The organism is Shewanella psychropiezotolerans (genome assembly GCF_007197555.1).
GTDB classification, from domain to species: domain Bacteria; phylum Pseudomonadota; class Gammaproteobacteria; order Enterobacterales; family Shewanellaceae; genus Shewanella; species Shewanella psychropiezotolerans.
This window is the reverse complement of record NZ_CP041614.1, coordinates 3,742,253-3,857,595: the sequence shown is the minus strand read 5'-3', so window position 1 is coordinate 3,857,595 and position 115,343 is coordinate 3,742,253. Positions and strand designations below refer to the sequence as shown.

Annotated in this window: 99 protein-coding genes and 6 pseudogenes (2 of these 105 running past the window's edge); 64 read left to right on the top strand and 41 right to left on the bottom strand. The window is 44.3% G+C overall.

All coding sequences use genetic code 11. From position 1 onward, the window contains the following. The 5 genes from FM037_RS17160 to FM037_RS17140 form a co-directional block, all read left to right on the top strand. Positions 1–171, top strand: the 3' end of a protein-coding gene (locus tag FM037_RS17160) for a LysR family transcriptional regulator (RefSeq protein WP_229380927.1). 750 nt of this gene lie to the left of the window's left edge; the window shows 171 of its 921 coding nt (coding positions 751–921); its start codon lies beyond the left edge, outside the window; its stop codon occupies positions 169–171. Between the two features lie 119 nt (positions 172–290). Beyond that, the gene (locus FM037_RS17155; RefSeq protein ID WP_144049008.1) at positions 291–2,891 is read left to right on the top strand and encodes a reprolysin-like metallopeptidase; all 2,601 of its coding nucleotides are present in this window, start codon (positions 291–293) and stop codon (positions 2,889–2,891) included. Further along, complete coding sequence (locus tag FM037_RS17150) at positions 2,888–3,274, top strand: hypothetical protein (protein WP_144046976.1); 387 nt, start codon at positions 2,888–2,890, stop codon at positions 3,272–3,274. The genes FM037_RS17155 and FM037_RS17150 overlap by 4 nt, the downstream gene beginning before the upstream one ends. A gap of 84 nt (positions 3,275–3,358) precedes the next feature. Next, complete coding sequence (locus FM037_RS17145) at positions 3,359–4,057, top strand: response regulator transcription factor (RefSeq protein ID WP_144046975.1); 699 nt, start codon at positions 3,359–3,361, stop codon at positions 4,055–4,057. Between the two features lie 2 nt (positions 4,058–4,059). Then, complete coding sequence (locus FM037_RS17140) at positions 4,060–5,331, top strand: ATP-binding protein (RefSeq protein ID WP_144046974.1); 1,272 nt, start codon at positions 4,060–4,062, stop codon at positions 5,329–5,331. 136 nt (positions 5,332–5,467) lie between these two features. On the opposite strand, the gene FM037_RS17135 is transcribed toward FM037_RS17140, so the two are convergent. The 4 genes from FM037_RS17135 to FM037_RS17120 all read right to left on the bottom strand — a co-directional run bounded on the left by FM037_RS17135 (position 5,468) and on the right by FM037_RS17120 (position 10,513). Next, the gene (locus tag FM037_RS17135; RefSeq protein ID WP_144046973.1) at positions 5,468–6,655 is read right to left on the bottom strand and encodes a carbohydrate porin; all 1,188 of its coding nucleotides are present in this window, start codon (positions 6,653–6,655) and stop codon (positions 5,468–5,470) included. A gap of 4 nt (positions 6,656–6,659) precedes the next feature. Further along, positions 6,660–7,934 (bottom strand): aromatic amino acid transport family protein, encoded by a 1,275-nt coding sequence (locus FM037_RS17130; protein ID WP_144046972.1) that lies wholly within the window; start codon positions 7,932–7,934, stop codon positions 6,660–6,662. A gap of 134 nt (positions 7,935–8,068) precedes the next feature. After that, positions 8,069–9,466 (bottom strand): tryptophanase, encoded by a 1,398-nt coding sequence (locus FM037_RS17125; protein ID WP_144046971.1) that lies wholly within the window; start codon positions 9,464–9,466, stop codon positions 8,069–8,071. Between the two features lie 411 nt (positions 9,467–9,877). After that, positions 9,878–10,513 (bottom strand): DUF938 domain-containing protein, encoded by a 636-nt coding sequence (locus FM037_RS17120; protein ID WP_144046970.1) that lies wholly within the window; start codon positions 10,511–10,513, stop codon positions 9,878–9,880. A gap of 231 nt (positions 10,514–10,744) precedes the next feature. Between FM037_RS17120 and FM037_RS17115 the strand changes: the two genes are divergently transcribed. From FM037_RS17115 to FM037_RS17105, 3 genes are all read left to right on the top strand, one after another. Then, positions 10,745–11,242 (top strand): GNAT family N-acetyltransferase, encoded by a 498-nt coding sequence (locus tag FM037_RS17115; RefSeq protein WP_144046969.1) that lies wholly within the window; start codon positions 10,745–10,747, stop codon positions 11,240–11,242. A gap of 188 nt (positions 11,243–11,430) precedes the next feature. Next, positions 11,431–12,348 (top strand): PhzF family phenazine biosynthesis protein, encoded by a 918-nt coding sequence (locus tag FM037_RS17110; RefSeq protein ID WP_144046968.1) that lies wholly within the window; start codon positions 11,431–11,433, stop codon positions 12,346–12,348. 489 nt (positions 12,349–12,837) lie between these two features. Then, positions 12,838–13,686 carry a 2',3'-cyclic-nucleotide 2'-phosphodiesterase gene (locus FM037_RS17105; protein WP_144046967.1) on the top strand — a complete coding sequence of 283 codons (849 nt, stop codon included), beginning with the start codon at positions 12,838–12,840 and terminating at the stop codon, positions 13,684–13,686. 78 nt (positions 13,687–13,764) lie between these two features. Here FM037_RS17105 and FM037_RS17100 read toward each other — a convergent pair whose 3' ends face one another. The 4 genes and pseudogenes from FM037_RS17100 to ggt form a co-directional block, all read right to left on the bottom strand. Further along, a complete protein-coding gene (locus tag FM037_RS17100; protein ID WP_185976844.1) occupies positions 13,765–15,819 on the bottom strand; it encodes a bifunctional 2',3'-cyclic-nucleotide 2'-phosphodiesterase/3'-nucleotidase in 2,055 nt (684 codons plus the stop codon). A gap of 375 nt (positions 15,820–16,194) precedes the next feature. Further along, a pseudogene (locus FM037_RS17095) lies at positions 16,195–18,209 on the bottom strand (alpha-amylase). 291 nt (positions 18,210–18,500) lie between these two features. After that, positions 18,501–20,681 (bottom strand): M3 family metallopeptidase, encoded by a 2,181-nt coding sequence (locus FM037_RS17090; RefSeq protein ID WP_144046965.1) that lies wholly within the window; start codon positions 20,679–20,681, stop codon positions 18,501–18,503. A 477-nt stretch (positions 20,682–21,158) separates the two neighbouring features. Continuing rightward, positions 21,159–22,907: a gamma-glutamyltransferase gene (ggt, locus tag FM037_RS17085; RefSeq protein ID WP_144046964.1), complete on the bottom strand. Its 1,749-nt coding sequence runs from the start codon at positions 22,905–22,907 to the stop codon at positions 21,159–21,161. Positions 22,908–23,000: 93 nt separating this feature from the next. Here ggt and FM037_RS17080 point away from each other — a divergent pair, with 93 nt between their 5' ends. Continuing rightward, positions 23,001–24,344 (top strand): GNAT family N-acetyltransferase, encoded by a 1,344-nt coding sequence (locus FM037_RS17080; protein ID WP_144046963.1) that lies wholly within the window; start codon positions 23,001–23,003, stop codon positions 24,342–24,344. Positions 24,345–24,393: 49 nt separating this feature from the next. Here FM037_RS17080 and FM037_RS17075 read toward each other — a convergent pair whose 3' ends face one another. Further along, positions 24,394–25,011 carry a LysE family translocator gene (locus tag FM037_RS17075; RefSeq protein WP_144046962.1) on the bottom strand — a complete coding sequence of 206 codons (618 nt, stop codon included), beginning with the start codon at positions 25,009–25,011 and terminating at the stop codon, positions 24,394–24,396. Positions 25,012–25,197: 186 nt separating this feature from the next. Next, positions 25,198–26,238, bottom strand: a complete 1,041-nt coding sequence (gene hppD, locus FM037_RS17070) for a 4-hydroxyphenylpyruvate dioxygenase (protein WP_144046961.1) — start codon at positions 26,236–26,238, stop codon at positions 25,198–25,200. Between the two features lie 222 nt (positions 26,239–26,460). On the opposite strand from hppD, the gene FM037_RS17065 reads away from it, so the two are divergent. After that, the gene (locus FM037_RS17065; RefSeq protein ID WP_144046960.1) at positions 26,461–27,354 is read left to right on the top strand and encodes a LysR family transcriptional regulator; all 894 of its coding nucleotides are present in this window, start codon (positions 26,461–26,463) and stop codon (positions 27,352–27,354) included. Between the two features lie 375 nt (positions 27,355–27,729). Further along, on the top strand, positions 27,730–28,086 hold the full coding sequence (locus tag FM037_RS17060; RefSeq protein ID WP_144046959.1) for a DUF6508 domain-containing protein: 357 nt from the start codon (positions 27,730–27,732) through the stop codon (positions 28,084–28,086). Between the two features lie 150 nt (positions 28,087–28,236). Here FM037_RS17060 and FM037_RS17055 read toward each other — a convergent pair whose 3' ends face one another. Both FM037_RS17055 and FM037_RS17050 read right to left on the bottom strand, forming a co-directional pair. Then, positions 28,237–29,226 carry a cytochrome-c peroxidase gene (locus FM037_RS17055; RefSeq protein WP_144046958.1) on the bottom strand — a complete coding sequence of 330 codons (990 nt, stop codon included), beginning with the start codon at positions 29,224–29,226 and terminating at the stop codon, positions 28,237–28,239. A 247-nt stretch (positions 29,227–29,473) separates the two neighbouring features. Further along, the gene (locus tag FM037_RS17050; protein ID WP_144046957.1) at positions 29,474–29,701 is read right to left on the bottom strand and encodes a PGPGW domain-containing protein; all 228 of its coding nucleotides are present in this window, start codon (positions 29,699–29,701) and stop codon (positions 29,474–29,476) included. A 327-nt stretch (positions 29,702–30,028) separates the two neighbouring features. On the opposite strand from FM037_RS17050, the gene FM037_RS17045 reads away from it, so the two are divergent. Next, positions 30,029–30,664, top strand: a complete 636-nt coding sequence (locus FM037_RS17045; protein ID WP_324617073.1) for a substrate-binding periplasmic protein — start codon at positions 30,029–30,031, stop codon at positions 30,662–30,664. Between the two features lie 57 nt (positions 30,665–30,721). On the opposite strand, the gene FM037_RS17040 is transcribed toward FM037_RS17045, so the two are convergent. Beyond that, the gene (locus FM037_RS17040) at positions 30,722–31,129 is read right to left on the bottom strand and encodes a YccF domain-containing protein (RefSeq protein ID WP_144046955.1); all 408 of its coding nucleotides are present in this window, start codon (positions 31,127–31,129) and stop codon (positions 30,722–30,724) included. Between the two features lie 215 nt (positions 31,130–31,344). Between FM037_RS17040 and FM037_RS17035 the strand changes: the two are divergent. After that, positions 31,345–32,263: pseudogene (locus FM037_RS17035) on the top strand (pyridoxal-phosphate dependent enzyme). Between the two features lie 309 nt (positions 32,264–32,572). Here the strand turns inward: FM037_RS17035 and FM037_RS17030 are convergent. Next, complete coding sequence (locus tag FM037_RS17030) at positions 32,573–32,746, bottom strand: hypothetical protein (protein WP_144046954.1); 174 nt, start codon at positions 32,744–32,746, stop codon at positions 32,573–32,575. A 488-nt stretch (positions 32,747–33,234) separates the two neighbouring features. Between FM037_RS17030 and FM037_RS17025 the strand changes: the two genes are divergently transcribed. Together FM037_RS17025 and FM037_RS17020 are read left to right on the top strand one after the other, a co-directional pair. Further along, positions 33,235–34,848 (top strand): mechanosensitive ion channel family protein, encoded by a 1,614-nt coding sequence (locus FM037_RS17025; protein WP_144046953.1) that lies wholly within the window; start codon positions 33,235–33,237, stop codon positions 34,846–34,848. 157 nt (positions 34,849–35,005) lie between these two features. After that, positions 35,006–35,947, top strand: a complete 942-nt coding sequence (locus tag FM037_RS17020) for a chemotaxis protein CheV (RefSeq protein WP_144046952.1) — start codon at positions 35,006–35,008, stop codon at positions 35,945–35,947. Positions 35,948–35,977: 30 nt separating this feature from the next. Here the strand turns inward: FM037_RS17020 and FM037_RS17015 are convergent, their stop codons facing one another. Both FM037_RS17015 and FM037_RS17010 read right to left on the bottom strand, forming a co-directional pair. Further along, positions 35,978–36,646, bottom strand: coding sequence for a hypothetical protein (locus FM037_RS17015; protein WP_144046951.1), 669 nt, complete (start codon positions 36,644–36,646; stop codon positions 35,978–35,980). A 90-nt stretch (positions 36,647–36,736) separates the two neighbouring features. Then, positions 36,737–37,096, bottom strand: coding sequence for a DUF2750 domain-containing protein (locus tag FM037_RS17010; protein ID WP_144046950.1), 360 nt, complete (start codon positions 37,094–37,096; stop codon positions 36,737–36,739). Positions 37,097–37,358: 262 nt separating this feature from the next. On the opposite strand from FM037_RS17010, the gene FM037_RS17005 reads away from it, so the two are divergent. The 4 genes from FM037_RS17005 to FM037_RS30195 all read left to right on the top strand — a co-directional run bounded on the left by FM037_RS17005 (position 37,359) and on the right by FM037_RS30195 (position 40,531). Further along, positions 37,359–38,546 (top strand): lytic murein transglycosylase, encoded by a 1,188-nt coding sequence (locus FM037_RS17005; protein ID WP_144046949.1) that lies wholly within the window; start codon positions 37,359–37,361, stop codon positions 38,544–38,546. A gap of 202 nt (positions 38,547–38,748) precedes the next feature. Next, a complete protein-coding gene (locus FM037_RS17000) occupies positions 38,749–39,624 on the top strand; it encodes a WYL domain-containing protein (protein WP_144046948.1) in 876 nt (291 codons plus the stop codon). 81 nt (positions 39,625–39,705) lie between these two features. Continuing rightward, entirely contained in the window at positions 39,706–40,188 is a 483-nt protein-coding gene (locus tag FM037_RS16995; RefSeq protein WP_144046947.1) for an FKBP-type peptidyl-prolyl cis-trans isomerase, read from the top strand. Next, entirely contained in the window at positions 40,136–40,531 is a 396-nt protein-coding gene (locus tag FM037_RS30195; protein WP_324617072.1) for a DUF3389 domain-containing protein, read from the top strand. Before FM037_RS16995 ends, FM037_RS30195 begins: the two co-directional genes overlap by 53 nt. Before the next feature lie 33 nt (positions 40,532–40,564). On the opposite strand, the gene FM037_RS16985 is transcribed toward FM037_RS30195, so the two are convergent. Beyond that, positions 40,565–41,575: a glutathione S-transferase family protein gene (locus tag FM037_RS16985; RefSeq protein WP_144046945.1), complete on the bottom strand. Its 1,011-nt coding sequence runs from the start codon at positions 41,573–41,575 to the stop codon at positions 40,565–40,567. Positions 41,576–41,777: 202 nt separating this feature from the next. Between FM037_RS16985 and FM037_RS16980 the strand changes: the two genes are divergently transcribed. The 4 genes from FM037_RS16980 to FM037_RS16965 all read left to right on the top strand — a co-directional run bounded on the left by FM037_RS16980 (position 41,778) and on the right by FM037_RS16965 (position 47,584). Then, the gene (locus tag FM037_RS16980; protein WP_144046944.1) at positions 41,778–42,449 is read left to right on the top strand and encodes an alpha/beta hydrolase; all 672 of its coding nucleotides are present in this window, start codon (positions 41,778–41,780) and stop codon (positions 42,447–42,449) included. A 349-nt stretch (positions 42,450–42,798) separates the two neighbouring features. Further along, entirely contained in the window at positions 42,799–44,535 is a 1,737-nt protein-coding gene (gene ushA, locus FM037_RS16975; RefSeq protein ID WP_144046943.1) for a bifunctional UDP-sugar hydrolase/5'-nucleotidase UshA, read from the top strand. A 593-nt stretch (positions 44,536–45,128) separates the two neighbouring features. After that, complete coding sequence (gene ushA, locus FM037_RS16970) at positions 45,129–46,841, top strand: bifunctional UDP-sugar hydrolase/5'-nucleotidase UshA (RefSeq protein WP_144046942.1); 1,713 nt, start codon at positions 45,129–45,131, stop codon at positions 46,839–46,841. 302 nt (positions 46,842–47,143) lie between these two features. After that, positions 47,144–47,584, top strand: a complete 441-nt coding sequence (locus tag FM037_RS16965) for an Hsp20 family protein (RefSeq protein WP_144046941.1) — start codon at positions 47,144–47,146, stop codon at positions 47,582–47,584. Positions 47,585–47,764: 180 nt separating this feature from the next. Here FM037_RS16965 and ilvN read toward each other — a convergent pair whose 3' ends face one another. From ilvN to FM037_RS16945, 4 genes are all read right to left on the bottom strand, one after another. Then, on the bottom strand, positions 47,765–48,259 hold the full coding sequence (ilvN, locus tag FM037_RS16960; RefSeq protein WP_144046940.1) for an acetolactate synthase small subunit: 495 nt from the start codon (positions 48,257–48,259) through the stop codon (positions 47,765–47,767). Next, positions 48,259–49,980 carry an acetolactate synthase 3 large subunit gene (locus tag FM037_RS16955; RefSeq protein ID WP_144046939.1) on the bottom strand — a complete coding sequence of 574 codons (1,722 nt, stop codon included), beginning with the start codon at positions 49,978–49,980 and terminating at the stop codon, positions 48,259–48,261. The genes ilvN and FM037_RS16955 overlap by 1 nt, the downstream gene beginning before the upstream one ends. 456 nt (positions 49,981–50,436) lie before the next feature. Continuing rightward, entirely contained in the window at positions 50,437–51,675 is a 1,239-nt protein-coding gene (locus tag FM037_RS16950) for a multidrug effflux MFS transporter (protein ID WP_144046938.1), read from the bottom strand. Between the two features lie 436 nt (positions 51,676–52,111). After that, a complete protein-coding gene (locus FM037_RS16945; protein WP_144046937.1) occupies positions 52,112–53,482 on the bottom strand; it encodes an aminotransferase-like domain-containing protein in 1,371 nt (456 codons plus the stop codon). 178 nt (positions 53,483–53,660) lie between these two features. Here FM037_RS16945 and FM037_RS16940 point away from each other — a divergent pair, with 178 nt between their 5' ends. After that, entirely contained in the window at positions 53,661–54,269 is a 609-nt protein-coding gene (locus tag FM037_RS16940) for a LysE family translocator (protein ID WP_144046936.1), read from the top strand. A 120-nt stretch (positions 54,270–54,389) separates the two neighbouring features. On the opposite strand, the gene FM037_RS16935 is transcribed toward FM037_RS16940, so the two are convergent. Continuing rightward, entirely contained in the window at positions 54,390–54,839 is a 450-nt protein-coding gene (locus tag FM037_RS16935; RefSeq protein ID WP_144046935.1) for a GNAT family N-acetyltransferase, read from the bottom strand. A 57-nt stretch (positions 54,840–54,896) separates the two neighbouring features. After that, complete coding sequence (locus FM037_RS16930; RefSeq protein ID WP_144046934.1) at positions 54,897–55,553, bottom strand: glutathione S-transferase; 657 nt, start codon at positions 55,551–55,553, stop codon at positions 54,897–54,899. A gap of 251 nt (positions 55,554–55,804) precedes the next feature. Between FM037_RS16930 and trhO the strand changes: the two genes are divergently transcribed. After that, positions 55,805–56,791: an oxygen-dependent tRNA uridine(34) hydroxylase TrhO gene (gene trhO, locus FM037_RS16925; protein ID WP_144046933.1), complete on the top strand. Its 987-nt coding sequence runs from the start codon at positions 55,805–55,807 to the stop codon at positions 56,789–56,791. Between the two features lie 158 nt (positions 56,792–56,949). Here the strand turns inward: trhO and FM037_RS16920 are convergent. Together FM037_RS16920 and FM037_RS16915 are read right to left on the bottom strand one after the other, a co-directional pair. Then, positions 56,950–57,752, bottom strand: a pseudogene (locus tag FM037_RS16920) (slipin family protein). Continuing rightward, the gene (locus tag FM037_RS16915) at positions 57,752–59,194 is read right to left on the bottom strand and encodes an NfeD family protein (RefSeq protein ID WP_144046932.1); all 1,443 of its coding nucleotides are present in this window, start codon (positions 59,192–59,194) and stop codon (positions 57,752–57,754) included. The pseudogene FM037_RS16920 and the gene FM037_RS16915 overlap by 1 nt, the downstream one beginning before the upstream one ends. A gap of 205 nt (positions 59,195–59,399) precedes the next feature. On the opposite strand from FM037_RS16915, the gene FM037_RS16910 reads away from it, so the two are divergent. From FM037_RS16910 to FM037_RS16880, 6 genes are all read left to right on the top strand, one after another. Continuing rightward, positions 59,400–59,936 (top strand): aminoacyl-tRNA deacylase, encoded by a 537-nt coding sequence (locus FM037_RS16910; RefSeq protein ID WP_144046931.1) that lies wholly within the window; start codon positions 59,400–59,402, stop codon positions 59,934–59,936. A gap of 464 nt (positions 59,937–60,400) precedes the next feature. Then, the gene (yegD, locus tag FM037_RS16900) at positions 60,401–61,786 is read left to right on the top strand and encodes a molecular chaperone (protein ID WP_144046930.1); all 1,386 of its coding nucleotides are present in this window, start codon (positions 60,401–60,403) and stop codon (positions 61,784–61,786) included. A 35-nt stretch (positions 61,787–61,821) separates the two neighbouring features. Continuing rightward, entirely contained in the window at positions 61,822–62,295 is a 474-nt protein-coding gene (locus FM037_RS16895) for a CreA family protein (RefSeq protein WP_144049007.1), read from the top strand. A gap of 370 nt (positions 62,296–62,665) precedes the next feature. Further along, positions 62,666–62,983 carry a YciI family protein gene (locus FM037_RS16890; RefSeq protein ID WP_144046929.1) on the top strand — a complete coding sequence of 106 codons (318 nt, stop codon included), beginning with the start codon at positions 62,666–62,668 and terminating at the stop codon, positions 62,981–62,983. A gap of 41 nt (positions 62,984–63,024) precedes the next feature. Continuing rightward, positions 63,025–63,477: a GNAT family N-acetyltransferase gene (locus FM037_RS16885; RefSeq protein ID WP_144046928.1), complete on the top strand. Its 453-nt coding sequence runs from the start codon at positions 63,025–63,027 to the stop codon at positions 63,475–63,477. Between the two features lie 85 nt (positions 63,478–63,562). Next, positions 63,563–64,432, top strand: coding sequence for a sulfurtransferase (locus tag FM037_RS16880; protein WP_185977080.1), 870 nt, complete (start codon positions 63,563–63,565; stop codon positions 64,430–64,432). A gap of 82 nt (positions 64,433–64,514) precedes the next feature. Here the strand turns inward: FM037_RS16880 and metG are convergent, their stop codons facing one another. After that, entirely contained in the window at positions 64,515–66,599 is a 2,085-nt protein-coding gene (metG, locus tag FM037_RS16875) for a methionine--tRNA ligase (RefSeq protein WP_144046926.1), read from the bottom strand. A 161-nt stretch (positions 66,600–66,760) separates the two neighbouring features. On the opposite strand from metG, the gene apbC reads away from it, so the two are divergent. From apbC to FM037_RS16830, 9 genes are all read left to right on the top strand, one after another. Then, complete coding sequence (gene apbC / locus FM037_RS16870; RefSeq protein ID WP_144046925.1) at positions 66,761–67,876, top strand: iron-sulfur cluster carrier protein ApbC; 1,116 nt, start codon at positions 66,761–66,763, stop codon at positions 67,874–67,876. Between the two features lie 9 nt (positions 67,877–67,885). Beyond that, positions 67,886–68,521 (top strand): uridine kinase, encoded by a 636-nt coding sequence (udk, locus tag FM037_RS16865; RefSeq protein ID WP_144046924.1) that lies wholly within the window; start codon positions 67,886–67,888, stop codon positions 68,519–68,521. Between the two features lie 104 nt (positions 68,522–68,625). Continuing rightward, entirely contained in the window at positions 68,626–69,210 is a 585-nt protein-coding gene (gene dcd / locus FM037_RS16860; RefSeq protein WP_144046923.1) for a dCTP deaminase, read from the top strand. Positions 69,211–69,245: 35 nt separating this feature from the next. After that, complete coding sequence (gene pabC, locus FM037_RS16855) at positions 69,246–70,073, top strand: aminodeoxychorismate lyase (RefSeq protein WP_144046922.1); 828 nt, start codon at positions 69,246–69,248, stop codon at positions 70,071–70,073. Continuing rightward, positions 70,070–71,077, top strand: a complete 1,008-nt coding sequence (mltG, locus tag FM037_RS16850; RefSeq protein WP_144046921.1) for an endolytic transglycosylase MltG — start codon at positions 70,070–70,072, stop codon at positions 71,075–71,077. Before pabC ends, mltG begins: the two co-directional genes overlap by 4 nt. Beyond that, positions 71,074–71,706 carry a dTMP kinase gene (gene tmk / locus FM037_RS16845; protein WP_144046920.1) on the top strand — a complete coding sequence of 211 codons (633 nt, stop codon included), beginning with the start codon at positions 71,074–71,076 and terminating at the stop codon, positions 71,704–71,706. Before mltG ends, tmk begins: the two co-directional genes overlap by 4 nt. Continuing rightward, positions 71,706–72,620, top strand: a complete 915-nt coding sequence (gene holB, locus FM037_RS16840; RefSeq protein ID WP_144046919.1) for a DNA polymerase III subunit delta' — start codon at positions 71,706–71,708, stop codon at positions 72,618–72,620. The genes tmk and holB overlap by 1 nt, the downstream gene beginning before the upstream one ends. A gap of 7 nt (positions 72,621–72,627) precedes the next feature. After that, positions 72,628–72,954: a PilZ domain-containing protein gene (locus tag FM037_RS16835; protein ID WP_144046918.1), complete on the top strand. Its 327-nt coding sequence runs from the start codon at positions 72,628–72,630 to the stop codon at positions 72,952–72,954. Between the two features lie 152 nt (positions 72,955–73,106). Continuing rightward, on the top strand, positions 73,107–73,895 hold the full coding sequence (locus FM037_RS16830; RefSeq protein WP_144046917.1) for a TatD family hydrolase: 789 nt from the start codon (positions 73,107–73,109) through the stop codon (positions 73,893–73,895). Between the two features lie 227 nt (positions 73,896–74,122). Here FM037_RS16830 and rsmF read toward each other — a convergent pair whose 3' ends face one another. Beyond that, entirely contained in the window at positions 74,123–75,559 is a 1,437-nt protein-coding gene (rsmF, locus tag FM037_RS16825) for a 16S rRNA (cytosine(1407)-C(5))-methyltransferase RsmF (RefSeq protein WP_144046916.1), read from the bottom strand. A gap of 201 nt (positions 75,560–75,760) precedes the next feature. Here rsmF and FM037_RS16820 point away from each other — a divergent pair, with 201 nt between their 5' ends. Next, positions 75,761–76,987 (top strand): nucleoside recognition domain-containing protein, encoded by a 1,227-nt coding sequence (locus tag FM037_RS16820; protein ID WP_144046915.1) that lies wholly within the window; start codon positions 75,761–75,763, stop codon positions 76,985–76,987. Between the two features lie 61 nt (positions 76,988–77,048). Here FM037_RS16820 and FM037_RS16815 read toward each other — a convergent pair whose 3' ends face one another. Together FM037_RS16815 and FM037_RS16810 are read right to left on the bottom strand one after the other, a co-directional pair. Beyond that, positions 77,049–77,882, bottom strand: a complete 834-nt coding sequence (locus tag FM037_RS16815) for a DUF481 domain-containing protein (RefSeq protein ID WP_227993344.1) — start codon at positions 77,880–77,882, stop codon at positions 77,049–77,051. A 494-nt stretch (positions 77,883–78,376) separates the two neighbouring features. After that, entirely contained in the window at positions 78,377–78,748 is a 372-nt protein-coding gene (locus FM037_RS16810) for a diacylglycerol kinase (RefSeq protein WP_144046914.1), read from the bottom strand. A gap of 251 nt (positions 78,749–78,999) precedes the next feature. On the opposite strand from FM037_RS16810, the gene FM037_RS16805 reads away from it, so the two are divergent. Continuing rightward, a complete protein-coding gene (locus FM037_RS16805; RefSeq protein ID WP_144046913.1) occupies positions 79,000–79,857 on the top strand; it encodes a DNA ligase in 858 nt (285 codons plus the stop codon). A gap of 437 nt (positions 79,858–80,294) precedes the next feature. On the opposite strand, the gene ylqF is transcribed toward FM037_RS16805, so the two are convergent. Then, complete coding sequence (ylqF, locus tag FM037_RS16800) at positions 80,295–81,233, bottom strand: ribosome biogenesis GTPase YlqF (protein WP_144046912.1); 939 nt, start codon at positions 81,231–81,233, stop codon at positions 80,295–80,297. A 109-nt stretch (positions 81,234–81,342) separates the two neighbouring features. After that, a complete protein-coding gene (locus FM037_RS16795) occupies positions 81,343–82,182 on the bottom strand; it encodes an isopenicillin N synthase family dioxygenase (protein ID WP_144046911.1) in 840 nt (279 codons plus the stop codon). Positions 82,183–82,484: 302 nt separating this feature from the next. Between FM037_RS16795 and FM037_RS16790 the strand changes: the two are divergent. Then, positions 82,485–83,386, top strand: a pseudogene (locus tag FM037_RS16790) (bifunctional methionine sulfoxide reductase B/A protein). 75 nt (positions 83,387–83,461) lie between these two features. Here FM037_RS16790 and FM037_RS16785 read toward each other — a convergent pair. Continuing rightward, positions 83,462–85,017: pseudogene (locus tag FM037_RS16785) on the bottom strand (SulP family inorganic anion transporter). 129 nt (positions 85,018–85,146) lie between these two features. Beyond that, the gene (gene rne, locus FM037_RS16780) at positions 85,147–88,557 is read right to left on the bottom strand and encodes a ribonuclease E (protein ID WP_144046910.1); all 3,411 of its coding nucleotides are present in this window, start codon (positions 88,555–88,557) and stop codon (positions 85,147–85,149) included. Positions 88,558–89,146: 589 nt separating this feature from the next. Between rne and rluC the strand changes: the two genes are divergently transcribed. Further along, a complete protein-coding gene (gene rluC, locus FM037_RS16775) occupies positions 89,147–90,106 on the top strand; it encodes a 23S rRNA pseudouridine(955/2504/2580) synthase RluC (RefSeq protein ID WP_144046909.1) in 960 nt (319 codons plus the stop codon). After that, positions 90,103–90,753: an HAD-IA family hydrolase gene (locus tag FM037_RS16770; RefSeq protein WP_144046908.1), complete on the top strand. Its 651-nt coding sequence runs from the start codon at positions 90,103–90,105 to the stop codon at positions 90,751–90,753. The genes rluC and FM037_RS16770 overlap by 4 nt, the downstream gene beginning before the upstream one ends. Positions 90,754–90,829: 76 nt before the next feature. On the opposite strand, the gene FM037_RS16765 is transcribed toward FM037_RS16770, so the two are convergent. Together FM037_RS16765 and FM037_RS16760 are read right to left on the bottom strand one after the other, a co-directional pair. Then, positions 90,830–92,185, bottom strand: a complete 1,356-nt coding sequence (locus FM037_RS16765) for a sensor domain-containing diguanylate cyclase (RefSeq protein WP_144046907.1) — start codon at positions 92,183–92,185, stop codon at positions 90,830–90,832. A gap of 307 nt (positions 92,186–92,492) precedes the next feature. Further along, entirely contained in the window at positions 92,493–93,083 is a 591-nt protein-coding gene (locus FM037_RS16760; protein WP_144046906.1) for a Maf family protein, read from the bottom strand. A gap of 327 nt (positions 93,084–93,410) precedes the next feature. Here FM037_RS16760 and yceD point away from each other — a divergent pair, with 327 nt between their 5' ends. The 10 genes and pseudogenes from yceD to FM037_RS16710 all read left to right on the top strand — a co-directional run bounded on the left by yceD (position 93,411) and on the right by FM037_RS16710 (position 100,990). Continuing rightward, positions 93,411–93,935, top strand: coding sequence for a 23S rRNA accumulation protein YceD (yceD, locus tag FM037_RS16755; protein WP_144046905.1), 525 nt, complete (start codon positions 93,411–93,413; stop codon positions 93,933–93,935). A gap of 17 nt (positions 93,936–93,952) precedes the next feature. Beyond that, positions 93,953–94,123, top strand: coding sequence for a 50S ribosomal protein L32 (gene rpmF / locus FM037_RS16750; RefSeq protein ID WP_012142966.1), 171 nt, complete (start codon positions 93,953–93,955; stop codon positions 94,121–94,123). Between the two features lie 15 nt (positions 94,124–94,138). Then, entirely contained in the window at positions 94,139–95,167 is a 1,029-nt protein-coding gene (gene plsX / locus FM037_RS16745) for a phosphate acyltransferase PlsX (protein WP_144046904.1), read from the top strand. A gap of 10 nt (positions 95,168–95,177) precedes the next feature. After that, entirely contained in the window at positions 95,178–96,137 is a 960-nt protein-coding gene (locus tag FM037_RS16740) for a beta-ketoacyl-ACP synthase III (RefSeq protein ID WP_144046903.1), read from the top strand. Between the two features lie 72 nt (positions 96,138–96,209). After that, a pseudogene (gene fabD, locus FM037_RS16735) lies at positions 96,210–97,135 on the top strand (ACP S-malonyltransferase). 9 nt (positions 97,136–97,144) lie between these two features. After that, positions 97,145–97,891, top strand: coding sequence for a 3-oxoacyl-ACP reductase FabG (gene fabG, locus FM037_RS16730; protein WP_144046902.1), 747 nt, complete (start codon positions 97,145–97,147; stop codon positions 97,889–97,891). A 270-nt stretch (positions 97,892–98,161) separates the two neighbouring features. Continuing rightward, positions 98,162–98,395 (top strand): acyl carrier protein, encoded by a 234-nt coding sequence (gene acpP, locus FM037_RS16725; protein WP_112353023.1) that lies wholly within the window; start codon positions 98,162–98,164, stop codon positions 98,393–98,395. 175 nt (positions 98,396–98,570) lie between these two features. Then, entirely contained in the window at positions 98,571–99,809 is a 1,239-nt protein-coding gene (gene fabF, locus FM037_RS16720; protein ID WP_144046901.1) for a beta-ketoacyl-ACP synthase II, read from the top strand. 228 nt (positions 99,810–100,037) lie between these two features. Beyond that, on the top strand, positions 100,038–100,406 hold the full coding sequence (locus FM037_RS16715; protein ID WP_144046900.1) for a hypothetical protein: 369 nt from the start codon (positions 100,038–100,040) through the stop codon (positions 100,404–100,406). A 104-nt stretch (positions 100,407–100,510) separates the two neighbouring features. Further along, positions 100,511–100,990, top strand: a complete 480-nt coding sequence (locus FM037_RS16710) for an acyl-CoA thioesterase (RefSeq protein ID WP_144046899.1) — start codon at positions 100,511–100,513, stop codon at positions 100,988–100,990. 849 nt (positions 100,991–101,839) lie between these two features. Here FM037_RS16710 and FM037_RS16705 read toward each other — a convergent pair. Then, the gene (locus FM037_RS16705; RefSeq protein WP_324617071.1) at positions 101,840–102,631 is read right to left on the bottom strand and encodes a diguanylate cyclase; all 792 of its coding nucleotides are present in this window, start codon (positions 102,629–102,631) and stop codon (positions 101,840–101,842) included. Between the two features lie 1,267 nt (positions 102,632–103,898). On the opposite strand from FM037_RS16705, the gene FM037_RS16700 reads away from it, so the two are divergent. Beyond that, positions 103,899–104,429, top strand: coding sequence for a PAS domain S-box protein (locus tag FM037_RS16700; RefSeq protein WP_144046898.1), 531 nt, complete (start codon positions 103,899–103,901; stop codon positions 104,427–104,429). Beyond that, the gene (locus FM037_RS30460; protein ID WP_144049005.1) at positions 104,426–104,800 is read left to right on the top strand and encodes a GGDEF domain-containing protein; all 375 of its coding nucleotides are present in this window, start codon (positions 104,426–104,428) and stop codon (positions 104,798–104,800) included. The genes FM037_RS16700 and FM037_RS30460 overlap by 4 nt, the downstream gene beginning before the upstream one ends. A 385-nt stretch (positions 104,801–105,185) precedes the next feature. Here the strand turns inward: FM037_RS30460 and FM037_RS16690 are convergent, their stop codons facing one another. After that, a complete protein-coding gene (locus FM037_RS16690) occupies positions 105,186–105,545 on the bottom strand; it encodes a hypothetical protein (protein ID WP_144046897.1) in 360 nt (119 codons plus the stop codon). A gap of 116 nt (positions 105,546–105,661) precedes the next feature. Further along, entirely contained in the window at positions 105,662–106,141 is a 480-nt protein-coding gene (locus FM037_RS16685; protein WP_144046896.1) for a hypothetical protein, read from the bottom strand. A 741-nt stretch (positions 106,142–106,882) separates the two neighbouring features. Here FM037_RS16685 and FM037_RS28840 point away from each other — a divergent pair. Beyond that, a complete protein-coding gene (locus tag FM037_RS28840; RefSeq protein WP_221937421.1) occupies positions 106,883–108,532 on the top strand; it encodes a methyl-accepting chemotaxis protein in 1,650 nt (549 codons plus the stop codon). A gap of 148 nt (positions 108,533–108,680) precedes the next feature. On the opposite strand, the gene FM037_RS16675 is transcribed toward FM037_RS28840, so the two are convergent. Then, positions 108,681–108,836, bottom strand: coding sequence for an ATP-binding protein (locus FM037_RS16675; protein ID WP_144046895.1), 156 nt, complete (start codon positions 108,834–108,836; stop codon positions 108,681–108,683). A gap of 123 nt (positions 108,837–108,959) precedes the next feature. On the opposite strand from FM037_RS16675, the gene FM037_RS16670 reads away from it, so the two are divergent. Next, complete coding sequence (locus tag FM037_RS16670; RefSeq protein WP_144046894.1) at positions 108,960–109,835, top strand: NAD(P)-dependent oxidoreductase; 876 nt, start codon at positions 108,960–108,962, stop codon at positions 109,833–109,835. Positions 109,836–109,905: 70 nt separating this feature from the next. Here the strand turns inward: FM037_RS16670 and cdd are convergent, their stop codons facing one another. Both cdd and sbcB read right to left on the bottom strand, forming a co-directional pair. Beyond that, complete coding sequence (gene cdd, locus FM037_RS16665; protein WP_144046893.1) at positions 109,906–110,796, bottom strand: cytidine deaminase; 891 nt, start codon at positions 110,794–110,796, stop codon at positions 109,906–109,908. A 95-nt stretch (positions 110,797–110,891) separates the two neighbouring features. Next, the gene (sbcB, locus tag FM037_RS16660; RefSeq protein WP_144046892.1) at positions 110,892–112,307 is read right to left on the bottom strand and encodes an exodeoxyribonuclease I; all 1,416 of its coding nucleotides are present in this window, start codon (positions 112,305–112,307) and stop codon (positions 110,892–110,894) included. A gap of 166 nt (positions 112,308–112,473) precedes the next feature. On the opposite strand from sbcB, the gene FM037_RS16655 reads away from it, so the two are divergent. The 5 genes from FM037_RS16655 to FM037_RS16640 form a co-directional block, all read left to right on the top strand. Next, the gene (locus FM037_RS16655) at positions 112,474–113,652 is read left to right on the top strand and encodes a tyrosine-type recombinase/integrase (protein WP_144046891.1); all 1,179 of its coding nucleotides are present in this window, start codon (positions 112,474–112,476) and stop codon (positions 113,650–113,652) included. Between the two features lie 372 nt (positions 113,653–114,024). After that, on the top strand, positions 114,025–114,627 hold the full coding sequence (locus FM037_RS16650) for a hypothetical protein (RefSeq protein ID WP_144046890.1): 603 nt from the start codon (positions 114,025–114,027) through the stop codon (positions 114,625–114,627). 109 nt (positions 114,628–114,736) lie between these two features. Beyond that, entirely contained in the window at positions 114,737–115,039 is a 303-nt protein-coding gene (locus FM037_RS29590; RefSeq protein ID WP_229380926.1) for a hypothetical protein, read from the top strand. Continuing rightward, the gene (locus FM037_RS29585; RefSeq protein ID WP_229380925.1) at positions 115,036–115,326 is read left to right on the top strand and encodes a hypothetical protein; all 291 of its coding nucleotides are present in this window, start codon (positions 115,036–115,038) and stop codon (positions 115,324–115,326) included. Before FM037_RS29590 ends, FM037_RS29585 begins: the two co-directional genes overlap by 4 nt. Positions 115,327–115,328: 2 nt before the next feature. Continuing rightward, positions 115,329–115,343, top strand: the 5' end (the start) of a protein-coding gene (locus FM037_RS16640; protein WP_144046889.1) for a hypothetical protein. It continues 327 nt past the right edge of the window; only the first 15 of its 342 coding nucleotides appear in the window; the start codon lies at positions 115,329–115,331; its stop codon lies off the right edge, out of view.

The following is a 115,343-nucleotide window of genomic DNA, read 5'->3' as shown; positions in this document are numbered from 1 at the left end:
GTGCAGGTACTCATAGATTGGTCAGGTCCTAAGCGAGAGCTATACGCCGTCTGGCCTAGTGGCAGACTCTTGAGTGCCAAAGCCAAGTGTTTACGTGATTTTATGCAGGACTATATTGATAAAGATGAGGTGTTGCAGACTCAGGGGATGATTTTAAACAAACCGAATTAGACGGCAAACATGCTTTGTATCCGTTTGTATCTATTTGGGGGTAAACGCTACAATTTGCCAAGGAAGTTAACAAGTGTTTTACATTAAGGTGGTGGCTCTCATTGTTAAAGGGGGTCCCTATGAAAAAAATAATATCGATTTTGAGTCTATGTGCTCTAGCTTCACAATCTGTGATTGCACAAGGACTATCATCGAGCCAGTTTAATGATTGGCACAAGGTAGCAGCTAAGACTGATGGAGGAAAGATCAATAGCCAGGCACGCTTGAGTCATCAGCTAACAACGAATATTGCTGCATTAAATCAGATTTTGCTGTCAGTGGATGAGAGTGTTGTTGTGACATTACCTCTGCCCGATGGTAGTTTTGCAGACTTTAAGTTAAAGCCTGCAGACATAGTTGCTAGCGAGCTTAGTGAGAAATACCCCAATATAAAAACCTTCAGTGGTTTTGAACTCGGAAATCCGGATAATCATGGTCGTTTCGATATTACTCCTCAGGGATTTCATGGCCTGTTTCGATTCGGAGACGAAACTGTCTATATCGACCCTCAATATCGAGGTAATGATGCCCGCTATATCAGTTACTTTAGAAAAGATGCTATCCCTTTAGATCTTAGCAATATGCCAAGAAGACAAGCGCCTAAACATAGAGGTAAGGGACAAGATACATTATTGAATCATGTTAGAAGGGAGGTGACCAATAATAGCCAAGGTCAGGCGACTCAATTAAAAACCTATCGTATTGCCATCTCGGCTACGGGTGAGTACACCCAATTTCATGGCGGAACGAAAGAGCAAGGCCTTGCCGCTGTTATCACCATGCTCAATCGAGTCAACGATGTTTATCAAGCCGATCTAGCGGTGAAGTTAGAGCTAGTCGCTAATAATGACGCACTTATTTTCGTTGATCCTGAGACCGATCCCTTCGCTAATACAGATGCAGACGGTGAAGCGAATACGGGGATCATAGATCAAGCCATAGGCAGTGGCAGTTATGATGTCGGCCACGTTGTTAATACCGGGGGAGGTGGTTTAGCTGGTTTTGGCGTGATCTGTGATGTGAATTCAAAAGGAGATGGGGTAACAGGTAGTGGTAGTCCGACAGGTGATGCATTTAATATCGATTATGTTGCCCATGAGTTAGGGCATCAATTTGGCGCCGATCATACGTTTAATGGCTTATCGGACTCTTGCGATGGCAATCGTGCCGATACCAGCGCCTATGAACCTGGCAGTGGATCGACTGTGATGGGTTATGCCGGTATTTGCGGGCAACAGAACTTACAGAATAACTCTAATGCTTATTTCCATTCACATTCAATCGATGTCATCAAAACTCATATCACGACAGGGAGTGGAGGAAGTTGTGGCCAGATCACTAGCATAACCAACTCAAGCCCCACAGTGGATGCGGGTAAAGATTATGTCATTCCGGCCAGTACCCCCTTTGTGTTGACTGGTAGTGCAAGCGATGTCGATGGTGACAACTTATCTTATGACTGGCAACAGTATGACTTAGGCCCAGCTAGTGCCAGTCTTTCAGAGCAAATCGATGACGGTAAGCGCCCACTATTTAGGGTATGGAGTCCAAGTAGCCAGCCGAGTCGCACGTTTCCAAGACTCGAAGATATATTGCTCAATAAACTCACCATAGGTGAAACGTATCCCAAGACCACTCGTGAACTTAATTTTCGTTTAGTCGTGAGAGATGGCAAAAAAGGTTTATCGCGAGACTCGATGAAAGTCAGCGTTATCGATACCAATCAGGCATTTTCTGTTATTGAGCCCGCGTCAGGATCCTCTTGGTCTAATAATACCCAAGTAGTCACTTGGAATGTTGCTAACACTCAGGTTGCGCCAATTTCCTGTACTAAAGTGAATATCCAGTTGTCGACCGATGCGGGTATCAGTTTCGAGACCGACCTGGCGCTTGGGGTCGATAATAACGGTAGTTATGAGGTCAAGCTGTCACAAATCAGTTCGGATAAAGCCCGCATAAGACTGAGTTGTGCAGATAACATCTTCTTTGCTATTAACAGCGGAAATTTTTCAATTTCCTCAGGTGCAGCCGATGAAAAAATTACCATCTCTGGACTGAAAGCGCCGCTTTCTATCGATGAAGATGAAAAATTGAAGGTAACGGCGGATATGTTCAATTACCAAGGGCTTGTAGCAAGTAGCATTAGCTTGCAAACGGGGAGTAACTATCAGGTTAACGGCGATACTATCACGCCTAAGGCTGATTTTAATGGTGAGATATCTGTACTTGTGACTGGTCATAAAGGTGATATTAAGAGCGAGGCCTTCTCTGTCATCATCAGTGTCACAGCTGTAAATGATGCCCCCGAAGCCGTGAACGATGTAGCCAGTGTAGCGCAAGATTCGAGCAAAAATATTATCGACCCTTTGAGTAATGATTTAGATGTAGATAAAAACAAGCAACTGAGTCTTGTCAGCGTTAATTATACCGGCAAGGGAAGCGTCACTATTATCAACAACAAGTTAAGTTACACGCCTGCCGCCGGATTCTCTGGGAGCGACACCATAACCTATACAGTGCAAGACTCGGAGAAAGCTTCCGCCGATGGGATTGTGACAATCACAGTAAAGGCCATCGGAGGCGAGAGTGATAAGAAATCATCTGGTGGCAGCCTGGACTTCTGGTTATTGATATTAATGCCCTTATTGGCAGGGCGTAGAATGAAAAGGTGGCTTGGATGAATAAGATAAAGCCTCTTATGTCTATGGTGATATCTTTGATGGCCATGATTCAACTCTGTGGTTGTGAGAACCAGTCTCAGTTGGAGATGGACCCAGTGCAGATTAAGGTGGCTGAGGCTGTCAAGGAAGCTGAGCTTCTCGGTGACTATAGACTCTATGCGACGACAGGGAGAAGAATGACTCTGCCTGGGATTTCAATGAATGATAATCAGCAGGCTAAGGCATTATGTGGAGTTCAGTATATGATCGAAACCGGAGACGTTATTTCCACTGAGGAGCAGAGGGATAAACGTAAATATCTCATAGACTTTATGACATCTTATAATCAGGTTATATTCGAAAAGTGTAAAAAGTTACTGATTGAACAAGACCATAATCAATAACAAGTATTAAGCTTGGTATATTAGCCAATGGCATAAGTCCCGTAGCCGTATAGGACTTATGTCAATATGAGACAAAGTTCTGAAATGAAACAAAAACTATCCGTACTCGTTATCGACGATGATATCGAACTATGCAACCTTATCCGTGATTATCTTGTTCAAAATGGATATAGAGTCAATGTCCTTAATGACGGCCTCAACGCCGCCGCGCAGATACTCGAACAAGCGCCTCATATAGTCATACTGGATCTTATGCTTCCTCATGTTGATGGACTCACCATATGTAAACAGATAAGAGATGACTACCATGGCTCGATTATCATGTTGACTGCACTGGATGATGATATCGATGAAGTGACAGGTCTCGAAGTCGGGGCAGATGACTATCTGGCAAAACCGGTTAAACCTAGAGTCTTGCTGGCACATATTAGAGCTCAACTCAGGCATCTTGAGAAGCATAAGAAACGGCAGGAATTAGAAAGTATCCCGTTTGGTAATCAAAGTTTTGTGCTCAACCCCGGCCACAGAACACTCATGGTTGATAATCAAGTGATCGAGCTTACTGGCGCCGAATACGATGTCTTGCTGCAGCTTGCGATTCATTGCGGAGAGATCGTCAGTCGAGAAGCCTTACATAAGACCATTTTTAATTTTGAATATGACGGTATTGAGCGCTCTATCGATCTACGCATCTCCAGGTTGAGAAATAAGTTAAAACTACATAGTGGAGCCGGAAATATTATCCAGACGATTAGAAATAAAGGGTACTTACTTGCGAGATAAAAATGACTAGAATACTGCGATCGGCGACAGCTTTATTCATCAGTTTCATTATTGCTGCCTTGCTGAGTCAGGCTTTTATTTATGATGCAGTAGATAGACTAGCCCTGAGAACATTTAATAATGATCTGTTGCAATATCGGACTCAGATCAAAAACAGTGTCGATAATACCAAGCCTAAACTATGGCATCACCAAGTGGCGTCTCTTTCTGATGATCTTGGTGTTCCGGTATTTATTGATAAACTAAATGCAGATAATTTCAACGAAGAAACCTTAGAGCAACTTGTTTCTCCTATAGGCACTAACGGCATTATCGATCTTGAGATGGGGCTTGTCTATTACCCTGTGTCGAAACAATATGGGATAACAGCGGGTCCATTTTATGACGTGACTCTGGCCTATGCACCAGAGATATTCACCTGGTTATTTGCCTTATTTATGGCCATCATTACCGTCAGTTTACTTCATTATCAAGATATCAAGGCACTGAGACGTCTCAGTGAATCACTCTTTGGAGATACTTGCCCTTCCAATGAGCCGATTAATATCGACTCATTGATCTCTCAAGCTGAATTGATGTCGAGAACTAATCGGCAAAAATCCAATGAACTCGATCAGCTGCTTATCACACAAAGAGATCTCCTCCATGGGATAGCCCATGAATTCAGAAGCCCGCTAGCTCGAATGGAGTTCGCCTTAGAGTTGCTCGAAGAGGCTGATGTGGATAAGCGCTTGCAACTAAATGGACAACTTGAGCGTTCGATTAAAGAGCTCGATGAGCTGGTCAAACAGGTACTGAGATATTCTCGGCTTCAGCATGATGGGGCCGAAATTGAATTGAGCCTAACGAGTGTTAAAGAGTTAGTGGAAATTTCAATCGATAAAGTACAGAGTTTCTATCCCAACATTCAGTTTATCTTCGATGATGAAACCCATTACCCTGTTAAATGTGACATAAAATTAATGGTTATCGCGCTATCCAATATTCTGAGAAATGCGGGACGCTTCGCTTACTCTAAGTGCCTCATTTCAGTCAAAAGCGACAATACTTATCTTCTGATAAGCATTCAAGATGACGGAACCGGGCTAGCTCCGGGTAAGAAAAATCAAATATTTGAGCCTTTTACCCGTTTAGACCCGAGTCGCTCCAGAGATTCCGGAGGATATGGGCTAGGTCTTGCCATAGTGCAGTCGATTATCCATAAACATAAGGGCAGTATTTCGGTCGAGGATGCGGTGATCGGTGGCGCTGATTTTATTATCAAGTTAGGCTAAATATTGAAAATGTATCCAAATTTATTGATTAATTGTATGGCTGTGATCTCTGTGGTAGTGCTCCATTGATCTCATTGTTACTCTGCCATTTTAAAGGGCAGAATAACAATGAGGGGCTGTAAAATAATACCTGTTTTTATAACGTGAAATGAACTCTTAACCCCCATACCCATGAATTATCTGCCTCAGGGGTCAACGGTAAAGTATGGAGGTATTGAATATTAGGGCTGAACGTGAGGTGAGCATTAAGGCGGTATTTGTAAAAAAGTTCGCCCGTGTATTGGTCATCAAATTGCGTACCGAACAAGGCTTTATTGGGCTTGCCCCAACCAAGGGCAAGATTAAGGGAGTCTTGTCCTGTGCCTAATCCAACGAAACCTACCCCAGCGGTTACAGAGCTTGAGAGCAAACTGGCATCTCCCTCAGCGTAGCCTGCGCGTAAGAAAGGGATCCATCGTTCAATCATATAGGTGGCTGATAAATTGATGCCTTGACTGTCCTGTGTGCTGTGGCGGGTGCCGCCATCGAGTTGCCAAGCAATAAGATGAAGATTACGGGTATAAAATTGATCTAATGATTCAATCCAACCCAGTTCCAGTGAACTAAAAAGCGCCTGCTCATCAAAAATTTTGCTAAAAGCTTCAAAAGGGTGACTGGAATCGGCATTACCATCGGAGAGACTGGCTAAGCCATATAATTCCTCGTTAAACATGTGCCTAACCGATATCCCAAATGTAGCTTCATCGGGCATTGCAATCGTGCCTGCACCTGTGCTGAAGATGAAATTGGAAAATCCATTCCAGGGGTTGCCTAATGCATAGGTGTCAATGTAGTCGGTGGTATCAAGAAAACCGATTAATAACTCGGTATCATTCTGGTTAAACTGCTGCTTCCAATACAGGTTGGTTAAACGCAAGCCTTGATCACTAAGGATGGGCTGTATGAGTCCAACGGCTCCGACATTGTCGATGACAAATGCTTTAGGGCTAGTGTCTGTGTATCTATGACGATGTTCTACTTTTAAGACATATTTACCAGTGTCGTTTTGCTTGTTTTCAATCAGCGTCCAGTCAACCATCAGCCTTATGATGCCTCCGGCAGCATTGGAATTTTTATTTGATTGGGTTTCGGTTGCTCCAGTGACATAAGTCAGGTAATCGGCATCGATATCGACGACAGAATTAGCTTGTGGCGTTACAGGTGTAATGGGCAACTCAATGTCAGGATATTCTTTTGCAATAGGCTGACTTGTTGGAGGAATAATGGCGACAAGTATGGTCAGCCAAGCAAAACAAAAATGTACGGGGATATTAGTACGCTTCATGATATTAATCCTTTAATGTCATCGATTCTTGAAGTTGTGGCATGGTGGGTAACAGCTCAAAAGAGGACAGCAGCATAGAGCAGATGATTAACATGCTGTAGGCCAATGTGAACCAAGGGGTCATCTTGCCGCCGAAGGTGACATATCCATTGCTAGCGTGTTTTTTTCGACTGATCTGCGCGAGTATTGCTGGAAAGATCCCTCCCCAAATCGCCCCAGCTAATCCGGCAAAGCCGATGGCGATAAGAAATCCGTTAGGGAACATTAATGAACATAAAAGTGGGGGCGCCAGCACTAATAATCGTGGATAGCGATCGGATAAGCCCCATTGATTAATCATGATGTCTGACAGGTAATCAAGTAAGCCTTTTGCCACACCGATAAAAGAGGTGATCACCGCCACTTGTACAAAGAAAAACAGCAGGGCATTAAGCTCACCACTGTTATGACCTATCAGCGAAACAATGCCTTCAATATTGGTATTACCAGCATTCACTTTAGCAATCATGTCATTTTGGCTTTGGTTTCCCATAATGACGAACATCCATAAAATATAGAAAACACTCACAATTGATAGTCCAAGAAAAATGCTTTTCATGACACGCTCTGGCTTGTTTTTATATAAGTTTCTTAGCATGGGGATTATTTGTTGGTAACCTGCTGCCGCCATAAAGAAGGGGAGGGTTAATATGACATAGGGCAAGAGTGGGATAGTGCTATCGAATAGTGATTGCTCCTTATCGATAATATTGCTTAATTCTACTGTATTACCAAGGTCTATAAGAAGATAAGCAAAAGTACATAACATAATAAATATTAATGAACATGAAATCTTGCTGATAATAATGGGTTTGCAACAGATTATAACGCCTAAAACAGCAGTGAATAACAAGGCTGATAATGTTGAGTTTATTTCAAACCCAACTAGAATTTCACTGTAAACTTTGATTGTGTCTGTTCCGGCGGTAATATAAGCATATAATAAAATGAAGCCATTAAATATCATCATGGCATCATTGAAATATGTGGGTTTGTTCCCCATGCAATCTTTTATCATTGAATGAAACCCAGTCCCAACGGGGTAGTTCATATTCACTTCTAGTAACAATGAGCCAGCGGCGAGCATATATATTGCAGTCAGCACCACGACCGCGACACTGAGGAGAAACCACATGCCGATACTGACAATTGGTAGGCTCATCATACCTACACCGACAGCTGTGCTGACGACTACGGCTGCACCGTATATAAGCGAGAGTTTATTATTAGAATATTCCATAACTAAGTAACCTATAGTAATTAGTTTATGATGATGACCTCATATTGCGCCGAGATAGACTCGGGTAAACATCATCAATTAAATAGCCATGCCATTCATTATTTAATGAATGGCATGGCTGGTCTTGATAATGTTTAAACGGGAGTGAATTGTGCGAGGAAGTGCCTCAGAACAGGCGGCTCAACAGTGAATGTATAGCCTGGGATCTCTGATTTTTTCTCTATCAACTTAGCGAAGACATTGACCACATACTCTATGTGTTCATTGGTGTAAACTCGCCTAGGGATAGCGAGTCTGAGAAGTTCGGTTGGTGAGTCTTTTTGCTTACCAGTTTCAGGATCTCTTCCAAGTAGTAAGGAGCCGATTTCAGCGCTGCGGATACCCCCTTCCAGATATAGGGCAATAGCGAGTGCGTGCCCAGGAAACTGATGAGCGGGAATGTGAGGCAGGAAGGCTTTGGCATCAATGAACACAGCATGCCCGCCATTGGGGCTTTGAACTGGGATGCCCGCTTCAGCTAGTCTTTCACTGAGTAAGGAGACCTGACTTATCCGTGCTGTTAGGTAGGAATAATCTATTGCTTCATAGAGTCCTACCGCCATGGCTTCCATGTCTCTGCCTGCTAAACCACCATAAGTGGCAAATCCTTCCATCGGAATACAAAGCACCTGAGTTTGCTGGTAGAGATCTATCCTATTTTTGAAGCAGCATAGCCCGCCAATGTTGACCATGGCATCTTTCTTGGCAGACATGGTAAACATGTCTCCGTAGCGGAACATGGTTTTAACAATCTCATCGATATCGATATTAAAATATTCTGGATCACGTTCTTTGATAAACCATGCATTTTCAGCAAAGCGTGCAGCATCAATAACAACCGGAATGTTGTTTAATTTGGCTATGGCATAGACTTCGGCCATATTATCCATAGAGACTGGTTGTCCACCCATACTATTGCAAGTGATTGTCATGATGATCGCCGCTATGTTTTCGGCCCCATAATGTTCAATATTATTCTGTAATAAATCGACATCAAAGTTGCCTTTCCATCGGTGAAAAGCACTGGCGTTGTACGCATCTTCGATGACGACATTGATAGCTTTTGCTCCATTAAGTTCAACATGGGCCGCGGTGGTATCAAAGTGGTAATTAGAGATAAACACTGGCTCTTTACCGCCTCGTTTTTCTTTCATTTCTTTGATTAAAACCGGAAAAAGTATTTGTTCGGCGCCTCGTCCCTGGTGCGTTGGAATAGTATATCGATAGTCAAAAATATCCGTGACAGCTGCTTCCAATGCATAATAACTTGAGCTGCCAGCATAGGATTCATCTCCACGCATGATGGCTGCCCATTGCTGGTTACTCATGGAGCCTGTGCCGGAGTCAGTTAGCAGATCGATAAAAACCTGCTCGCTTCTCAATAGAAAAGGGTTAAAACCTATATCAGTCAGTGCTTGAAATCGCTCTTTTTCAGTGAGCAAACTAATAGGCTCTACAGCCTTAATTTTATAAGGTTGGGGTAAATTAAACATAGTATTAACTCTCTAATTTAATAAAGTAAATATATGGAAAATATTTTTTTAAAATCAGAGAGTGTGTGGGCTGCTGACAAAGTTAAGTTTTATCTTTGGATCTTGGGTAAACCAACAGAATAGAATGGCCGCAGAGATGGGAACGAATATATTTAAATCTTGAGGAGTGAATAATGGTGAATTGAGTATTGTCATATTATCCTCTCCAAATGATTCGGGTGGTCATTAATTATACACATCGTGGTATTTAAGTAAAGGATGTCGTTCTTTGTAAGGTAACCTTATAATATTAAAAAAATTTTATTTTTAAACTGTCGTTAAAAAACTGCTAATTTAAATTTCGATTGAATGGAAATTATCTTTAATGTAAAAATAAATACCTCTGAAATGAACCTAGAGATAAGCTATTAGTCATTTATTTTTTTCAAAATGCAGTAATCGATTATTAGCAGGCATTGTATGATCTTCAATTAAGCGTAGTCCTTGAGTTTCTGCAAGTTGAACTATCCATTCAATGTCTCGTATGGCGCTTCTCGGATCCTGCTGCGCTAGCCAGGTATCGAATCTGGCATTACTCTCGCTGGTGTAGTTATCGGCGTAATTGAACGGGCCATAAATACACAGATTACCTTGGGTACGCAGATGTTTACCTACGCCAATAAAGAAGGCTTCGACCATATCCTTTGCCATGATATGCAAGGTGTTAGCGGTAAAAATACCATCAATTTCTGTTTGATGACTCGCAAGTGGCCAGGGCTGAGTCACGTCAAGTATTAACGGACTTTGGATATTTGCGATGGGATCTGTGTTTTGATCGCCTAGCGAGCGTGCCTGCTTAAGTTGTGCGTTAATGCCGTCGAGATAGCAAACCTGATCGCTGGTTTGCCAAGTCAGATGGGGCAGAGCTTGAGCAAAATGCACAGCATGCTGGCCGGTACCTGTGCCTATCTCTAGTACGCACTTAGATGTTGAGAAAACTTGACTTATGACTTCGAGTATCGGGGCCTTGTTATTTTCGCATGCTTGAGAAAATGGTACTAAAGACATAGATATAAACCTTACACAGATAGAGTATTTAGTTACAACTAATTCGTAAATAAATGAAATGTAAACAGAGAAATAGTTTACTTAAATATTAGAGAATACTGTATCTTGGAATGCTAGTTTCGCAAACACTTTTGTGTCTGTTATTTTGTGATAGTGGTTTACGTTTTGGCATTAATATCAATCGGTATAAAGGTGTCAAAGAAGTGTCCAAATGGGTTAAAGGGATTAAAGATGAAGCTGTTCAATGTTGACAGAGATCAGGTGCAGCAGATGATGACCTGGTTTACCGATGAGGCAGCACTGAAAAATTGGGCTGGACCTGGTTTTCGTTTTCCTTTCACCGATGCAAGCTTTATCGAAGATCTTAAGCTAGACGATTTAATCTCATATTCTCTAATCACTCATGATGGTCAGTTAGCCGGGTTTGGCCAGTGTTACCGCCGTAATGACAAATGTCATCTGGGCCGCCTGGTCATAGCGCCAGCCTTTCGCGGTAAGAGATGTTTGTCGGGAAGGTTTGAAAATCAGAAAATCAGCCATATCTTAATAGCGCTCTTGAGTGAGTTAGCTTGCCAGCACTTAGGGATTGCAGCTAAGCCCGGCAACCTATCCTTGTTTGTCCTAAGTCATAACTTACCTGCTCTAAACCTTTATCTGAGCCTTGGCTTTGAGGAAACGCAATATCCAGAGTCGATAGGGCTGGAAGATTGCCTCTATCTGGTTAAATAAAGAGTCGCTAAATAAAGAGGAACAAGATGTCTGAATATTTTGCAAGACACTGAGATAGTGCTTACATAAGTAGTGATGAGAGGTTCTAGCAAGCGTTAGATCTCGTGAGTCTTTAGATAATGAAAAGAGTAATGGCGGCTTATTGTTAGCCTTAGATAAGTCAATGAATAACTAAGGAAAAGTGTTCGATGAAGTCTTACCCCTATTATATTTGTGATGTATTTACCGATAAACGCTTTGGTGGTAACCAATTAGCCGTATTGCCGGATGCACAAGGGTTAACCTCTGAGCAGATGCAACAGATCGCTCGTGAGTTTAACTTTCCTGAGAGCACCTTCGTGTTTCCTGCTGAGCAAGGAAATACGAGGAAAGTGCGCATTTTCACCCCATCTATAGAGGTGCCCTTTGCCGGACATCCCAATGTGGGTACCGCATTTTTATTGGCTAAGACCGGTTTGCTCGATAGGCAAGAGCTGCAAACAATCATCTTCGAGGAGAAGGCTGGGCTGGTGCCCATCTCCATAGCACAGCAAGACGATGGCGCTATCTTCTGTGAACTCAAAGCGCCAGAGGTTGTCTCCTTGGGGCAAAGTATCGATGCGTCTCTCGTTGCCGAGGCTCTGTCGCTCAATCTTGATGATATCCAGCTTAGCACTCATCAGCCTATTGTGGCTTCGGTTGGGTTGCCATTCCTCATGGTTGAGCTTATGAGTTTAGATGCATTAGCAAGCGCGAGAGCTAAGTTGGACGCGTTCGAGAAGATACAAGCCATAGGCGTAACCCCGGATATTCATCTCTATGTAAAACGAGAAGAATCGTCAAAAGCAGAGCAGCAGTTTGATATTCAGGCTCGTATGTTTGCCCCATTCGATGGTGTACCAGAAGATCCGGCTACCGGCAGTGCAAATTGTGCATTAGCCGGCTTGCTAGCACATTATTCTAGTTTGCAAGAGGGCATGCTGTGTTGGACCATAGCCCAAGGCGTCGAAATGGACCGTCCTAGCGTGCTTAAGGCTAGAGCGCTTAAAAAGGCAGGGCAAGTTATTGATACCTGGATTGGCGGTAACAGTGTGCTGGTGAGTAAAGGCGAGATATATCTGGACTGACATTAATAATCATTGATTAACTTTAAGCATAATTTTGTGTCATCGAAATCGAGCTGGAAAGAGCTAGATGTCGCGCTACCCAGATATGATGGTTTCGAGCCTAGCTGTAAGTTATATAGAAGGGCATGGAAGTGACAATGACTGTTTTTGAAAAAGATGAGCTTATAGCCCTTAGCTGGAAAATGCATAACCTAATAGAGTAAGCCTATCTGGATAATCCTGGGGTGCAGGGAGATTAAGCAGGGCTCAAAGAGGCAAAAGATAGAATAGTTTCAGCGCCGTATCCCTTAATATGAATGAGTGAAAAACTTCAATTTACGGTGCTATATTGGTTTTTACTGCTATATTGTTAGTGACAGATAAATTATTAATTGTGAGTTTTCGTTCCAGGAAGGGAGCGGGCAGACGTTATAAGTTTACAGTGTTATATCAGCTAAATTGGTGAATGTAATTCAGTAAAGTTTATGTCGTAATATACAGGGAAGTAGCATGATTAAATATCGTTCTCCAAGCCAACAAAGCCAACATGTTATTTGGGCTCTCACCTTCGCGATTTTCATTTTTACTACTTTTTGGTCGGTATTGATTGTTGAATACTTTGACCCTGGGTCCTATTTGTGGCAACAGTTAGATCAAGCCGCATTTGTAGATACTAATTTGGCTGCCGAAGGGGTGGTAGAGCACTTCTTTAATGCCGTGTTATTCAGCGTGTTTGTGAGTGTTATTGCCTATCTTTTACTAAAATATCTGAGTATTAAAGTCTCACAAGGGAGTCTACCAGAGGGGTTTTACACGCAAAACTCTTGGTTAGATATCGATGATAAATACTTAGTGCTAATACAAGCCGACGAGCTGGTTTTTTTCGAGTTTGAACGTCGGATGGCTAAACGGTTACAAATCAAATATCAGCATGATGCGTCAGTTGATGAGCTCATTGCGTTAGCCGAACCCCAAAAAGTGCGGCGAATTCCCTTTGATGAGATCTCTGAGCTGGTGAGTGATCACAATTCTGATATTTTCTATGTAAAGCATAAAGATAAACGACATAGGGTGGTTTTCATTAACCAGACGGTTAAAGCTCATGCGTTGGAGTTGGTGCAACTGTTATTGCCAGAAGAGTTGGAATATCATAGGAATGAACGGACTAGGTTCAAAGCAACGTTTCCCTTTCTTGCCGTGTTTATTGGCCTCGGCTTATTAGCAATGGCTGTTGATATTATTGTTATTCGTTATATTGTCAGCTTACTCGTCTTATTGTTGGTTATCCCTAAATTGTGCACCAATTACCTGGACCCTAAAATCACTGAAACCTGGCGGGTGAATGAGATAAGAGCCTGATAAAATTTGGGTTGTCATTAAGGTTAAATTGAAAAGGCTCCGTTGGGAGCCTTTGGTTAGTTAAGAACAGCTTAAGTCTTACTTAGCGGTAGCTTCGGTTGTTAAGTCTATATTGTAAATGGCGAAACCAAACTCATCAGTTAAGTCAGCACGTTTGGTTAACGGACGTACTTGATTCTCAAGAATAAACTTGTCAGCGAGCTCACTATCTTGAGTTTCGAAGCGAATATCCAAATTAGTACTTGTGTTGATCGTCACGAAGTCCCAGTTATTATCAGCGCTTGGATTTACTTCACCATTCGCCTCAGTCTCTTCAGTGATGTACTGAGCGAGAGCTTCACGGTTGCTATCCGGTAGCTCCATGATGACGTAATCTGAACCTGTACCCGCAAATTTACCACCGAATGCGCGGTAGTTGTTTGTCGCTATAATGAACTCTTTGTTAGCAAATTCATCGCCAGTGATTAATATTCCGTCCTCGGTATAAGCTAGATCGACGATACGGTTGGCATCGGCATCAAGCAGTTTACAATCACCATCAAACTTAGTCGGTTGAGTCACATCAATCTTGTAGGTGACACCATCGATGACATCGAAGTTGTAGGTTCTGTGTGTGTCCCAATTGATTAAATACTGCGGCTCTGTTGAGGTTGCTGATATTTGGTTAAATTGGTTTGCACTGCACTCTAGCCAATCTTTCACTTCTGCACCTGTGACTTTTACTACAACCATGGTATTTGGATATAGATAAAGATCTGCTGCATTTTTGTAGGTCAAGTCGCCGGCTGGAACTTGCACATAAGAGTCTGCATCGGCGGTAGTGCTGTGACGTCCACCTGCTTTAAAAGGTGCTGCGGCAGACAATACCGGAATATCTTTTAACGCGTCAGTAAGGTTAGCCTTTACTTTGGCTATCTGGGCATCGGAGACAATCTGCACCGATGGATCATCTTGCACTAAGGTAAGGAAGCTGTACATGTCGGCGGATGCTTTACCAATCGGCTGGTTGACATAGTTAAGTGTACCTTGGTGTTCGATTGCAACGGCGTCTCGAATACCATTATCTGCACTGACTAATTCAGGTTCATCAGCATTTTTGTCATAGATAGGAGCAGCTTTTGCAGTGCGATCGATAATGACCCAATTACCGTCTTGCATCTCAAGTTTTAGATCGACAATACCTAAGTTATCACCCCAACGGCCAGGCATGACGGCAGCCACACCATTGATAGTCCCTTTCTCCAGATCGGCATTTTCCAGACCTTCAAATGTTGCCGACGGAAATACTGAATGGCTGTGACCAAAGGTTATCACATCGATACCTTCTACCAGAGATAGCGCGTAAGTGGCATTTTCGTCGTTGACATCGATTGGATTTGAAGGTGTGCCCACGCCTGAGTGTGGGATTGCGACGATAACATCGGCGCCCTCAGCTTTCATTAATGGAACGAATTTTTCAGCAGCTTCGACAATACCCATAACTGAAACTTTGCCGGATAGGTTTTGCTTATCCCAGAGTAATATCTGAGGGGGCACGAAGCCGATATAGCCAATTTTAACCGTTTGCTGATCACCCTTGCTGTCGATGACCGTTTTTTCTTCGATGATGTAAGGGGTGAATAAGTTATCACCCTTTTCTTTGCCTTCCCAGCAATCGGCTTCACATAAGACGTTAGCATTGATGTAAGGGAAGTTTGCGCCTGCTATGGCTTCGCTTAAGAAATCCAGGCCATAGTTAAACTCATGGTTGCCTAAGTTGCCCACAGAGTAGCCGAGTGTATTCATGGCCTTATATGCTGGATGAGTGCCGCCTATGGTGCTGTCGCGTTTAAAGTTATCGGCAACGTAGTCGCCCATTGGGCTGCCTTGCAATAAGTCACCGTTGTCGACTAATACGAAGTTGCTGACTTCAGCGCCTCGCTGTTTAATCAGGCTAGCCGTTCGTGCAAGGCCTATGCTCGGGTCATACTTGGTTTTGTAATAATCATAATCCATGATGTTGGTATGAAGATCACTGGTTTCAAGAATACGAAGATCCACTTGAATGGCCGCGACATCATTATCATCAGATCCACAAGCCGCAAGGCCAAGTGTTGAAGCGATAACTACTGCTAAAACTTTTTTATTAAACATATCCATCATTCTCATTTATTAAGACCCCGAGGCATGACTCTTGTTGTTAAGTTATGCCTCATGTAACCAACGTGATATTTCTTGTGGTATCACTGAGGGCGTGAGGTTATTATATGCTGGATAAGTTTCAATAATGTGATTTAGAGTAAGGGTTTAACGCTTTATATGAGACTTAGATGTCGTTTGGTTTAAATTTGAGCAGAAGTGTATCATTCGCTTGATACCTTGGTAGTTTAATGTATTTGATGTGTATATTTCGTTGATGGTCAGGGCCCTAGATAAACGTTTATCTAGGGAGGGAAAGAGCCCTCTAAAGGGCTCTTATGCAATGCTGGAAACCGCTAAGCTACAATGAATTAGCTCGGTTGGAAGGGGTTAAAAGTCACGAACGTCAACACTATTAGCGTTGAAGTCAAATTTGTTGATTTTTCCACATTGGGCAAAATGGTTATTAGAGCCATAAGGCGCATCAACTTGTGAGATGTTAGACTCCCAGCCTTGACCATTTTTAATGAAAGCCTTTATTTCAAATTGTCCGTTGACGGCTTTACTACAGTCCATATCGACATCCAGCATCCAGTAATGTTGGCCCCAAATGTTGAATGGATCTTCACCATATCCATCGACTGCAGTGGTTCGTTTGGTGCCCCAGCTATTTGGCCAGATATTGGTTGTCCAATCCAGTGGTGTTCCTTCAGATTCCATGCTTTGGCTAGCTTCACTTCCGTACCAGTCTAGATAGCTTTCATTGGCTTTCCACTGCGTTGTGGTGACATTAAGCATGTTGTTATGCTTGATGGGCATAGCACAATCTAAGTTAGTCGTTTGACAGTTTCTTCCTAAAATATTGTTAGCATAATTATGGTCGATACCACCGCGAATAAACATATTTTGACCGCTCAGAGTTTGAGCTCGAATGAATATCAGGGTACGTTGCCAATCACTTTCCGGTGGAATCGTAACGCCGGTGACTTTGGCACCACGGTGAATGGCAAAGGCGTCCCAAGAGCCGATATTTGCATTGATACTGCCATCGGTATTGACCCTAATTGTTTCACCACTACAAGATAATCCATCGGCTGACAATTGACCTTTGAGCACGTTGCAGTAAGTACCTGCTGTCATGTCCGTATTTAGGATAGAGGTTAAATTAATGTCTTCTTTATTGATAGCAACAAATCCTGAGCTACCACGGCCAAAAGCTATTTGGTTATTGTCATTATCCCACCAATTAGTCATGCTGAGGTTGTCAGCGGTATTGTTTCTGAAATCGACAGCGCCAGAGATATAAGACCATCTGTGCTCACACTTCCAGTTACTGGCAAAACATTCTAAGTTGCCTTGGTTATGAACGGGAATATGCGGCTTTCCTGCATCAAAATCACCATGATACTCGTAGCTCGACATTACTTTTGGGTAGCCATAGGGGTAAGCTAACATAAATACATTGGCTAAATCGTATAAGCGCCCATCTTCAAAGGTGATAACATTCCCGCCTCCACCATGACCACGTTGATTGTCATGATTATCGACAAAGACGACGGCTGAGTTGCTGGGCATAAAACCCCAAGCTTCGCCGAAATTATTTAGCCAAGCGAGTTTACCGTTTCTAAAAGTGTCACCTAATTTGGTGGTGTATTTAAATTCAGTCACTAAGCCAGCACTTGTATATTCAGAGGAGCCGATGGCTTCCCCCCTTGATCGATCACTTCCTGAAAGATTAAGGGCGTGCCATTCACGTTCGATAATACTCCCTGAATGTCTTCAATTGACATGTGTTTAGAAGCATCGAAACGAAAACCTGTGACACCAATACTGATTAAATCATTTAAATAACCCGCTAATGTAGCTTGCACATAAGCTGAACCAGTATTTAAATCAGGCAAACCGACTAGCTCACAGTTTTGAACTTGCCAACGATCACCATAATCATTAATAGCGCAGGTGTTATGAAAATCTTGAGGGTCATACATTGGATAGTGTTTATTCCCATAAACACTGCCAGCAGAGCCTGTACCACTGCCATGAGCCATATGATTGATGACGGCATCTACGTAAATATCTACACCAACATTTTTACAGCGGTTAACCATATCAATGAACTGTTCACGTGTTCCACTGCGACTTTCTAATTGATAACTCACTGGTTGGTAGCGTGTCCACCACGGTGAACCTTGAATATGCTCATTGGGCGGCGATACTTGTACAGCCCGATAGCCTTTAGGGCCTAAATAGTCTTCACATTCTTGTGCGACATCTTGCCAACTCCATTCAAATAAATGAACGAAGGTGGTTGGCTGAGTTTGGGCTTGAATTTGCGTTGTACTCAGTAGAGATAAAGTCATGGCTAAACTTTTTGCGATTAAATTATGATTTTTTTTATTGTTCATTTTAAATTCCATTTCTGATTTTTATATTTACACCTCGAGAACTGAGTCATCATTGCTTAAAAATAATACTGGGTCATTGCAGGGATAGTTGAATACGTATGCATTGAAGTAAGGCTGCATAGAAACAAGAATAAGTATTTAAAAGAGGACTAAGAGCGTTTAAGAGAGTCGCAAGCGAAAAGTATTATTCCGGGGCTGCATTACTGACGAAGAACAATAAATAAGAGCCCTAAAAAGGGCTCTTATTATTTTAATCTATGCATGGACAAACTTTATGTTTGTGACCCTGTGTTATTTTGCAAGTAGACCCCGGCTGCGAAGTAGTGGGTCTATGCCCGCTTCTTTGCCACGGAACTGCTTGTAAAGTTGCATAGGATCTTCACTGCCACCTTGAGACAAGATGTTGTTTCTGAAGGCTTCAGCTGTTGTTTGGTCGAAGATACCGTTCTCTTTGAAGGCTTCGAATGCATCGGCACCTAAGATATCAGACCAAAGGTAGCTGTAGTAACCTGCAGAATATCCACCCGAGAAAATGTGCGAGAAGTAAGTACTGCGGTATCTTGGAGTGATCTCATTGATAAGCCCCATCTTGTTGAGTGACTCAGCTTCAAATTTTGCCGCATCTTTCGGGGTAAAGTCGGTCACTGTGTGCCAATCAAGATCTAACTTAGTCGCGGCCATATATTCAACGGTGGCAAAACCTTGGTTGAACTTGCTCGCAGCCTGTATCTTCTTCACTAGCTCCTGAGGGATCACTTCACCGGTCTTATAATGCTTAGCGAACTGAGCCAATACTTCGGGTTGAGTCATCCAGTTTTCCATCACCTGTGATGGGAACTCGACGTAATCACGTGGAACAGAAGTTCCTGCTTGAGAGCGATACTGAACATCTGACAGCATGCCATGAAGGGCGTGACCAAATTCATGGAACAGGGTACTGGCTTCATCAAACGTCAGTAGTGAAGGCTCACCTGCTGCAGGGCGAGGGTAGTTAAGTACGTTGACTATGATAGGCTTAGAGTCGACGCCATTCATATTGTACTGCTGACGGTAAGAGTTCATCCATGCACCACCACGCTTGCTGTCGCGTACATAGTAGTCACCCATGAAGATGGCCATCAAAGAGCCGTCTTTGTCATACACTTCCCAGGTACGAACTTCATCGTTGTACTTAGGTAAGTCGGTACGTTCCTTGACTGTGATGCCAAATAAACGGTTAGCCGTATAGAACACACCTTTAAGGGTATTTTCCAGTGAGAAGTAGGGGCGAGTCTGTTGCTCGTTAAAGCTGTACTTAGCCACACGGATCTTGTCTGAGTAATACCACCAATCCCAACCTGCAAGTTTGAAATTACCGCCTTCAGAGTCGATAAGCTCTTGCATAACATCAACTTCAGCTTCTGCCTGGGCAAGGGCTGCAGGCCAAACCTTATTAAGTAACTCATAGACATTTTCAGGTGTCTTAGCGGTGCGTTCTTCTAGTACGAAATGCGCATGGGTCTTGTAACCCATCAGCTGCGCACGCTCTGCACGTAGGGCAGCCATCTTAGCCAAGATCTGCTTGTTATCATTAGCGTTGTCGTTATTACCGCGCATGATATAGCCGTTGTAGATCTTTTCGCGTAGCTCGCGACTGTCGGCATAGGTCAAAAATGGTGTGATAGAGGGGCGTGAGGTGGTGAACACCCACTTACCTTCGTGGCCACGCTTTGCCGCGGTATCCGCTGCTGTGTTAATCACATCTTTTGGTAGACCAGAAAGATCGGCCTTGTTATCGATAACGAGCTCAAATGCGTTAGTTTCGGCCAGTAGGTTGTCACCAAACTCCAGGCTGAGTTTGCCAATCTGATCATTAAGACCACGAAGCTTGGTCTTGTCTGTTTCGTTTAGGTTAGCGCCGCCACGAGTGAAAGACTTATAAGTGTCATCGAGTAGCTTAGACTGAGCGGTATTCAGGCCCAGAGTATCTCGTGAGTCATAAACCGCTTTTACTTTTTGGAACAATTTGTCGTTTAGCAATACATCATCGCTGGCCGATGAAAGCATAGGCGAGACCTCTTTTGAGATAGTCTGCAGCGCATCATTAGTGTCGGCACCCGTTAGGTTGTAGAACACGCTGGCGACTTTTGAGGTTAGCTCACCTGAAAATTCCATCGCTTCTATTGTATTAGCGAAGTTGGGTGCTTCCGGGTTATCTATGATGGCTTGCATTTCGGCTTGATGCTGAGCAATTCCCGCTTTGAATGCCGGTAGGTAGTGTTCTGGTTTGATCTTATCGAAATCAGGAATACCAAGGTAAGTATCGTATGGCTTAAAAAAAGGGTTACCCGCATTGTTTTCGATTATCTGCTGCGCTACGACGTTAGGTGCCAGATTGGTGTCGCCGCTTCCTGTCGTTGATGAGCTACATGCACCTAATGCAAAAGTGAGTGCCATAGCGGTTACCAGTGGTTTGAGGGTTAATCCCTTCATTATTTATATCCCCGATTTGTTTTTATTTGCTTGTGTTGAAATATTATCGCCAAGCCCATAGCGGGCAAAAGCGTGCAGTTTAAGCTAGACAAAAAATCATCATGACAATTTATACGTCAAAAGGCTTAAACTGACGTTAAGAGCTTTTAAATATCATGGTTAAAGGTGTTAAAGCTATCAAAATAATGTTTTGTTTGTAACAAATGTTTTGAATGCCTTGTTTTTATACATTATCTGGCACTTTTTGATAAATTATTAACCACAAACTTGATCATAAGTGAGTTCACATATAGGCCGCAATGGTACCTGTAGAGCTTAAGTTGTTGAAAGTTTGTTAAATTTTTTTTGGGGCGGATTTTAGCATCTTTCGGGTAGGTTTGAGCTGGGATAAGAGCAGTTTGTCTGAGCTTTATAGATATTTAAAAAGGGAAGCCAATGGCTTCCCTTTTTAACTGTGCAAAGTGGATTTTATCTGGATTAATACCCTAAGGTCAGCGATCCGGCGCGGCGAGGGTCTGATGAGCCAAATACGCCTTGCTCTGTGACCATTATCGATTGAGTCGAGCCGATGGCATTACCCACACTGACCTTATGGCCCTTAGCTTCGAGTAGCTCAATGGTGTCACTATTGAGACTCTGTTCGACACGTAGCACATCGGGCAACCACTGATGGTGTATGCGAGGGGCGGCAGTGGCTTCGGCGATATTAAGGTCATGGTCGATGACATTCATGATGATCTGCATCGTTGTAGTGATGATGCGTGAACCTCCAGGGCTGCCGGTGATGATAAAGGGTTTACCATCTTTCATCACTATGGTTGGGCTCATCGAGCTTAGCGGCCGTTTGTTGCCTTCGACTGAGTTTGCTTCACCGCCGACCAGGCCATAACCATTTGGAGTGCCGGTTTTTGCGGAAAAATCATCCATCTCATTGTTGAGTAAGATGCCTGTGCCTTTAGCCACTAATCCTGAGCCATAGCTGAAGTTTAGGGTGTAGGTATTGGATACTGCGTTGCCCCATTTGTCGACCACAGAATAGTGTGTGGTTTGATTACTCTCATAGGGCGCGAGTTTACCGGGTTTGATTTCGCTGCTCGGTGTGGCCTTATTGATAGCGATTTGACTGGCTAACTTCTTGGCGTAGTCTTTACTGGTCAAGGCCTCTACGGGCACCTTATAGAAGTCTGGATCGCCAAGGTATTCACTGCGATCGGCATAAGCGCGTCTCATGGCTTCTGTCATCAGGTGAAGAGTTGCGGCGGTATTATGACCCAGTTTATCGATGGGGAAAGTCTCTAATATGTTGAGCATTTCGACGATGTGGACACCGCCGGATGAAGGTGGCGGCATAGACACGACTTTATAGCCACGATAGTCGCCTGTCACCGGTTTGCGCTCGACGACTTTATACTGCTTTAGATCATCGAGTGTCATGATCCCACCAGCGTCTTGAATGGCTGCAACTAATTTTTGAGCCGTTTCCCCTTGGTAGAAGCCCTTACTGCCTTGCTTGGCGATTAAGGATAAAGAGTGGGCCAGTTCAGGTTGCTTAAGCACGTCACCGACCTGATAATTACTGCCGTCTGCTTTATAAAATATTTCGGCAGAGCTTGGCCATTGGGCGATACGTCTTTTTAGCCCAATTAAAGAGGTAGAGAGATCTGGTGTAACAGTAATGCCTTCACCCGCCATTTTTATCGCCGCAGCCATCACTTGCTTCATGGTCATGGTGCCGTATTTCTCTAAGGCCAGTTCCATGCCCATCACGGTACCCGGTACGCCGACGGCCAGGCCGTGTTCGCGGCTCAGCTTAGCAACGGCGTCGCCATGCTCATTGAGGTACATGTCTCTGTGGGCTTTCGATGGCGCCATTTCACGGTAATCGATAGCGATAGTTTTGTTGGGCTCGGCGAGATGAACCAACATGAAGCCACCGCCACCTATGTTGCCAGCACGAGGCAAAGTCACGGCCAGTGCAAAGCCAACCGCCACGGCAGCATCGACGGCATTACCGCCTTGCTTTAAAATCTCTACGCCTGCTCGAGTCGCTAATGTCTCTTGAGTCGATACCATGCCATGCTTAGCCCAAACGGGTTGCGCGGTTGCCATGTGGCTGTATATTGAAGATTCTGCGGCTTGTACGGGGGCGACATGAAATGCCGAGGATAAGCCCAGTAAAGGCACGGCCACAGATATGGCAACGAATAATCGTGTTAGCGAGCGCATTGAGATCCCTTTTTATATTAGAAAGTTATAGTTATTTCAGCAATGTGACGTTAATCATACAAAATAGCAAGACAAAAAAAGTAGGAGAAGTACTTGTTCGGATCAGACTTGAAGCTTGAGTTCTCGGAGTCAATCTCCACTATTCCTGCCGATGAATGGAATGCCTTGATGCAGGGAGATGTTGAGGAGAGCGGTAAGGGAGTTAACCCCTTTACTTGTCATGCCTATCTTCTGGCGTTGGAAGACAGTCGCTGTGTGTGCCCGAAATCCGGTTGGACTCCCATGCATTTGTCTGTGCTGAGCCAAGGTAAGCGAATTGCTCTGATGCCCCTTTACAGTAAGAGTCATTCCTATGGAGAATACGTGTTCGATTGGGCCTGGGCCGAGGCCTATGAAAGGAATCACATCGACTATTACCCTAAGCTATTGAGCGCGGTTCCTTTTACGCCAGTCACGGGCAACAGGTTAGGCATAGGCAAGCAATTAAGTGAGCAAGAGTCTCAGTCTGTTGTCTCCTTGATGATTCAAGCGCTCAGCCATGAGATGAGACGCGGAAGCTATTCAAGCTGGCATTGCCTGTTTATGCCTGAGGCGCAACATAAGCTTATCTCACTCTCACAATCACAACCAATGTCCCAGTTAGAACCAGAGCTAGAGTCAGGTTTATCTTCACCTTCAGCTTCACCCTTAACGCCCCTTAAGCGTAGGGGCACTCAGTTTCATTGGCGTAACCAAGGTTACCGGGTATTTGATGATTTCTTGTCTGCCATGAGTTCACGCAAACGAAAAAACATCATCAAAGAGAGAAATAAGGCCCAAGGACAAGGTTATACATTCAGGTTTATTCCGGGTATTGAGGTGACTGAGGCTCAGTGGCAATCCTTCTATTACTGTTACCAGATAACCTATGCGAAACGCTCCGGCCATTACGGCTATCTCAATCTAGACTTTTTCAAGCTAATTGGAGCAACGATGCCGGAGCAAGTGCAATTGCTTGTTGTCGAGAAGCCATTGCCGCAATTCTATGGATCAGATAGTTCGGATACTCCTGAGGGCTTAGATGAGCATATCGGCTCACCAGAGGAACTTGGCGATGCCTGTATCGTCGCTGCGGCGCTCTATTTCACCAGTGATACGCATCTCTATGGTCGGTATTGGGGCTGTCTGGAAGAGGCCGATGCCTTACATTTCGAGGCGTGTTATTACCAGGGGATCGAATACTGCATCAAACATGGTTTGCAGGCCTTAGATGCGGGGGCTCAGGGAGAGCATAAGATTTCTAGAGGGTTTGAGCCAATGGAGACCTACTCAAACCATGAGATTGCTCACCCAGGTTTCAGAGACGCCATCGAGAGTTTTACTCTACAGGAAGCCGAACAAAATAGATGTTACATGATAGAGGCTGCTAAGTCACTGCCGTTCAAGAATAAAGAGTAAGGAATAAATAAGGCTACAGGCTCTAAGCTGTAGCCTGTTCTTATCGGCTTTAACCTAACGCCAACCAGAAACCGACACCTATCATCAAAGAGCCAGCGATACGATTCATCAGCTTGATATTATCACCCTTAGATAAAAACACTCTTAAGCTCTTACCACCAGAGGCATAGGCGAGCATAGCAACTGCCTCAGAGACTAAGATGATAGACAATAGCCAGAAAAGCTGAGGAGCCACTGCTTTATCTGCGCTGATGAAAGGCGGTAGCAGGGATACCATAAAGGCCCACCCCTTAGGGTTTGAAATCGCAGTCATCAGCCCTTGATTGAATAGAGTTGTGCGGCTCACTTCTGTTTGCTGCTCATTGGTTATGGTCATCTTGCCTTTAGATAACCACATCTGGATACCAAGATAGGCGAGGTAAGCACCGCCGGCATACTTGATGATTGAGAAGGCTTGAGGGTAGTTAAGCATGATACTTGCGACGCCCATGACAGCTGCTATAGCAACGATAGCCACACCAATCAACTCACCACCCATCATCCACAGGGTTCGACGCACACCGATACTCATGCCTAAGGTCATGGCGAGTGTCATACACATGCCGGGTGTGATTGATACGAAGAAAAAGGTCGGTAGAAAAACAGCGAGTAGGGCGATATCTGGCATCTGTAATAAGCTTCTTTGTTTTTGTTATAAGAGACTCAGTCTAGAGAATATTTTGCTCACTGAAAACAAAAAACCAGCCACTAAGGCTGGTTTTACATCTGGATAACCTAAATTTGCACTATGTGTAACGTATCGTGCTAACTAGTATTAACTCACAGCTTGTTCATATGACTGAATTTAGCTTATTTAGAGCACGCCACGACGTTGTTGATCACGCTCTATTGACTCAAACAGGGCGGTAAAGTTACCTTCGCCGAATCCCTGATTGTTCTTGCGCTGGATGATCTCGATGAATATAGGGCCGAACAGATTCTTAGTGAAGATCTGCAGCAGATAACCATCGTCATCGCCGTCGATCAATATCTGATGATGCTTGATGCGATCTCTGTCTTCAGTGACCTGAGGCAGCTTATCGAAGATGGTCTCGTAATATTCAGGGATAATATCTAACGTCTGAATTGATGAGCCTTCCATCGCATCGAGAGAGGCGACGATATCACGACTTCTAAAGGCCAGATGCTGTACGCCAGGGCCATCATACTCTTTCAGATATTCATCGATCTGGTTCTTCTCGCTGCCTTTACCTTCGTTGATTGGAATACAGAAGCTGCCATCCGGTGAGCGCAGGGCGTAAGAGATCAAAGCGGTTTTAGCCCCCTTAATATCGAAATAACGTACTTCGGTGAAACCGAAGATATCTTTATAGAAGTTAGACCAAAACTCCATGGTGCCCTGGTAGACATTGTTGGTGAGATGATCGACTTCGATAAAGCCTTTTTCTTGAGTGATGACTTGCTCTTCGAGATCGACGAAATCATTTTGGTAGATATTCTTCTCTTCACCAAAGATGTCGATAAAGTAAATTAAGCTGTCACCTATGCCATAAATAGCCGGATAAGGATGATCTTTGTTAGCATCATCGGCAGGCTTAGCACCGCGTGCTACCGCACCTTCGAAGGCGAATTGTGCATCTTCTACGCGCCAGCCCATAGAACAGATCGCAGGACCGTGACTCTTAGCGAACTCGGCCGAGAAACCGCTTCGCTCGTTGTTGAGCAGGAAATGGATGTCATTTTGCTTGTAGTAACTGATATCTTTGTTCTTGCTCTTTTTCAGTTTAGAGAAACCGAAATCGATAAATACTTTATGCATGAATTCAAGATCTGGGGTGGAAAATTCAGTGAATTCTATGCCCAATAAGCCCAGTGGATTTTTTTCGCTTGCCATTGTTCTATCCTCGTTCAATTTTTCATGCACCTTGATGCGTGCTTTTTATGTTTTATGTTGGGCTAAATGATGTCTTTCAGTTTGAGGCAGACGCCAGTTTCACCTAAATTGTGATCTTAATATCAATTTAGTTGCTCAGATGAACAAAAAAAAGAATAATAATTGGCGTGAGTTAATCTATAAAGTAGATGGTATGTTTAGGTTTACACTAATGAGGCGTGTATGCGTATAGATGTTGATGCATTTAAAGTACTTGAGGTTTTGGTCGAAGAAGGCAGCTTTGCTAAGGCTGCAGAGCGTTTGCATAAGGCTCAGTCTGCGGTGAGTTATCAGATTAAGAAGCTAGAGCAACACTTAGGTGTAAATCTTTTTTGTCGGGATCAGTACCGAGCCGAATTAACGCCGGAAGGTAAAGTTATACTCGCCGAAGGCCAGAGACTGTTGCAGTACCTTGCAAACATTGAACATTTAGCGAGCAGATTCAGTGAGGGGTGGGAGCCTAAATTGGAACTAGTTATCGACGGAGCCTTGCCGATGGAGCCAATCATGAAGGCATTGAAACGTATGGCTGCCCACCAGATCCCGACAAAAATTCAATTGAATATGGAGTTTCTCGGTGGAGTACAAGACAGGTTTGAGCGGGATAATGCCGATCTGATGTTAGTGAAAGACTATCGTACCGGTCCCAATTATCGACCTCAGTCTCTGCCGGATATTACCAGCATACTCGTCGTGGCGGCAAGCCATCTGTTGGCTGTGGAAGAGAATATCTCGTTATTTGAGCTGCAAAGGCATGTTGAGCTCACCATCGAAGATTCATCCCCCGAAATAAGCTATCAAGATGAGCTTCAATTCGGTGGGGATAAGGTGTTTTATCTGTCTGGTTTCATCATGAAGAAGAATGCATTGGAGATGGGGTTGGGTTTTGGCTGGATGCCAGACTTCCTCATCCATGATGAGCTCAAACGTGGGGAGCTGATTGAGGTGGATTTTAGTGGCGGCAGCCGCCACAGTTTCACTCCTAAACTAGTGTCGACCATGGAGCGGCCATTGGGTAAGGCGGGGCGTCTGTTTACTGAGCTTATTATGGAAGAGTTCGATCGTGCAGAGCTCTAGACTGGTGGGAGCGACTCTCTGCTCTCTAGCAGATTAGTCTGTGATGATATCGAGTATTTTATCTGTCTAGTTTCAATTGAAATTTTACTCAGTTATAGCACATCCAGTAGCGGCGTTATGCAAGCGGCTTAGTAGCACTAAGGTTAAAGCAAATAGGCTTAACGGCCGATATTTATAATATACCGTACCGTTAAGCCTAGGTTCAGTTCCCATCGAGTATATTGGCGACATATGGTCAGTGGTACGACATATGCAGATATTTTAGTTGTAGAAGGTTATATAAGAACCTTGAATGTTGAAAGCTGAGTAAAAGTGTTCAACGAGCATGTGTATTGAGTATTTATACAGGCCATTCTCGTTGATAGGAGGTATAAGATGAAGCCATTAGTATCGAATCATACATCGAACCTTTATGCTAAGTATGTGAATATATTAGCCTGCGGAGACAAACCCATTTCGGTTTGTAAGCTGCATGAGTTTACCGAAGACTTGGCCAAGAGCCATTTGCTACTGAACGATTTTAAATGGGATGATTGGTATCAAAATAGCCATTTAGTTGACAGGCCTGAGTACATTGCCGATGCCAGCCTGCATGATTGCCAACTATTGCTAACCGCCATGACGCGTCTCGAACGCTTTAGTCCGGGTGTGATAGATAATATGAGGCGTCAAGGTGTCTTGATTGCAATCCTTGAACGCTATAATAATTTTTCAATGAAACTTGCTTGCTAGAAGGCTAAAAGAGTTAGGTTATAGGCTAGGTTTTATCTATCCATGACCTCCTTATAGTAAAGAGTACATACTCTCTATTTAAGAGAAGCCAGACATAAAAACGCCAGCATTTAGCTGGCGTTTGCGTATCTATAGCTTATACAGATTGGTCTAGTCACCAAATGGCACTGGTCTTGGTGTGTTAGCATTCGATGGCGGTAGGATAGGTAACACTATCTGCGGCTGCTCACCGGTTAGAGACTTAAGGAAAGTCACCATCTCTTTGGTTTCTACCTCAGTTAACTCCTGTCCTAATTGGATCTCTGCCATGGTATTCACCGCTTCTTCCAGTGTCCAAGTCGCACCGTCGTGGAAGTAGGGATAGGTCAACTCGATATTTCTGAGTGTTGGTACCTTAAATACGAATTTATCGGCTTCTTTGCCGGTTACTGCAATACGCCCTTCAGCGGGATTTGTAGTATGGAAAGGTTTGACTAGCCCCATCTTCATATACATGGTGCCACCAACAGCTGGTCCGTTGTGACAACTAGTACAGCCTTTATCTTTAAACAGTTGATAACCAGATTTCGCTTCTGCACTGATTGCTGACATATCGCCTTTAAGATATAGATCGAATGGGCTATTTGGCGTCACTAAGGTCTTTTCAAATTCAGCAATTGCATCGGTAATGTTGTCAATACTGACAGCGTCTTTACCATATATCGCCTCAAATCTTAGCTGATATGCTGGCATAGACTTCACCGTTGATACTGCGAGCTCATGGGTATAGCCCATCTCACCGGGGTTAGCGATAGGGCCACCTGCTTGCTCTTGCAGATCTTTGGCTCGTCCATCCCAGAATTGGGCTAAACCGTATTCGGCGTTGAGCACGGTTGGTGAATTTATGGGGCCTTGTTGCCAGTTGTGACCTATGGATGTGGGCAGTGCATCGACGCCACCTAATGACAGGTTGTGGCATGAGTTACATGAAATGAAGCCCGATTTTGAGAGCCTTGGTTCGAAAAAGAGCATCTTACCTAATTCGACCTTTTCTGGTGCAGTGATTTTTGCCGGTTCAATTATCTCGATAGGTTCCTGAGCCATGGCGGCAGTGCTGATAGCCGCGAGAATGGCGAGAGAAACTGAAGTAAGTCGCTTCATACTAGACCTCATTTAATACTTGTTTTTTGTGTGGGTATTTTATAAGGCTATCTTATTCCTTCACAATTAAAGGTGGTAACGCTTTGTTTAGATAGGGGCTATCGTATGTTTGGATTAAGTAATCGTGAAGCAGATCTCAGACTCTATGTGGGGATTAAGGCAGGAAGAGACATGCAGATCACTATCTGAACATGTTTGTGATCTAGAGGGTCTTGTCTCTGAGGCTTTGGGAGGTTAAGCACGGCTATTAGCCGTTCATTTTCCACAATAGAATTTTTCTATCTAGCCAGGCGGCGGAAGCATAAAACTGGCGCTGGCTCTTACGAAGCCAGATCTTTGCCCAAGAGTATTCAAGACTTAATATGGCAAGCCCTATTGGCAATAGAAGCCAAGCTGGTCCGGGCAGGGCCAACAGAGCGATTCCGGCGAGTGTCAGTAATCCACCGATAATGGAGATAAGCGCCTTACGAATCATACCTGCTCCTGTCTAATCATGTCTATTTTAGACAATGTCTCATTATAAAGGCCTCTTATGCCAGTCGACAATTGTAACAAAGGTTAATTACTATGCGGATAACCGTTAAGTATAAACTGTCTATACTTATGTAAAATCGATGCCAAGTAGGATATTTCCATTAACCGAATAAGAATTATTTTTGCGTTTACTGGGTTCAGTACTTCATCAGGGAAGTGCGGACTTAGGCTTGTACTAGTTTTAGCCCTATTGCTAATAGGGCCTGCTAAATCGGATACCCTCAAGTTGACTTCGTTACACTGGCCACCTTATTCCGGAAAAAAACTGGTGGATCAAGGCGCATTGATTGCTATCACCCGCGCCGCTCTCAATGCCATGGGTCATGAGCTCTCGGTCGACTTTTATCCCTGGAGCCGGGCGGTGAGATTGGCTAGCCGGGATGATTCTATGTATCTGGGATATCTACCCGAATACTCGTATCCGACACAGGCCTTTATTTTTTCTGAATCTCTCGGCGTAAGCCCATTGGGTCTTGTAGAGAGACAAATTAATCCTATCCGTTGGCCAAAACTTATCGATCTGAATGATTATACATTAGGCGTAGTTAGAGACTATGTGAATACTGCCGATCTCGATATCATGATTAAGCAGGGGACTCAGCCTGTTGAAGTTGTCAGCTCTGATGAACATAATATCAAGAAGGTGGCGACTGGTCGTGTGGATGGCGCCGTGATCGATGTACATGTACTTAGGTTTATATTGACAAGAGATGACTTGAAGCCATTAGCCGATAAGTTACAGATGAATCAAAAGTTGCTCGAAGAAAAACAATTATACGTTGCCTTTAAAAACAGTCCTGATGGCCATAAGTGGCGGAGTATTGTTAATCATGGACTCACTAGAATAGATGCTAAATCTATTTTGGATGATTATATGGCTTCTGTTACGGCGTCTGATAAATAATTGGAAAACTGCTAGCGGTGGCCCATAGGTTTGATTAGGCCACCGTTAGCCGTTATTTTAGGCTTTCGCCACCACAGTTTGGCCGATTGGCGTTAGGCTTAACATGGCAAGTTTGAGATGTTGAATACCAAAAGGTATGCCTATAATGGTTACAAAACAAGCCAAGGCATGTGTGATATGTCCGATTGCGAGCCAGATCCCAAATAACAGAAACCAGATAATATTCCCTACTGTGCCAAAAGCGCCAGTACCCAAATCTTCTTGTCCCGTTAGATGTTTTCTATTCATCTGTTCTTGACCGAAGGGCCAAAATGTCATTTCACCTATGACAAAACAGGCGCGTCCGAATGGGATACCTATGATACTGATAAAGCAAAGTAGGCCAGCTAGCCACCATGCTAATCCCATGATGAAGCCGCCAAGGACAAACCAAGCTATGTTAAAAACTAACCGTAATACTGCCATTTAGGCCTCCAGTGAAACATCGTTTCTTATTTTCATTCTTAATCTTATTAAGCAGAAGACGTGCCAAGTATTTAAATTGTTTAGTTTCAATTGCTTATTGTTCTTATTGGGAAGGGTACTAGTGAGATTTATCAGCTTTTAGTACTTTTAGTCGATTGTAAGGCGTACCCAGTGGTAAAATCACTCCTTGTCTATCCCAGCTATAATGCCTTGAAATGAAGTTAAGCCGCACCCCAGTCGATACCATAGAGATGTTTAACAGAGACATTTTTGTCAAGAGAGATGATCTGCTCCACCCTGAATTCTCGGGTAACAAGGCACGAAAATTTGCCTATTTCATCGAGCATGATTTTCCAGGAGTGATTAAGCTCATCGGCTATGGCTCCCCCAGGCTAATTCCCTCTATTCTATGTCGGCGCTAGCAAAAATTAAGGGGTGGAGTTTAGATTTCTATGTGGATCACATTGCCTCTCACATCAAACTCAAGCCAAGTGGTAACTATGGTGCGGCATTAGCTAATGGCGCCCATATCATATCACTCGATACTCTGGATGACAGAGGTGGTCGGGACACTCACACTTATATACAAGAGGTTGTACTGCCGCTTGAGGAAAATGCTGTTTTTGTTCCTGAAGGAGGTCGCTGCGAGTATGCCGAGTTTGGAGTGTCTAAACTGGCTGAAGAGATCGTGCAGTGGGCTGATGAGAATGAATTACATAATCTTGTCGTTTTTTTGCCGTCCGGTACAGGTACTACCGCTCTGTATGTTAATAAGTATTTTGTTGAACAGGGGATAAACATTCGCGTGCTTACCTGCGCCGCGGTTGGGGGAGTGCTTACTTAACTCAGCAATTTACCGAGCTGTCTGACAATCCAAAACATCACCCCGAGATTGTGACTCTGGCAAAAAAGTATCATTTCGGGAAATTGTATCCTGAGTTTTATGAGATGTGGAAAACGCTCTCACTCAGTGGCATCGCTTTCGAGTTACTTTATGACCCTCTGGGCTGGCTGGCACTGGAATACTATCTAAACACGAGCTCAGAAGATGTGCCTATCTTGTATCTTCACCAAGGGGGATTATTGGGTAATGAAACCATGCTGCCGAGATACATGAGGAAGTACGGTGATTGAAATTATGATGTTAATCGGTAGTATTTGTTCGAACCAAGAGTGACGTTTGGATGTATGAGATGCGTTCTGGGGAGTATTTACCGTTTGGTCAGGCTAAGTATCTGTGAAAGTGATACAGCCTGAACCAAAGGTAGGAGTTGCTTTATTGCTTAATAGCCGACTTATGGTGCCGGTCCTATCTGTTTCCTGTCTATTAGCGGGGAAACATTCGATACCAGTGAGAGGAGTGTATCGATTAGCATCTGTTGATTGTGTTAACTAACTCTAACTAGCAGCCTAGTGAGAGGTTTGACAAGAACTAACTTAAACTTATTTACTGCCAGATAATAGCCAGTTCATAAATTTCAACGCTTCGGTGCGCTTTGAGAAAGTCTGTCGGTTTTTTCCTTGGCTATCGGTGAAAGCGATAGAAGATTTATTTACTGAAATAGAATCTACTGGAAAATTAACTGTGATCTGGTGACCATTTACATTGTACGACATAGGTCATACTCCTTATGTGTTACTGCTAGTATTAATCAATAGCAGTTTGTATTTAATAATAAAATCCTTAGCTATTAGCAAAAGATGAGCATTAAGTTCGTTTTGAGGCTACCCATCTTCGACGGTTTAATCAAGTAAACTAGTTATCAATAAATGTTAATATTTGTAATTTGTGAGATAACCACTAAACCGATTGGATTCGAGTTAAACACAGATGTATGACAGCTAGATGACTAAAGTTGAGTAGTTGAACCGGAGTTATAATATTTTTGCGAGGCAGTGACGATATGGAGTCGGACTAACAAAGAAAATTAAATAAAGGTGTCTCAAAACTAGTGGTTATTATATCGACGAGAATGGGCTTGTCAATACCCTTGTAGCATTATTATGCGCTTTTTCGTTGCCAATATAATTAAGCTGTAAAACTGTCGTTTATGGTAATAAATGATAGAATTTGTGGGTGTTTTGTTAATTGGCGGTCGATAAGTATGCGTTTGAATCATTGGTTTCTCCCTCTTTTCTGGTGTTCACTCCTTTTATTCTCACATGCCAGTGCCGCAGTCGTGCCGAACATGGTGGGAGTGCTCAAAGGTGCGTCAAATGAGCAATCAGTCACGACTGAACTCTCTGTGCATCAAAAGTATGAGTATAAGGATGAATTCAAACGCGATACTCCCAGGGGGACCCTGGAAGGGTTTACCCAAGCGGCCTATGAACAAGATTATGTCTTGGCGGCTAAATACTTAGACCTGCGTTATCTTCCAGATGGGATGGCTAAAGGTAAGGGAGCAGAATACGCCTCAAAACTTCAAGCGATTATCGACAGAAATATCTGGGTTGATCTGGATCAGATCAATGACTCTCCCCGGGGCAAAGATAACGATATGTTGCCGGCCTATAGGGATGCTTTTGGGCGAATAAAGCTGGAAAGCAGTGAAGTTTCATTACTACTGCAGCGTGTTCCAGGTAAACAGGGATCGATTTGGAAGATATCTAATGCTACCGTAGCCAAAATCCCAACGCTCTATGATCAGCTAGGCTACGGGCCTGTGGTGGAGTGGTTTGTTGACAACATACCTGAAGGTCGTTTGTTCAAAGTGAATCTTTGGGAGTTAACTTTACTCGTAGTGTATCTGGCTGCCGCTTTTTTAGTTGTGATCCCAATAACCTGGGTCATTAAATTCATCATTTTGAAAAGTAATTATGCGCTTAAAGAGGAGTTGGGCTATATCGTTGCCGGGCCATTACGTTTCTTTATCGCCGTGGTATTAGACAGAGCCTGGATGGCTCACAGTAGCATTTCGGCCATGGCATTGGAGATGGTTAACACAGGTTTTTTGTTGTTTATCGCTGTCGTATGGTTGGTCTGGTCTTCTTTAGGTATTTTTCAAGCGGGTCTTAAACGGCGTTGGCTTGCACAAAACAACCAACAGGGGGCTTCTCTGTTAGGACCCTTGACTAATTTTGTTCGGGTTATTTTTGTTGCCCTTGCTGGCCTTGTATGGCTGGAACATCTGGGATTCAGTGCCAGTGCTATTTTGGCGGGGATGGGAATAGGTGGAGTTGCCATAGCCTTGGCTTCTAAACAATCGATAGAAAACTTTATCGGTACTATTACCTTATATTCAGCGGCTCCGATTAAGGTGGGTCAGCTTTGTCAGTTTGGTGCTATTAGGGGGACAGTCGAGCAGATTGGTTTAAGGTGTACTCAAATAAGAACCTTAGACAGAACCTTGATCCATGTGCCCAATGCAAAATTAGCTGAGATGGAGATAGAGAATATCTCAGAGCGTGAGAAAATCCGTTTCAAGGCCGATATCAGGCTCGATTATGAGACCTCTTCCGAGCAATTGAAGGGCATTATTGCCGATATAACGGCAATGCTTGAGCAGCATAAAGAGGTGGATGAGAGCCCTCTACGGGTCACTTTTCAAGGATTTGGCTTGCACGGCTTGCAGGTTAACGTATTCGCTTATGTTGGAACTACTAGTTTTCCGACTTATCAGTTGGTGGCCGAAGCGCTACATCTTGGCATCATGGATATTGTAGTGAGTCATGGTTCTCGTATCATTCCAGTGGCACCCATAGCGGCAAGAATATAGGCATTTAAAATCTTGAACATTAGTTATCATTTTGAGATTAACTTGATTTCTATCAGCTCAATGCTAGTGATAAAGTCTATAATCACTAAGAGCTTTATCGGGATAGCCTTTATGTTTGTCCCCTTATTTTTAGACCTTTTATTTTGAGAGCAACATAATGGCAAAAGTACTCGACTCGGTTGACCAACGAACCAAGCTTGTAGGAGAAAACCGGCTTGAACTCTTACTGTTTCGAATCAATGCCACTCAGCTTTTTGCAATCAATGTATTTAAAGTAAAAGAGGTGGTTAAATTGCCTCAATTGAGTGCCGTTCCTGGTAGCCATCCACATATCAGCGGTGTGGCTAATATTCGTGGAACCTCCATCCCGGTTATCGATCTTCGTAGCGCCATCGGCTATAAACCTATCACAGGCGAGCATGATGCCAACATGATCATCACTGAGTATAATCGCAGTGTTCAGGGTTTTAAGGTGGGTAAAGTCGAGCATATTGTCAATATGACCTGGGGAGATATCTTACCTCCCCCCAAAACGGCTGGCAGGCATAATTATTTAACGGCGATCACTCGCATCGAAATTGATGGTGTTAGTCAAATCGTTTCTATTATCGACGTGGAAAAGGTGTTGGCGGAGATCATTCATTATGACATCACCTTGTCTGAAGGGGTACTCGATGAGGACTTGGTTGGCGAGATGCAGGGCCGTAAGATTTTAATCGCCGATGACTCCTCGACGGCGCGAAGACAGATAAAGGAGACACTCGAGCCATTAGGCATAGAGATCCTCGAAGTCTCAGACGGTTTACAGGCTCTAAGGACGCTACAGCGTTGGTGTGATGAAGGTAAGTCTGTGCAGGATGAGATCTTAATGTTGATCACCGACGCTGAAATGCCCGAGATGGATGGTTATAAGTTAACCCGCGAAATCCGCAGCGATAAGCGCATGAATGACCTCTATATCACATTGAACACCTCATTAAGTGGTAACTTTAATAAGGCCATGGTGGAGAAGGTAGGCTGTGATCGTTTCATCTCTAAGTTTCAGCCGGACTTATTAGTCGATGTAGTGCAGCAAAGGCTAAGAGAGATAGTTAGATAGTTAGATAGTTAGATAGGGTAACTAGTGGGCTTAGAACCAAGTTTTTTCGGCTAAAGGCGTGCCTTGCTCAATGGCTATGTCTTTTACCACCTCTTGTTTCACCCTTTTTGGGGAGGCTATGTTGATACGGGCTATTCTGACGGCATAACTAAATCTTTGGCGTCCAACCTGGGATAAAATAGCTTCGAAAAAAAGTCTATCTAAGCCCAAGGTTTGACTGTAATGAGACACAGCTTTCGACAATGAGCTATATTTCACCCCGTCAAATTCAAACCCCACGACAAAATCGCTATCATCTATGTCGACGCCATCTAAACTCAGAGGCCAACCAGTGGCATTGACTCTGTCTCTGGCAATTAGGTACATCATCCAGGCGCTTTTCTTGAAGCCCTCAAACACTTTACAGGAAAACTCAGAGTCGATTAATTCCTGCTCAGTCCAATTAACCCCTATGGCAAGGTGTTTGGCATAGATACGCATTAATCCATCTTTGACTGCTAGCTGGCAATCCCAAATAGACGTTAGCGGACTTTTTTTAGCCAGTTTGAGACACTCTTTACATGCCGGAACAGCTAAACTGGAATGAGGCGTATGCACGCTTGCATGATATTCAAATACGCAGTTGGAAGGCTCATTACAGAACCAACAAATATGGCGAAATTCGAAGGGGACATCGATGAGGGGAACAGATTGCGTCATAATCTATTCAAGACAGATATGACGCAATAGTGATGACTGAAATCTAACAAAGCCTTTAATTTCAGTATAAGAGTATGCTGAAAGGCTCAATTACTCTTCTTCAACCTGTACTAATGATTTAGCCAGTTCGATAGGGTCGGTTTCTAAACATTCTTGATCGGCTAGCCAATCGGTACCAACAAGTACGCCATCGTCGTTTAGGTCCGATACCCAAAACTCAAGGAACTCGACTAAGGTGATCGACACAGGTTGATAGTCTGACCACTCTTCGCTGCAGTGAACCTTGGCATTTGCTTCAGAAGACCAAAGCGGCATTACGTCAGTATGTTCGTATTCCGATGAATCGCATACAACCCAACCTTCACCGGTTTCATCTTGTAGTCCCCAGACAACTTGATGTTGTTTTACATTCTCGATAAAGCTGGCTAGTTCAGTGGTAATTTCGCTCATGATAGATCTCTTAAGTGTGTAATTAAAACCGTGTCATTATACGCCAGGCGGCGTATTCTCCAAGGGAATCTTGCTGATTAACGCCTGTTAGATAAAACATTAAGTAAAAATAACCTTATTTCTGTCGAAAAATGAGATTAATACTTAAACTATCTTGTTCCTATAGTTATTATGGCTCAGATCTATGTCGTTTTGCGACCTTGAGAATTTTCTTTTTATCATTCTGGTCAAAATATTTTTTTGCATTCTTGGAGTTGTCATTTTGATTAAAAATGTCCCATTAGCATCAGTACTCTTCGTATCCTCCCTCTGGGCGTTGCCGGCTAGCGCCGATGATTTCGCAGCTTGTGTCGTTAATCTGCAGGAGAAAGCCCAGCAAGAGGGTCTTTCGAAGGAGACAATCGATAACGCGTTAGCCAATGTTAAATATGTCCCCAGAGTGATTGAACTCGATAAGAAACAGCCAGAGTTTAGTCAGACCTTCGATAATTATTTTAGTAAACGGGTGACAGACTGGCGCGTAAACCAAGGTCGGAAGATGTTGCGTGAGCACAAGGTGTTATTAGAGAAATTACAAGAAACCTATGGTATTCCACCGCAATACCTGATGGCATTTTGGGGGCTCGAAACCAACTTTGGTTCATATAAGGGTAAAATGCCGGTGTTAGATTCACTGGCGACCTTGGCCTGTGACCCTCGTCGTAGTAAGTATTTTACCGGCGAGTTGATGAAAGCACTAAAGCTTAAAGAGAAGTATAATTTTGATGCCTCTACCATGGTGGGGTCTTGGGCCGGTGCCATGGGACATACTCAATTTATGCCGAGCGCTTACACTCACTACGCCGTCGATGGTGACGGTGATGGCAAAGCCGACCTATGGAATAGCACTGCCGACGCATTGGCATCTGCAGCGAACTTTCTCAATCAACTCGGTTGGCAGCGAGACGAGCGTTGGGGCAGGGAAGTGAGATTACCTGCTAATTTCAATTATGATTATCTTGGTAATTCTCAGGCTCAATATTTGGCCGAGTGGAAAAAGCTGGGACTGACCCAGAGTAATGGAGCAGCCTTGTCGACCCCCGACATGACTGCCAAGCTTTACCTTCCTGCCGGGCATACGGGTCCGGCGTTCTTAGGGTATAAGAATTTTGATGTGATCATGCGCTGGAACCGTTCTGAATTTTATGCCATTGCAGTTGGCCATTTAGCCGATAGAATTAACGGGGGAGTGGGATTAGTCATAGCGCCGCCTAAGCAAGATAATTTAAGCCGTGCTCGTGTTAAGGCGTTGCAAGCTAAGCTAAATGATAAGGGCTTCGATGTGGGTAAACCCGACGGTGTGATGGGAAGAAATTCTAAGGCCGGTTTACGTGCCTATCAGCAAAGTGCTGGCCTAGTTGCCGATGGATTCCCCGATGAGGCGACGTTTAAGGCCATCGGAGTCAACTAGTCAGTTTGCTCATCAAGTTAAGGGTCATTCAAGATGACCCTTAACACTGCTCAGCCTCATTCATTTCCCTTTATAAGGTGTAATCACATTGATTGCACCTTTTGTTTTTATCCTTTACCTTATATTAGATTACCTATTCCTGAAACTCGGTGTGAGTCCGATAGTTTCTACATGCTGCATTAATAAAAAGAGATAAAAGTGTATGAATATTATGGATAACCTTTCACATGCTCAAAAGCAGCGACTCGCTTTTATCGATTTCAGCCTACAATATTTTGGCCAGATATCTCGTCAGGATCTAATTAAGAAATTTGCTACTGGCTTAGCGGCTGCGACCCGTGATTTCGCCAGTTACCGTGGTTTAGCACCAGATAACATGACACTGGTGCATCAGACTAAGAGTTATCATAGAAACCCCGAATTCAGAGCCCTGTTCCAGCACGAGCCGGAAGGAATATTACACGGCCTAGCGAAAGGCTTCGGTGATGGGTTGTCTCATCCCATCTCACCGAGTGAAATTTGTATCGATGCGGTGCAGCTCATTCATCCGGATACAGAGATCATTGCCGCTTTGATGCGTGCAATACAAAACAAGCAGGCGATTAACATAAAATATGTGTCTGTTTCATCCGGAGAGAAGGAGCGTGAAATCGTGCCCCATGCCTTGGTCAATAACGGCCAGCGTTGGCATGTGCGAGCCTTCGATCGTGCTCATCAAGTGTTTACCGATTTTGTCGTCACCCGAATTAAGATGATCTCAGGTGCCAGTAGCGGGCCGACGTTTAATGAGACACAGGCTAAAGACAGCCACTGGGATCAAATGATCACCTTATGCTTAATCCCACACCCTAGTCTTAAACACCCTGAGGCTATCGCTCTGGATTACCAGATGCTGGACAATAAAATAGAGATTCAAACCCGAGCCGCCTTAGCCGGATATCTGTTAAGACAGTGGAGTGTCGATTGTTCTGCGAAGCACAGGATCACCACAGGTGTGTGTCAGCTAGCCTTAGCCAATCATGAGATACTCAAACATATAGAACAACTCGCTATTATCCCTGGTGGTGCGAGCCGTTGATATTTAACACTAGAGTGCGTAGGGGACTTTTGTTAAACTTCGTCACCAAAATAGAGTCAGGTATAGAGTTAAGGACATTTAATGAGCATTAAAAATGATATGGTTGTTCAGTTTAAATACACACTGCGCGATGAAAAGGGTGAAGTTTTAGAGACGAATAAAGATCTGGATCCTATCGCGTATCTGCACGGCCATAACAACATGATGCCTGGTGTTGAAGATTCAATTGAAGGTAAAGAGGTTGGCGAAAGCTTCTCTGTCACACTGGCGCCGGAAACCACCTATGGTGTTAGAAATGAAGATGCGATTCAACGTGTCTCTGTTAAGCATCTACAAGGCGCTAAAAAATGGAAAGCTGGCATGCGCGCATTGATCGATACGGATCAAGGCCAACGTCAGGTGACAATAGTCAAGATGGGTAAGTTTATGGCAACGGTTGATGTTAATCATCCATTGGCGGGTCGTGAGCTCACATTCGATATCGAGATTGTTGAAGCGCGTGATGCGACCGATGAAGAAGTTGCCCACGGACATGCCCACGGTAAAGGTGGTCATCACCACTAATCGCTATACAGTATTAGCGACAGGCATATCAAAACCAGCATCGTTGCTGGTTTTTTTATTTTTATCTCTTATCTGGCTTCCGCCAAATTTAATTGAATTGATATTAGGAATAGTTAGCAATCATATGGTTATCAATTTTTCACAGGGGAAGGTGATCCTGTCTCAGTTTGAGGTGCAAGTGCGATTCAATACCTCTGGTATCACCATGTATGCCATGGTTGAAGATATTAAGTTCATCGATGATGCACTCATCATGCACGCCGACGCTGGGGCCGTAAGGTGGAGCCTAAAATTAGATTCTTCGGAACAAATAGCTATGATTCGAGAAGAGTTAGGCGTCTAGAAGACGCCTCTACTGACTTACTACCAATTGGTATTATAAGCCTTCTCTGTTATGGGGCGCTAAATAATCCAGCTCTGGGCCATCGGGTACAATCCTGCTTGGATTGATATTGGCATGGCTAAAGTAATAGTGCTGCTTAATGTGGTCAAAATTCACCGTGGATGCAATACCTTCGACCTGATACAGCTCTCTTAGATAGCCTGATATTGCCGGGTAGTCTTGGATACGTTGCTTATTGGTCTTGAAATGGCCGACATAGACGGCATCGAAACGAATTAAGGTGGTAAACAGCCTCCAATCGGCTTCTGTTATCTTGCTTCCCGTGAGATATCGCTTCTGGCTTAGTGTCGACTCCAGCTTATCTAATGCCGTAAAAATTTCATCAAAGGCTTCATTATAGGCGGCTTGGGAAGTGGCGAATCCAGCGCGATAGACACCATTATTTATGCTCGAATAGATATATTCATTGAGCGTATCGATCTCTTCTCGTAAGGCTTCTGGATAAAAGTCCAGCTGATTATCGGTCAGGTGATTGAAGGCTGAGTTAAACATACGAATTATTTCAGCAGATTCATTACTGACTATGGTTTGAGTGTGTTTATCCCATAACACAGGTACTGTGACGCGTCCGCTGTAGTCGGGCGCTGCCAGCTGATATATCTGATACAGGAATGCCTTATTGTTGAGTGCGTCTTCATCAGCACCTGTTATATGGACAGCATCTTGGCTTTGGCTGGCTCCCGCAAACTCCCAGCCGTTTTGCAACATGTGAGGCTCGACGACTGTGATATTTATGATATTTTGCAATGACTTAAGCTCGCGAAAAATTAAAGTCCTGTGTGCCCAAGGGCAGGCAAGGGAGACGTAAAGATGATACCTGTTCGCTTCGGCCTTGAAGCCCTGTGTATTCGGCATTTCGGAGTGAGCTTGCCCATCGGTGGTGATCCAATTTCTGAAACGTGCATCCTCACGTACAAATTTTCCGCCATTCTCTTTAGTCGAGTACCATTGGTCGACCCATTTTCCATCTTGAAGTAAGCCCATGTTATTCCTCTGCACTGTTTTTGTACTATGAATGTCTATGATCCAATTTAACTCTCAATTAAATGGATTAAAAGACCATAATTTTGCCCTTAACGTCCGATTTTATCGAATGTTTTACTCGTATATATGCCTGGTAGCTTAGGTTATGGTGATCCTGATATGATATCGGCGATAAAGTTTCATTAAAAATAAAGGGAAATAGATGTCAGTAACAGCATTAGAGCGGATAACCATAGAGCCAAACACCAGCGCAAAAGCATGCGTGATCTGGTTACACGGCTTAGGTGATTCAGGTGCCGGCTTTGCCCCCGTAGTACCGGTACTGGGTTTGCCAGATGATCACAGCATTCGTTTTATATTCCCTCACGCTCCCGAGCAGGCGGTGACGATCAACCAAGGTTATGTGATGCGAAGCTGGTATGACATTAAGAGCATGGATCTGCATAATCGCGCCGATATGCCCGGGGTCCTGGACTCAGAGCAATTTGTGATAGCACTGATACAGGAGCAGATCGATGTCGGAATACCTGCGGATAAAATCGTACTGGCAGGTTTTAGCCAAGGTGGTGTGATGAGCCTGTTTAGCGGATTAAGATATCCACAAACGTTAGCCGGCATAATGGCGCTGTCTTGTTACTTACCCACGGCCGATGAATTACCGGCTCAACTAAGTGCAGCAAATAAGCTGACGAGCATACTTCAGCATCACGGTGAGCAAGATGATGTGGTGCCACTCTTCGCGGGCAAGATGGCTAATGATCTGTTGAATCAAGCCGATTATCAAACCGAATGGAAAACTTATGCCATGGGACACAGTGTGTTACCACATCAACTGCAAGATATAGGGAAATGGCTAGTCAGCAGATTGATCTAGATGAATTTTTTGTGAATTAATTCACAAAAATACAAATTGTAACCTCTGAGGTTTGTTTTGTATTTCGCAAGATCAGAGGTTGCAGCGAGTAAGCTTAAGCTATTGAAAAATAAGTTTATACACCCACCCCTTAAGTCTATAAATGAAATGCTGGTTCGATTCCTCCCCTATCAGTCGTTTATCTTTCCTTCATAGCGAACAGAATTGATCAATAAGTCACTGTAAGTGCTGACGATTGCCAACAATTTGGCTGTAAGGCTAACACATGTATCACTCCCGCTTTGGTATCATTGCAGCCTCTGGACCAAAGAGTCCGAGTATTAATAACTAACACCTAGGGGTTGATGTAATGACAAATAAGCTAATAAAAGGTCTTGTCGCAACAGCAGTTTTAGCGGCATTGGCAGGTTGTAATTCCAGTGATGACGATACACCACTGACGGCATGCGAAGCAGCCGGTGATGCCTGTACCACATTCACAGTGATCCATACCAATGATAACCATGGTCGTTTCTGGCAAAACAGTGACGGCGAGTATGGTATGGCGGCGCGTAAGACAGTGATCGATCAGATCCGCTCTGAAGTTGAGCGAAGTGGTGGTGAAACGATTCTGTTATCTGGTGGTGATATCAACACTGGTGTGCCGGAATCAGATATGCAGAATGCTGTACCTGACTTTTTGGGAATGAACATTTTACGTTACGACGCCATGGCGGTGGGTAATCATGAGTTTGATAACGAGTTAACAGTACTCGATATGCAGGCCAATATTGCTCAGTTCCCTATGTTAGCGGCTAACATTTACCATAAGGGCAGTGAAGATCGTTATTTTGAGCCTTATCGTGTATTTGATATCAATGGCTTGAAAGTGGCTATCATCGGCTTCACTACCGTCGATACACCTAAAGTGGTTAGCCCGGATAATGTTGCCAGCCTGCATTTCACCGACCCTCAAGATGAGATCCAGAAAGTGCTTGTTGAGATTGAAGCAAATGAAACTGTCGATATGGTGTTTGCTTTGACCCATATGGGGCATTACGCCGATGGTAAGCACGGCACTGAAGCCCCTGGTGATGTGAAGTTAGCGCGTTCATTAGATCAAGGTCAGCTGCAGGCCATTATCGGCGGTCATTCACAGAATCCTGTGTGTATGGAAGGTGATGAGTACGCCGACTTTGCCCCCGGTGATGCGTGTAAGCCTGACATTCAAAACGGCACCTTTATCATGCAAGCTCACGAGTGGGGCAAGTATGTGGGTCGCGCCGATTTTGAATATATGGATGGTGAGTTAACACTCGTTAGCTATAGCTTGATCCCTATTAATCTTAAAGATGATGAGGGTAACTTCTATACTCAAGAAGTTGAGCAGGACCAAATTGTTATCGATGCATTGCAGCATTATCAGGAAGCTGGCCAAGAATTACTGGACGTGGTTATCTCCAGTACAGACGGTAAGCTAGAAGGTGACCGTGATATGGTACGTTCAGAGCAGACAAACTTGGGTCAATTGTTAACCCGTGCTTATGGCGACTGGGTGACAGCTAATTTCGAGCCAACAGTCGACTTCGGTGTGATGAACTCAGGGGGTATTCGTGCTTCTATCGCGCCAGGTGATGTTTCTTACCGCGACGTACTAACTGTGCAGCCATTTGGTAACGATGTTGCTTATGTGACTATGTCTGGTACAGAAGTACAAGCATATCTTGCGAACGTAGCTCAGAAGACTGGCGGTGGCATGCCACAGCTTTATCCTATGGATATGACGGTGCGGTGTGATGCAGTTGAAATAAACCCAGAAGCAACACCTGCTGATATAGTTCAGATCACTTCACTTGGTGATCGTCAGTTTAACTTGGAAAGTGAATACACTTTCTCTTTAATCAACTTCAGTGCTTCAGGTGGCGATGATTACCCGGTGATCACTGGACATGATAATTATATCGATACTCAACGCAGCGATGCATCTGTCCTTCGCGAATACTTTGAAAAAAACCCAAGTATTAAGGTTGCCGATTATGCTCCTGCTAATGGTGGACATCCGGTCTTTATGCGTGGTGGCGATATAGTTAAGAGCTGCGCTAAATAAACGGCTTCTAAACCACTAAAATCAATTAGAGAAAAGCAGCCTAGTGGCTGCTTTTTTGTATCTAGCGATTGTATAGCTTTTATGTGCAGTAAACCCATTCCTCTTTGTTAAATTACTAAAGACTAATTTAACAAGCGGCACCTGCCCCCTGTTTAAAGTGAATGTTTATCATCCACAGCACAAAAAACATTCATCGTTAACGATCTTGAACGTAACATTGATGTAAATACACATATTTATTTTTCGAAAAACATCATTGTTGCGTATTACCACTGTTCTTATTTTTGTTTGGTTAGCTGATTTTGTCTTGTCTGGCTAACTCTTTGAAAAATTAAGGTGCAAGACGTTCCTCTGGTTATCTGAAAAATAATTTGATATTAGCTGCCTTAATATTGATTTATGTTTGTTCTTATTTATGGACAATCTTCAAAGTAAATCACTGTATTTAAGAACATTAATGTCACATAAATTCATTAAAGTGACACATTAGCCAAATATTCTTTGCTATGATGTTGCCAACGAGTCCAGAGAGTCTCACATTGTAAGAATGATGGTAACAAATAGATATCTAATAAAAAATGGGGTTGATAGTAATGACAAATAAGCTAATTAAAGGTTTAGTTGCAACTGCAGTGCTGGCGGCATTAGCGGGTTGTGGAAGTGATAATGATGACAACAAAGAAGTTGTTCTGCCTGCTACATGTGCTGAAGCTGGCGAAGCTTGTACAATTTTCACTGTACTTCACACTAATGATAACCATGGTCGTTTCTTCGAAAACAAATACGGCGAGTATGGTATGGCGGCTCGTAAGACGCTGATCGACCAGATCCGTGCCGAAGTTGAGTCAAACGGTGGCGAAACCATCTTACTTTCCGGTGGTGACATCAACACGGGTGTACCTGAGTCAGACTTGCAAGATGCACGTCCGGATTTCGTCGGTATGAACCTGATTGGTTATGACGCTATGGCAGTCGGTAATCACGAGTTTGATAACCCATTGTCAGTTGTTGATATGCAACGTGAACTGGCTAATTTCCCGATGTTAGCGGCTAACATTTATGACAAAGTTTCTGGTGCTCGTTATTTTGAACCGTACAAGGTATTCGATGTTAACGGTCTTCGTATTGCCGTTGTCGGTCTGACAACTGAAGATACGGCCAAAATTGGTAACCCTGAATTCATCAGTGGTCTTGAGTTTACCGACCCACAAGAAGAGCTTAAGAAAGTCATCAAGGACATCAAAGATGCCGATGCGGCTGACTTGATTTTTGCCACCACTCATATGGGTCATTATGCCGATGGTGCCAGCGGTAGCAACGCGCCAGGTGATGTTGCTCTGGCTCGTGCTATGACTGAAGGCGATCTACAGGCTGTTATCGGTGGACACTCTCAGAACCCAGTTTGTATGGAAGGTGATGCATATGATCCTGAGTTCACCGCTGGTGGCGAATGTAAGCCAGACGTGCAGAACGGTACGTTCATCATGCAAGCTCACGAGTGGGGCAAGTATGTTGGTCAAGCCAATTTTGAATACTTCAATGATGAGCTACATTTGGCCAGCTACAAGTTGATCCCTGTTAACTTGAAGAAGAAGAACGAAGAGGGCGAGCGTGTCCTTATCGGTGAAGCTATCACGCCCGATGCTACCGTGCTTGAAATTATGCAGCAGTACCAAAATTCGGGTCAGGAAGAGCTTCTTGAAGTTATCGGTACTACCGATGGCAAACTGGAGGGTGAACGTGCCGTTGTTCGTACACAACAGACTAATTTAGGTCGTTTGATTGCTGAAGCCCAGCGTACTAAAGTGGGTGCCGACTTTGCGGTAATGAACTCAGGTGGTGTACGTGCTTCTATCGAAGCCGGTGAAATCACATACAAAGATGTTTTGACTGTGCAGCCCTTTGGCAACTCAATTACTAAGAGCACAATGACTGGCGCCGAAATCACTGAGTACTTAAATACAGTTGCAACTGTAGATATCGGTGAAACGGGTTCTGGCGCATACCCTCAGCTTGTAGGGATTAAGATGGATGTTGATTGTGAAGCAAAAACAGTTGCTATCAACGACATTAATGGCAAAGGCTATGCTGCTGACGCAAGTTACAGCTTCACAGTTCCTAGCTTCAATGCGGCAGGTGGTGATGGCTACCCAGTACTGACTCCGGTTATGACGGGCTATGTTGATGCAGAGGTTATGTACACCTTCATCAAAGACATTGGCGATATACTGGTTGCTGATTTCGCTCCAGTAGCCAGTGACATCCAGTTCTTGAACAGTAATAGTACTTTGGCTTGTCAGCGATAATTTAGTATTTCACTTCTTTAGAAAGCAGCCTTCGGGCTGCTTTTTTATGTTTATTCTTACTTTCAAAGACCTTTCAATATAAATATATATTTTAATAAATTTAAAATATTGCCTTGAAAACTCAAAATACGCCTACATATATAGTTTAAGGAACGCTCGATGAGGTTCCTGAGTTAACGTAAATCGTGATGCCTTCGGGGTCATAAAGTTAACGATTAACAAATAGGTGCGACAAGTTACTGCAGAAGCAGTCGAGTCGGCCAATTTAAATTAAATATATTGCTTAAGACAAGGATATAACTATGCGAAATTATGATCTTACTCCCCTATACCGCAGTGCCATTGGTTTCGACCGTTTAGCCCAGCTTGCAGAGCATGCGGCTTCGAACAAAGGCAATTCAGGTTATCCTCCCTATAATATCGAATCGCTTAAAGAAAACCGTTATCGTATCACCATGGCTGTTGCAGGTTTTACTATGGATGAACTCGATATTACCAGCGAAGGTGAGAAGTTATTAGTGAAGGGAACGAAAGCGGCTGAAGATAAGAGTCGAAAATATCTCTATCAAGGGATTGCCGAACGTGGATTCGAGCGTACTTTTCAGCTGGCCGATTATGTCACTGTGACAGGTGCAGAGCTTGAGAACGGCCTGCTCAATATCGAGTTGCAAAGAGAGATTCCCGAAGCATTAAAGCCGAGGAAAATCGAGATAGGTACGTCACGTATTCTGGAATCTGAATAACTGACTCAAGCTTATTTTATTTAAGGTGAGCAGCAGAGTTAAGCGTGTTTAATGCTCTTTCATTGATCAACTGCCTGGACTCAGTACTCGTTTATCGCTCGACGCAATCACCATAATAAAAGGGAGCAGATGCTCCCTTTTTAGTGTCTGACTTTTAAACCAAGTCTATTATGTTTCTTATTAGGCTCGCATCGCCTTCTCACCGCGTGACAAGCCAACAACACCGGAGCGAGACACTTCAACGACCTTAGTTACTTCACCTACTGCGCAGATAAAGGCATCCAGCTTGTCGGATGTACCCGTTAATTGAATGGTATAAAGCTCGGCCGTGATATCGACAATCTGACCGCGGAAAATGTCAGAAGTACGCTTTATTTCATCACGAATATTCCCTTTGGCTTTTACTTTTATCAAGGCTATCTCACGTTCAATATGATCAGACTCGGTCACATTTGAGACTTTAAGAACATCGATAAGCTTATGTAATTGCTTCTCTATCTGTTCCAGAACGGCCTCATCGGCCACCACACAGATGTTAAGACGAGACAGGGTAATATCATCGGTGGGCGCTACGGTTAAGCTCTCGATGTTGTAGCCGCGTTGAGAGAATAGGCCGACGACGCGAGACAGAGCGCCGGGTTGGTTTTCCAGTAATACAGATATAATACGACGCATTAGCTTTTCTCCGTTTTGCTCAGCCACATCTCGTTCATCGCGCCGCCGCGGATCAACATGGGATATACATGCTCGGTCTGATCGATATGTATGTCGACAAATACCAGCTTGTCTGTCATCGCCAGTGCCTTCTTCAGTCCTGATTCGAGCTCAGCTGGATCGCTGATGCTGATGCCTACATGGCCATAAGCTTCCGCAATTTTGGCAAAGTCGGGCACCGAATCCATATAGGAGTGCGAGTGACGACCGGAATAGATCATATCTTGCCACTGTTTCACCATGCCGAGGAAGCGGTTGTTCAGGTTGATGATCTTGACCGGGATACCGTATTGTAGTGCCGTCGATAGCTCTTGAATATTCATCTGGATGGAACCGTCACCTGTGACGCACAGCACGGTAGCATCGGGGTGGGCAAATTTAACGCCCATAGCGGCGGGGAGTCCAAAGCCCATAGTGCCCAGTCCGCCGGAGTTTATCCAACGACGTGGCTTGTCAAATGGGTAATAGAGAGCGGCAAACATCTGGTGCTGACCCACATCTGATGCCACATAGGCATCGCCATTGGTGAGCTTATGCAGTGTTTCGATCACTTGCTGGGGTTTAATCTTATCTGAGCTGGTGTCATAGGCCAGACTCTTACGCGAACGCCATTGATTTATCTCGCTCCACCAAAAATCGATGGCGCCTTCATCGGCATTGGTATCACCACTGGTCGCGAGTTGCGCTAACATCTCATCGAGTATGCTATCGGCTGAACCTACGATGGGGATATCGACTCTGATTGTCTTAGAGATAGATGATGGATCGATATCTATGTGTAAGATGGTGGCGTTAGGACAATATTTTTCGACATTGTTGGTGGTGCGGTCATCGAACCTCACGCCGATACCGAAGATAAGATCGGTATTGTGCATCGCCATATTGGCTTCATAACAGCCATGCATGCCTAGCATGCCCAAGCTGTTATCGTGGCTGGCCGGGAAGGCACCGAGTCCCATCAGGGTACTGACTACCGGTATATTGAGCTTTTCTGAGAGTGCTAGAATTTGCTTGTCACACTCTGAGATGATGGCGCCGCCACCGACATAGAGTACGGGCTTCTTGGCTTTTAGAAGGGCTTGTAAACCGCGACGGATTTGTCCCTTATGACCCGAAGTCGTTGGGTTATAAGAGCGCATGCTGATATCTTTAGGATATTCATAATCATACAAGATCTCGGGGTTCATACAGTCTTTAGGCACATCGACGACAACTGGCCCCGGACGACCACTGGCCGCGATAAAGAAAGCCTTCTTGATGATAGTCGGAATGTCTTTGGCATCGGTCACCAGGAAGCTGTGTTTAACCACAGGGCGTGAGATGCCGATCATGTCGCATTCCTGGAATGCGTCATTACCAATCAAGTTACTGGGAACCTGACCCGATATAATCACCAGTGGGATAGAATCTGTATAGGCGGTGGCTATACCTGTGATGGTGTTGGTTGCACCTGGACCTGATGTCACTAGTACTACACCAACTTCGCCGGTTGAACGAGCGTAACCATCGGCCATATGCACGGCAGCTTGCTCGTGACGGACAAGAATATGTTCAATTTTTGATTTTTCGTGAAGGGCATCATAGATATCCAGCACAGATCCGCCAGGATAGCCAAATATATGTTTTACGCCTTCGTCGATAAGAGATCGAACGACCATGCTGGCGCCGGATAACTTCTCCATTTGTAAACCCTCATAAGTTACCGCTACGGTATGCAGTATCTTGCAACAGCGACGGTAATCGCTTGAATAATATGAGCGTGGATGGTGATCCTCACTCTCGAAATGTCGAATAACTTTTGGTTTAAAGTTGATTTCACCCTGTAAGGCGCGACACCTGTTTCAAATGAACAGAATTTCATCATATAAAAAAAGCAGATCTATTCAAGTATTATTTTTAAATAACGTCGTTTATGAGAAAAAATAGCGTTAAAGATGCAGATAATGCTAATAAAGTGAATTTTAGTGAGTAAATCAAGAGTATCTTGATGAGTAATTATCGAATGGAGTGAGCAAGCTTGATTATTGTGCATATGGGATTGGTTGTATTTTCAGGTGCTTGCATATAAATAAATGATAAAAATGGCCCCTTATGCTGAGGTTGAGCATAAGAAGCCTATTTCTACAGTATAACCAAGATTAACTCTCAGGTGTTAAATCGCTCAGGCAGCGCCGGTGAGCAAAGAACTGACAAATAGCGACCAAGATAACCGCACTTAGCATTAAGGCGGAGAAAGGCACTGCAGTACCTGTGTAAAACAGGGCTAATAGAGGACCAGCTACCGCGCCGAAACCAAACCTCAAGGTGCCAACGACTGCGGTGGCCGTCCCCGTCTCTTGTTGGAACTGCATCAAGACAATAGCATCTGCATTGACAGACATTACTCCGAGGCATGCCATAAATGGCAGTAGAGTGATCACGGTAAAGTGATAACTCATTCCCAGCCAATTCACCGTGAAGAGGGCTGAGCCAGCGAAGATAGCCAGCAAGGTGGCCACCTTGAGCATTCTGCGTGAACCATAACGAACGACAATGCGGCTATTGACGATATTGGCCAGCATCAGAGCGCCGACATTGGTGCTAAACAAGATGGCAAACAGGGATTTATCTAAGCCGAAGACCTCCATATAGACAAATGGAGAAGCCGTCAGGTAACAGAAGAATGCAAAGGAAGTCAGTACGCCACTGGCGATGTGAAGTTTGACTCCCGGTTTAGTAAAGACCACGGCATAGGCCCCGAAAAAAGATTTTTGGCTACGCTGGCTTAAATCTGTATCGCTGGGCATTTTCAACTTCCAAAATACCAAAATCAGCATGATCATTGCATAGAAACCTAAGATGAAAAAGATGAGATGCCATTCACCAAACTCCAAAATCAAGCTGCCTATGCTAGGGGCAATTAATGGAGCCAACATCATGATAAGGCTGACATAAGACATACCCTTAGCCGTATTTTTCCCATATACCTCTTTGATATAACCCGGAACGACGACAGTAGCGGCAGCGCCGATGAACGCCTGACCGAATCTGAGGGCTAAAAATGACTCGATACTGGTGACAAAGGCAAGTAGAAAGCTCATTAAGGCAAAGCCTGTGAGGCCTACAATGACCAGGGGTCGGCGGCCAACTCGATCGGCCAGAGGACCAAAACAGAGCATGCCTAATGCGTATCCTGCTAAATAGATACTGAGTGATTGCTGTACCATAGTGATATCGGTATGGAAACTCGCGGCAATTGTTGCCATGGCGGGCAGATAAAGATCAATAGCTAACGGTGTGATTGCGATTATCGCTGACAACATGGGGATCAAGATGACAAGGTTTAAATTGGCTGCAGGATTTGTTGTCGGGCTTGCTTGATTGGATGCCGTTTTCACTAATACCTCTTTATTCAGTGAGAATGAGCCCTAAATAGGCACAGATGATTACTATCAAGTTAGATGGCTAAATGTAGACGACGAAATCGGGTTACTCTTCTTGCGAATTTTGCACAATAACAGTAAGTTACTCGACGGCAATCCATCGGTGAGCCTACTGCTATAGCAAAATGCTTTGAAAAAGTATGATGAAACAGTTCAGTGTAGAGACTGTTTATCAGAACGTTAACTGCATAGATTTAGTTGGATATTCTTGATATCGATAACGAGTTTGATAACCGCTATCTGAGAGAAGAATTATTGTACGACTAATTGCTAAAATTAGCCACGACTAACCTAAGTTTAAGTTTATTTTAAGCATAGATAATTGTAACTAAATGCAGTCTGGCATTTGTATCTATCTAGTATCTCTCATTGTTTCCATTGAAAGAGGGCTTCACATGACGGAGTAGGCATTTTGAGTCAAGTTTACGATACAAGACTCAATTTCGAGTAAGGAGGCTTCGAATTCGGCGCTGCTACTGGCTCCGCCAATACTCAATCGAATGTAGTTATCATGATTGTCAAAATCGTCGCCGTTGCGGATCAAGATCCCACTGGACGCTAAGGAGGTCACTACATGGTGGGCCTTGACCGGTGACTTGAGCTGTAACCAGCCTGTGAGTCCTCGCCATCTGTGCTTAAGTCCCAGTCTTTCACTCATCTCGATACCCATTTTTTGCCTATGAGCGATGAGATTTTCTCTGTCACCCATCAGAGATTTGGATGAGATAAGCCGAGTCGCCAACTCTATGTTGAGTGGTGAGATCATCCAACATTGACTATGGAGTGCACGCTTTATTTGTGGCCTGAGGGGCTCAGGGAGCAACAAGAAACCTTGTCTCAATCCTCCAGAGAATAATTTAGACAGGCTGGAGAGGTAGATCACCCTCAGGGGGGAATCCTTGCTCTTTCTGCTCAGAGCAAGGTTCCAGAGAGGCGCCTTCCACTCCTCAGGTAAACAGTAATTCACATCATCTTCGATAATATAAAAATCATGTTGCTGAGCCAGATCGAGTAGGGTTTCTCTCTGGGCATCGCTGTATTGAATGCAGGTCGGGTTTTGATTGTTTAGCGTCAGGTATAACATCTTAGGCTTGTGTTCGAGCACTAACTGAGTCAGAGCATCCAGATCCAGCCCATCATGAGTTAAGGGCACACCTAAGCTATTAAGCCCTAGTTGCTGAGCGGCGAGTTTGATTCCCGGATAACAGTTCGCTTCGTGAAGCAGAGTATCACCGGGTTTAAGTAAGCCGTTAAGAGTGACATATATGCCTTGCTGCGCGCCATGGGTAAAGAGTAGATCTTCGCTGGATTGAATTATCCCGCGTGTAGATAACCATTGATGGAATGCAAACTGCTGCTCAGGTAGTGGATTGGGGTGATAGCCCAATAAGACACTGAGCTTGTGTGGGTCTTTGGCAAGCTGAGACAGGGCGTCACTGAGGGCGGAGATCTGATTGGTCAAAGGTTGCTGACAGGTGGCGAAGTTAGCCTGTTGCTGTGACCTTTGTGGCTTAAATTGTGGTTTAACATAGGTGCCAGCGCCGACTCTGGCTTCGACCAATCCCTTCTGCTCAGCCAGGGCATAGGCGCGTGTCACTGTGCCTATGGTAAACCCCACATTATCCGCCAGCCTTCGCTGAGGGGGAAGCTTTACTCCCGATTCGAGTTCACCTCGATTAATCGCCGCTTCGATCGCTTCGAACAACCTTAAATACTTAGGTCCTGTGTAGGCATCTAAGTCTGGATTCCACATTGTACCCATGACAATAAAACCATTGATCCATTTTTAGTTGTGGTTATTATGCGTTCCCAAGCTGATTGTGTCAATTATTGTATGTGTACAATCGGTTTGGGGAAAATAGTTATTTTCTAAATGAATCGTAATTGACTCAGATGACTTGCCTGAACGGTGAGTTATCTGAGTCTTATAGGAGAGGTATATGGATCAATCTTTGTGGGCATTAATGATATCGGCGGCGTTTTTCTGTGCCACCATGACGATGACACCCGGACCTAATAATATTTTGCTGGCTCAATCGGGAGCGAACTTTGGTGTGAGAGCGACACTCCCCCATATCTTAGGCATACGTATGGGCCAGAGCATATTGCATCTCTCGATACTCTTAGGTTTAGGCGCATTATTTGAAAGTTGGCCCGTGCTGCATCAAATATTGAAATACCTGTCCATCGCTTATCTGCTGTATCTGGCCTATCGAGTCGCAAGCTCATCGGTGGCAGGTGATGAGGACAAAAAAGATGCCCGACCCATGAGCCTCAAAGAGGCGGCACTGTTTCAATGGGTCAATCCTAAATCATGGATGGCGACCATCACCTTGTGCAGTGCATTTACCGTTACGGGGGAGGGATACTGGTTGAGTGCCATATTGGGCATGCTGGTGTTTAATCTGGTTGGTTTCCCGGCTTCCTTTACCTGGGTGTTTATCGGTGCCGCTATACGAAATAAACTCAATACCGCCAAGCGTCGGATGCATTTCAATTGGGGAATGGGCTTTTTATTGATCGCCTCGATCCCTATGGTGGTGCACTAGTCTCGATGGGACAGAGACCAAAGAGGAGACACTGGCAGAACTGGTGTCTCGATGTCCTACATGGAGTGTCAGAAATAAACGCAGAAAATCACACTAATGGCGTATTTATGCCAATCGGCATTAGGTGCTTAAACTATAGGAGAAGAATTGCGTGTCCCTGATAAACCCTAATTTTTTATATAAGGCTTGGGCACTATAGTTATCTTGAGCTGTGCCCAGATCCACCCTTATAGCGTTTATTTCTAGGGCTAAACCTATGGAGCAATGGATTAGTTGATTGGCAATGCCCTTCTTTCTATGACTCTCTATGACGAATAGGTCGTTGAGTATCACTACTTTTCCTAGAGACACAGAGGAGAAGGAAAGATAATTTAACACGAAACCCAGGGGGCGATTGTCTGGGTCATAAGCGATATAGACATGGGCTTCATTTTGACTCAACCTCTGCTGCAGGTAATCACGATACTTCTGCGGCTGTGACTCTTTGCCGTAAAATACCATGTATTGATCGAATAAATGGACTAAGTCGTCCAATTGCTCGATAGAAATCCCTCGGGTTGTCCATGTCATGTGTATCTCCTTGTTATATTGATATTATTTTAATTTTAACTTTAACTTATTGCCTTATTAATCGCCAAAGATAAATTCTTCATTGCTGTCGAGCCAGGTTGGGTATTTTTCCATAATACTGGCAAATATTGGGCTCTCGAGGTGACAGGCTAACCAGCGCTGCACGTTTGGGTAGGGAGCCTGGTTGAACCAAGTTCTGTCGACCCCGGCAAATTGGCGAATAAAAGGGAAGATGGCAAAATCGGCGATACTGGCAGAATCACTTAACAGCTGCTGATGTTTCCCCAACAAATGTTCAAGTTGGGCGATAAACTTTTCACCTTCTGCGCGATAAAAAATTTCACTCTGCTCAGGGTGTCTGTCGGCATATTTATACTTATCCAGCCAAGATTTGAACTCATTGTCATTGTTGTCAATTAAGGTTTTAGCTTGTTCTTGTCGCTGAGGATTATCGGTAAGTAAGAGGTTGTGAGGATCGTTCAGCCCCAGCCCCAGCGCCCAGCCCATGATGTCCAGGCTCTCATCTATGATGCTACCATCTTGTAAGATAAGTACGGGAACCGTGCCTTTAGGTGAAGCCGCTAACATGGGCTCGGGTTTATGTTTAAGGAGTATTTCACGTAAAGAGACAGAAGTCCCCGAAAGTAAAATACCTAAACGAGCGCGCATCGCATAAGGGCAGCGTCTGAAGGAATAGAGGGTGGGTAAGGACATAGGTGTGATTTCATTTATACATGATTATGGTCGTTATTCTTAACCGACTGAAGAAAAATGACAACGAATAAAAACCGGGAGAGTGGACGAAAATTAGCATTTTATGAGTAAGCTTACTTTTTATCTGTTTATTGGGGTGTGACTCAGGTAAAATTCCTCGCGATTTTGTTACCTGGCTCAAATGTGAGCCAGATTGTTACTATTTTTTAAGATGCGCTGGAGATTAAGCTCCTGCCAGCATTGAGGTTGATATGTCCCAAGTTGTCGTTTGTGCCCTATATAAGTTTGTTTCTCTGCCACATTTTGAATCTATTCAGAAGCCATTGCTTAATGCCATGATTGATACAGGTATCAAGGGCACCTTGTTACTCGCCAGTGAAGGCATCAATGGCACGGTTGCCGGTTCCCAAGACGCTATCGATAATCTGCTCAGTTGGTTGAATATTCAGCCGGGCTTAGACAATATTGTGCATAAGCTGTCTTTCGATGATGATATGCCGTTTTACCGCACCAAAGTCAAATTAAAGAAAGAGATAGTGACCATGGGCGTCGAGGGCATAGATCCCCTCAAAGTGGTTGGCACTTATGTGAAGCCTCAAGACTGGAACAAGTTGATCTCAGATCCCGACGTTATTTTAGTCGATACCCGCAACGAGTATGAGGTGCAGATTGGCACCTTCAAGAATGCGGTCGATCCGAAGACAAATACATTCAGAGAATTTCCTGCGTACGTAAAAGAGAATTTAGATCCGGCCAAACATAAGAAAGTCGCCATGTTCTGTACCGGCGGGATCCGTTGTGAGAAGTCGACGGCTTACCTCAAGGAGCAAGGCTTCGATGAGGTATATCACCTAGAAGGCGGTGTGCTTAAATACCTGGAAGAAGTTGAGCCAGAAGAGAGTCTTTGGCAAGGTGAGTGCTTCGTGTTCGATAATCGAGTCGCGGTTAACCATGACTTAGAGAAAGGTCAGTACGACCAGTGTAATGCTTGTCGCATGCCAATTACAGCCAGTGAGAAAGCCAGTGAGGCTTATGTTCAGGGGGTGAGTTGTCCACATTGCATAGCGTCAATCTCAGACAAGCAACGTCAGCGCTTCGAAGAGCGAGAACGTCAGATGCAGCTCGCCGAAAAGCGCGGTGAAGCCCATATAGGCAGTGATGTAAAAGCCGTTATCCAGTCTCGCCGCAGTGAGAAAGAGAGCTTGAAGCAAGCTCAGCTGGAACTGAATAAAAAATAAATCGGTTAACACTGCAGAGTATAAATTACTTGCTATAGTTAATTAGCATTATGAGATTATTAACCCTGTATCGGGCGACTAATACCTCTGTATATGCTGCAAAAAGCCGTCTCAGACGGCTTTTTTATTGGCTGGTTTTTTTATAAGGCTTGATATTATCAATCGCTGCTCTTATCGGTTTTCTTTTTGACCTCTTTGCTATTTTTGTTCAGTACTCCCTGCAATAGCTCCATGGGCAGGGGAAACAGTATGGTTGAATTTTTTTCGCTGGCTATTTCTGTTAGCGTTTGCAGGTACCTGAGTAAGATGGCGTTAGGTTCTTGTGCCAGTTTAGCGGCTGCTTCAACTAGCTTGGCTGAGGCTTCCATCTCACCCGAGGCATGAATCACCTTAGCTCGTCGGGTACGCTCGGCCTCTGCCTGTTTGGCTATGGCCCTGACCATGGTTTCATTAAGATCAACATGCTTTATCTCAACATTAGACACCTTGATCCCCAGCCATCGGTACGGGAGTCTAGAATGCTCTGAATGTCGGTATTGAGCATATCTCTATTGGCTAACATCTCATCGAGCTCGTGTTGTCCAAGTACAGATCTAAGCGTAGTTTGAGCCAGTTGAGACGTAGCTTGTAGATAGTCTTCAACATTGATAATGGCTTTTTGGGAGTCCAGTACTCGAAAATAGATAACGGCGTTGACTCTAACAGAGACATTATCTCTGCTGATCACATCTTGGGTGGGTACATCCATCACTATGGTTCTCAGATCGACTCTGACCATCTGTTGGATGATGGGAATGACTATGATTAGCCCTGGGCCCTTGACCCGATAGAATCGTCCGAGCAGGAAGATAACCCCGCGTTCATATTCCCTTAGAATTCGAAAGGCGCTGAGTATTATTGCTAATATCAACACCAGTACGGCTAGGCCAAACATGGCGCCGCTGGGCAAGATGGGATCCATTATTTTTCTCCTTCTGCTTCGATATTGTTATTAGGACCTGGATTAAGGTCAGTTTTTTTGTCGATGGCTTGCCCTAGAATTAGGGTCAAGTCGTCGACCTGCTCGACTTGAACCAGTTGATCTTTTTGTAAGGGGGTATCAGATATGGCCGCCCAACGTTCACCGCCGAGTAATACAAAACCGTGATCGATAAAGTCTTCCAGCACCTTGGCTTCGGCGCCCACGATGGCTTCCTGGCCACTGACAATTTTGTTATGCCGTGAGCGCCAGAGGTACCCTAAGCAGAAGATCATAAATGCCGCACTCACCGCTGTGACGGCGGCGATAACGGGCAAGGAAACTTGAAATTGGGCATGTTTGGTATCGATAAGAAACACAGAGCCCAGTGCAAACGCGATTACGCCGCCTATGCCGAAGATGCCAAAACTAGGCACCATGGCTTCGGCGATCATCAAGCCTATGCCTAACATCAGCAGGAGTAAGCCCGCATAATTAACCGGTAACATCTGAAAGGCGTACATGGCGATAACCAGAGCGATGGCACCTGTGACACCTGCCACGCCTATGCCTGGGCTGTAAAACTCCAGAATGAGGCCGTAGACACCAATTAACATGAGTATGTAGGCGATATTAGGGTTAGTGATAGTCGCTATAAATTGGTTGCGCCAGTCCGGCTTTATTGGAGTCAATTTGGCCTGTGAGAGATCAAGTAAATAAGGCTCCTGATTGATGCTCACCTCCCATCCATCGAGCTGCTTGATTAAGTCTGCTGTAGAGTTTGACATAAGATCGATGACATTTTTCTCTAACGCTTCTTGTGCGGTTAAGGTTGCGGCCTCTTTGACTGCTAGTTCGGCCCACTCCTCGTTGCGGCCACGCAATTGGGCGAGAGAGCGAATATAGGCGATGGAGTCATTGAGGATCTTCTTTTCCATGGCTGAGGGCGAACTTGTCTTATTATCATCCTTGTCTTGAGGGGCTTTGGGAGAGCCCCCAATACTGACGGGAGTTGCCGCCCCTAAGGTGGTTGCCTGTGCCATGGCTGCAATATGACAAGCGTACAAGATATAGGTACCCGCACTGGCGGCTCTGGCCCCTGCGGGATGAACGAGGCAGGCGATGGGTACTTGAGAGTTGAGTATGGCCTGATTGATGTCACGTAGACTAGAGACTAAGCCTCCTGGAGTATCTATGATGATGATCACCAGAGGTGCACCATCCTGATTGGCTATAGTCATCTCACTGGTTAAGTAGTCGCTTATGGCGGGACCTATGGCGCCTTTAATGGTGAGTACCGGGATTTCAGTTGAGTTGCCGGTTTGTGTCTGTGATGAAGCCTCGATGCTGGCGAGGGATGAAGTTGAAAAAAATAATAGAAGAAACAATGCAATAGAGAGCATTGCATTGAAAGGATCTGTTATCGTTCGAAAGCGAATCATCATAGGAGAACTTCACAGCCATTATTGTAAAGTCTAGCCAAAATAATTCGTGTCTGCTTAATGAAATTGGTTTGAGTGAACCGACGCTGACTTAACTATACTAAAAGAATGGATTCATCTTCTATTTTGATCCGGAAGTAACGCTAACAGATGTTGTCTTAAGTGCATATCAGCGGCTTAGCGTTTCGACTCGGTCAAGGAGGTATATATGGGTATCGCGATCACTTTGGCATCATTTCTTAACCACAATAGGGTCGACTATTCCATCGTCAAGCATCGTAAGACTCTCTCTTCTCTGGACTCTTCTGCATCGGCTCATCTTCCTAGTGCCCAGGTCATAAAAGCTGTGTTGTTGGTCAATGGTGAGGGCGATTATATGTTGGCCGGTATTGGCTCGGGACATAGGTTATCGATATTGAAGGTGAGTGAAGTGATGGGTGAAGTGTATCAATTAGCCAATGAGCAAGATCTACAGGCATTATTTCATGACTGTGATGAGGGGGCCATTCCAGGATTGGCCGAGGCATATGGCATCAAGATGATGCTGGATAAACGTTTAATTGATGAAGATATGGTCTATATCGAAGCCGGCGATCACTGCCACCTGATTAAGATTAATCATCTGCAATATACGCCCTTACTCTCGGGGACGCTACTGGCCGATCTTATCGGTGAGCCTATAGGGACACCTAAGTTTGGCGATTATGATAACTGTTATGACAAAAGTTACCTCAGTCACTTTTAGATCACATGTGGATGATACCCTAAGTGTCCATCTTTGCTGACATCAGCTGTTAAGGAATACAGAAGTGTGTCAGCAAACGAGTCTATAGATATAATACCAATCGGTATAAAGGTGTGGTCACTCAGCGAGAGTTTAGCGCTTCAGAAGCAAGGCAACGAGTGAGGAACATAGTTATTCTACGTTTAAGCTCGTTAACGCCGGATCGGAAGTGCTAAAACTCGCCTTTCAGGAGTGTTTTTGGCAGCCTACTTCTGTGTTGAATGAGTTCAAAAGGGATACCATTCCCTCACTCATCCGCCTTGAATTATACAGCCAAAAATAACTCTGAGTTGGCCACTTTCTTATACCGATTGGTATGATTCCGCTTTTTACTCCTCACAATCTGTGGTATTTTTCACGGCTTTTTATCTTTATCTGTTAATTTTTTCTGTTTAACCGATTATTTAAATTTTTGGGGCGAGTGAATGTTTGTTGGTTTTGATTATGGTAGTGCCAACTGTGCCATAGGTGTCATGGATGAGAACGATGTACGATTATTACCCTTGTCGGCGGATTCGAAATATCTGACCTCGACGCTTTATGCCCTAGACAGGGAGCTTATAGCCGAAGCTGTGTACCAACAGATGCCGCAGCATTTAAGAGCCAACTTCGCTAAATTACGTGGTGCTCAACTTAGCCGAGCACAGCAAGCACGTCGTGAACTAGATCTCGATAGTGATGAACAAGCGGTATTTGTCGGCGAACAAGCAGTCAAGGCCTACTTAGATATGCCCGAAGAGGGATTTTATGTCCGCTCGCCAAAATCGTTTCTGGGTGCCAGTGGACTCAGAGTCGATCAAATCGCCTTATTTGAAGATATCGTCACCATGATGATGCTACATGTAAAGTCGATTGCCGAGTCTGATTCCGGGCTCAATAATAAAGGCGTGATAACCCATGCAGTTATTGGCAGACCCGTTAATTTTCAGGCCATAGGTGGTGAAGAAAGTAATCAACAGGCCGAGTCGATATTGAGGTTAGCGGCGAAACGAGCCGGATTTACCGATGTAGACTTTCTGTTTGAACCCCTAGCAGCGGGCATGGATTATGAGGCGAGCCTGACTGAAGATAAGGTGGTGCTGGTGGTCGATGTTGGCGGCGGTACCACAGATTGCTCAGTGGTGCGAATGGGACCGTCACATATAAATACCAGTCAACGCAGTCAGGACTTCTTAGGTCATAGCGGGCAACGAGTGGGCGGCAATGATTTGGATATTGCCCTATCGATGAAAGCCTTTATGAGCCATCTCGGATTGGGCTGCCACATGGTTAACGGCCTGCCTGTGCCGAGCAAGCCATTTTGGAATGCCGTTGCAGTTAATGATATCAGTGCACAACGAGACTTCGTGTCACTGAGTTCACGTAAATTGATAGAAGACTTGATTCATGATGCCGAAAAACCTGAGTTACTTAAAAGGTTACTCAAGGTTCAGCAAGAGCAGTTAGGTTACCGTATCGTTCGCAGTGCTGAGCAGGCTAAGATAGGGTTAACAGATGCAGATTCGGTCACATCTAAATTAGATTATATCTGCCCACAGCTTAACGCCGAGGTGAGCCGAAAATTGTTTAGTGAGGCCATTGCCGTACCCAGCGCCAAAATACAGTCCTTGATGCAGCAAGCACTTAACGTGGCAGGTGTGTCGCCGGATGTCATCTATGTGACAGGCGGTACTGCAAGAAGTCCGGCTATCTACGATAAAATTGCCGGTTTACATCCGGAGATCCCGATTGTTGTCGGCGACCATTTCGGCAGTGTCACGGCAGGCTTAACCCGCTGGGCACAGAGAGTATTTAAAGAGGAGAAAAAATGAAAATTGGAAACCAGTTTGGAGCTATGCCTGGAATAATGTCTGGGAAAGTCATCGCAGCAGGGTTTATCTTGTTTTGCCTCACAGCCTGTGGCGGCGACGATGTGGCCAAGGTTAGCCTGGGCTTGTTTACCACTAAAGATGTGATAATAGATGCACGTCATGATCCAAAACTCCCGGGCGTCACTTGTCATATTAGCCGTATAGAAGCGAACCTGAGTCTAGCCGATCCATCGGATATGAGCATCTCGTGTCGTCAGACCGGTCCGATATCGGCGCAAGAAATTGCGGCTATCGATAAGAGTAAGAATGGTGAAGTCATCTTTAAGCAATCATTGAGTATCTTGTTTAAATCGCTGAAAGTGCGCCGCATCTATGATGCAGAAAACCAAACACTACTGTATCTTTCATATTCTACCAAAGAGACTCAAGGTAGCCATAAACACGCCTTATCGACCGTGCCGCTTTATAACACAGGTGCATGGCAGGCCTCCGGAGTACCTGTTCAATAGGGAATTAACGCTGTGACAGGTTTTGGCGTCATGTTTTTTTAGTTTAGAGTGTCAAATCTGTACAGCTTTCTGCAGTGGTTGTCTTTCTATTCACCGATATTTTTAGGGTTCCCCTTCGTAGACTCCATGAAGGGAGCTGCTTACTTGGTCGCTCTCTTTTTCATTGGTCTGACTGATTATTTACTGATGCTTTGGTGGAGCCCTATACATTTTGCAACCACTATCAATCGAAGAACCAGTTTGAAGACTTGTGTTTGGCCTCGGTGTATTTAAGTGCTTTTAGATTGTGAAATGAGTGGTGATGGCAAGCTTTTGATTTGATGCTTTTTATACTAGAGTGGATAGTTAACGCTCAAGGAAGGATCCCCTTATGCCTCAATATATGATCACCTACCTTGGTGGTAATCCACCTTCGACCCCTGAAGAGGGCAAGCAGCACTTTGCAAAATATAAGACTTGGTTAGCCTCACTGGGAAGTGCGGCGCTGAGTCCTGCCAATCCTTTGAAACAGGTTCATACCGTTAATTCTGATGGTTCGGTGACCAGTGGTGGTACGACAAATATGTCTGGATTTACCCTTATCCAGGTTGAGTCCATGGAAGAGGCGCTGGGCCATGCGAAAGCTTGTCCCTTCCTTGATATTGGTGGTTCCCTGGAAGTATCGGAACTGGTGCAGATGAAGATGTAATGATACGAATTATTTGAATGCCTAATGAGTCCAATCACGATATGAAAATTGAACCAGCCATAAAAACAGACCATGAAGTTCTCCTTAAGGTCTGGGAGACTTCAGTGCGCCAGAGTCATGACTTCTTGAGTGAGCAAGATATTGCTGCTTTGAAGCCATTAATTTTGGCTCACTACTTCGATGCTGTCGATTTGCGATGCGTCAAGGATACAGCCGGGAACATCCTGGGATTTTGTGGTGTTGCTGATGGTAATATTGAGATGCTATTTATTGCGCCTCAAAGTATGGGCTGTGGCATAGGCGCAGCATTAGTGACTTATGCGGTTAAATATCAGGGCGCAACTAAGGTGGATGTAAACGAGCAAAACCCTCAAGCTTTAGGGTTTTATGAGCATGTTGGGTTTAAACTTGTGGGACGTTCACCAACGGATAGCCAAGGTAAGCCGTTCCCCCTGTTGCATATGGCCCTTGCTCAAGTCGATGCGTTTATCTAAAGGCGCACATTATCGCTCAGATATTCCACTTAAGTATCTGTTTACTCATTAGATTAGATAAAAGAAGAATTGAATGAAACAAACGATAACGTCTCCTCTGGTCACGGCGCAGTGGCTCGAACAACACTTGGATAATGATAATCTCATCGTGCTGGATGCGAGCATGGAAAAGGTCGTAGGAAAATCACCGATCCTCTATGATACATTCAGCTGTATTCCTGGTGCCAAGAAACTCGATCTCGAAAATGAACTTTGCGATCTGACATCAAACCAGACTCATGCATTTCCAACGACAGCGCAGTTTATTGAAATTACCTCTGAACTAGGAATTACTCAGACTAGTCAGGTGGTGATTTATGACAATCAAGGTATTTACTCATCTCCCAGGGCCTGGTGGATCTTCAAGGTGATGGGGTTTGATCATGTTTATGTGCTCGATGGCGGCTTACCTCAATGGTTAGCCGATAACAGAGTGACTGCTGAACGTTTTTCATCTTCAATGCTAGTCGATTCAGCGTCAGTCGATTCAATTATAAAGAGTGGCTGTGAGCTTAAGGTGAATGTGCAGGATGCTTGGGTATGTGATTCAACTTACCTGCTGGATAAGCTGTCGGATAAAGAGACGAGTATTTTCGATGCACGCGGAGCGGGGCGTTTTTCAGGCCAGGCACCGGAGCCCAGAGAAGGCGTACGCAGCGGTCATATCCCAAACTCTGTCAATCTTCCTTTCTCTCAAGTCTTAGCTGGCCATGGTCTAAAAACCGCAGAAGAACTACAACAGATTTTTGCTGGACTTGCAAATGAGCAAGACACTCAGCGTGTTTTCAGCTGCGGATCAGGGATCACCGCCTGCATTTTGATCTTGGCATCGGTAGAGGCGGGTTATCATCACAATGTCCTTTACGATGGTTCTTGGGCACAGTGGGGCAGGGATCATAAACTGCCGATAGAGTAAGATCTATCCATATAAGTCTCTAACGCAGAAATAAAAAAGGCCGCACTGAGTACGGCCTGATTTTTGAGACATAGCGTTAAGTTTACTTAACGCGCATACCCGGTTGTGCGCCTTCATGAGGCTCTAAGATCCACAAGTCTTTACCACCTGGCCCCGCCGCAACTACCATGCCTTCCGAGATGCCAAAACGCATCTTACGTGGTGCAAGGTTGGCTACCATCACAGTAAGCTTGCCTTCGAGCTCTTCAGGAGAGTAGGCCGACTTTATACCAGCAAACACTTGTTTAGTCTCGCCGCCAAGGTCTAGCTGCAGCTTCAACAGCTTGTTCGCTTCGGGGACGTGCTCGGCTTTTGCGATACGGGCGATACGCAGGTCGATTTTGGCGAAGTCTTCGAAGCTTATCTCTGCCGAGATAGGATCGTCTTCTAAGTGGTTGCCACTCGCTGGAGCATCATTAGAGTCTGCTTTACTTGCTGTTGCTGCACTATCCGCTGTTTTTGGCGTATCGGTAGTCACGAGCAAATTCTCTTTCGAGGCTTCTATGATAGCTTCGATGCTTTTCATCTCTACCCTTTGCATTAGGGCCTTAAATTTAGCTATCTCATGTCCTGCCAGGTCGGCATTCAAGTTATCCCAAGTGATAGGGAATTGCAGGAAGGCTTCAACATCGTCTGCCAATTTTGGCAGTACAGGTTTGAGGTAAGTCACCAGGATGCGGAACAAGTTAAGTGCGTTAGAACAAACCTGATGGGCTTCCTCTTGCTTATCTTCTTGCTTGATCAACTGCCAAGGCGCTGCATCGGCAACGTAAGCATTAGCCAAATCGGCCAGTGCCATGATTTCACGCATGGCCTTACCGAATTCACGGCCCTCATAGAGGTCGGCTATGACGTCTTGTTTACTTAGAAACACTTGCTCTAGCGTGGTGTCGGCAACGTTCGCCAGCTTGCCATCGAAGCGTTTAGTGATAAAACCAGCGGTACGTGATGCTAAGTTGACCAGTTTACCCACGAGATCTGAGTTGACTCGCTGCGCGAAATCTTCGAGGTTAAGATCGAGATCGTCGATGCGGTGGCTCAGCTTAGCGGCGTAGTAGTAACGCAAGTATTCAGGGTCTAAGTTATCCAGATAGGTACGGGCCTTGATGAAGGTGCCTTTCGACTTTGACATCTTAGCGCCATTGACCGTCACATAACCATGAGCATAAACATGGGTCGGCTTACGGTAGCCTGCGCCTTCAAGCATGGCTGGCCAGAATAAGCTGTGGAAGTTGATGATATCTTTACCTATGAAGTGATAAACTTCGGCGGTTGAGTCCTTCGCCCAGAAATCATCGAAGTTTAAGTCTTCACGTCTATCACACAGATTTTTAAATGAGCCCATGTAGCCGATAGGTGCATCTAGCCAGACGTAAAAATACTTACCTGGAGCATCGGGTATTTCGAAACCGAAATAAGGCGCATCCCGGCTGATATCCCACTGTTGCAGGCCTTGTTCGAACCATTCGTTTAGCTTATTGGCCACTTCATCTTGCAAGGCTCCAGAACGGGTCCACTCCTTGAGCATGCCTTCAAAAGCCGGCAGGTCGAAGAAGAAATGCTCCGAGTCTTTCATGATTGGGGTAGCACCTGAGACGGCAGACTTGGGATTAATCATGTCTGTTGGGCTGTAGGTTGCGCCGCAGTTGTCGCAGTTATCACCGTACTGGTCTTCGCTCTTACACTTAGGGCAAGTGCCTTTTACGAAACGGTCTGGCAAGAACATAGACTTTTCAGGGTCGAATAACTGAGAGATAGTGCGCGTCTCAATGTAACCTGAGTCGCGCAGTTTGAGGTATATCTCACTGGCTAATTCACGGTTCTCAACGCTGTGGGTACTGTGGAAGTTGTCGAACTGAATATTGAAGTCAGCAAAATCCTGTTGATGCTCTTTATTCACCTGAGCAATCATCTCTTCCGGCTCTATGCCTAGCTGTTGAGCCTTAAGCATAATTGGTGTGCCATGGGCATCATCTGCACATATATAGTGACATTCGTGGCCACGAAGTTTTTGGAATCGTGACCAGATATCAGTCTGGATATATTCGAGCATATGGCCTAAATGAATAGGTCCATTGGCGTAGGGAAGTGCACTGGTGACTAGGATTTTACGTTGTGAATTTGCCATCTTGTCTCAAAATCAGTTAGGGGCCCATAAAGAATGGCATAGATACTAACCGATCCTTCTGAGAGTTTCATCAAAAGTGAGTTTAAGTGGGTTAAAACTACCCGAATATTTACCCCGATTTCTGGTACACTTGGACAAATTATTTATAGGGGGTAGCACTTTTGTCTTCAGCTTCTCAGCACTATCGTCTCAGTGACGATCTTCTTGGGCCTGTTTTGGCCATCTTAGACGCTTATCAAGATCCATATTTAGCACAAGGTTTAGTCAGTGCCGGATGTGTTCACAAACTCGACATCGAGGGGAAGCGATTGCTTCTCGGGCTTGTCTACCCTTACCCATGTATGACTCAATACCGCGACACTGTGATGGCCATCACCAAGAAGTTGGCCGTGTTAGATGCTATCGATGAAGTCGAATGTGAAATCGATTTTCAACCGGCTGCTATCTCTGCCATCGGCGCCGTCGAACCTCTTGCTAATGTGAAGCAAGTGATTGCGGTAGCGTCGGGTAAAGGTGGGGTGGGTAAATCGACCACAGCGGTTAACTTAGCCTTAGCGCTAGTCGCCGAAGGCGCCAAGGTGGGCATCTTAGATGCCGACATCTATGGGCCTTCTATTCCCTTGATGTTGGGAGTTAGCGATTTTAAACCTGTGTCTCCCGATGGCAAGATGATGACTGCTGCAGAGGCTCACGGCCTTGTGGCGCAATCGATTGGATTTATGCTTGGTCAAGAAGAGGCCGCTGTGTGGCGTGGTCCTATGGCGGCAGGCGCACTCGCTCAACTTCTCAATGAGACACAGTGGCCTGAACTCGATTATTTAATTATCGATATGCCACCGGGAACCGGCGATATTCAGCTCACCTTGTCACAGAAGGTGCCCGTCACAGGGGCCATCATAGTGACGACTCCCCAGGATATTGCCTTAGCCGATGCTAAGAAAGGCATCAACATGTTTCAGAAGGTGAATATTCCTGTACTGGGTATCGTCGAGAACATGAGCTTTCATGTCTGCAGTGAGTGTGGCCATAAAGAACATCCATTTGGCAGCCATGGCGGCAGCAAGATGGCCGAGCGTTACCATGTCCCCCTATTAGGTGAATTGCCACTTAAGCTCAACATACGTGAAGATGTTGATAAGGGCGTGCCAACGGTCGTTGCCGATCCCGACAGTGATGTGTCGGCAATCTATCGTGAGGTTGCTCGTAAAGTAGGCGCGCAACTGGCGCTCACCAAAGCTACATCTAGTTTATCAATCAGTATTTCAGAAGACGAATAAGGTTTTAGCATGAATTCTCAGTGTGTCATCATAGCTATCGCGGGGGCTTCGGCCTCGGGTAAAAGTTTAATTGCTAAAACTATCTATGAGGAGCTGTGCCGGGATCTAGGCACAGATCAGATTGGAGTCATCGCCGAAGATGCTTACTATAACGATCAGAGTCACTTATCCATGGATGAGCGGGTAAAGACCAATTACGATCATCCCAAAGCGTTAGATCATGAGCATTTGTGTCGTCATCTCATAGCATTGAAGTCGGGTGAAGCGGTTGAGATCCCTAAGTACAGCTATAGCGAGCACACGCGTATGGCTGAAACGATTAAGATGACACCGAAGAAGGTGATCATCTTAGAGGGGATCTTACTACTGACCGATCCTAATTTGCGCGACTTGATGGATGCCAGCGTGTTTATGGATACGCCGCTGGACATCTGTTTTATGCGTCGTTTGAAACGTGACGTTGCCGAGCGTGGTCGCACCATGGAATCTGTGATGTCACAATATACTGAAACCGTTCGTCCTATGTTTCTGCAGTTTATTGAGCCGTCTAAACAATATGCCGATATTATCGTGCCTCGTGGCGGTAAGAATCGTATCGCGACCGATATTTTGAAGACCAGAATTCAGCACCTTTTAGATATTTAACTCGATTAAAAGAGTTGCCCTACATCTTGTTTACCTCTACTAAGTTTAAATATGTAAACGTCAGAGGTCATGCATAACAGACAATAGTCAGGAGTAAGATCGAAATGCGTTTAACCGATTCAGAGATTGAAGCTTGTTTAGATGACGGCACGATTATGATTGAACCCCGCCCATCGGAAGAGGCGATAAGTGGTGTTAGTATCGACGTTAAACTTGGCGATCAGTTCCGCGTATTTAAGGGCCATACCGCGCCTTTTATCGATCTCAGTGGTCCTACGGCAGACGTACAGGAATCTCTGGATCGCGTCATGAGTGACATGATAGTCATACCTCCTGGGGAAGCCTTCTTCCTGCACCCCGGGGAGCTTGCCCTAGCTGTGACTCATGAATATGTCACCTTGCCTGCTGATATCGTGGGCTGGCTCGACGGTCGTTCGTCCCTCGCGCGTCTGGGCTTAATGGTTCATGCCACGGCTCATCGTATCGATCCCGGTTGGCATGGCAAGATAGTGCTGGAATTTTTTAATAGCGGTAAATTACCCTTGGCCTTACGCCCAGAAATGACCATAGGAGCACTCAATTTCGAGCGCTTAAATCAGCCTGTTGCCCGTCCTTATAATAAGCGTAAAAATGCTAAATATAAGAATCAGCAAGCCGCCGTTGCCAGTCTTATTAGCCAAGATAAATAACCACTGCGGGCTGGATAGTTAACTGATGAAAAACGATGACTGAGCAAGTGACAAAAGTTTGGGTTAATGGCGAGCTTAATGGTCATATAGAACCACTGGATCGCGGCCTGGCTTATGGTGATGGACTCTTCGCGACCATGCGAATAGTACAAGGTCAGCTTGCTTTCTTATCGGCGCACCTCGACAGACTAACTCAAGGTGCGACACGCTTAGGTTTCTCTTGGTCTCCTTCTTTGGCGTTAGTGACACAGGTTAAGCACCTGGCCAAAAGCCAAGTGACTGGCTGCTTAAAGCTGTTATTGAGCCGCGGCGCCGGAGGCCGAGGCTATGGGGCTCCCGTAACATGTGAGATAACTGAGGTTATTTCGCTCCATGCTATTCCCACTCACTATGCAAGCTGGCAAAAAACCGGGATATCCTTAACCCGTTCACCGATTAAACTGTCTCAGCAGCCGAGACTCGCGGGTATAAAGCATCTCAACCGTCTCGAGCAAGTGTTGATCAAGTCGGAAACCTTACCTGCTGGTTATCAAGATTGGTTAGTGCTCGATGGCTTGGATAATATCGTCGAGTCTTCGATGGCCAACCTGTTTTTTGTCACGGGTAAGCATATTGTGACCCCTTCAATATCACGCTCAGGTGTTGCCGGTGTGATGCGTGAGCAAATCATCTATGCGTTGCTCGAGGCTGGGTATGATGTTGAAGCTCGTCCTATCCCCTATTTACACTTGCGCCATTATCAACATGTATTTATGACTAACAGCTTAGTCGGTATACTTGATATCAATAACGTCGATGATGTTCACTTCACTCATGCCGACTTTACTCACCAGCTAAGGCAAATACTGCAACTTACATTATGAAAAAAATAATAATTACACTGACTGTTAGCTGTTTTGCCTTGCTCACTCTCGCCGCTGGCTTGGGTGTTTGGGGTTATAAAACGATCATGGATTATAGCCTTTCTCCCTTAAATGTGACTGAGCCACAAGAGCTAGTGTTGAAGAGGGGAACCTCCTTCTCACACTTAGTCTCAACATTAGAGCAAAGAGAGTTCATTGCCGAAGGTTGGAAATTAAAGGCACTGGTTAAGTTAAAACCTGAGCTAGCCAAGATCCGCTCTGGCTTCTATGAGCTGCAGCCTGGTGAATCAGTTGCTGACTTGTTGACCAAATTAGTCAAAGGCGAAGAGAAGGTATTTAGCGTTACCTTGATTGAAGGGCAAAATATCAAGGAGTGGACCCAAATACTCCAAGCCTTACCTCACAGCCAATATGATGAGGGTGTTTTTACCCAGGTCTTGAGTGACAACGGCGATGAATCAGGTTTACCAGAAGGTAAATTTTATCCCGATACCTATCATTATGTTGCGGGTGACAATATAAACTCAATTGTGCTGCAAAGTTATCACAAAATGCAGCAGGAGCTAGATAAAGCTTGGGCTCAGCGGGCCGAAGACTTGCCACTCAAATCATCATATGAACTCTTGATCATGGCGTCAATCATAGAAAAAGAAACGGGTAAAGCCAGTGAGCGCCCATGGATCTCCGCCGTGTTTGCCAATCGACTCAACAAGGGCATGCGGCTACAAACGGATCCTACTGTGATATATGGCATGGGGGACAGTTATCAGGGAGATATCACCCGTAAAGCATTACGAGAGCAGACGCCTTTCAACACTTACAGAATTAAAGGTTTGACGCCGACTCCCATAGCCGCGCCTAGTGGGGCATCTCTTATTGCTGCGGCGCAGCCTGCCGACGTTAATTACCTTTATTTTGTGTCTAAAAATGATGGCAGTCATGTGTTTTCCAAAACACTATCTGAGCACAATCGTGCCGTAAATAAATATCAGAGAAACCGATGAACAGAGAGAACAACAGCAAATTTATTGTTATCGAAGGATTAGAAGGCGCGGGTAAATCTAGCGCGATATCTCTTGTTCGTGATTTTATCGAGAAGCATACGGGTCAAGTGCCTGTATGTACCCGTGAACCGGGTGGAACGCCGCTGGCCGAGCGCATGAGAGATTTGGTCAAGATTGCCGATGAAACCGATCCCTTGTGTGATGAAGCCGAGTGCCTCTTGCTCTATGCTGCCAGAGCACAATTGGTTGCTAATGTGATAAAGCCTGCATTACATCGTGGAGCCTGGGTGTTGGGTGACAGACACAACCTTTCATCGCTGGCCTACCAAGGTGGAGGCCGTGGACTCATGCCCTTAGTTCAAGTCGTGAGTAAGGCGACATTAGGCGATTTTAAACCAGATTTAACCATCTATCTAGATATCGATCCGGCGCAAGGATTGCAGCGTGCGGCTAAACGGGGCGAGTTAGATCGGATAGAGAAGCAGGCGCTGGATTTCTTCGAACGTGCACGGGCAACTTTCTTATCTTTTGCCGCAGAAGACGACACTATAGCCGTCATCGATGCCGGGCAGACTATGGCCGAAGTGCATAAAGATATTCTAGCCTTGTTACAGACTCAGGATTGGTAATGCAAAATATCTCCTGGCTCGCGGCCCCGATAAGTGACTTTACTCAACAGATAAAGAACGGGTTGTTAGGCCATGCCTACTTAGTGGGCGTGCATAAAGGTTATGGCGGGGAGGAGTTAACACTTGAAATAGCGAAAGCTGCCCTGTGCCAGAGTCCGGGTGAGCTGGGAGCCTGTGGTTTTTGCAAGGCCTGTCAGTTACTGGATGGCAACACGCACCCGGATCTCTATCGAATCACTGCTGACGGTAATCAGATTAAGGTCGATCAGATACGCGAACTGTGTCAAAAGCTGACGATGACATCGCAGCAAGGTGGACGCAGAGTCGCTGTGATCTACCATAGTGAACAGCTCAATCAGGCATCGGCCAATGCATTATTGAAAACATTGGAAGAACCTGGGAAAGATACCTTACTCCTGTTGCAGTCTGATACCCCAAGCAGACTGATGGCAACGATTAAGAGCCGTTGTCAGCAGGTTCACTTCGAGCCGCCTTCCATGGAGGAGATCAAGCTCTGGTTATCGACAGAGTCCGGGTCTGCAACTGATGTGACTTGGTGTTTGCCAGTGATGGGAGGCCCGCTGGAGCTGGCTCTCGCGCTAGAAAGCGAACGATACGCGCAACTGCTACAATTTAGGAAAGGCTGGGCTCAAAGTTTGTCCTCCGGTCACCTCTGTGCTAGTTTAATTAGTGTTAATGAAAAGCAAGCATCTGATGCACTTAAGGTTTTGTATTTAATCTTGAGGCAGAAATTGATAAGACAGGCAGATTTAGACGCATTGTTGAGAGTCAAAGTAACCGAATTTGGAATGAAGGTCATGGATACCTACCATAAGTTGAGTGTCATGCCGAATGTAAACTACTTAGCTCTTTTTAATGGTTTTATCTTAGAATATAATAAGTTAACGAGATAGCCGTTTTATGATAGACCTAGTTGTTAATTTTGATACCTTACATCAGCTTTATCGCGCATATATGCCGTTTATTCAGCCGGCGGGTCTATTCATTGCGACCAGTGAAAGCCACTATCTGGGCCAAGAGTTAACTATAGCTTACCAACTTCCTGGCTCGCTCAACAGACATGAGTTTCAGGGCATGGTGGTTTGGATTAATCCTCTAGGTGCATCTGGCGGCCGCCCGGCGGGAATTGGTATCAAGATCCTGTCCGATGCAGAATTACATAAGCAGCATATAGAAACCCTCTTAGCCCGTGAACTTGCCTCCGGAGACTTGACCTGTACCATGTGATCTCTTCGTCTTTACCTTTAAATCTCCAGAATTCCTCCCTAAAGCCTCTTTATACCGATTGGTATTAGAACTGGCATCTTAATTTGACCCTTGCCTTATAGCTCTGTATTCTTTGACTCCTTTTTAGATCTATCACTCTGCTGGAAATTCACGTGCTCATTGATTCTCATTGTCATCTCGACCGTTTAAAAGCCGCGCCCGATCACCAATCACTCAAACAGATCATCAGTGATGCAAAAGCCAGGGATGTTGACTATTTCCTGTGCGTGAATGTGCGTCAACAAGGTTTTATTTCCATGCGAGATAAGATGGCGGAGTTTGATCAAGTGTTCCTCTCTGCCGGCGTACATCCCTTGGATGTGCAGGAGGGGCTGGATACCACTGAGCTCAATGTGTTTGTTAAAGAGCCTAAGGTTGTCGCTATCGGAGAGACTGGTCTGGATTACTTTTATGCCAATGAAACCAAAGCACTGCAACAGCAATGTTTCGAGCAGCAGATCGAACTCGCGGTGCAAGTTAATAAACCGCTAATCATACATACCCGAGATGCCAGGGAAGACACGCTAAATTTCTTAAGAAACGGTCATGCCGATAAGGTCGGCGGCGTGTTGCATTGCTTCACTGAAAACTGGGAGATGGCCAAAGCGGCGATTGATCTGGGTTTTTATATTTCAGTCTCTGGCATTGCAACCTTCAAGAATGCGGGCGATTTACGCACTGTGATGAGAAAGGTACCTAAAGATAGGTTGTTGGTTGAAACTGATTCTCCGTATCTAGCTCCTGTGCCGCATAGAGGTAAAGAGAATCAACCAGCGTTTGTCCGTGATGTCGCCGAGTTTATCGCAGAGCTGAGAGGGGAGTCTTATGAAGAGTTGGCCCAATATACTACAGATAACTTCTTCAACTTGTTCACCGATGCGGCTAAGTTAGCCGGACGTTAATATTATACCGATTGGTATTAGCCGAGATAAGTTCGAATTTTAGGCAAAAAAAGACCCAAAACTATTCCGATTGTTCTGGGTCCAGGGGAATGGCTCTAACTAAAGAGCCGTGCGCTACTGTTGAGATCCTCATTAGGAATTAACTCTCTGGCTAATAGTGTAGTCGACATAACCGGCTTGCAGCGCTTATATGCAATATTATTAATGCATGTTTGTAAGTAAATATGTCATTGAGCTTTGCTTGCATCAGAATTGACGATCTTGTCTCTGACTAACTCTCTGGGTAAGCTGTTCTTCAATCGTTTACCAAGATGTTTCGCCAGGCCTAACGGACTGTTATGGTAGCTAACAATCACTTCTCCGCGTGGCTTAAGGCCTGCTTCCAAGGGAATATCCCGTCCCATTAGATATTCTTTTGCCTGAGCTTGTGACAGCTCAACCATGCTGGCTCCCGCACCAAATGCCAGTATTGCCTGGTGTTGTGCCTTAAGACCATGCTTAAGGGCGTCGGCGATTTTCATGCCTATACGCTGAAATCGCATCCGACCAATCAAGTTCTGCATTTTTTCAGGAAACAACCAAAATTCTTGCTCCCTCACCATTATCTGGCTCTGGCTTGGCAGTTTAATGGCGAAGGTATCCTGAAAATATGCCCTTAACTCAGTGTCTGTTTTAGTGGATATCTGAGTGAAGGGGAAGTTTTTCTGTTTTCTTGGCTCGGCAACTTGCCTGTTAATGTCTGCTGTTTTTCTTATTTTTGCGACGAAGAAGCCTTCACTGTCATAGATCTGTGGCCAGACATGCAAGAAACCTTCTTCCGTGCAGGCCTTATCTGCATCGATAAACAGATCACTGAGGGATTCAAACTCGACTGCATCGGGGTACATAGCCTTTAAATGTTGACACACTTCCTGGTTTTCAAATCGACTGAGTGCACAGGTCGAATACACCAGAATTCCACCGGTTTTTAAGGCCAGAAAAGCAGATTCGATCAAGGCCTTCTGCGTCGCAACAATCGACTGGCTCGACTCCAGGCTCCAATTTTTTAACGCTGAAGGGTCTTTTCGTATGGTGCCTTCACCGCTACAGGGGGCGTCGAGCAAGATAGCATCGAATGTGGCATAGAGATATTCACCGAAGACCCGAGCATCGAAATGGGTGAGGGCGGTATTACTGACCCCCATGCGCTGAACGTTAGCATGTAACACTTTTACCCGGCTCGAAGAATATTCGTTGGCGATAAGCAAGCCAGAGTTGTTCATTAAGGCAGCTATCTGTGTTGTTTTGGACCCAGGGGCCGAAGCCATATCGAGAATTGTGGCATTATCTGTTTCATTTAGCTGGGAAAATAGTGCCGTTGGTGGCAACATTGAGCTGGCTTCTTGAATGTAAAATAGACCCTGAAGATGTTCTATGGTGTTGCCTAATTGGACTTCTCTGTCGAGGGATATCCAGAAGCCATCCGAGCACCATGGAATTGGTTCGAGTGTCCAGCCCTTAGGCTGCATGAGTTCGATAAAATTGGCCGACGATATTTTTAGCGTGTTAACGCGGATCGAGGCTCTCAATGGACGGCTACTGTATTGAACAAAGTCATCCATAGAGAGATGAGCAGGCATGTCTTGAGTTATGCTATCGATAAAATCTTGATTTATAAGGGCCATCTTTTGAACCATGTACTGAGCCAGATGCTAATAAAAAGCATGGTGACGAGCTGAAATTTGCGTGATTATACCATAGAGCAGCCTAGCTTGAGTCCGGGTTAAGCTCAAGATTTCAGGATCTGTAGCTTAATAATCTCGATTATTCAGTGAGCCCTGTAGATGATGTTTGGTTATTTTGTTTCGCCCTATTAAGGAAGTTCTGTGTTAAATCGAATTTGGTATTTCTTTTTTGTCACCGCCTTGTTTGCCATCTGTATTCAGTTATTCAATGGTAATCTTGAGGTGTTATCGGCATCGGTGACGGCGTTATTTAGCAGCGCTAAACTAGCGGCTGAAATTGCGCTTGGTCTCATCGGCGTACTCTCTTTATGGATGGGGCTGATGCGTGTGGGGGAGAAAGCCGGGGTTGTCAGTGTGTTTTCCAGGATATTTGAACCTCTTCTATCTAGGTTGATGCCAGAAGTGCCGAGGGGCCATCCCGCCTATGGGAGTGTGACCATGAATCTCACCGCCAATGTGCTCGGGTTAGATAATGCGGCAACGCCCCTGGGCTTGAAGGCGATGCAGGATTTACAAACCTTAAACCCGAATAAAACGGTGGCGACAAACGCCCAGATCTTGTTTTTGGTATTGAATACCTCGTCAGTGACCTTAGTGCCTGTTACCGTTTTTCTCTATCGAGCCCAGCAAGGGGCTGAGGCGCCAGCCGATATCTTTTTGCCAATCTTACTGGCGACATCGGCTTCCACGATTGTCGGAGTGCTTGTGGTGGCGCTGTTTCAGCGCTTATCCTTACTCAATGCCGTTGTTATGGGCTATGGAGCCTTGATTTTTGGCTCAATCACGGCACTGGTGTTCTATTTAGGCACCTTGACGACAACGGCGATAGGCACCTTATCCACGGCCATGGGCAATGGTATCTTATTGATATTGGTGTTTAGTTTTATCTTGGTCGCAGGCATGCGTAAGGTCGCGGTTTATGATGAATTTATCGAAGGCGCCAAAGAAGGCTTTGCTCAATCGATAAAACTCATTCCTTACCTGTTGGCCATGTTATTGGCGATTGGCCTACTTCGCGCCTCTGGAGCCTTGGATTACCTGCTACACCTCATCTCCGTCATCGTCTCTGTGGTAGGCGGAGACACACGTTTTGTCGATGCCTTGCCTACCGCGATAATGAAGCCTTTTAGTGGCTCAGGTGCAAGGGCCATGATGTTAGAAACCATGGAACATCATGGCGCAGATTCCTTCGCTGGCCGTTTGGCGGCAGTATTTCAAGGCAGCACCGAAACCACCTTTTATGTATTGGCCGTGTATTTTGGTGCCGTAGGCATACGCAATGGACGCCATGCCTTGTTCTGTGGTTTAACGGCCGATTTGGCGGGGATTATCGCGGCGATTCTGGTGTGTTATCAGTTTTATGGTTAAGGGCTGACGAGGGGAGCTTGAGTCGGAGTGAGTCGTTTCTCGATTCACTCCGATGTATTATTTAGAAACGATAGCTAACAGATAGCATAGGCCCTATGAAGCTATAGTAGAGGTTGTAATCGGCCACATGAATATCACCGACATTTGTCCTTTGCGTATAATCGACATCAACTTCATAATAATTAAATGCCGCTGTCATGTGCCAGTTTTCTGTGATCTCGGCTTCTACACCTGCACGTATGTCTACTAGGCTACCCTTGAGATCATCAAGCTTGATATAAAAATATTGCACGTGAGCAGTGAATCTGAATCCCGGGCTAAATTCATAGTCACCGTAAAGGCCAATATCGGGAAGGGGAGCGGTGACACTCTCATCAATGGCTCTGTCGAGAGGTTGTTGATCACATTTGAGCACAAGGTCTTGTTCGATGCAGGCACCAATATCACCCTCAAACCCCGTTTTGATAAACATGGTATGTAAGCCCACAGACAGGCCTAGATTGTAGTTATTCCCTTGGTAGAAGTTATAGCCGTAACCTAATCTGGCGATATCCATATTTAAGGTGGTTTTAAGCTTAGCGCCCGCTTTTATGTCGTAGACTTTATCTTCGAAGTTTACCTGGAATGGTGTGGTGATCGCCTGAATTTCAGCTGTTCGATGCAACTGCTTCCAGTCGATATACAGGCTGTGTCGCTCATTGAAGTGGTAAAACATTTCAAAGAAAGGTAAAAATTGAGATTCTTCAAGCTTAAGATCTTCTTCGAAATCGATCTTAAAGTCCTGACCTAATATGGGATTCGTTACATCCATGCTTGAATTGGAGTTGGAGTAAAATCCACCTATTCTGAGCACAACTTGGTTATCTAGATCATTTATAGATGCAAAATCTTGCAAAGCCTGATCATTATCAGCTGCGTATGTTTGGCAAGCGGCCAAAAGACATGAAAATGAGATGCCTAATCTTTTGAGCAAAGGCGACTCCGTCAAAATTTATTATAACTATAAGTACTTGATTCTATTGGATTCGAATCATTTAGTAATACTATAGTAGCAGATTGCGTCTATTTGTGAATGATTTGTATCAATAAATGTCTAAAAAGAGTGTGGATTCTGTTTTCTTTATGTGGGATTTACCCCTGTTCAGATTCAGCTAAATCTTCTATATCCTTGGAGTCATTGCTATTTCTCGTGTAAGAGAAAGGCGGTATTTTCTGTAATATTAAGGCTTAGACTGGAAGTGTCTGACAGATACAGAAGACTATATTCTGCAATATTAAGTGTATAGATTGGGAGTGTCTGACAGATGCTGAAGGTAAGTCTGCACTCCAACTGGCTACATATTGCAATAGAACTGTTGGAGTGAAACTTGTTACTGAGATAGCTGATAATTAAAGGTATCTGCTGCCCAATATTACCGCCCAAGTGATTCCACACAGAGCCAGGCTCATAAATACCGCCGCAGAGGCGATATCTTTGGCTTGTCCGCTTAAGGTATGGATCTCATCGCCTATTCTATCGACGACCGCTTCGATGGCAGAATTTAACAATTCAACGATAAGTACGATAAAGAGGCTAAAGATAAGCAATAGCTTCTCAAGAGTCGCGATATCCACTAATACTGCGATTGGCAACATGACGATGGCTAACATGAGTTCTTGCCTGAATGCTGCTTCGTGAACCCAGGCAGCCCTAAGCCCCTTCATTGAGAAGCCTGTAGCCCTAATAATTCGCTTTATACCATGATTGTTTTCTGGTTTCATAATTTTCCGTCTAAGACTTTACCCGCTCTTGTAGAGGTAAAAGTCTGTATTGTTATCAAATTGATAAACTGATTGCTAAAGATGTTAGCTAAATTTGCGCAGAGTATATCACTTGGAATATTTGAGACCTATTTCAATTAAATTGGTTCATGTTCTACACTGATATTTATTGTAATACCAATCTGTATAAATAAAGTCGTTACCACAGGTTAAAGGATTTAACCTGCTCAAACCAGACGAAGGAGCGCTCCATGTATAGACACATTTTAACGTATTCAGTACTGATTTTTATCCTCTGTGGCACTGCTATATACCCACCACTTAGCCTATCCAACCCCATGCCTGCTAATATCCAACTGGCAGTACACACAGATATGGAAGGTCCCGTATCAGGTTATCTGGTCAGTGAAAAACTTGATGGGGTCAGAGGCTATTGGAATGGACGTCAGATGAACTCTAGATCCGGTCGATTAATTGCTGTACCTGACTGGTTTGTCGACGGTTTTCCTACTTACCCTTTAGACGGTGAACTGTGGATGGGAAGAGGAACCTTCGAGCAGATGTCATCTCTGGCGAGAAGAAAAGAGCCTATCGATGCACAGTGGCGAATGGTTAAGTTTATGGTGTTCGATCTGCCATCTCATTCGGGGTCTTTTGTCGAAAGATATGCCACGGCAAACAAAGATTTGAACTTTGGAACTGAGTATCTAGAGCTGATAGAGCAGAAGAGATTTGATAATCAGCATCAGCTTGATACCTGGTTCACTGAAGTAGTAGCCGACGGCGGCGAAGGCTTGATGTTGCATAAGCTTAGTTCATTGTATGTCGCCGGTCGGAACTTGAACCTGATTAAACTTAAACCTTATTATGATGCAGAAGCAAGAGTCATTGCTTATCAGGCGGGTAAGGGGAAGCTGCAAGGTGTGATGGGGTCTTTGCTTGTTGAAAATCAGCAAGGAGTCAGATTCAAACTCGGTACAGGCTTTAGTATGAAAGAGAGAAGATATCCACCTGAGATTGGCTCGACTGTCACCTATCAGTACTCTGGGTTTACCCAGAAAGGAACGCCTAGGTTTGCTCGATTTCTTAGGGTAAGGTCCATTGAATAAATATAACTAAAAGGCCATTTACATTAAATGAATATTGAAAGTGTCTTGTTTGTCTGTATGGGTAATACCAACCTCATTAAATATTTACTCATTTCAGAGCCACTCAGGCTTTTCAATTCAAGGCGCATTGATGTAGAAATGGTTATTCCCTTTTAAGTCAGTGCAACACAGAAGTGGAATGTCTGAGTGGCTCACGTAGTGCGGGTTTCAAAGCACTTTATGCTGCGTTACATGTTCTCGATATAGAATAACTATTAGCTTCAAACATCCGCCTTGCCTACAGCACTTTGAACTCCCGCTGAACGATCACATATTTAATCGGGTTGGTATAGCATATGTCGCTCGCCCAGTGCCGAAGCCGTGTTTGTTGGCTTGATACAAGATATATGTGCTTGGGAGGCTGTTCCCAAGCACATCAAAGAGGAGGCTGTTATGGATTATCTATGACGCTTTCCTGCAAGCTTAAGTCTTTCCTTTTCTTTCCTCTTTTCATCTTTAGCGGCTTTTTCTGCCATTATCACCGCGACTTCAGCTTTTTCTTGTTCAGCCATTTCGGGGGTTTCTAATGAAAGTTGGCCAATTTTTCCTGAACGGAATTCATGAAGGACTAATTCAGATACCTTATGCAAGTCGATACGTCCACCTGGGCGCAGTGCCCCTCTTTTTCGGCCTATGGCCTCTAATAACTCGATGTCGGTATCGGGTAGCTCTTTAAGTTTATAACGCTCGGCAATCGCTTCAGGGTAGGCCTTTAAAAAGTACTCGGCAGCAAACATGGCGACATCTTCATATTCCATGGCGGTATCTTTAATTGCACCTGTGATGGCCAGACGATAACTGCTCTTTTCATTGTCGACTTTAGGCCAGAGAATGCCGGGTGTGTCAGACAAGACGATGCCATTTCTTAAATTGATACGCTGCTGAACTTTTGTCACTGCGGGTTCGTTGCCTGTCTTGGCAATCATACGGCCTGCGAGAGTATTGATGATGGTGGATTTACCCACATTTGGGATCCCCATGATCATGGTACGAATATCTTTTTCGAGTTTATCCCGACTAGGGACAAATTTACGGCATAGGTCGGGGATTTTCTTCACTTGAGCGGCTTGCAAAGTAGTGATAGCCATGGCTTTAACGCCTTGCTCCCGCTCAAGATACTCTATCCATCTTTGAGTGGTTTCAGGATCGGCCAAGTCTGACTTGTTTAATAGCTTAATACAGGGCTTGTCACCACGAAGTGTTGAAACGACAGGATTCTCACTGCTGTATGGGATCCTCGCATCGAGCACCTCGATCACAAGATCGACCTGAGGCATGACCTCTTCGATCTCTTTACGCGCCTTATGCATATGTCCGGGATACCACTGAATAGCCATTTTATTGCTCTGTATTAGTTTTGATGTAGGGATTTTACCTTGTTAGGGGAAAATTTCATTAAAAAAGCGCCCTTAGGCGCTTTTTTATGGAAAGTCACTGGAGTAGCGCTTAGATCACACCTAATTCTCTCAATCGCTCCATAAGATAACTGTCTGCCGTGTAACGGCTAGAGAGCACAACCTCTGGGTTAGGATGCAAGAATAACGGCAATGATACCCTAGGCTTGGACATATCTGTGCCCACTGGATTGATCACCCTATGAGTGGTAGATGGGAAGTAACCGCCGGAAGCTTCTTGCAACATGTCACCGATATTGATGATTAGGCTGCCAAAATCACAAGGTACGTCAATCCATTCGCCGTCTTGGCCTTTCACCTGAAGACCTGGTTCATTCGCCGCGGGTAGCAGGGTGATTAGGTTTATGTCTTCATGAGCCGCGGCGCGGATAGCCCCAACTTCTTCATCACCTGTCATTCCCGGGTAATGTAATATGCGTAGCAAGGTCTTATGACTGCCTTCAATCATCTTAGGTAAGGCAATGGAGTAGTTTACCGCAACATCTGCAGGTGAATGCTCTTCTATCCACTGAAGCAACTCTTCAGCAAGCTCATTGGCGAGCTGATAGTAAGCTAAGATGTTCTCTTTCAAGGATTCAGGAATACGTCCCCAAGGATAGACATGGTAATACTCCTTGATATCTTTAACCGTGTGGCCCTTAGCCGTTTCGGATACTTCAGCTGGAAAGAAGCCATCTTGGGTTTCAGGTTTAAACAGAAAGTCATGTTTCTCTTCACTGTTGAAGAAGGTTTGCCACTCTGTGTATATTTTTTCTACTAAGGCCTTATCAATTGGATGATTAGCCAGTACGCCAAAGCCAGTATCTCTTAATGATTGGACGAACTTTACTGCACTATCGGGTGCTTGATAATCGATTGTTTCTAATTTCATCTCAGTCTTCTTAACTTTTTATAATTGATAAACCCAAGCCTAGTTTATCTAGGCTAGGGCTAAGGGGCAATTAAGTGTGATGGAAATCACCTCATCATTGTTTTTTAAAGAGATAAGCACCGAACATTATAGGAAATAATAATTTAAGAATAAAGGCATAAGCAAGAACAGCTAAGATAAAAATAGTTTCAAAAAATTCGCAGAACAGACAATAAATTGCGGTTTGTCTTGCGTCGTTTATATTTGAAAGAGAAGATGAAGATCTCAGGTCTAATCTACACAGCGAATTAAGAGTAACAAGTATGCGTGAACTCACCGATTTTGAACGACATGTGATTGAAGAAAAGGGCACCGAACGGCCTTTTAGCGGGGAGTACCACCTGCATGATGTTCAGGGGAGTTATGTGTGCAAACGTTGTGAAGCGCCCCTGTATTTATCTGAACATAAGTTTAATGCCCATTGTGGCTGGCCCGCCTTCGATGACGAGATCCAAGGGGCCGTCAAACGAATTGCCGATGCCGATGGTCAGAGAGTCGAAATAGTCTGCGCTCAGTGTGATGCCCATCTGGGCCATGTGTTTGAAGGGGAGTATTTAACCGAGAACAATATTCGTCACTGCGTTAATTCCGTTTCTATGGTGTTCAAGGCTCATTCTGCAGCCGATGAGCTAAACAAATATCAGTTTGCGACGCTTGGAGGGGATGCTTCTGGTGCTTCGAAGCTATGTTCACCCAACTTCGAGGGGTTATCTCAGTTCAGTCTGGATATTGCGGCGGTGATGAGGCGAGCGCAAATTATAAAGCCGTCTGCTCGGGTATGACAACCCATGCAGAAGTCGTTCATATCGAGTTTGACCCAAGAGTCATCAGCTTTAAGGAATTGCTCGCTGTGTTTTGGCAGGGTCATGATCCAACTACCTTGAATCAACAAGGTCATGATGTGGGTCCACAATATCGCTCGGTTGTTTTCGCCCATGATGAAGTGCAGAGTCAGCTTGCTAATCAGATGATAGAAGAGCTAACTCAAGCTAAAGTCTGGTCTAAGCCGATAGTCACAGAGATCTCTGGTTTTAATACCTTCTATAGTGCAGAGAATATCCATAATGATTATTTCGAGCAAAACGGTGAGCAAGCATATTGTCAGATGGTTGTGAGGCCTAAAGTAGAGAAATTTAGGGCTGCTTTTGCTGATAAGTTGAAATGACATTGCTCCAGACATGAAAAAGGCGAGCTAAGCTCGCCTTTTTCATGTCTGGAGTTCAGACTTGGCTGACGAAAATTAATCTAGCTTATCGTCGCCAATCTTGTAGTGAGGATCTTCGATGAGATTAACTTCGACAAGATCTCCCGCCTTATGCAATAACTGTTTACAGTCATTACTCAAGTGACGTAGGTGTAATTTCTTACCCGAAGCTACATATCTATCTGCCAGAGTATCTATGGCATCTAGCGCCGAGTGATCACATACGCGTGAATTTTGGAAGTCGACTATCACGTCATCAGGATCGGTATTGTTGTGGAATAGCTCTAAGAAATCAGCCACAGAACCGAAGAACAGAGGACCGTTAAGTTTATAAACTTTCCAACCATTAGCATCTTCAGTTATCTCAACATTGATATGCTTAGCGTGTTCCCAGGCAAAGACCAGTGCAGAGACTATGACACCAACGAACACGGCAAATGCCAAGTCGGTAAACACAGTGACAACAGTCACCAAGATGATGACGAAGGCATCATGTTTAGGGACTTTACCCATCACCTTAAAGCTGGCCCATTCGAAGGTACCCAGCACAACCATAAACATCACACCAACTAGAGCTGCCAGTGGGATAATCTCTATCATAGCCGAACCGAACAGGATGAAACCAAGCAACGTCAGGGCCGCAGTAACACCCGATAGGCGACCGCGTCCACCTGAGTTGATGTTGATCATAGACTGACCAATCATGGCACAACCACCCATGGCGCCGAAGAAGCCACTGGTGATGTTACCAACGCCTTGGCCGATACATTCCTTGTTACCTTTACCGCGGGTGTTGGTCATCTCATCGATCACCGTGAGTGTCAGCAGAGACTCGATTAAGCCGACGGCGGCAAGAATGAGAGAGTAGGGCAGAATGATATACAGGGTCTCTAAATTGAATGCTACAGCAGGGATAGAGAAGCTTGGTAAACTTCCGGCTATGGTTGCATTCTCATCACCACTCATGGATTTTAAGAAATCTAATACGGTGCGGGTATCTAGCTCTAAGAAAACCACCATCAGGGTAACAGTGACGATAGCAACGAGAGAGGAGGGGATGGCTGTGGTTAGCTTAGGCAAGAAATGTATGATGCCCATGGTGAGTGCCACCAGTCCAATCATCAGAGCCAGTTGGTCTTGGGTAACCAAGCCATAACACCATTAATATCCGGCGATTTAAACTGACCCAATTGGGCTAAGAAGATGACGATGGCTAAGCCATTGACGAAACCTATCATCACAGGATAGGGCACGATGCGGATAAATTTACCTAGCTTGAGCAGGCCAAACGAGACCTGGATAATACCGGCTAACACCACCGCGGCGAAGAGGTAGGCTACTCCGTGCTCGGCGACCAAGGCGACCATGACGACGGCCATAGCGCCGGTAGCACCTGAGATCATGCCCGGACGTCCACCTATGAGTGCGGTGATAAGACCCATGATGAAAGCGGCATAGAGGCCCACCATAGGCTCAACACCGGCGACAAAAGCAAATGCGACAGCTTCAGGGACCAGTGCGAGTGCGACAGTTATGCCCGATAATAGATCGGCCCTATGACTGGCAGTTTTGTGACGAATAAGATCGAACATTTAGCCTCTGTTGTAATTATGTTGTTTTAGATTGAATTTCGGTCGCGAATACTAACAAATATTCCGCCTTAAGAGAATAAAAAAGCCATGCTCGAAGGCATGGCTTTTCTTTTATCGACTAATTATAGCTTATGGTCTGGCCATGTCCGAATTAGCTGAATTTGCCGTTTTCGGCTTAGCATCGGCTGGTGAAGATTCAGATGCTTCGTATTGACGCCCTTTAGGGACATCTACGTTTTCTCTCGTTTCCACCACAGGTGCGATCATGTCTGAACTCACCATAGTGCCAAAGCGACTAGCACCTCTAGGCTTAGCTAGAGTCTTCACTGGTGTTTCCACTTTAGCTTTGACTTCGGCTGTTGCTTCTGGGGCTATCTGCTGAGTCTCTACTTTAACCGGTGTCGCAGGTCTGGCTGCTGCAGCGGTTACCGTGTTAACTTCAGGCTTGGCTACGGCTTGTACAGGAGCTTCTGGTTTAGTCGGTGCCGATGCAGCCAGAGCTTCTACCTTGACTTCGACTTTAACCGGAGCCGCAGGCTTAGTTGGCACTGCTGATGCCGATTGAGCTTCAGCTTTAACTTCGACTTCCACTGGAGTCTCAGCTTTAACCGGAGCCGCAGGCTTAGTTGGCACTGCCGATGCCGATTGAGCTTCAGCCTTAACTTCGACTTTCACTTGAGTCTCAGCTTGAACCGGAGCCGCAGGCTTAGTTGGAGCTGCCGATGCCGATTGAGCTTCAGCTTTAACTTCGACCTTCACTGGAGTCTCGGCTTGAACTGGCGCTACAGGCTTAATCGGAGCTGCCGGTGCCGATTGAGCTTCAGCTTTAGCTTCGACGTGTACTGGAGCTTCAGCTTGAACTGGCGCTACTGGCTTAGTCGGTGCTGTAACAGGCGCTTCAGTTGTAGACTGGGCGCTAGCTGCAGAGACTGCTGCTTGATTCGCTTGAAATTCAACTTCAGTTTCATTAGGGATGAAGGCTGGAGTTGCATCAGCATTAGTCTCACCGTCATCTTCATCACGGCGACGACGCTGACCCGCAGCGCGAAGATGACGTGGGCTACGACGACTGCGACGCTGACCTTCACGTGGCTTATCATCAGTGGCATCAGCGTTAGCTTCAACTTCAACAGCACTAGTTTCAGTAGCACTGGCTTCGACTGAGCTTGTTTCAACTGTCACGCTATCTTGAGAAACAGTATCAAGTTTGTCGTCTTGCTGAGTTTCTGGCGTTGTAGTCTCTACTTCTGCCGTAGTGTTTTCAGCTGCTTTAGTAACTTGAACGTCATCCTTAGCTTTTATATCAGTCTTAGGCTTAGCCTTACGAGGCTGACGCTTAGGACGAGCCTGTTTATCTTCTTTAACCGAAATCGGAGCTGTTTCTACAACCACTTCAGCAGAAACTGCTTCTGTGTGTTGCTCATCAAGCTGCTGTGACTTTTCAGTTTCTATACGTACTTTCCTACGCATATTTCTACGTTGACGACGCTCTCTGGCAACTTCCTGTTTAGGAGTCGCATCAGCCGCATCAGCTGCATCAGTAGTATCAGTAACATCTGCTTGTTGACGAGTTCGAGTCGGCTTGCTGTCATGACGAGATTGACGCTTGCCTTGCTCGCCCTGATCGCCTTTATCTCTGCTTGAGCGCTCTTCATTTGAATCAGCACGCTTATTACGGCTGTGACGTGAAGTACGCTCATTCTTATCGCCTGATTGCTCCTTATCATCACGATTACGACGACTGTCGTTACGACGTGAATCATTCTTGCGAGCAGGACGACGATTGTTACGGTTCTGGCTGGGTGATTCGCTTTGCTTCTTGGGCTCTTCAGCCTTTGGTTCAGCTTTGAACAGTCCACCAATAGCGGTGAAAAACTTAGCGATTAGACCAGGTTCTTCAGTTGCCTTAGGGGCTGTTGCTGCCTTGGCTTTAGGTTCAGGCGCTTTTACTGGCGCAGTGAATCCTTTTATTGCGGGCTCAGGAGTCGCTGCACGCTCAAGCTTACGGGGCTCATACAAATTGGATACAGGCTGCTCCAGCAGTTTATAACTGGCTTCGCTTATCTGATCGTCTTTGCGATGACGTGAGACTCGGTAATCTGGCGTAGACATATTTGGATCTGGGATCACATAGACTTCTACATCATGACGTTGCTCAGTGATGCGAATGGCTTTTCGTTTCTCGTTGAGTAGGAAAGCGGCGACATCGACTGGCACAACGGCTTCGATTTGAGAGGTATTCTCTTTTATCGCTTCCTCTTCCATCAGACGCAGAATTGACAGTGCTAATGACTCAGTGCCACGAATGGTGCCTTGGCCGTGACAACGAGGACATAGATGTGCAGCAGACTCTTCCAGAGAGGGTCTAAGGCGTTGTCGTGACATTTCCATCAGACCGAAGCGAGAGATGCGTCCGAGTTGAACACGGGCTCTATCTAAGTGAACAGCATCACGCATTCTGTTCTCTACTTCACGCTGATGACGTACGGGAGTCATGTCGATGAAGTCAATAACCACGAGTCCGCCCAAGTCGCGAAGACGTAATTGACGGGCAATTTCATCTGCAGCTTCCAGGTTGGTGTTTAACGCAGTCTCTTCGATATCGCTGCCCTTAGTGGCGCGGGCTGAGTTGATATCGATTGATGTTAATGCCTCAGTGGGGTCGATAACAATCGATCCGCCAGAGGGTAAACGCACTTCACGTTGGAATGCCGATTCGATCTGTGTCTCAATCTGGAAATGAGTGAACAGAGGCACTTCTGCATCATAGTGTTTGATTCTGTCTGCAAAATCGGGGCGTACCAAAGCAACATGCTGTTTTGCTTCTTCGAAGATGCGAGGATGATCGATAAGTACTTCACCCACATCACGACGTAAATAGTCACGAATAGCACGAACGATGACGTTACTTTCTTGGTGAATGAGGAAAGGCGCGGGGCGACCAACAGACGCTTCTTTAATCGCAGTCCAATGATGCTCAAGTACTTTTAGATCCCATGCAAGTTCTGCAGAGTCTTTACCAACACCGGCTGTGCGTACAATTAAGCCCATGCCATTAGGCACGTCTAATTCAGACAAGGCCGCCTTTAGCTCAGTGCGTTCATCACCTTCGATACGGCGAGAGATGCCACCGGCGCGAGGGTTATTTGGCATTAAGACAAGGTATGAACCCGCTAAACTGATAAAAGTCGTGAGTGCGGCGCCTTTATTGCCACGCTCCTCTTTATCAATTTGAACTATGACCTCTTGGCCCTCTTTAATCACCTCTTTAATATTGGGGCGACCTTGGAAAGAGTAACCTTTAGGGAAGTATTCTCTGGCGATCTCTTTGAGGGGCAGGAATCCATGACGGTCTGCTCCATAATCGACAAATGCCGCTTCGAGAGAGGGCTCTACACGGGTGATTTTACCCTTGTAGATATTAGCTTTCTTTTGCTCGTGACCTGGACTTTCAATATCTAGATCATATAGCTGTTGCCCATCAACTAGGGCTACGCGCAACTCTTCAGATTGAGTCGCATTAATTAACATCCGTTTCATGATGACGTGTTTCTTCTAAAATAAGGTCATCAAACGATTATTTTCGTTGCATTACGGGCCTAGCACATAATAGAGCCTCACGGCTGGTGTCTAGGCAAGGTGCGCATCTCTGTTAGACGCAATCTCTGCGTGTCGCATCCATTTATGGCTTATTTTTTAATATCTACAAAAACAAGGAATTCGTTGTAAAACGACAACTAACCCCATAAATTATTCGGTTCTTTCCGGTAATGCCAAAATCGAATTGAGATCGTTTGATGATAAGTTAAAATTAATCTTCGAATTTGGGACGCATTTCTTAGAGAAACCACCTTGTAATGTGGGTTTTCCTATCCGTTTAGTCGTTAACATACATTTTCGGTATTATATTAATAAAACGACTTGCAAATTAGCTATTTACGACAGATGGAAAATTATTTTAGTCTCTGCTTCTTGCGTAAGGGCTGGGGGTTTTATGAACACTTTATTCACTGATTATCCCCAACCGCCGATGAAATATAGCAACAATCAATAAATTCAGCAAATGGAAAGGCATAAAATTCTTGTTACTTGATGTACAATGCGCTCCCAGATGTAGATAAGGCCCACCATGAATACCGAAGCACCTAAACCAAAAGTTCAATTAGTCACTATCGATGAAGACCATCTTGGGCAGAGAATTGATAATTATTTAATGACAAAATTAAAAGGTGTCCCTAAGAGTATGATCTATCGGATCGTGCGAAAGGGGGAGGTCAGGGTAAACAAGAAGCGCATCAAGCCTGAGTACAAGTTACAAGACGGTGATATCGTGCGCATCCCACCGGTAAGAGTGTCCGATAAATCTGAACGTCCGGGACCTTCTGCCAAATTAACTAAGGTGTCGCAACTCGAAGATCGGATCGTATTCGAAGATAAATCAATTATAGTGCTCAATAAACCTTCCGGCATCGCGGTCCATGGTGGTAGTGGTGTCGATTTTGGTGTGATAGAAGCCATGCGCGCTTTGAGACCGACTCAGAAGTTTCTCGAATTGGTGCATCGTCTCGATAAAGATACATCTGGGGTATTGCTGATTGCCAAGAAACGCAGTGCGTTAAGACACCTGCATGATCAACTCAGATTTAAAAAGATGCAAAAGGACTACCAGGCCTTAGTCAAAGGCACTTGGCAAGCGCGTGATAAGGTGATTAAAGCGCCGTTACTCAAGTTAACTCTGAAATCAGGTGAGCGAATTGTTCGGGTTAATCAAGAGGGAAAGGAGTGTGAGACTCGCTTCAAAATCTTACAACGTTATCAAGGTGCGACACTCGTTCAAGCCAGTCCGGTAACAGGCAGAACGCATCAAATCCGCGTGCATTGTCAGTATGCTGGCCATCCCATCGCCTGTGATGACAAATACAGTGAGCAAAGATTTGATGACACCATGCGTGTCCACGGCTTGAATCGTTTATTCCTACATGCAGCTCAGCTCAGGTTTACTCATCCTGGCACAGAGGAGATCATGATAGTCCAAGCGCCTCTGGATCCGGTATTGACTCAAACGTTAGATAAGTTGGTGAAAGCATGAAGCAGTATGAACTGGTGATCTTTGACTGGGATGGCACCCTGATGGACTCAGTCGGCAAGATTGTGGCCTGTATGCAGGAATCTGCTCTGACCTTGAATATGCTTATGCCAACGGAGCAAGCGGTACGCGATATTATCGGCTTATCTATGGATGAAGCACTCAGTATTCTTCATCCCGATGCCAGCGCCCTGTTACAAGGCGAAATGAAAGAGGTCTATCGTCAGCAATATTTACAGCTGAATCAGACTCCGAGCCCTTTGTTTGATGGTGTCGAAGACTTGCTCACGACTTTGAATGGCCGAGGCTATAAATTGGCCGTGGCCACAGGAAAGGCGCGAGCTGGACTCAACCGAGTGTTAATCGCAACGGAGCTTGGTGGATATTTTGTGGCAAGTCGGTGTGCAGACGAAGCCGCAAGTAAGCCTAGCCCCGAGATGATCTTGCAGTTATTGAATGAACTCGATGTCTCACCGGATAAGGCTGTGATGATTGGCGATTCAATTCATGATCTTAATATGGCAAATAATGCGGGGATCCATGCCATAGGCGTGGACTATGGTGCCCATGATAAAGATAAATTGAGCCAAGCCAAGCCTAAGGTTGTGATCAGTTCACCGATGGAGTTGCTCGAACACCTGACCTCATAGTGATTTACATCTAAGTCTGGCCTCCGGGAGTCTGTTAGCAGACAGCTCCGTTATTTTATGAGACGAAATTGCGGAGTCATTGGATCTTCTTATTATCGTACATATCTTTATCGGCCTGAGATATGATAGAGGACAAGTCCATATTGAACTCTTCAACCACATAGTGTCCTACATTGGCCGATATGGGTAAGCTATGGCCCTCGATATCTATCGTCATTTTCAAATCACTCAAAAACTGTTTACAACGAGATTCTAACTTGTCCCTATAGTTAGCCTTGCTAGCGCCATAGTCCAGACTGGTCAGGACTATAAACTCATCACCTCCAATTCTTGCGACCAACTCCTGTGTACTTGCGGCCTGTTTAATGCGTTTCGCGACGTCATTAAGAATTCTATCACCCAGGTGGTGACCATAGGTATCGTTTATCTGCCTGAAGCCATCCAGATCGAGATAGATCACCGCCAGCTGTAGCTGACCCTTCTGTTGCGCCAGTAATTTCTGTTCCATCTGCTCAAACAGGGCTCTGCGATTGAGTAAACCAGTTAAGGGGTCGTGATTGGCGTAATGTGCTATCTTTTCATTGGCATGGTGAAGATCTGTGATGTTATGTGCCGAGACGATAACGCCGAGGACCTCACCTTTCTCATTAAAATAGGGATTATGGTGAATATTGAGATAAATGGGCTCTGAGAGGTGAGGGGGATGGATCCAGCTCTGTGCCGTTATGGTTTCACCTTTAAGTGTCCTATCCAATAAGGGCTTTAAATGATCGTTAAATATCGCTTCTCCGTGGACCTCTGCAACAGATTTTCCTATGAGAGACTTGGCTGTTTGGTTAAAGACTTTTTCATACCCTTTCGAAATGACTCGATATTGATAGTTTCGATCCACGAATGACATCAACTGTTCTGTGTGGGCAATCATCTGTTTGTGCAGGTCCAGCTCACGGGAAATGAGCAATCTTTTATATTCGATGCCAATCCTTTGGGCGAGTAACCTGAAAAACTCTCTGGATTTCATCGTCTCTGTTTGTGGCAACGTGTCCATAACGAGTATATGGCCAATCGGAGAGCCATCGTCGTTGAGGATTAATTCGGCTTGATAACTGTTGGCTCCGAGATTCTTTATTAAGGAGAAGTTTGGGAATGTTTTTTGTAGCTCTGAAGGGTAAAGTATGTGGCAATTGGGATACTTGAGCTGGTAGATGGACTCACAGGGAGAACCTTTGAGATCAAACTCGAATCCCGGGACATTATGTTTTAAATCACAAAAAGCCACGATCTCCATGATGCCGTCTTTATGTGAAGGCCGTCCAAATGCGGCCCAGCGACATTGAGTGACGAGCGCGAGAGCCTTGAGGGCGCGTTGGAAAAAACGTTCATCCGTGCACGGCGCGGCTAATAGCGCGAGCGCTTCTTCAATATCAGTCATTAGCGATTCCCACAAAATATAACCAGTAAGTCAGACCTCCTTGTCGACTCAAAGTCAAATGTCCGAGTACGTCAAGGTACTCGATACTGATTCTCATTATTAATAGAGGTTAAGTGTAGTGGCTATCTGGTTGAGCGTGAGTAAACTGACCGTATTTCATACTTCCAGGGCAAAATTGGGCGAGTGTTCACTACTTTAATATCAGTTTCCGGCCAGTTATCATGCTTTTCTTAACCACAGAGAAGATGATTAATACTAAATAACTAAGTTTTACATGATAAGTTCATGCCTTGGTATTCATTTGGAACTATCTCAGGGCTAAAACGTCGTAGCCTTGCCTGGCAAGCATCTCGGTGAGTGCGATCAAGGGGAGCCCGATTAAAGTGTTGGGATCTTTTCCCTCTAATCGCTCAAACAGGGCAATGCCCAGCCCTTCACATTTGAAACTACCTGCACAGTAATATGGCTGCTCTCTCGATAGGTAATGTTCGATCTGCAGTTGAGATAAGTGTTTGAAGTGGACGTTGAAGGTTTCACACAGGCTTTCGTTTTGACCCGAAGCAATATTATGCAGTGAAATGCCAGTGTAAAAGGTGATGATTTTACCCGATGAAGCCGTCAGCTGTTTCACTGCGGTCTCGTGGTTTAAAGGCTTGCCTATTATCTTACCATCGATGACCGCGACTTGATCTGAGCCAATGACCAGGCCTTCAGGATATTGCTGCGCACCGGCTTTAGCCTTAGCTTCGGCTAACCTTACTACCAGATCTGCAGGCGACTCATCGGCTAAGTGGGTTTCATCGACTCGTGGGTCACAACAAGAAAAGGGCAAGTCGAGCTTGGCTAAGATCTGTTTTCTGTATTGAGAGGTTGATGCTAAGATGATGGGTGTCGACATGATATGAATGTCCTCGAGGGGGCTGAAGATGATTTCACTGAAACGTTATTATAAGTTGTGTAAGTTCGTTATCAGTGGTTATGCTCCGGAGTTTAGCCTTGTTATTGTCCAGGTTACACGCACTTTGATAGTTTCTTCACTAAAATGGGTGTGAACGTTGCTATTTTGAGCATGAAACACTTGAGTAAATTGGGCAGCTTGGGTAAAATTTCTAATCCATCAATTTTTGTTTTCAGAGTTAAAACGAGTAAATGATTTCCCTCTTCTTTATTAAGATGGGAAATTTCCTTTGACTCTGAGGATTTCAAACTATAGTATGCGCGCCTTATGCAAACAGTAAAGATACCGGTTTCAATCGATCCAATACGTGCGGCCTCGAGTCAGCTTTCTTTTGAAGGCCTGATCCCGGGTAAGCAATTAAAACGGTTGAATGAGTTAAGTGCCGGCGACTGTTCCGATGTGACAGTGTCGTTACAATGTGGTGAAGATTTACAGGGGATAGTCTACCTTAACGGGAAGGCTGTGACGGAGCTCACTCTGATATGTCAACGCTGCATGACGCTATTTACCACAGAGGTTACGGTCGACTTTAGCTTCAGTCCCTGCGGGAATGAAGCCGAAATCGATGAGCTCCCGGATGCGTATGACCCTATTGAGAGTAATGAAATAGGCGAGGTTCGTCTGCATCAATTGATTGAAGATGAATTGATAGTCGCTATGCCTTTAATCCCTATGCATGTCAGCGAAAGTTGCGGTCAGGGAGATCAAGATATAGTAGTAGGCGAGATTGAACCTTCTCAAGAGGAGCGTCCAAATCCGTTTGCAGTGTTAGAAAAACTGAAGAGCAAGTAACCCAGGAGACAGGTCAAATGGCTGTACAAAAGAACAAAAAATCTCGTTCAAAGCGCGGAATGCGTCGTTCACATGATTCATTGAGCACTCCTCAATTATCAGTAGACTCAACGAGTGGTGAACTACACCTACGTCACAACGTGACTGCGGATGGTTTTTACCGTGGTCAGAAGGTTATCAACAAGTAATTTGTTGCTTACTAAATGACTAATCTGACGCTCGCGTTAGATGCGATGGGGGGCGATCATGGCCCCCACATCACAGTGCCTGCAACCCTGCAGGCGCTTCGTTTATCTTCCTTTCTTCGTATTATCCTCGTGGGTAATGAAGCCGAAATCACGCCTTATCTTTCTCAAGCAAAGCACAGTGTTCGATCGCGAATAGAGATCTTGCATACGACCGAAGTCGTTAGCATGTCAGACAGACCCGTTCATGCGCTGAGAAACCGCAAACAAAGTTCGATGAGGTTAGCCATAGAGCTGGTTCGTGATGGCAAGGCTGACGCCTGTTTGAGTGCGGGTAATACCGGTGCTTTGATGGCTATGTCTAAGGTTCTGCTAAAAACGCTACCTGGAATAGACAGACCAGCGCTTGTGAGTTGTCTTCCTGCCGTGAATGAGACCCCAGTCTACTTACTCGATCTCGGTGCCAATGTCTCATGCTGCTCGGAAACCTTGTTTCAATTCGCTGTAATGGGCTCGGTATTATGCGAAGCCGTAGATAAGAATCCTTCACCTAAGGTGGCATTACTCAATGTTGGTATCGAAGAGATCAAAGGTAATGATCAGGTTCAGCAGGCAGGCCGACTTTTACAGCAGAGCCCTCAACTCAATTATGTCGGCTTTATCGAAGGTAATGACCTCTTTTCGGGGAATGTCGATGTCATCGTTTGCGATGGTTTCGTAGGAAATATCACTCTAAAAACTTCAGAAGGTATTGCCAGGTTACTGGTAGACCAATTAAAAAAAGGCCTGAAACAAGGCTTCTTTGTTCGATTAATGGCCAAATTAATCACGCCTCGTATCAATTCTGTACTGAATCAGATGAACCCCGACCACTACAATGGTGCAAGTTTGATAGGATTGCGCGGAATCGTAGTAAAAAGTCATGGAAGCGCTGATGAGTCTGCTTATTTACAAGCGATTAATCTGGCAGTGACCGAGGCACAACGTCGACTCCCTCAGATGATTGAAGAACGTCTAGAGTCGATTCTTTTAGACATTAATAGCTGATATCTCCTTTATGCATACAAAAATTCTTGGAACTGGTAGTTATCTACCAGAACAGGTGCGTAGCAATTCTGATCTGGAAAAAATGGTTGAAACCACAGATCAGTGGATTGTTGAACGCACAGGTATTTCAGAGCGTAGAATCGCCGCCCCAAACGAGACTGTGTCTACTATGGGCTACCAAGCTGCACTTAAAGCCCTGGAAATGGCTGGGGTAGACGCATCTGAACTCGATATGATCGTGTGTGGTACGACGAGTGCCAGTAACGCATTTCCCGCAGCGGCCTGTGAAATTCAGGCTATGCTGGGGGTTAATACTATTCCAGCATTCGATATTGCCGCCGCATGTTCAGGCTTCGTTTATGCGCTTTCTATTGCCGACCAATATGTTAAATCCGGTGCCGCTAAGAAAGTCTTAGTTATCGGTGCGGACGTGTTATCACGTCTGTGTGAACCCGATGACCGCAGCACTATTATCTTATTCGGTGATGGTGCAGGGGCCGCCGTGATAGGTGCTTCGAACGAGCCGGGTATCATTTCTACTCATATCTATGCCGATGGCAGTCAAGGCGATCTACTTAAATGCTCTTTTCCGCCGCGCCCGGGTGAATCTTCTGCAGCCATGGGATATATGATCATGAAAGGCAATGATGTTTTTAAGGTCGCAGTGACTAAGCTTGCCCATGTGGTCACAGAAACCTTAAGGATTAATCAGATTGATAAGTCTGAAATTGACTGGTTGGTTCCTCATCAAGCAAACTTCAGGATCATCAAGGCCACGGCGAAGAAGCTCAATATGAGTTTGGATAAAGTGGTATTGACCTTAGCAAAGCATGGTAATACGTCAGCAGCCTCCGTTCCTATCGCGTTGGATGAAGCCGTTCGTGATGGTCGAATCGAGCGCGGTCAGCTTATCTTGCTCGAAGCATTTGGTGCTGGCTTTGCGTGGGGCAGTGCACTGGTCCGTTTTTAATCTTGTTTAAGCAGGCGGGTAAAGCCTGTTTTAAACATCAAGATGTTTTATGAATTGTCATAGGTAAATATTATGGAAAATTCTGCTTTCGTTTTTCCTGGTCAAGGCTCTCAGGCCATTGGCATGTTGGCCGAACTTGCTGTCGAGCACGATATCATCGCTCAAACTTTTTCTCAGGCAAGTGATGCACTAGGTTATGATCTGTGGGAGCTGGTGCAGCAAGGCCCAGTTGAAACGCTTAATCAAACGGATAAGACTCAGCCTGCACTGTTGACCGCAAGCGTGGCTATTTGGCGTGTTTATCAAGCCAGTGGCAAGACTCTGCCTAAGATAATGGCGGGTCACAGCTTAGGTGAATATTCGGCCTTGGTGTGCGCAGGCGTGATGGATTTTATCGATGCAGTAAAGCTGGTCGAACTTCGTGGACAACTCATGCAGCAAGCGGTTCCAGCAGGTACTGGTGCAATGTTTGCCATTATCGGTCTGGATAATGATGCCATCGCTAAGGCGTGTGAAGAGGGAGCCGAAGGTGAAGTCGTCAGTCCGGTCAATTATAACAGCCCGGGTCAGGTCGTCATCGCCGGCAGCAAGGCCGCGGTTGAACGCGCCGCCGCCTTATGTAAGGAGGCGGGGCTAAGATGGTTATTGCACTGCCTGTCAGTGTACCGTCACATTGCGAATTGATGCGTCCTGCTGCTGAAAAATTGGCTGTAGCGCTTGAGAGCATAGAGTTTAAAACACCACAAATAACCGTCATTAATAATGTTGATGTAGCAAGCCCTGAGTCTGCTGCAGAGATCAAGGATGCCTTGGTCCGTCAGCTCTATTGCCCTGTACTTTGGTCTGATACGGTGAAAGCCATCTCGGAGCAAGGCGTAACAAGTTTGTTTGAAATGGGGCCCGGCAAAGTATTAACCGGTTTAGCGAAGCGTATCGATCGTTCGCTAACTGCGAAAGTGGTCAACGATGTGGCATCACTTGCTGCACTGACCGAATAGGAGATTGTAATGAGTGTAACAATAGATTTATCTGGAAAAGTTGCCTTGGTTACTGGCGCGAGTCGTGGTATTGGCCGCGCCGTTGCTGAAACGTTGATATCTGCTGGTGCAACCGTTATCGGTACCGCGACCAGCGAGCGTGGTGCTGCGGCAATTCAAGAGTATCTGGGTGACAATGGTTTTGGTTTGGTACTTAATGTCACGGACAAAGATTCTGTCGCTGAATTATTCTCTACCATTAAAGAGAAAGTTGGTGATGTCAATATTCTGGTCAATAACGCCGGTATCACCCGTGACAACCTGCTGATGCGTATGAAGGAAGATGAGTGGGGAGATATCATAGATACTAACCTGACTTCGATATTCAGAACGTCTAAAGCAGTGATGCGATCCATGATGAAAAAGCGTAATGGGCGTATCATCAATATCGGCTCTGTCGTAGGCTCCATGGGCAACCCCGGTCAAACAAACTATTGCGCTGCGAAAGCGGGTTTACTTGGATTTACAAAATCTCTTGCAAAGGAGGTTGCATCTCGTCAAATAACAGTGAATGCTATTGCTCCTGGATTTATCCAGACTGATATGACCGATGAGCTGACTGAAGAGCAGCAACAAGGTATTATGTCGCAGGTGCCTATGGCGCGACTCGGACAAGCACAAGAGATAGCGAATGCCGTGCTTTTCCTAGCATCTGACTCTGCTGCTTATATCACAGGTGAGACTCTCCATGTGAATGGTGGCATGTACATGGCCTAAGGCTGTTGAGACACATTAAAATGTGCAGTATCTTGTGCGTTTTAATGAGTCTCAAATAAGATCACAGAGTTTCAGTCGTTAATTGTTACTGTGTGATGATGTATAAATTTTAGGGTATTGGCAGTTTTTTCAGCCAACTATTGATGATCGGCATCAAGATATGCATACTTTCGTGGTTAGACCACAGAAGTTAAGCTTGCATTGTTAGCCAAATTGAATAAACTACTCGCAATCTTGCGCAAGTGCGTAATTTAATAGGAAAGAAAACTAATGAGCAACATCGAAGAACGTGTAAAGAAAATCATTATTGAGCAACTAGGTGTTAAAGAAGAAGACGTTAAGTCTGCAGCATCTTTCGTTGACGACCTGGGTGCAGATTCTCTGGACACGGTTGAGTTGGTTATGGCTCTGGAAGAAGAGTTTGACACCGAGATCCCTGATGAAGAAGCTGAAAAAATCACTACTGTTCAATCAGCAATTGATTACGTTTCAAAGAATCAGTAATCCTGAATTCTAGAAAACAGGCAGCATTTATGCTGCCTGTTTTTGTTTCTGGCTATTGGAAATCGCGTGTTCCCATCACTACTACTACTACTTTTAATTTCTAACAGTTCAGAACTAAAATAAGATGCATGTATCCATGCTTCATTTCTATTTAACTCAGTAAAAAGGTGACAACGTGTCTAAACGTCGTGTAGTCGTAACCGGTCTAGGTTTAGTCAGTCCTGTAGGCAATACCGTAGATTCATCCTGGAAGGCATTAGTTTCAGGCCAAAGCGGAATAGCCCCAATCACTAAATTTGATGCGAGTGAATTTACCACTCGTTTCAGTGGCTCAGTCAAAGATTTCGATGTTGAGCAATATTTGACAAAGAAAGACGCTCGAAAGATGGATCTGTTTATCCAGTACGGTATGGCCGCGGGTATTCAAGCCGTTGAAGATGCAGGATTAGATATGGATAAACTCGATCCTGCTCGCGTCGGTACTGCTATCGGCGCCGGCATGGGCGGACTGAGACTCATAGAGCAAGGCCACGCAGCCTTAACTAAAGGTGGACCGCGTAAGATCTCACCTTTTTTCGTACCCAGCACCATCATCAACATGATTGCGGGTCACCTATCAATCAAGTATGGCTTGAAAGGGCCTAACTTTGCTGTGACCACAGCCTGTACGACCGGTGTACATAACATAGGTTTCGCGGCTCGTACTATTGCCTATGGTGATGCCGATATAATGGTTGCCGGTGGCGCCGAAGATGTCACTTGTCCGTTAGGAGTTGGCGGCTTCGCTTCAGCCAAGGCATTGTCGACACGCAACGATGACCCCCAAGCAGCGAGCCGCCCTTGGGATAAAGACAGAGATGGCTTCGTCATAGGTGACGGTGCCGGCATCATGGTCATGGAAGAGTATGAGCACGCTAAGGCTCGCGGTGCGACCATCTATGGCGAGCTGGTCGGTTTTGGCATGAGTGGAGATGCTTTTCATATGACATCACCGCCAGCAGATGGTTCTGGCGCAGCAGCTGCCATGGTTAACGCCATGAATGATGCCAAAATAGCCAAAGAGTTGGTTGGTTATATCAATGCTCACGGCACATCGACACCCGCAGGGGATAAAGCAGAGGCGGCAGCGGTTAAGGCTGCATTTGGTGCCCATGCTTACGATCTCACCGTCAGCTCGACTAAGTCGATGACCGGGCACCTGCTTGGTGCCGCGGGTTCAGTTGAAGCCATCATCACCTTGTTGGCGCTGAGAGATCAAGTAGTGCCACCGACATTGAACTTAGACAATCCTGATGAAGGTTGCGATCTCGATTTCGTGCCGCACACCGCGAGGGATCAGAAGTTTGAGTATGCATTATGTAATTCATTTGGCTTTGGCGGTACCAACGGCTCTTTGCTATTCAAGAGAAGCTAATTCAGTCACATGAATTGATCCTTTATAGGATTGATAACACTATTTAAAAGCGCCTGATGGCGCTTTTTTATTTTGTGCTTTCAATCGGGATTAGTATGAAAGATGTTGACAGAGGTTAAGCTTAAATTTCCGCAGGATTAAGCTTAGTTAATCATGGTAAACATCACTTGGAAGCTAAGGTGAATGGGCAGATACTTGGTTTCTGTAAACTAGTTTGTAGGACATACCATGTTAAATCTTGTCGTCGTACCCCTGATGCCACTCGTTGGCGCATTAACCGCTAACCTCAGCGAACTTATTCGTGGTGAGAATAAGTCATTCTTACCAAATCTGGATGTTGGCATTAAGACCTTTTCTTTAGCCGCCGCTGGCTTCACCGTCGTCTGGTTTGCCTTATTAGTGACGGCTATTTTTACCGGTGGAGATACCGATACTATTGCGGGTGTCGAAGTGCTGATGCTATTCCTGGCAGGTTTTGGTTTACACTCATGGCTCAAGGGTTCGCGGGTGTTCAGTTCTGGGGTTCAGCTTTGGACCTATCGTCTGGCTATTCCTTTGATTCTCGCGGCTTGTGTATTAGTGACTAAACTTGGATAATTTCCTTATCTGTTTGATTTAAGCTCAAATCATAGACTTTACTAGTACTCTAAGCAGACTTTTTGACGTACACTTATTTTAAAGAAAATTGATTCGAGAAAGCTATGGCTGGTAAAGAGAGAGAGATAACCTTAAGGTTTCTTGCAGAGCCTGCAGATGTAAACTTTGGTGGTAAAGTCCATGGTGGGGCCGTAATGAAATGGATCGATCTGGCCGCTTACGCTTGTGCTGCCGGTTGGAGTGGTAAATATTGCATCACGGCTTACGCTGGCGGGATCCGCTTCGTGAAACCTATCCAGGTTGGTAATATTGTAGAAACCAGCGCTAAAGTGATCTACACCGGACGCTCATCCATGCATTTAGGCATAGACGTCAGAGCGGGCGATCCTAAGAACCCTGAGCGGCACTTGACCACACATTGTATCGTGATCATGGTGGCAGTGGATGATTCAGGCAATCCGACAGAAGTCCCTGAATGGGTGCCAGAGAGCGAGCAGGACATCAAGTTACGTGACTCTGCCATTCGTTTGATGGAGATGCGCAAGAAAATTGGCGCCGAGATGGAAGCGCACGTGACGACATAGAATATTTGATTAAAACAGGCACCTTGGGGTGCATTGAATGTGATTGTAACCATTTGATATTTAGTTGATTTTTAAATTTGTTGATCACGAAAAGATCACACCTAACCGTTAGAAAATTAAAAAGCCGCATTGAATGCGGCTTTTTAATTGTTTCAGGTCAACCATTAGAACATGCGTAAACGGATGATCTCATTTGTCTCCATCACTTTCTGGGTTCACTCTTAAGCTTGGTTAAATTGCGGCTAAGGTCTTACAGCCTTGCGCTGGCTCTGTTGCAAAGGTTGGTCCTAACCCGAAAGTGCTCCGGTGACCTGGCTAGTTATTAATAAGTTACCAGTGAGCGAGTCACTAGGCGGCTCTTCCTCCTATTCTTTGAGCATAAACAGGCTTTGAAGTGTAAAAACATGTGCATAATATTTTTAATATTGGCATTAAGTTGTCTCTATCTCTTTGAATACTCGTACTGGAGTTGATGAGCCTTTTCAATATTGATGGCGGAGGAGCAGCAGAGAGTTTGTAATTAAGAGCTTACGAAAAAAACACTAAGCTGGGTGAGCAACTTAGCGGAATAGAGATAGCAATGATTGTAGTTTTTAAACTAAAAAAGCACGGTCAATGCCGACCCTGTAGCATATGGGTACAGGGATTCAGTCATATCAGGAAAGGGATTACTATTGATCACATTTGTCAATATCTATATATCGTGAACCTATTGTCATTACGCAAGTGTCATTCAATGCAGCGATTGGGCAATAATATTTATTCTTAGCTGTTACAATACAATTCCTTCCCTCTTCTTTAGCAAAGTATAAAGCCTCATCAGCACGAGCAAGGAGTTGTTCGAAACTTTCATATCATTTGATATTCTGCAATACCAAAACTGGCTGTAATAAAGATACCTTCAGGAACTGATGCTTCAATCTGCTGCCTAACTTGTTCTGCTTTATCTTCAGCATCTATGATGGCGCAGTTATCGAGTAATACCACAAACTCTTCTCCACCATAGCGGGCCACAATATCTTCTTTTCGATTGATAGCAGACAAAACTTTGGCAACACTCTTAAGTACCGCGTCTCCAGATTGATGCCCAAACCGGTCATTCACTTTTTTAAAGTGATCAATATCTATCATCATCAACGACAAGATGCCATTATGGCGAGAAACTTGTGCTATCTTCTTATTGGCTACTTCAATAAGAAAATGTCGATTAAATAATCCAGTAAGTTGATCATGTAAAGCCATGCACCTTAGCTTATCACGTTGCCGTTTCAAGATTATTTGTGTCCTGACTCTAGCAAGCACTATCCCGGGGCGTATAGGTTTAGTGATATAATCAACGGCACCGAGTTGTAGACCCAATTCCTCCTCCTGCTCACTACTTTTTCCCGTCACGAAGATAATTGGAATATTCTGGGTAACTGGATTTTCTTTTAAGTGTCGACAAACATCATAACCATCCATATCTGGCATAACGATATCCAGCAGGATCAAATCGGGTATCGGCTTTGTTTCGGCTAATTCTAAACAACGCTGGCCGTTCATGGCGAATTTCAAGTGATAATGGTGTTGTAAACACGCAGCCAACACGGCAATATTAGTACTGGTATCATCAACTATAAGAATCGTTCCTTGATTATCCATAAAGATAAATTGTCCCTATTTTACAAATCAGCGGTTTATTCCCAAACATCCAGCTTAATGAAGAGATATGCCTACATAAAAACAGTCTGTAAATTCAGCAGTCATACGATCAAATTTAAAGTATAGTGTTTTTTAACTCAATACTTTTTAATTTATGCTTAAGATGAACAATGTATCTGTTTAATTCTATCCAGATGTAAAGTAATGGTCATTACCTGAACAGTCATCATCTAAGTATGCTGTTTTCTTACTCTAACCTTGTAATAAACCTCAGTAGCTTTATTGTCTTTTTAACTCCATGAAATCAGTTTCACTTAGAAAAACAAACAGCAGAACTAGTTGGTCAAGAACAAATTGTACAGGTACAGTGTGATATTTAGCTTGTTTTATTTGGCCATGGCTATCAGTTTTTGTGATGTTTAAGATGGTCTAATCGCGATTGCGGAACTCATATTTACAATATCAACATACAGTAAGAAATACGTCGAGACTTAAAGAGTGTTAGAAGTGGTTTTTTATAAAATTATAACTTAGCTGATTCGACGAACTTTGCAAGAGAACCTGAAAGATACCTGTCCGGTTGAGTAGGTTGAATTATTATAATTTGACTTTAAAATCGAACCATTGATGATGTAATGAAAAATTCATACATGAAGAAACCTACCTACTTACGGGCTGGCTCTAAGATGTTCTCCATCTTAGAGCACTTAGTGACGATGAATGAACGGATTCGTGCTAATAGACTCTATTCTGTTTCCTTAACGTTCCTGTTTGGGTTGTTGATTGTTTAGTCAGATCATAGCCTTCCTCTAGTCCTAACCGCGAGATGATCCTGTGCGGCCGTTTTAATTTAAGACAGTAAATCGCCGTATGGATCTGAAAAGATTGTAATAGATAAGAATAACAGTAATGTCGCGACATACGTTCGCTACATAGGTAGTACTGGTTTACTTTGTTGTTGAACTATTAAAATTACAAAGCTTAATCATATCGTAGAGCCGCCTTTATCGATAAAGTAGCGCACTAAATAACAGATTAACAATGATGTTGGCACAGTTGCATCCTTAACTATTCAATAGTGTGTAGAGCAACTGTTTTAGAATGTGCAATAGAACCGCAGTTCACGGTAAGTGTATAGGTAGTATCAATACACTCGAATGGCGGTAAATGAATAGACAATTTGATCATAGGCACAGATTTTAGTATTCGAAACGTTTACACAAAAATTGAGTGGTTATGTCGTTAAACGTAATAAATGAGGTACTAAATGAGAGAATTAAGTGATATTAAGACTTTTCTTGAATTTCTAGGCGACGCTATACTGGTCACTGATAAGAATACTAATATTATATTTGCTAATACCCCCTGTTTAGCGTTGTTTGGGTACACTCAATCTCAATTTTCAACCATGCGCGTTAACGATTTAGTCAGCTCTAATGTAAAAGAATCGCATTATGAGAAGATGAAATCTTACATCAGTAATAAATCACCCGCTAAAGTCATGATGTCACGGGGAGTGATGCCTTGCCTTAATTCAAATGGTGAGGCGTTTCACGCAAGAATATCCATCGCTACCATGGAAGTTAATAATGACACATATGGTTTAGCCATTATCCAAGATTATTCATTTGTGCACAATACGATTGAAGAGTTAAAGAACGCTGCTAACACTGACAACCTAACTGGCACATACAACCAAAGGTATTTACATGAGGTCGTCAATGGACTTTATCGATCTATATCGTTATCTAAATCAGTTGGTATGATATTTTTTGACCTAAATAAATTTAAGCCATAAATGACACTTATGGTCATGAAACAGGTAATTATATCTTACAAAAAATAACTGAACGGCTGAATTCTGAATTGAGATCGGATGATTTATTATTTCGAACGGGTGGGGATGAATTTGTTATTTTGTTCAACATCTTTAATCATGATAAATATCAAAGTGAGCTGAAGTCTTTTGCCATAAAAATTAGTGAAATCATCTCAACAACAATATCTCTACCTGAGCATAATTTATTTTTAAACGTCAGTGCCAGTATAGGCATCGGAATATACCCAAATGACACTGATAAGCTAGCAGATTTGGTTGCACTCACAGATAAAGCAATGTATGAATCAAAATCCCGAGGCTCCACATTCTATCTTGTCAGTGACTTGTAGTGGTCCTGTTGCATCTTGACGGTAAGGAATTTGAAAGTTTTCTCAGCACAACAGCTCCTTGCCGTAACCAAGCTCAAATGAGCGTTCATCACAAACTATAATCATGACCAGGTTGTTTTTTATCCGGTTCGATTTTAGCATAGCGCTTGAGTGATATAGCAATCTCAAGGTTGATTTCAACAGATATATATATCATTCATCCCATAAAAAACCACCGGTTAAGGTGGTCTTGTTGGATGGGTGTTAATAAGCTAATCTAACCATCACTTAGCGACGCAAGTCATCAATAGAGCTGAGCAAGAAAAAGTAAGGCCTTAAAAGGCTTGAGTAACTGAAGCGACGACTTTGCGGATCTTTCACATCAGAAAGATCACAGCAAATTTTCTTATTCGCTTTCCCAAGCCAAGCTTGTTAAACCTACGCTGGTATCAGTAAATGCGACTTCTCCAGGTGCAGGACTGTAGATGATGTTTGCAGTCATTGAAGATAGGGTCACTTTAGAATTTAGTAGCCTGAGTGTTTCACCATTCCCCACAGTAAAGTCAGAGCATATTGTTTGGATCCTGGTTAATTGTTCATCAGTAGGTAGGATTGATACGTCTAGAACATTCAACTTAGCTTTTGTCACCACAGCTAAACGCCAAATTTGATTTAACATTGAAAGATCGTGTAATTCTGTCGCCTTCTCTTGTTTCAACGATGCGCTAATTGGGTAAACGGCATCACTGCTCTGACTAACAGCCACTAGGCAGATATCGGAATCAGTAGAGCCTAAAGTCGGATCTGAAAACCGATTGATAATGCTAAAATAATCGCCTATTTCTGCATTACTATCTAGTTCCTCTATAAACGCAACTGGATCTACACCTTCAATATCTGCTTCTTGGGAGTCACAATCAAATAGCCAGCGTCCTTGGCGACATTAATATCTCTTTCTAACTTCCACGGTTTATTACCATCACTGTTATTCACTTTCAGCTTTAATTTTTTATTCACTTGACTCATGTGAATTTGAACACTTTGGTCATTACCACTACGCCACACTTGTTGAGTCATATTAGAATGAGTTTTATTTAGATTTGAAAAAACCAAACCTGAATATCCATTACCTTTAGGTAATCCAATCGAAAAATTAATGGCCTCACTTCTCATACTGATAATATTTAGATGTAAAGGTAAGTAATCTTTTTTCAAATTTTGAATACCGTTTTCAAAGTAAGCTGGGGTTACTTTTGATTCAGAGGGGACGGTTTTATCCCCCTCATCAGAACTTGAACCACCACATGCGCTAAGTAAAGATAAGCCAATAGCTATTACTGTGGTTTTTATGACAATGTGCACTTTGTGTTCCTTTTATCTTCTTTATTAATCACGGCTCATAGAGAGTCGCATTGAATACTGTAGAAGGTGAGTTAACTTTTGTAGTTTAAAGTTTTGAAGTAGCATGATAAGCATTGGTTCAACAATAACATGATGAACAAACATAACTTAATATTTAAAAGGTCGTTCATAAAATAGCCGTTCCAAAACCAAATTCGCTTTAATTACACTATCTGTTTAGGGATAAGTATTATTAGTATGAAACTAAAACTAACATCGATTATAACTGAGTTAAAAGTTAATATTAGCTGTCTGACAAGGCAGCTAATAAGACACTTTAACTTATGATTTAATTTGCGTGTGTTTATATTATCGGACTAGAGCGTAATCGGTATTTGTTATACTTAACCTTAAGTATTTATGGTGTGTGCAACAGGCTGATATTTTAATAGTGAATCAGATTAAATAATTAGGGGACTCTGGGTTAAACACCCTAAGGGATTCTACGCACATATTGTAAATGGTAAAAAATTCCCGACGAAGTATTATCGAGGGTTACTCAAATATCTGACTAAGTACTTAGCTTCTCCATGAATAGTAGTATCTAGGATAACCCGTGTTACTGATGGATATGTTAGCTATTATTGTTAACCACATAAAAGTAAGCAGTGTGAATATGAATGTGTTGAAGCCGAGGTGTTTATTGGCTGGCGGAGAGACATAGAATAACGTCTTACTACAAAAAGAGGAGAGATTTGAATTATGTTAAAGCGTCATTTATATTGTTTCGGTAGTTTTATTATTATATCGATCTCATTTTTTCTGTTTATTTTTTATTTATATTCATTATCTAGTGCAAGGTCAGAAAAATTTACAGAGGCATCATTAAGTAGCGTGATGATGCTCACAGAGTTTCTTCAAACAAGCGCGGATTTAACTAGCAATATTAGAATGTATGCATCATCAAAAGATGAACTGTTTTTAAAGCGTTATGAAAATATCGTTAAATGGAGAGGAGGTGAGATCCCACGACCTAATTTATCAATTAAAGGAGGCGAAATAGTGTCACAAAGGGATATACTCATAGGTTTAGGGTTTATTGGAGAAGAAATGAAGTATTATGATAAGAGTTTTTCTTTATCTAATCAATTAGTCGTTCTCGAAACTAAAAGTGCAAATATGATGAAGTCTGGAAATGTAAGTGGCGCTCTAGATTTATTATACTCTAAACAATATAAAGATGAGCTGTATAAAATACACCACCCTGTTCAGCAACTGTTAAAATTAGTTGATGCTAGGCTTAAGAGTTCCAAGAATTACGTTAAGGAAGATTTATCCAACTATACCAAAATAATAATTACTTCTTCCTCAGTCTTAATAATCGTTACTTTATTTTATTTTGTATTTATTTATAAGTATTTGCTTAACTCTGTTGGTGGAGAGCCTGTAAATATTGAGGGGATGGTTTCCGAACTTGCTAACGGTAACTTATCTCAAATATTTACAGTGACAGGTAAAGAAACTGGTATTTATGCTTCGGTTATTAAATTAAATGAAAAACTGTTAGGTGTGATTAACACTTCACTTTTTATATCTGATAATGTCATGTCCTCTTCTGAAGAACTTACAACTGTAATGACAAATACAGCTAAAAATACACAAAGTGAATTATCACAGATAGAAGAGATATCAACCGCTATCAGTGAGTTATCCAGTACTTCAAAAGAGGTATCGTGGAATGCGGTTCAGGCCGAAGATGAAACAAGAGAAGCCATTGATAATGTTCAGAAAGGGAATAAAGTCTTAATGCAGTTGATTGTATTGACACAAAGTATCAATACTTCGGTGCAAGAAACAGCTAATATGATTGAAGAGCTAAAAAATAGCACTAATATAATTAGTGACGTCACCAATATAATTAGTGCTATTTCTGAGCAAACCAATTTATTAGCCTTAAACGCAACGATTGAAGCGGCTCGTGCTGGTGAGCAAGGACGGGGGTTTGCTGTAGTTGCGGATGAAGTGCGTGATTTAGCAGGGAAAACACAGAAATCAACAGAAAACATTCAAGGGATTATTTCAAAGCTTCAAGCTCAATCGGAAAAATCGAATGACAATATGATTGCGAATGTGATTTCTATTCGAGAGTCGGTTAAATTATCTGAAAATGTAAAAGCATCCTTTGACGACATTTCTCATTCCGTTCAAGCCATATCAGACATTAACGCTTTAGTTGCTGCTGCTTCACAAGAGCAATACAGCGTGACAGAAGACATAGCGAAAAACACAACAAGAACGTTTGATTTGGTGAATGAAAATGTTGCAGCTGTAGATCAGACACTGCAAGCTTCACAAGAACTTGCTACACTGGCTGAAAGACAGAATCAAGTATTGTCTTTCTTTAAGGTGTAGTGGCTCAGACTTGATCTGACAGTTACCAATTTTTTGGAAGGGTGTAGTTGTAACGTCTCGCTTTGGCTTTGTTGAATCGCTCAAACTTTAATAGATGAACAAGCCTGTTTATGGCTACGGTCATCGCCGTATCATTAAACCGTTTATGCTACTCTTCAAATGATTGATTTGAGGTGATTATCAGGCTGTGTCGTTCATTTCGGTGAGCTATTAACTCGAACAACACGCTCGTATCCTGAGTATTTTTTTGTACATACCTGATATCATCGACGATAGCACACTGTATTTGGGGTATATGGTGCAACGGAACAGTAAACTATTCAGTCTAGAATAAAAAAGGAGCTTAGCTGATTCGACGATCTTTGTAACAGAGCACCTTGGGGTGCCTTTTTTATACCTGTCTTTAAAATAATAATTAGGAAGTGAGATGGCGAAACTAGCATTTATCGGATTAGGCGTGATGGGTTATCCCATGGCGGGTCACTTGGTTAAGTCGGGGCATGAGGTTAGCGTCTACAACCGCACAGAATCAAAAGCCCAAGATTGGGTCGCTGAATTTGGCGGTAAGTGTCATCTAACACCTAAACTCGCCGCCCAGGGACAAGATATGGTGTTTATCTGTGTCGGCAATGATGACGACCTAAGGCAGGTTACATTAGGCGACGACGGGGTGCTTGCAGGCATGAACTCAGGCACAATTTTGGTTGATCATACAACAGCATCCGCCGATATTGCCAGAGAAATTGGCGCCATTGCGGCCAAAGCTGGCATAGGTTTCCTCGATGCTCCCGTGTCAGGCGGACAGGCGGGTGCCGAAAATGGCGTGCTGACTGTGATGGTCGGTGGTGATGAAACGGTTTTTGGCGAGGCTGTGTCGGTTATCAAGGCATATTCTCGTTGTGTAGAACGTTTAGGTGAAGTGGGTGCGGGTCAGTTGACTAAAATGGTCAATCAAATATGTATCGCGGGTGTGGTACAAGGCTTGGCGGAAGGTTTGCACTTTGCTCGCAGCGCCGGACTCGATGGTGAGAAAGTCATCGAGGTGATCAGCAAGGGGGCGGCACAATCCTGGCAAATGGAAAATCGTTATCAAACCATGTGGCAAGGCGAGTATAACCTGGGGTTTGCCGTCGACTGGATGAGAAAAGATCTCAATATTGCCCTGAATGAAGCGAGAACAAATGGCTCTCACTTACCCTTGACGGCCTTGGTGGATCAATTTTACTCAGAGGTTCAGGCAATCGGTGGCAACAGATGGGATACCTCGAGTCTGTTGGCTAAGTTGGAAAGGAATCGTAAATAGCTCACGAGCTGATCTGTGTATAACAAAAAGGACTGAAATATCAGTCCTTTTTAATGGGATAAAGAAAGGTTTATTCCGGGTCTAGCACGATATGCTCGAGCTCTACTGCGGCGACGGCATGTAGCGCATCCATAGTTGCACCGACTAGGGATATCTTGCCTTGGGCGGATTCGATCAGCACAGCCCGGGCTATCTCGCTAAAGAGTCTGTTGTGGCGAGCCATGGTCGATAGCGCCATCTGCATAGGTAACATAGAGGGATTAAATGCCGCATTCTCGGCATAGCGTCCACAATAGGTGGCACCGTCTTTCGTTTCTAATACCACTGCGGCAAAACTACTGGTATAGGGAGCGTAACTCAGGCTTGCATGGTCTAAGGCTTCGATGATCATGGGATCTGAACTGTCTAAACTTAGCTCATGGACTTGCTTGGATAGCAGTGGTGCTGTGACATTGAGATCCGACGGGCCAAACGCATAAGGCAAGTAGTGTGTGAGTGGTTGCGCTTTTTGCTCAGGTAGGTGGATTCTAACCTGAGCGCCTTCGACTAATTCATTCATAAATTGACGGCAATGGCCGCAGGGAGAAAAATTCACCACGATATCGACTATCTGAGTCTCTCCGCTGAGCCAAGCGTGACTTATCGCACTCTGCTCCGCATGGACCGAGTGAAACAGGGCTTCACCGGGCAACTCCATATTTCCACCCATGTAGATATCGCCGCTTTTCCCTTTAGCAATGGCGCCGACATGGAAATCACTGATAGGGGGTCTGGCAAGCGCCGCCGCTACGGGTAACAGGGCCAGTAGTAATTTTTCTTCGGTTAAGCCACTGGCTTTAACTAATTCAGCTAATTGCTGGGCATCGATATGGCCGGCAAAATCCTCGTGTAATAAAGGAATGAGTGCATCTGAGAGTGGTTTCGGTAACTGAGAAATACAGTTTATAAATCTATCTTGCATCTGCCATGTCCTACTTTTGTTAAATTCATGAAGATCATATTAGTAAGTGCATTTCAAAGATAATGAGATCTAAGTCGCACTTACCCGACTCAAGCCTATAAATTGCTAAGATAATGACATAAAGCTGTTAGTAACTTCTGTTTCTCTTCATCGTTTGCAGTGTCATTGACCAGGTTTTCTAAACGCATCATATATTCTGGATCGTTCAGCCTGGATTGACAGAAGTCTCTCCACTTCATCGACTCAGACTCATCTAACGTTGCCGGGTAGTTTCTGGCCCGGTATCTAAACAACATCTCCTTGAGCCTCTGATCATCGAAATTGAGCTCAAGGGCCGCCAGGTTTTGTGGCAAGGTATGACGGATAATCTCCATTTTCTCTTTATCTGCCGAGCTGAAGAAGCCACCGCTATAGAGTTGAAGATCGGGATCTTGGCTGCCATTGTCATGTTCTACGTCGAAGACGGCGACCAACTTCTCTCTTAACTCCGGATGCTGTTTCAATAACTTGTATTGCTCTCTGGCGAAGGCTTTATCAATATTGAGTCGCTGAGCAAGCTCATCCGTGAGTATCTTAGGTGATGTCACAAAGGGACATTTATTGATATGTATCTGTTTCACGCTGATAGGCAGTTCATCGGCGGCGAGATCGTCCCTGCGGGTATACATGCGCTCCCTGATCTGCTCCGCATCCAATTCGATAAGAGGCGAGATGTCCATGGCCAGATTGACACAGATAATGGCATTCTTATTGCTGGAGTGATGCGCCACAGGTGCGATAAGCGTGGTGCAGCCATGTTCGGCACTGATTTTAGAACTCACATGGACCAAGGGCTGCATGTTGAGGACATCAAGCTGTTTGCTGACTTCCTGCTTGCGTCTCAGCTGAAAATAATAGTCAAACAGCTTAGGTTGCTTCTGCTTAATGAGTTTTGCCATATCTATGGTGGCATACACATCTGACATGGCATCGTGGGCTTTCTCATGGCTCAGGCCATTCGCTTTGGTGAGGTGCTCTAACTTAAAACTTGGCGTACCATCTTCTTTTAGTGGCCATTCAATGCCTTCGGGTCTGAAAGCGTAGCAGGCTCTGACCAGATCGATAATATCCCAGCGCGAATTTCCTTTTTGCCACTCACGTGCATAGGGATCGATGAAGTTACGATAGAAACCATAGCGGGTGACTTCATCATCGAAGCGGATGGAGTTATATCCAGCCACACAGGTATTTGGCTGACTGAACTGCTCATTAACCTTAGCCATAAATTCCGTTTCTGGCATGCCCTTAAGGTTGGCAAGTTGTGGGGTGATACCCGTGATTAGTATGGCCTCTGGTGAGGGCAGGTAATCGTTTGCCACCTTGCAGTAAAAGGTCACAGGTTCAGAGACGATATTGAGATCCATATCTGTTCTGATCCCGGCAAACTGTGATGGTCTGTCTTTTGACGGGTTTGCACCGAAAGTCTCGTAATCGTGCCAGAAAATTGTATCTTGTTTCTTAGTGTTATTCATAGTTCGCTTATGTATCGAAAATACGAATATTTCATTTGAATATCAGTACTTAAGGGTAAGTTAGGTTCGTTTCTGTTCAACTTTGAATTACAGTGTTAAAATAAAATTGTGCATCATAATGTGCATCACAATTGTTAACAATGTGCATCACGCGAAGGTTGAGCAAATGGCATTATCTGATAGTAAATTAAGGAATATAAAAGCACCTTACCACGGCCCCATTGAGATTGCTGATCGTGATGGTTTAAGTGTACGAATTACAAAGAATGCTGTCATTGCCTTTTATTATCGCTTTCGTTGGCAAGCTAAGCAACAGCGAATCAAAATTGGTCGGTACCCGGATATCAAACTTTCCGAGGCTCGTGTAACTGGGCTGGAGTATAGGCAGCTGTTAGTTGACAACTTGGACCCTCGTTGCCATGGCGTTAATAGAGGTGCTGCCCGGCTGCTTGGTGATATCTGCAATGACTTTATGAAAGCATACGCTCACCCTCAGCTATCGCCAACGACTGTTGTTCTGTATGAAAGCTTTATCTCCAAGTACATAATGCCAAATTTCAATATCGATGTTGAGCGGTACCGATACACAGAATGGATTAAATTACTCGATGGCGTAAGAGATGATACGACAGCCGCAAACGCCGGCAGTATTCTTAAGCGTTTAAAAACGGTGATACGCTGGTCAAAAGTCCGTGGCGAAATTAAATCATCAGCATGCTTAGATATACCCATTAAGGCAATAGGTGCTCACCAGTCGCGCAGAGAGCGCGTATTAGAGTGGAGTGAGATGGCAGGGTTATGGCGTCAAGTTGAGGCGAGTAGAGCCACACCGAAAACCAAAGCTTGTGTAAAGCTACTTATTCTAACAGGTGCTCGTAATGCTGAGATAAGAGGCGCTGAACGCTGCGAGTTCAATCTTGATAAAGCGATATGGATATTGCCTAAAGAACGCTCTAAAACGGGCAAAATGATTCGGCGGCCATTAAGCAACCAAAGCATCAGTATCATTGAGTCGTTAGATTTTATTTATGGGCAAGACCGGCATTTCTTGATCGAGGGCTTAAGCCAGGATAAAGCGCTTTCTACGCATGCGCTAAATCGTTATGTGCAACGTCTTAATGAGCAACTCGATTATCCTCACTTTGTACCGCATGATTTCAGGCGAACAATATCAACTCGATTAAGTGAGCAAAAAATAATGCCGCATGTAACCGAAAAAATGTTGGGCCACGAGTTGGGTGGGATCATGGCTATTTACAATAAGCATGATTGGTATGACGAGCAGATCATTGCCTATCAGTTATATTGGGATTTGCTAAAGAATCATATTCTGCAGGGATCTTGAGTAAAACATTTATGCTCCAAAATCAGTTTCACTGATAGAAGAGTTAAGTAGCACAAGTAAAGCTTTGGCAATAGAAAAGCTAATGTGAGACGCAACATATAAGACCAGCACCAGAATTATCGTGTGAGCCGGAGCCTAGTGACTTTTCTTCCTGCTTGAACATTGCACTTTATGCAATGATAGAGGTTCTTTGTTTCACTCGGGCAGAGAAACTGGGATAGAGTTCTTCCTATGTTATAAGTCATTGTTGGGACATTGATTTACTGTTAGTCTTGAGTGATTAAAGTTCTGGCGACCTGTTCTTATTAAGACCGTTCTTATTCGGAATTCAGCCTAATATACTGTTATGTACTTCGAGAGTTTTGGCTAACTATGGATGATTTAGAAAATACAATTGCTTTGATTTTTGCCTTCATTTCATCAGTAGTTATTCTTATTTACTATTTAAACCCTAAGCAATCTAATTGTTTAGATTGTAATAGCGTAATAAGCCACCAAAAAGAAAATCGATATAGTATTACGGTCAATGGTGAAGAAAATTCTCTATGTCAAAAGTGTTTCAATAAACGTCAAAAACAAGACGATTTAGTTGCTCAAAACTGTTCTTGTTGCTCGAAAAAATTTACAACAAGAATGAAAATCCATGAGTGGGATATTGGTAGTAAATTATGTTTTTTGTGCTCAAAATGTAATAGAAAAGGTGAATATCAATTAAAGAGTAACTTTCAACTTATTGAAGTTTTAACAGATAACTTTATCCAAAATAATACCGGTGTAAACTCCTTGCGAGAGTATGTTGATAGCTCGAATATTGAAATTGATCACCAGAATGATCTTAATTCTCAAGAATGGAATAACTTCATAGTCAAAACAACTAAGTTTCCGTCATGGAAAGCTATGGAAGCTAAAGCCATATCAGAGTTGTATTCTAAACATAAAAGTAGCATTATCGAAGAGTTGTGTAAAAGTACATAACAAGCTGTTAAACAAGGACAAAAAACAGTTGGTTTTGCTCCTTCGTCGCATATTTGAACCAACTATTTTATTGCCTGTTAACAGGGTGTTAAATTGCAAGGAGGCCGATGTGCCATTTTCAAGTTTGATGAAAGATAAAGTATCAGTGTTAAAAGCAAATGGTGAAGTTTTCGAAGACATTCAAGCGAGTGTTCAAACAAAGAAGACATTTATTCAGCGTTCCGACATTTTGATAGAAACTGGTGACTTAATTCAAAGAGCCATGTCTAATGGAGCAATGCAAACATATGAAGTTATAGATCCTGGCTTCCATGAGGGTTTAGGTGGTATCCCGCTGGTTATCAAATTGTTCACAAAAATCTTGGATTACCTGAAGCTGATAAAGCTATTCAATCAATTACATATAATTTGAATGGTGCAAACAATAGAGTAAACAATAACTCTGTCGATAACTCGACAAATATTGTAAATAATAATGGTGAGCTACTTGAGAGTGTATTCGCGCTACGCGAAGAAATTAAGCGCCTGAAACTAACTGAGCAAGAGACTCAAGATGCCCTAGAAGTTGTTGATGCAATAGATTCTCAGTGCCAATCTGAAAAACCAAGTAAAGTTGTTGTGGGCGCGCTGGTAAACTCTTTGCCAACATTTGCAAGTATTGCATCTATTGGTTCTTTAATCGTTTCATTATTGGGGTAGTCATGCAACTCGAAAAC

Excerpts from the sequence above, each read along its gene's own strand:
- FM037_RS17060 (WP_144046959.1), top strand. The coding sequence starts at position 27,730 with ATGAAGCCATTAGTATCGAATCATACATCGAACCTTTATGCTAAGTAT.
- FM037_RS17125 (WP_144046971.1), bottom strand. The coding sequence starts at position 9,466 with ATGTTTAATTTACCCCAACCTTATAAAATTAAGGCTGTAGAGCCTATT.
- FM037_RS16885 (WP_144046928.1), top strand. The coding sequence starts at position 63,025 with ATGAAAATTGAACCAGCCATAAAAACAGACCATGAAGTTCTCCTTAAG.
- rluC (WP_144046909.1), top strand. The coding sequence starts at position 89,147 with ATGAATACCGAAGCACCTAAACCAAAAGTTCAATTAGTCACTATCGAT.
- FM037_RS17015 (WP_144046951.1), bottom strand. The coding sequence starts at position 36,646 with ATGACGCAATCTGTTCCCCTCATCGATGTCCCCTTCGAATTTCGCCAT.
- FM037_RS16705 (WP_324617071.1), bottom strand. The coding sequence starts at position 102,631 with ATGGATAATCAAGGAACGATTCTTATAGTTGATGATACCAGTACTAAT.
- FM037_RS17010 (WP_144046950.1), bottom strand. The coding sequence starts at position 37,096 with ATGAGCGAAATTACCACTGAACTAGCCAGCTTTATCGAGAATGTAAAA.
- FM037_RS17055 (WP_144046958.1), bottom strand. The coding sequence starts at position 29,226 with ATGAAGCGACTTACTTCAGTTTCTCTCGCCATTCTCGCGGCTATCAGC.
- FM037_RS17145 (WP_144046975.1), top strand. The coding sequence starts at position 3,359 with ATGAAACAAAAACTATCCGTACTCGTTATCGACGATGATATCGAACTA.
- FM037_RS17130 (WP_144046972.1), bottom strand. The coding sequence starts at position 7,934 with ATGGAATATTCTAATAATAAACTCTCGCTTATATACGGTGCAGCCGTA.
- FM037_RS17090 (WP_144046965.1), bottom strand. The coding sequence starts at position 20,681 with ATGAAGGGATTAACCCTCAAACCACTGGTAACCGCTATGGCACTCACT.
- trhO (WP_144046933.1), top strand. The coding sequence starts at position 55,805 with ATGTCCCAAGTTGTCGTTTGTGCCCTATATAAGTTTGTTTCTCTGCCA.
- FM037_RS17150 (WP_144046976.1), top strand. The coding sequence starts at position 2,888 with ATGAATAAGATAAAGCCTCTTATGTCTATGGTGATATCTTTGATGGCC.
- FM037_RS16670 (WP_144046894.1), top strand. The coding sequence starts at position 108,960 with ATGGCGAAACTAGCATTTATCGGATTAGGCGTGATGGGTTATCCCATG.
- FM037_RS17040 (WP_144046955.1), bottom strand. The coding sequence starts at position 31,129 with ATGGCAGTATTACGGTTAGTTTTTAACATAGCTTGGTTTGTCCTTGGC.
- ylqF (WP_144046912.1), bottom strand. The coding sequence starts at position 81,233 with ATGGCTATTCAGTGGTATCCCGGACATATGCATAAGGCGCGTAAAGAG.
- FM037_RS16890 (WP_144046929.1), top strand. The coding sequence starts at position 62,666 with ATGCCTCAATATATGATCACCTACCTTGGTGGTAATCCACCTTCGACC.
- FM037_RS16835 (WP_144046918.1), top strand. The coding sequence starts at position 72,628 with ATGATAGACCTAGTTGTTAATTTTGATACCTTACATCAGCTTTATCGC.
- fabG (WP_144046902.1), top strand. The coding sequence starts at position 97,145 with ATGAGTGTAACAATAGATTTATCTGGAAAAGTTGCCTTGGTTACTGGC.
- FM037_RS17030 (WP_144046954.1), bottom strand. The coding sequence starts at position 32,746 with ATGTCGTACAATGTAAATGGTCACCAGATCACAGTTAATTTTCCAGTA.
- FM037_RS16710 (WP_144046899.1), top strand. The coding sequence starts at position 100,511 with ATGGCTGGTAAAGAGAGAGAGATAACCTTAAGGTTTCTTGCAGAGCCT.
- FM037_RS16700 (WP_144046898.1), top strand. The coding sequence starts at position 103,899 with ATGAGAGAATTAAGTGATATTAAGACTTTTCTTGAATTTCTAGGCGAC.
- FM037_RS17020 (WP_144046952.1), top strand. The coding sequence starts at position 35,006 with ATGGCAAAAGTACTCGACTCGGTTGACCAACGAACCAAGCTTGTAGGA.
- FM037_RS16805 (WP_144046913.1), top strand. The coding sequence starts at position 79,000 with ATGTATAGACACATTTTAACGTATTCAGTACTGATTTTTATCCTCTGT.
- FM037_RS16650 (WP_144046890.1), top strand. The coding sequence starts at position 114,025 with ATGGATGATTTAGAAAATACAATTGCTTTGATTTTTGCCTTCATTTCA.
- FM037_RS16655 (WP_144046891.1), top strand. The coding sequence starts at position 112,474 with ATGGCATTATCTGATAGTAAATTAAGGAATATAAAAGCACCTTACCAC.
- FM037_RS17140 (WP_144046974.1), top strand. The coding sequence starts at position 4,060 with ATGACTAGAATACTGCGATCGGCGACAGCTTTATTCATCAGTTTCATT.
- FM037_RS16895 (WP_144049007.1), top strand. The coding sequence starts at position 61,822 with ATGTCTGGGAAAGTCATCGCAGCAGGGTTTATCTTGTTTTGCCTCACA.
- ushA (WP_144046943.1), top strand. The coding sequence starts at position 42,799 with ATGACAAATAAGCTAATAAAAGGTCTTGTCGCAACAGCAGTTTTAGCG.
- FM037_RS30195 (WP_324617072.1), top strand. The coding sequence starts at position 40,136 with ATGAAGAAGTTGCCCACGGACATGCCCACGGTAAAGGTGGTCATCACC.
- metG (WP_144046926.1), bottom strand. The coding sequence starts at position 66,599 with ATGGCAAATTCACAACGTAAAATCCTAGTCACCAGTGCACTTCCCTAC.
- ggt (WP_144046964.1), bottom strand. The coding sequence starts at position 22,907 with ATGCGCTCGCTAACACGATTATTCGTTGCCATATCTGTGGCCGTGCCT.
- FM037_RS16985 (WP_144046945.1), bottom strand. The coding sequence starts at position 41,575 with ATGGGCTTACTTCAAGATGGAAAATGGGTCGACCAATGGTACTCGACT.
- cdd (WP_144046893.1), bottom strand. The coding sequence starts at position 110,796 with ATGCAAGATAGATTTATAAACTGTATTTCTCAGTTACCGAAACCACTC.
- FM037_RS17100 (WP_185976844.1), bottom strand. The coding sequence starts at position 15,819 with ATGTTTAATAAAAAAGTTTTAGCAGTAGTTATCGCTTCAACACTTGGC.
- FM037_RS16940 (WP_144046936.1), top strand. The coding sequence starts at position 53,661 with ATGGATCAATCTTTGTGGGCATTAATGATATCGGCGGCGTTTTTCTGT.
- FM037_RS16770 (WP_144046908.1), top strand. The coding sequence starts at position 90,103 with ATGAAGCAGTATGAACTGGTGATCTTTGACTGGGATGGCACCCTGATG.
- rpmF (WP_012142966.1), top strand. The coding sequence starts at position 93,953 with ATGGCTGTACAAAAGAACAAAAAATCTCGTTCAAAGCGCGGAATGCGT.
- yegD (WP_144046930.1), top strand. The coding sequence starts at position 60,401 with ATGTTTGTTGGTTTTGATTATGGTAGTGCCAACTGTGCCATAGGTGTC.
- FM037_RS16965 (WP_144046941.1), top strand. The coding sequence starts at position 47,144 with ATGCGAAATTATGATCTTACTCCCCTATACCGCAGTGCCATTGGTTTC.
- ilvN (WP_144046940.1), bottom strand. The coding sequence starts at position 48,259 with ATGCGTCGTATTATATCTGTATTACTGGAAAACCAACCCGGCGCTCTG.
- FM037_RS16930 (WP_144046934.1), bottom strand. The coding sequence starts at position 55,553 with ATGTCCTTACCCACCCTCTATTCCTTCAGACGCTGCCCTTATGCGATG.
- FM037_RS16945 (WP_144046937.1), bottom strand. The coding sequence starts at position 53,482 with ATGGGTACAATGTGGAATCCAGACTTAGATGCCTACACAGGACCTAAG.
- FM037_RS28840 (WP_221937421.1), top strand. The coding sequence starts at position 106,883 with ATGTTAAAGCGTCATTTATATTGTTTCGGTAGTTTTATTATTATATCG.
- mltG (WP_144046921.1), top strand. The coding sequence starts at position 70,070 with ATGAAAAAAATAATAATTACACTGACTGTTAGCTGTTTTGCCTTGCTC.
- plsX (WP_144046904.1), top strand. The coding sequence starts at position 94,139 with ATGACTAATCTGACGCTCGCGTTAGATGCGATGGGGGGCGATCATGGC.
- tmk (WP_144046920.1), top strand. The coding sequence starts at position 71,074 with ATGAACAGAGAGAACAACAGCAAATTTATTGTTATCGAAGGATTAGAA.
- FM037_RS17120 (WP_144046970.1), bottom strand. The coding sequence starts at position 10,513 with ATGTCTTTAGTACCATTTTCTCAAGCATGCGAAAATAACAAGGCCCCG.
- FM037_RS16980 (WP_144046944.1), top strand. The coding sequence starts at position 41,778 with ATGTCAGTAACAGCATTAGAGCGGATAACCATAGAGCCAAACACCAGC.
- ushA (WP_144046942.1), top strand. The coding sequence starts at position 45,129 with ATGACAAATAAGCTAATTAAAGGTTTAGTTGCAACTGCAGTGCTGGCG.
- FM037_RS16810 (WP_144046914.1), bottom strand. The coding sequence starts at position 78,748 with ATGAAACCAGAAAACAATCATGGTATAAAGCGAATTATTAGGGCTACA.
- FM037_RS16760 (WP_144046906.1), bottom strand. The coding sequence starts at position 93,083 with ATGTCGACACCCATCATCTTAGCATCAACCTCTCAATACAGAAAACAG.
- udk (WP_144046924.1), top strand. The coding sequence starts at position 67,886 with ATGAATTCTCAGTGTGTCATCATAGCTATCGCGGGGGCTTCGGCCTCG.
- FM037_RS16765 (WP_144046907.1), bottom strand. The coding sequence starts at position 92,185 with ATGACTGATATTGAAGAAGCGCTCGCGCTATTAGCCGCGCCGTGCACG.
- FM037_RS17000 (WP_144046948.1), top strand. The coding sequence starts at position 38,749 with ATGAATATTATGGATAACCTTTCACATGCTCAAAAGCAGCGACTCGCT.
- FM037_RS17135 (WP_144046973.1), bottom strand. The coding sequence starts at position 6,655 with ATGAAGCGTACTAATATCCCCGTACATTTTTGTTTTGCTTGGCTGACC.
- hppD (WP_144046961.1), bottom strand. The coding sequence starts at position 26,238 with ATGGCAAGCGAAAAAAATCCACTGGGCTTATTGGGCATAGAATTCACT.
- FM037_RS17075 (WP_144046962.1), bottom strand. The coding sequence starts at position 25,011 with ATGCCAGATATCGCCCTACTCGCTGTTTTTCTACCGACCTTTTTCTTC.
- FM037_RS17050 (WP_144046957.1), bottom strand. The coding sequence starts at position 29,701 with ATGATTCGTAAGGCGCTTATCTCCATTATCGGTGGATTACTGACACTC.
- FM037_RS17155 (WP_144049008.1), top strand. The coding sequence starts at position 291 with ATGAAAAAAATAATATCGATTTTGAGTCTATGTGCTCTAGCTTCACAA.
- acpP (WP_112353023.1), top strand. The coding sequence starts at position 98,162 with ATGAGCAACATCGAAGAACGTGTAAAGAAAATCATTATTGAGCAACTA.
- dcd (WP_144046923.1), top strand. The coding sequence starts at position 68,626 with ATGCGTTTAACCGATTCAGAGATTGAAGCTTGTTTAGATGACGGCACG.
- FM037_RS17065 (WP_144046960.1), top strand. The coding sequence starts at position 26,461 with ATGCGTATAGATGTTGATGCATTTAAAGTACTTGAGGTTTTGGTCGAA.
- FM037_RS16740 (WP_144046903.1), top strand. The coding sequence starts at position 95,178 with ATGCATACAAAAATTCTTGGAACTGGTAGTTATCTACCAGAACAGGTG.
- pabC (WP_144046922.1), top strand. The coding sequence starts at position 69,246 with ATGACTGAGCAAGTGACAAAAGTTTGGGTTAATGGCGAGCTTAATGGT.
- holB (WP_144046919.1), top strand. The coding sequence starts at position 71,706 with ATGCAAAATATCTCCTGGCTCGCGGCCCCGATAAGTGACTTTACTCAA.
- FM037_RS16910 (WP_144046931.1), top strand. The coding sequence starts at position 59,400 with ATGGGTATCGCGATCACTTTGGCATCATTTCTTAACCACAATAGGGTC.
- FM037_RS16955 (WP_144046939.1), bottom strand. The coding sequence starts at position 49,980 with ATGGAGAAGTTATCCGGCGCCAGCATGGTCGTTCGATCTCTTATCGAC.
- FM037_RS16995 (WP_144046947.1), top strand. The coding sequence starts at position 39,706 with ATGAGCATTAAAAATGATATGGTTGTTCAGTTTAAATACACACTGCGC.
- yceD (WP_144046905.1), top strand. The coding sequence starts at position 93,411 with ATGCAAACAGTAAAGATACCGGTTTCAATCGATCCAATACGTGCGGCC.
- sbcB (WP_144046892.1), bottom strand. The coding sequence starts at position 112,307 with ATGAATAACACTAAGAAACAAGATACAATTTTCTGGCACGATTACGAG.
- FM037_RS17115 (WP_144046969.1), top strand. The coding sequence starts at position 10,745 with ATGAAGCTGTTCAATGTTGACAGAGATCAGGTGCAGCAGATGATGACC.
- rne (WP_144046910.1), bottom strand. The coding sequence starts at position 88,557 with ATGAAACGGATGTTAATTAATGCGACTCAATCTGAAGAGTTGCGCGTA.
- FM037_RS17110 (WP_144046968.1), top strand. The coding sequence starts at position 11,431 with ATGAAGTCTTACCCCTATTATATTTGTGATGTATTTACCGATAAACGC.
- FM037_RS17105 (WP_144046967.1), top strand. The coding sequence starts at position 12,838 with ATGATTAAATATCGTTCTCCAAGCCAACAAAGCCAACATGTTATTTGG.
- FM037_RS16915 (WP_144046932.1), bottom strand. The coding sequence starts at position 59,194 with ATGATGATTCGCTTTCGAACGATAACAGATCCTTTCAATGCAATGCTC.
- FM037_RS17025 (WP_144046953.1), top strand. The coding sequence starts at position 33,235 with ATGCGTTTGAATCATTGGTTTCTCCCTCTTTTCTGGTGTTCACTCCTT.
- FM037_RS16935 (WP_144046935.1), bottom strand. The coding sequence starts at position 54,839 with ATGACATGGACAACCCGAGGGATTTCTATCGAGCAATTGGACGACTTA.
- rsmF (WP_144046916.1), bottom strand. The coding sequence starts at position 75,559 with ATGGCCCTTATAAATCAAGATTTTATCGATAGCATAACTCAAGACATG.
- FM037_RS16795 (WP_144046911.1), bottom strand. The coding sequence starts at position 82,182 with ATGAAATTAGAAACAATCGATTATCAAGCACCCGATAGTGCAGTAAAG.
- FM037_RS16715 (WP_144046900.1), top strand. The coding sequence starts at position 100,038 with ATGTTAAATCTTGTCGTCGTACCCCTGATGCCACTCGTTGGCGCATTA.